95 protein-coding genes, 9 pseudogenes and 1 other annotated feature (2 of these 105 cut by a window edge) are annotated in these 114,331 nt (G+C 67.5%); of the genes and pseudogenes, 57 read left to right on the top strand and 47 right to left on the bottom strand.

Annotation, left to right across the window (positions count from 1 at the left end; translation table 11 throughout):
- From tssC to KS03_RS10465, 16 genes are all read left to right on the top strand, one after another.
- Positions 1-321, top strand: the 3' portion of a protein-coding gene (gene tssC, locus KS03_RS10390; protein WP_012733561.1) for a type VI secretion system contractile sheath large subunit. 1,860 nt of this gene lie to the left of the window's left edge; only the last 321 of its 2,181 coding nucleotides appear in the window; its start codon lies off the left edge, out of view; it ends in the stop codon at positions 319-321.
- 32 nt (positions 322-353) lie between these two features.
- Positions 354-911 carry an Hcp family type VI secretion system effector gene (locus tag KS03_RS10395; RefSeq protein ID WP_012733560.1) on the top strand — a complete coding sequence of 186 codons (558 nt, stop codon included), beginning with the start codon at positions 354-356 and terminating at the stop codon, positions 909-911.
- Positions 912-974: 63 nt separating this feature from the next.
- On the top strand, positions 975-1,352 hold the full coding sequence (gene tssE / locus KS03_RS10400) for a type VI secretion system baseplate subunit TssE (RefSeq protein ID WP_012733559.1): 378 nt from the start codon (positions 975-977) through the stop codon (positions 1,350-1,352).
- A gap of 7 nt (positions 1,353-1,359) precedes the next feature.
- Positions 1,360-3,210 (top strand): type VI secretion system baseplate subunit TssF, encoded by a 1,851-nt coding sequence (gene tssF / locus KS03_RS10405; protein ID WP_012733558.1) that lies wholly within the window; start codon positions 1,360-1,362, stop codon positions 3,208-3,210.
- Positions 3,211-3,218: 8 nt separating this feature from the next.
- Positions 3,219-4,370, top strand: a complete 1,152-nt coding sequence (gene tssG, locus KS03_RS10410; RefSeq protein WP_039201514.1) for a type VI secretion system baseplate subunit TssG — start codon at positions 3,219-3,221, stop codon at positions 4,368-4,370.
- The gene (locus KS03_RS10415; RefSeq protein ID WP_012733556.1) at positions 4,367-7,009 is read left to right on the top strand and encodes a contractile injection system protein, VgrG/Pvc8 family; all 2,643 of its coding nucleotides are present in this window, start codon (positions 4,367-4,369) and stop codon (positions 7,007-7,009) included. Before tssG ends, KS03_RS10415 begins: the two co-directional genes overlap by 4 nt.
- 6 nt (positions 7,010-7,015) lie before the next feature.
- A complete protein-coding gene (locus KS03_RS10420) occupies positions 7,016-9,652 on the top strand; it encodes a DUF2169 family type VI secretion system accessory protein (protein ID WP_012733555.1) in 2,637 nt (878 codons plus the stop codon).
- Positions 9,649-10,719 carry a pentapeptide repeat-containing protein gene (locus KS03_RS10425; RefSeq protein WP_012733554.1) on the top strand — a complete coding sequence of 357 codons (1,071 nt, stop codon included), beginning with the start codon at positions 9,649-9,651 and terminating at the stop codon, positions 10,717-10,719. Before KS03_RS10420 ends, KS03_RS10425 begins: the two co-directional genes overlap by 4 nt.
- Positions 10,716-11,273 carry a DUF3540 domain-containing protein gene (locus tag KS03_RS10430; protein ID WP_017432325.1) on the top strand — a complete coding sequence of 186 codons (558 nt, stop codon included), beginning with the start codon at positions 10,716-10,718 and terminating at the stop codon, positions 11,271-11,273. The genes KS03_RS10425 and KS03_RS10430 overlap by 4 nt, the downstream gene beginning before the upstream one ends.
- Before the next feature lie 38 nt (positions 11,274-11,311).
- Entirely contained in the window at positions 11,312-11,710 is a 399-nt protein-coding gene (locus KS03_RS10435; RefSeq protein WP_012733552.1) for a DUF4150 domain-containing protein, read from the top strand.
- Positions 11,711-11,713: 3 nt separating this feature from the next.
- A complete protein-coding gene (locus KS03_RS10440) occupies positions 11,714-12,184 on the top strand; it encodes a hypothetical protein (RefSeq protein ID WP_012733551.1) in 471 nt (156 codons plus the stop codon).
- A 40-nt stretch (positions 12,185-12,224) separates the two neighbouring features.
- On the top strand, positions 12,225-13,673 hold the full coding sequence (tssK, locus tag KS03_RS10445; RefSeq protein ID WP_012733550.1) for a type VI secretion system baseplate subunit TssK: 1,449 nt from the start codon (positions 12,225-12,227) through the stop codon (positions 13,671-13,673).
- Positions 13,666-14,445: a DotU family type IV/VI secretion system protein gene (locus KS03_RS10450; protein WP_012733549.1), complete on the top strand. Its 780-nt coding sequence runs from the start codon at positions 13,666-13,668 to the stop codon at positions 14,443-14,445. Before tssK ends, KS03_RS10450 begins: the two co-directional genes overlap by 8 nt.
- A 25-nt stretch (positions 14,446-14,470) precedes the next feature.
- A complete protein-coding gene (locus KS03_RS10455; protein ID WP_012733548.1) occupies positions 14,471-18,490 on the top strand; it encodes a type VI secretion system protein in 4,020 nt (1,339 codons plus the stop codon).
- Complete coding sequence (gene tssA, locus KS03_RS10460) at positions 18,487-19,632, top strand: type VI secretion system protein TssA (protein WP_012733547.1); 1,146 nt, start codon at positions 18,487-18,489, stop codon at positions 19,630-19,632. The genes KS03_RS10455 and tssA overlap by 4 nt, the downstream gene beginning before the upstream one ends.
- 30 nt (positions 19,633-19,662) lie before the next feature.
- Positions 19,663-20,781, top strand: coding sequence for a GNAT family N-acetyltransferase (locus tag KS03_RS10465; protein WP_017432327.1), 1,119 nt, complete (start codon positions 19,663-19,665; stop codon positions 20,779-20,781).
- Positions 20,782-20,821: 40 nt separating this feature from the next.
- Here KS03_RS10465 and KS03_RS32010 read toward each other — a convergent pair whose 3' ends face one another.
- Positions 20,822-21,142 (bottom strand): hypothetical protein, encoded by a 321-nt coding sequence (locus KS03_RS32010; RefSeq protein WP_153478680.1) that lies wholly within the window; start codon positions 21,140-21,142, stop codon positions 20,822-20,824.
- A gap of 310 nt (positions 21,143-21,452) precedes the next feature.
- On the opposite strand from KS03_RS32010, the gene KS03_RS10475 reads away from it, so the two are divergent.
- Positions 21,453-21,788: a hypothetical protein gene (locus KS03_RS10475; protein ID WP_017432330.1), complete on the top strand. Its 336-nt coding sequence runs from the start codon at positions 21,453-21,455 to the stop codon at positions 21,786-21,788.
- 229 nt (positions 21,789-22,017) lie between these two features.
- A complete protein-coding gene (locus KS03_RS10480; RefSeq protein WP_230674391.1) occupies positions 22,018-22,320 on the top strand; it encodes a hypothetical protein in 303 nt (100 codons plus the stop codon).
- A 58-nt stretch (positions 22,321-22,378) separates the two neighbouring features.
- Here the strand turns inward: KS03_RS10480 and KS03_RS10485 are convergent, their stop codons facing one another.
- Complete coding sequence (locus KS03_RS10485) at positions 22,379-22,753, bottom strand: hypothetical protein (RefSeq protein WP_127913860.1); 375 nt, start codon at positions 22,751-22,753, stop codon at positions 22,379-22,381.
- A 127-nt stretch (positions 22,754-22,880) separates the two neighbouring features.
- Between KS03_RS10485 and KS03_RS10490 the strand changes: the two genes are divergently transcribed.
- On the top strand, positions 22,881-23,159 hold the full coding sequence (locus KS03_RS10490) for a 7(1) septoil knot domain-containing protein (RefSeq protein WP_017432332.1): 279 nt from the start codon (positions 22,881-22,883) through the stop codon (positions 23,157-23,159).
- 28 nt (positions 23,160-23,187) lie between these two features.
- Here the strand turns inward: KS03_RS10490 and KS03_RS10495 are convergent, their stop codons facing one another.
- Together KS03_RS10495 and KS03_RS10500 are read right to left on the bottom strand one after the other, a co-directional pair.
- On the bottom strand, positions 23,188-23,424 hold the full coding sequence (locus KS03_RS10495; protein ID WP_017425208.1) for a hypothetical protein: 237 nt from the start codon (positions 23,422-23,424) through the stop codon (positions 23,188-23,190).
- Between the two features lie 63 nt (positions 23,425-23,487).
- Positions 23,488-24,459, bottom strand: coding sequence for a sigma 54-interacting transcriptional regulator (locus KS03_RS10500; RefSeq protein WP_012733546.1), 972 nt, complete (start codon positions 24,457-24,459; stop codon positions 23,488-23,490).
- A gap of 505 nt (positions 24,460-24,964) precedes the next feature.
- Between KS03_RS10500 and KS03_RS32015 the strand changes: the two genes are divergently transcribed.
- Positions 24,965-25,135: a hypothetical protein gene (locus KS03_RS32015; RefSeq protein ID WP_158335145.1), complete on the top strand. Its 171-nt coding sequence runs from the start codon at positions 24,965-24,967 to the stop codon at positions 25,133-25,135.
- Between the two features lie 255 nt (positions 25,136-25,390).
- Here KS03_RS32015 and KS03_RS10505 read toward each other — a convergent pair whose 3' ends face one another.
- The 5 genes from KS03_RS10505 to KS03_RS10525 all read right to left on the bottom strand — a co-directional run bounded on the left by KS03_RS10505 (position 25,391) and on the right by KS03_RS10525 (position 32,222).
- Positions 25,391-25,867 carry a hypothetical protein gene (locus tag KS03_RS10505; RefSeq protein WP_017432333.1) on the bottom strand — a complete coding sequence of 159 codons (477 nt, stop codon included), beginning with the start codon at positions 25,865-25,867 and terminating at the stop codon, positions 25,391-25,393.
- A gap of 185 nt (positions 25,868-26,052) precedes the next feature.
- The gene (gene pdeM / locus KS03_RS10510) at positions 26,053-26,721 is read right to left on the bottom strand and encodes a ligase-associated DNA damage response endonuclease PdeM (protein ID WP_039201545.1); all 669 of its coding nucleotides are present in this window, start codon (positions 26,719-26,721) and stop codon (positions 26,053-26,055) included.
- Positions 26,714-29,506, bottom strand: a complete 2,793-nt coding sequence (locus KS03_RS10515; RefSeq protein ID WP_039201548.1) for a ligase-associated DNA damage response DEXH box helicase — start codon at positions 29,504-29,506, stop codon at positions 26,714-26,716. Before KS03_RS10515 ends, pdeM begins: the two co-directional genes overlap by 8 nt.
- Positions 29,503-31,170, bottom strand: a complete 1,668-nt coding sequence (locus tag KS03_RS10520; protein WP_012733543.1) for an ATP-dependent DNA ligase — start codon at positions 31,168-31,170, stop codon at positions 29,503-29,505. The genes KS03_RS10515 and KS03_RS10520 overlap by 4 nt, the downstream gene beginning before the upstream one ends.
- Positions 31,167-32,222 (bottom strand): ligase-associated DNA damage response exonuclease, encoded by a 1,056-nt coding sequence (locus KS03_RS10525; RefSeq protein WP_012733542.1) that lies wholly within the window; start codon positions 32,220-32,222, stop codon positions 31,167-31,169. Before KS03_RS10525 ends, KS03_RS10520 begins: the two co-directional genes overlap by 4 nt.
- Before the next feature lie 324 nt (positions 32,223-32,546).
- Between KS03_RS10525 and KS03_RS10530 the strand changes: the two genes are divergently transcribed.
- The gene (locus KS03_RS10530) at positions 32,547-34,028 is read left to right on the top strand and encodes an aminotransferase class V-fold PLP-dependent enzyme (RefSeq protein WP_012733541.1); all 1,482 of its coding nucleotides are present in this window, start codon (positions 32,547-32,549) and stop codon (positions 34,026-34,028) included.
- Between the two features lie 357 nt (positions 34,029-34,385).
- Here KS03_RS10530 and uvrA read toward each other — a convergent pair whose 3' ends face one another.
- Together uvrA and KS03_RS10540 are read right to left on the bottom strand one after the other, a co-directional pair.
- Complete coding sequence (gene uvrA / locus KS03_RS10535) at positions 34,386-40,298, bottom strand: excinuclease ABC subunit UvrA (protein WP_012733540.1); 5,913 nt, start codon at positions 40,296-40,298, stop codon at positions 34,386-34,388.
- Between the two features lie 151 nt (positions 40,299-40,449).
- Positions 40,450-40,836, bottom strand: coding sequence for a MerR family transcriptional regulator (locus tag KS03_RS10540; RefSeq protein WP_012733539.1), 387 nt, complete (start codon positions 40,834-40,836; stop codon positions 40,450-40,452).
- An 86-nt stretch (positions 40,837-40,922) separates the two neighbouring features.
- Here KS03_RS10540 and KS03_RS10545 point away from each other — a divergent pair, with 86 nt between their 5' ends.
- The 5 genes from KS03_RS10545 to glgX all read left to right on the top strand — a co-directional run bounded on the left by KS03_RS10545 (position 40,923) and on the right by glgX (position 50,295).
- Positions 40,923-41,843, top strand: a complete 921-nt coding sequence (locus KS03_RS10545) for an alpha/beta fold hydrolase (RefSeq protein WP_012733538.1) — start codon at positions 40,923-40,925, stop codon at positions 41,841-41,843.
- Positions 41,844-42,335: 492 nt separating this feature from the next.
- Entirely contained in the window at positions 42,336-42,734 is a 399-nt protein-coding gene (locus KS03_RS10550; RefSeq protein ID WP_012733537.1) for an FKBP-type peptidyl-prolyl cis-trans isomerase, read from the top strand.
- Between the two features lie 487 nt (positions 42,735-43,221).
- Entirely contained in the window at positions 43,222-45,024 is a 1,803-nt protein-coding gene (locus tag KS03_RS10555; RefSeq protein ID WP_012733536.1) for a sensor domain-containing diguanylate cyclase, read from the top strand.
- A gap of 685 nt (positions 45,025-45,709) precedes the next feature.
- Complete coding sequence (locus tag KS03_RS10560) at positions 45,710-47,671, top strand: glycoside hydrolase family 28 protein (protein ID WP_045678824.1); 1,962 nt, start codon at positions 45,710-45,712, stop codon at positions 47,669-47,671.
- A 368-nt stretch (positions 47,672-48,039) separates the two neighbouring features.
- Entirely contained in the window at positions 48,040-50,295 is a 2,256-nt protein-coding gene (glgX, locus tag KS03_RS10565; protein WP_012733534.1) for a glycogen debranching protein GlgX, read from the top strand.
- Positions 50,296-50,311: 16 nt separating this feature from the next.
- Here glgX and KS03_RS32750 read toward each other — a convergent pair.
- The 6 genes and pseudogenes from KS03_RS32750 to KS03_RS10590 form a co-directional block, all read right to left on the bottom strand.
- Positions 50,312-50,887 (bottom strand): annotated as a pseudogene (locus KS03_RS32750) (ATP-binding protein); the annotation flags it as partial.
- 392 nt (positions 50,888-51,279) lie between these two features.
- Positions 51,280-52,941, bottom strand: a complete 1,662-nt coding sequence (locus tag KS03_RS10570; protein ID WP_012733533.1) for a GTPase — start codon at positions 52,939-52,941, stop codon at positions 51,280-51,282.
- Positions 52,938-54,071 (bottom strand): hypothetical protein, encoded by a 1,134-nt coding sequence (locus KS03_RS10575; protein WP_174484817.1) that lies wholly within the window; start codon positions 54,069-54,071, stop codon positions 52,938-52,940. The genes KS03_RS10570 and KS03_RS10575 overlap by 4 nt, the downstream gene beginning before the upstream one ends.
- 78 nt (positions 54,072-54,149) lie before the next feature.
- Positions 54,150-55,088 carry a catechol 1,2-dioxygenase gene (gene catA, locus KS03_RS10580; RefSeq protein WP_012733531.1) on the bottom strand — a complete coding sequence of 313 codons (939 nt, stop codon included), beginning with the start codon at positions 55,086-55,088 and terminating at the stop codon, positions 54,150-54,152.
- 44 nt (positions 55,089-55,132) lie between these two features.
- Positions 55,133-55,423 (bottom strand): muconolactone Delta-isomerase, encoded by a 291-nt coding sequence (gene catC, locus KS03_RS10585; RefSeq protein WP_012733530.1) that lies wholly within the window; start codon positions 55,421-55,423, stop codon positions 55,133-55,135.
- A gap of 27 nt (positions 55,424-55,450) precedes the next feature.
- Positions 55,451-56,614 (bottom strand): muconate/chloromuconate family cycloisomerase, encoded by a 1,164-nt coding sequence (locus tag KS03_RS10590; protein WP_012733529.1) that lies wholly within the window; start codon positions 56,612-56,614, stop codon positions 55,451-55,453.
- Positions 56,615-56,737: 123 nt separating this feature from the next.
- Here KS03_RS10590 and KS03_RS10595 point away from each other — a divergent pair, with 123 nt between their 5' ends.
- Positions 56,738-57,619: a LysR family transcriptional regulator gene (locus KS03_RS10595; protein ID WP_012733528.1), complete on the top strand. Its 882-nt coding sequence runs from the start codon at positions 56,738-56,740 to the stop codon at positions 57,617-57,619.
- A 15-nt stretch (positions 57,620-57,634) separates the two neighbouring features.
- On the opposite strand, the gene KS03_RS10600 is transcribed toward KS03_RS10595, so the two are convergent.
- From KS03_RS10600 to KS03_RS10615, 4 genes are all read right to left on the bottom strand, one after another.
- On the bottom strand, positions 57,635-57,880 hold the full coding sequence (locus KS03_RS10600; RefSeq protein ID WP_230674354.1) for a DUF2795 domain-containing protein: 246 nt from the start codon (positions 57,878-57,880) through the stop codon (positions 57,635-57,637).
- Between the two features lie 114 nt (positions 57,881-57,994).
- Positions 57,995-58,702 carry a succinate dehydrogenase/fumarate reductase iron-sulfur subunit gene (locus tag KS03_RS10605; protein ID WP_012733526.1) on the bottom strand — a complete coding sequence of 236 codons (708 nt, stop codon included), beginning with the start codon at positions 58,700-58,702 and terminating at the stop codon, positions 57,995-57,997.
- A gap of 49 nt (positions 58,703-58,751) precedes the next feature.
- On the bottom strand, positions 58,752-58,994 hold the full coding sequence (locus KS03_RS10610; RefSeq protein ID WP_017423701.1) for a DUF6566 family protein: 243 nt from the start codon (positions 58,992-58,994) through the stop codon (positions 58,752-58,754).
- A gap of 278 nt (positions 58,995-59,272) precedes the next feature.
- The gene (locus tag KS03_RS10615; RefSeq protein WP_012733524.1) at positions 59,273-59,770 is read right to left on the bottom strand and encodes a YciE/YciF ferroxidase family protein; all 498 of its coding nucleotides are present in this window, start codon (positions 59,768-59,770) and stop codon (positions 59,273-59,275) included.
- A gap of 293 nt (positions 59,771-60,063) precedes the next feature.
- On the opposite strand from KS03_RS10615, the pseudogene KS03_RS10620 reads away from it, so the two are divergent.
- Positions 60,064-61,229: pseudogene (locus KS03_RS10620) on the top strand (zinc-dependent alcohol dehydrogenase).
- Between the two features lie 42 nt (positions 61,230-61,271).
- Here KS03_RS10620 and KS03_RS10625 read toward each other — a convergent pair.
- On the bottom strand, positions 61,272-61,472 hold the full coding sequence (locus tag KS03_RS10625; protein ID WP_017423699.1) for a hypothetical protein: 201 nt from the start codon (positions 61,470-61,472) through the stop codon (positions 61,272-61,274).
- Positions 61,473-61,682: 210 nt separating this feature from the next.
- Between KS03_RS10625 and KS03_RS10630 the strand changes: the two genes are divergently transcribed.
- The 5 genes from KS03_RS10630 (at position 61,683) to lhpI (ending at position 68,234) form a co-directional block, all read left to right on the top strand.
- The gene (locus KS03_RS10630; RefSeq protein ID WP_012733523.1) at positions 61,683-62,885 is read left to right on the top strand and encodes a lytic transglycosylase domain-containing protein; all 1,203 of its coding nucleotides are present in this window, start codon (positions 61,683-61,685) and stop codon (positions 62,883-62,885) included.
- 572 nt (positions 62,886-63,457) lie between these two features.
- Positions 63,458-64,846, top strand: a complete 1,389-nt coding sequence (locus KS03_RS10635; protein ID WP_012733522.1) for a glycoside hydrolase family 28 protein — start codon at positions 63,458-63,460, stop codon at positions 64,844-64,846.
- 225 nt (positions 64,847-65,071) lie between these two features.
- The gene (gene mdh / locus KS03_RS10640; protein WP_012733521.1) at positions 65,072-66,244 is read left to right on the top strand and encodes an iron-dependent methanol dehydrogenase; all 1,173 of its coding nucleotides are present in this window, start codon (positions 65,072-65,074) and stop codon (positions 66,242-66,244) included.
- Between the two features lie 243 nt (positions 66,245-66,487).
- Entirely contained in the window at positions 66,488-67,105 is a 618-nt protein-coding gene (locus KS03_RS10645) for a methyltransferase family protein (RefSeq protein WP_232252176.1), read from the top strand.
- Positions 67,106-67,319: 214 nt separating this feature from the next.
- Positions 67,320-68,234: a bifunctional Delta(1)-pyrroline-2-carboxylate/Delta(1)-piperideine-2-carboxylate reductase gene (gene lhpI / locus KS03_RS10650; RefSeq protein ID WP_035980332.1), complete on the top strand. Its 915-nt coding sequence runs from the start codon at positions 67,320-67,322 to the stop codon at positions 68,232-68,234.
- A 197-nt stretch (positions 68,235-68,431) separates the two neighbouring features.
- Here lhpI and KS03_RS10655 read toward each other — a convergent pair whose 3' ends face one another.
- Positions 68,432-68,614 carry a CsbD family protein gene (locus tag KS03_RS10655; protein WP_012733518.1) on the bottom strand — a complete coding sequence of 61 codons (183 nt, stop codon included), beginning with the start codon at positions 68,612-68,614 and terminating at the stop codon, positions 68,432-68,434.
- Positions 68,615-68,773: 159 nt separating this feature from the next.
- On the bottom strand, positions 68,774-70,336 hold the full coding sequence (locus KS03_RS10660) for a helix-turn-helix transcriptional regulator (RefSeq protein WP_012733517.1): 1,563 nt from the start codon (positions 70,334-70,336) through the stop codon (positions 68,774-68,776).
- A gap of 394 nt (positions 70,337-70,730) precedes the next feature.
- Between KS03_RS10660 and KS03_RS10665 the strand changes: the two genes are divergently transcribed.
- A complete protein-coding gene (locus KS03_RS10665) occupies positions 70,731-71,669 on the top strand; it encodes a hypothetical protein (protein WP_232252177.1) in 939 nt (312 codons plus the stop codon).
- A 59-nt stretch (positions 71,670-71,728) separates the two neighbouring features.
- Entirely contained in the window at positions 71,729-71,977 is a 249-nt protein-coding gene (locus KS03_RS10670; RefSeq protein WP_012733515.1) for a hypothetical protein, read from the top strand.
- 770 nt (positions 71,978-72,747) lie between these two features.
- Here the strand turns inward: KS03_RS10670 and KS03_RS10675 are convergent.
- A complete protein-coding gene (locus KS03_RS10675; RefSeq protein ID WP_017432642.1) occupies positions 72,748-72,936 on the bottom strand; it encodes a hypothetical protein in 189 nt (62 codons plus the stop codon).
- A 413-nt stretch (positions 72,937-73,349) separates the two neighbouring features.
- Between KS03_RS10675 and KS03_RS10680 the strand changes: the two are divergent.
- Positions 73,350-73,733, top strand: a pseudogene (locus KS03_RS10680) (DUF2345 domain-containing protein); the annotation flags it as partial.
- Positions 73,734-73,785: 52 nt separating this feature from the next.
- Positions 73,786-75,093, top strand: a pseudogene (locus tag KS03_RS10685) (SH3 domain-containing protein); the annotation flags it as partial.
- Positions 75,094-75,098: 5 nt separating this feature from the next.
- Here the strand turns inward: KS03_RS10685 and KS03_RS29835 are convergent.
- A protein-coding gene (locus tag KS03_RS29835; RefSeq protein ID WP_088499487.1) for an IS5-like element ISBugl2 family transposase occupies positions 75,099-75,916 on the bottom strand; the annotation gives its coding sequence in 2 pieces (ribosomal slippage) (positions 75,099-75,568 and positions 75,568-75,916; 819 coding nt in all).
- Positions 75,917-76,059: 143 nt separating this feature from the next.
- Here KS03_RS29835 and KS03_RS29840 point away from each other — a divergent pair.
- Positions 76,060-76,865, top strand: a protein-coding gene (locus KS03_RS29840; protein WP_085962421.1) for an IS5 family transposase whose coding sequence is annotated in 2 segments (ribosomal slippage) — positions 76,060-76,390 and positions 76,390-76,865 — 807 coding nt in all. Because the reading frame shifts where the segments join, the coding sequence is not laid out codon by codon here.
- Between the two features lie 52 nt (positions 76,866-76,917).
- Here the strand turns inward: KS03_RS29840 and KS03_RS29845 are convergent.
- On the bottom strand, positions 76,918-77,457 hold the full coding sequence (locus KS03_RS29845; protein ID WP_167539774.1) for a GNAT family N-acetyltransferase: 540 nt from the start codon (positions 77,455-77,457) through the stop codon (positions 76,918-76,920).
- Positions 77,458-78,047: 590 nt separating this feature from the next.
- On the opposite strand from KS03_RS29845, the gene KS03_RS10690 reads away from it, so the two are divergent.
- Complete coding sequence (locus tag KS03_RS10690) at positions 78,048-78,272, top strand: DUF4260 family protein (RefSeq protein ID WP_012733511.1); 225 nt, start codon at positions 78,048-78,050, stop codon at positions 78,270-78,272.
- Between the two features lie 195 nt (positions 78,273-78,467).
- Entirely contained in the window at positions 78,468-79,490 is a 1,023-nt protein-coding gene (gene trpS, locus KS03_RS10695) for a tryptophan--tRNA ligase (protein ID WP_012733510.1), read from the top strand.
- Positions 79,491-79,601: 111 nt separating this feature from the next.
- Here trpS and KS03_RS31240 read toward each other — a convergent pair whose 3' ends face one another.
- Positions 79,602-79,988, bottom strand: coding sequence for a hypothetical protein (locus tag KS03_RS31240; RefSeq protein WP_144415945.1), 387 nt, complete (start codon positions 79,986-79,988; stop codon positions 79,602-79,604).
- 636 nt (positions 79,989-80,624) lie between these two features.
- Between KS03_RS31240 and speD the strand changes: the two genes are divergently transcribed.
- The 5 genes from speD to KS03_RS10720 are packed head-to-tail and all read left to right on the top strand — an operon-like array spanning position 80,625 to position 84,247.
- Complete coding sequence (speD, locus tag KS03_RS10700; RefSeq protein WP_012733509.1) at positions 80,625-81,017, top strand: adenosylmethionine decarboxylase; 393 nt, start codon at positions 80,625-80,627, stop codon at positions 81,015-81,017.
- A 36-nt stretch (positions 81,018-81,053) separates the two neighbouring features.
- Positions 81,054-81,704: a hypothetical protein gene (locus KS03_RS10705; RefSeq protein ID WP_232252179.1), complete on the top strand. Its 651-nt coding sequence runs from the start codon at positions 81,054-81,056 to the stop codon at positions 81,702-81,704.
- Between the two features lie 12 nt (positions 81,705-81,716).
- Positions 81,717-82,448, top strand: a complete 732-nt coding sequence (locus KS03_RS10710; RefSeq protein ID WP_012733507.1) for an iron-containing redox enzyme family protein — start codon at positions 81,717-81,719, stop codon at positions 82,446-82,448.
- Between the two features lie 8 nt (positions 82,449-82,456).
- On the top strand, positions 82,457-83,533 hold the full coding sequence (locus KS03_RS10715) for a DUF3419 family protein (RefSeq protein WP_012733506.1): 1,077 nt from the start codon (positions 82,457-82,459) through the stop codon (positions 83,531-83,533).
- Between the two features lie 18 nt (positions 83,534-83,551).
- A complete protein-coding gene (locus tag KS03_RS10720) occupies positions 83,552-84,247 on the top strand; it encodes a pyridoxamine 5'-phosphate oxidase family protein (protein WP_012733505.1) in 696 nt (231 codons plus the stop codon).
- Between the two features lie 51 nt (positions 84,248-84,298).
- On the opposite strand, the gene KS03_RS10725 is transcribed toward KS03_RS10720, so the two are convergent.
- The 3 genes and pseudogenes from KS03_RS10725 to KS03_RS29850 all read right to left on the bottom strand — a co-directional run bounded on the left by KS03_RS10725 (position 84,299) and on the right by KS03_RS29850 (position 86,639).
- On the bottom strand, positions 84,299-85,462 hold the full coding sequence (locus KS03_RS10725; protein WP_012733504.1) for a serine hydrolase domain-containing protein: 1,164 nt from the start codon (positions 85,460-85,462) through the stop codon (positions 84,299-84,301).
- Between the two features lie 116 nt (positions 85,463-85,578).
- Positions 85,579-85,797, bottom strand: a pseudogene (locus KS03_RS31245) (IS5/IS1182 family transposase); the annotation flags it as partial.
- A gap of 36 nt (positions 85,798-85,833) precedes the next feature.
- Positions 85,834-86,639 (bottom strand): IS5 family transposase gene (locus KS03_RS29850; protein WP_085962421.1). Its coding sequence is split into 2 segments (ribosomal slippage): positions 85,834-86,309 and positions 86,309-86,639, totalling 807 coding nucleotides; the frame shifts between segments, so codons are not numbered across the junction.
- Between the two features lie 19 nt (positions 86,640-86,658).
- On the opposite strand from KS03_RS29850, the gene KS03_RS31250 reads away from it, so the two are divergent.
- Positions 86,659-87,033: a hypothetical protein gene (locus KS03_RS31250; RefSeq protein WP_127913863.1), complete on the top strand. Its 375-nt coding sequence runs from the start codon at positions 86,659-86,661 to the stop codon at positions 87,031-87,033.
- Between the two features lie 80 nt (positions 87,034-87,113).
- Here the strand turns inward: KS03_RS31250 and KS03_RS10730 are convergent, their stop codons facing one another.
- Complete coding sequence (locus tag KS03_RS10730) at positions 87,114-87,572, bottom strand: MarR family winged helix-turn-helix transcriptional regulator (protein WP_012733503.1); 459 nt, start codon at positions 87,570-87,572, stop codon at positions 87,114-87,116.
- Between the two features lie 54 nt (positions 87,573-87,626).
- Positions 87,627-88,406 (bottom strand): SDR family NAD(P)-dependent oxidoreductase, encoded by a 780-nt coding sequence (locus KS03_RS10735; RefSeq protein WP_017923323.1) that lies wholly within the window; start codon positions 88,404-88,406, stop codon positions 87,627-87,629.
- Between the two features lie 700 nt (positions 88,407-89,106).
- Between KS03_RS10735 and KS03_RS10740 the strand changes: the two genes are divergently transcribed.
- Both KS03_RS10740 and KS03_RS10745 read left to right on the top strand, forming a co-directional pair.
- Positions 89,107-89,376, top strand: a complete 270-nt coding sequence (locus KS03_RS10740; RefSeq protein ID WP_050811443.1) for a heme-binding protein — start codon at positions 89,107-89,109, stop codon at positions 89,374-89,376.
- A 228-nt stretch (positions 89,377-89,604) separates the two neighbouring features.
- Positions 89,605-90,180 (top strand): polysaccharide deacetylase family protein, encoded by a 576-nt coding sequence (locus tag KS03_RS10745; protein WP_012733501.1) that lies wholly within the window; start codon positions 89,605-89,607, stop codon positions 90,178-90,180.
- Between the two features lie 15 nt (positions 90,181-90,195).
- Here KS03_RS10745 and KS03_RS10750 read toward each other — a convergent pair whose 3' ends face one another.
- On the bottom strand, positions 90,196-91,173 hold the full coding sequence (locus KS03_RS10750; RefSeq protein WP_012733500.1) for a phosphotransferase enzyme family protein: 978 nt from the start codon (positions 91,171-91,173) through the stop codon (positions 90,196-90,198).
- A 26-nt stretch (positions 91,174-91,199) separates the two neighbouring features.
- Here KS03_RS10750 and KS03_RS10755 point away from each other — a divergent pair, with 26 nt between their 5' ends.
- Positions 91,200-91,889, top strand: coding sequence for a cephalosporin hydroxylase family protein (locus KS03_RS10755; RefSeq protein ID WP_012733499.1), 690 nt, complete (start codon positions 91,200-91,202; stop codon positions 91,887-91,889).
- Here the strand turns inward: KS03_RS10755 and KS03_RS10760 are convergent.
- Genes KS03_RS10760 through KS03_RS10780 form a run of 5 tightly spaced genes read right to left on the bottom strand, consistent with a single transcriptional unit; the run spans position 91,846 to position 96,806 of the window.
- Positions 91,846-93,060: a glycosyltransferase gene (locus KS03_RS10760; protein ID WP_012733498.1), complete on the bottom strand. Its 1,215-nt coding sequence runs from the start codon at positions 93,058-93,060 to the stop codon at positions 91,846-91,848. The genes KS03_RS10755 and KS03_RS10760 overlap by 44 nt on opposite strands.
- 17 nt (positions 93,061-93,077) lie before the next feature.
- Positions 93,078-94,145, bottom strand: a complete 1,068-nt coding sequence (locus KS03_RS10765) for an asparagine synthase-related protein (RefSeq protein ID WP_012733497.1) — start codon at positions 94,143-94,145, stop codon at positions 93,078-93,080.
- A complete protein-coding gene (locus KS03_RS10770) occupies positions 94,142-95,011 on the bottom strand; it encodes a GTP 3',8-cyclase MoaA family protein (RefSeq protein ID WP_012733496.1) in 870 nt (289 codons plus the stop codon). The genes KS03_RS10765 and KS03_RS10770 overlap by 4 nt, the downstream gene beginning before the upstream one ends.
- A 1-nt stretch (position 95,012) precedes the next feature.
- Positions 95,013-96,056, bottom strand: a complete 1,044-nt coding sequence (locus KS03_RS10775) for a phosphotransferase enzyme family protein (RefSeq protein ID WP_012733495.1) — start codon at positions 96,054-96,056, stop codon at positions 95,013-95,015.
- Positions 96,057-96,806: an FkbM family methyltransferase gene (locus KS03_RS10780; RefSeq protein WP_012733494.1), complete on the bottom strand. Its 750-nt coding sequence runs from the start codon at positions 96,804-96,806 to the stop codon at positions 96,057-96,059.
- An 808-nt stretch (positions 96,807-97,614) separates the two neighbouring features.
- On the opposite strand from KS03_RS10780, the gene KS03_RS10785 reads away from it, so the two are divergent.
- Positions 97,615-98,070 carry an NUDIX hydrolase gene (locus tag KS03_RS10785; protein WP_012733493.1) on the top strand — a complete coding sequence of 152 codons (456 nt, stop codon included), beginning with the start codon at positions 97,615-97,617 and terminating at the stop codon, positions 98,068-98,070.
- Between the two features lie 405 nt (positions 98,071-98,475).
- On the opposite strand, the pseudogene KS03_RS10795 reads toward KS03_RS10785, so the two are convergent.
- The 5 genes and pseudogenes from KS03_RS10795 to KS03_RS10810 all read right to left on the bottom strand — a co-directional run.
- Positions 98,476-98,909, bottom strand: a pseudogene (locus KS03_RS10795) (transposase); the annotation flags it as partial.
- Between the two features lie 113 nt (positions 98,910-99,022).
- On the bottom strand, positions 99,023-99,892 hold the full coding sequence (locus KS03_RS31255) for a T6SS immunity protein Tli4 family protein (RefSeq protein ID WP_127913864.1): 870 nt from the start codon (positions 99,890-99,892) through the stop codon (positions 99,023-99,025).
- Positions 99,893-99,972: 80 nt separating this feature from the next.
- Complete coding sequence (locus KS03_RS29855; protein WP_080763640.1) at positions 99,973-101,703, bottom strand: esterase/lipase family protein; 1,731 nt, start codon at positions 101,701-101,703, stop codon at positions 99,973-99,975.
- Positions 101,700-104,378, bottom strand: coding sequence for a type VI secretion system Vgr family protein (locus KS03_RS10805; RefSeq protein ID WP_012733489.1), 2,679 nt, complete (start codon positions 104,376-104,378; stop codon positions 101,700-101,702). Before KS03_RS10805 ends, KS03_RS29855 begins: the two co-directional genes overlap by 4 nt.
- A gap of 300 nt (positions 104,379-104,678) precedes the next feature.
- A pseudogene (locus KS03_RS10810) lies at positions 104,679-104,942 on the bottom strand (DDE-type integrase/transposase/recombinase); the annotation flags it as partial.
- Between the two features lie 5 nt (positions 104,943-104,947).
- Here KS03_RS10810 and KS03_RS10815 point away from each other — a divergent pair.
- The gene (locus KS03_RS10815; RefSeq protein WP_017432562.1) at positions 104,948-105,298 is read left to right on the top strand and encodes a hypothetical protein; all 351 of its coding nucleotides are present in this window, start codon (positions 104,948-104,950) and stop codon (positions 105,296-105,298) included.
- Between the two features lie 68 nt (positions 105,299-105,366).
- Positions 105,367-105,692 (top strand): annotated as a pseudogene (locus tag KS03_RS29860) (transposase); the annotation flags it as partial.
- A 33-nt stretch (positions 105,693-105,725) separates the two neighbouring features.
- Here the strand turns inward: KS03_RS29860 and KS03_RS10820 are convergent.
- Positions 105,726-106,963 (bottom strand): IS3-like element IS1416 family transposase gene (locus KS03_RS10820; RefSeq protein WP_085962428.1). Its coding sequence is split into 2 segments (ribosomal slippage): positions 105,726-106,672 and positions 106,672-106,963, totalling 1,239 coding nucleotides; the frame shifts between segments, so codons are not numbered across the junction.
- Positions 106,566-106,682: a sequence feature (AL1L pseudoknot), on the bottom strand. Its footprint overlaps the gene before it by 117 nt.
- 48 nt (positions 106,964-107,011) lie before the next feature.
- Between KS03_RS10820 and KS03_RS10830 the strand changes: the two are divergent.
- Positions 107,012-107,782: pseudogene (locus tag KS03_RS10830) on the top strand (IS5 family transposase); the annotation flags it as partial.
- 1,118 nt (positions 107,783-108,900) lie between these two features.
- On the opposite strand, the gene KS03_RS29865 reads toward KS03_RS10830, so the two are convergent.
- On the bottom strand, positions 108,901-109,146 hold the full coding sequence (locus KS03_RS29865) for a putative hemolysin (RefSeq protein ID WP_035981535.1): 246 nt from the start codon (positions 109,144-109,146) through the stop codon (positions 108,901-108,903).
- An 81-nt stretch (positions 109,147-109,227) separates the two neighbouring features.
- Positions 109,228-109,638: a hypothetical protein gene (locus KS03_RS32755; RefSeq protein WP_230674525.1), complete on the bottom strand. Its 411-nt coding sequence runs from the start codon at positions 109,636-109,638 to the stop codon at positions 109,228-109,230.
- Between the two features lie 223 nt (positions 109,639-109,861).
- Here KS03_RS32755 and KS03_RS10845 point away from each other — a divergent pair, with 223 nt between their 5' ends.
- From KS03_RS10845 to KS03_RS10860, 4 genes are all read left to right on the top strand, one after another.
- Entirely contained in the window at positions 109,862-110,629 is a 768-nt protein-coding gene (locus tag KS03_RS10845; RefSeq protein ID WP_012733486.1) for a coniferyl-alcohol dehydrogenase, read from the top strand.
- 37 nt (positions 110,630-110,666) lie between these two features.
- The gene (locus tag KS03_RS10850) at positions 110,667-112,139 is read left to right on the top strand and encodes a benzaldehyde dehydrogenase (RefSeq protein ID WP_012733485.1); all 1,473 of its coding nucleotides are present in this window, start codon (positions 110,667-110,669) and stop codon (positions 112,137-112,139) included.
- A gap of 71 nt (positions 112,140-112,210) precedes the next feature.
- Positions 112,211-113,044: a p-hydroxycinnamoyl CoA hydratase/lyase gene (locus tag KS03_RS10855; RefSeq protein WP_012733484.1), complete on the top strand. Its 834-nt coding sequence runs from the start codon at positions 112,211-112,213 to the stop codon at positions 113,042-113,044.
- Between the two features lie 18 nt (positions 113,045-113,062).
- Positions 113,063-114,331, top strand: the 5' portion of a protein-coding gene (locus tag KS03_RS10860) for an acetate--CoA ligase family protein (protein ID WP_012733483.1). Its footprint extends 891 nt past the window's final position; the window shows 1,269 of its 2,160 coding nt (coding positions 1-1,269); its start codon is at positions 113,063-113,065; the stop codon falls past the right edge of the window.

Below are 114,331 nucleotides of genomic sequence, written 5' to 3' on the forward strand. Positions count from 1 at the left end.
TCCGCGCTGCTGCCGTACATGCTCGCCGCGTCGCGCTTCGCGCATTACATCAAGGTCATCATGCGTCAGAAGATCGGCTCGTTCCAGACCCGCGGCAACGTCGAGGACTACCTCAACTCGTGGATCTCGAACTACGTGCTGCTCGACGACAACGCCTCGCAGGACGCCAAGGCCGCCTACCCGCTGCGTGAAGCGAAGGTGCAGGTGAGCGAGGTGCCGGGCGAGCCGGGCTCGTACCGCGCCGTGGTGTTCCTCAAGCCGCACTTCCAGCTCGAGGAGCTGACGACTTCGATCCGGCTCGTGGCCAACCTGCCGAAATAACTTCCGTATCTTTCATTTTCCTAGGAGTGGTCATGGATCTGATTCTCTTCCAGCCGGGCGATCAAAGCATCATGAACAGCGACGGCAGCGAGATCGACAACTCGGGCTGGACGGCCGACGGCCCGTCGGGCCTGTGCATCGAAATCGTGTCGCTGCACCAGGGCATGAAGCAGCAGGTCACCACCGACGTCAGCAACAACGCGCGGACCTCGGGCCGGCCCATCATCACCGAGTTCACGCTGGTCAAGTACGTGGACCAGACCTCGGTGAAGCTCTACGAGTACTGCCTCGGCGCCAAGCTGCTGGGCAGCGGCGCGGGCGCGCCGAGCACCATCTACATCGCCCGCGAGTCGGGCGGCAAGACGATGAACATCATCAAGATCCAGCTGAAGGACGCCCTGATCAGCGAGATCCAGCTGCAGACGCACCCGAACGACATGCCCACCGAGCAGTTCAAGCTCAACTTCACCGAAGTCATCTGGACCTACACGCAGCAGCTCAACAACATGACTGCCAAGGGGGTCAAGACGGCCGGCTGGAGTCTCGCCAAGAACATGCCGATCGGCGGCAGCTTCTCGGGGCTCGTCTGACGCGCACGGCTCGTCTTCGTCGCGCACGCAAAATCGTGGTCGCATCACCGGCAAGGAGGTCACATGCAGTTCCTGTTTGAGCGCCTGGCGGAACCTCCCTCGTTCGACGGCACGCAGACGTTCGATCTGCGCGCCGCCGTCGCCGCGCAGATCCAGCGGCTGGTCAGCGCGCGCATCACGCGCTCGGGCGGCGAACGCGATCTGCTCGACTTCGGTTTGCCGAGCGTGGTGGAGTTCGAGCTGAACAGCAAGCCGCAGCTCGAGCTGTATGCGCAGCGGCTCGCCCGCCTCATCGCCCGCTACGAACCGCGCCTGAAGTCCGCCAAGGTGCGCATCGAGGCGCACGACGAGGCGCTTTGCCCGTATCGCATCGCGATCTACGGCACGCTCGACCCCAGCAACGGCGTGGACGTGTTCCACTTCGAGCTGCCTTCCCACTGAGGCCCGCATGCAAGCCGCCACCGTCACGCTCAGCGACTGCTTCCGCGAGGAACTCGCCTCGCTGCGCACCGAGTCGGTCCAGTTCAGCGAGAAGCATCGCGAGCTGGCCCGCACGCTCGGCCTCAACGCGCGCGAGGCGAGCGACCCGCAGGTCGAGCTGCTGCTGCAGTCGTTCGCCTTTCTCGCGGCACGCCTGCGGCACCAGGTGGAACTGGACAAGGCGCGCCTGCCCAATACCCTGCTGTCGTTCCTCTATCCGCACCTGGAGGCGCCGATCCCGTCGATGCTGATCGCGCGCATCGACGTGAAGCCCGACGGCACCGACTATGCCAAGGAACAACTGCTGCAGCGCGGCCGCACCGTGAATGCGCTGACCGCCAACCAGCTCGGCCAGAACGTCGAGTGCCGGTTCCAGACCTGCTACGACACCCCGCTGCTGCCGCTGCGCATCGACGCCGTGGTGCTCGAATCGGCGAGCGAATACGCGTTCGCGGGCGCCGGCTCGTCGTCGCGCTCGGTGCTGCGGGTCCGTCTCTCGGCGGCCGGCGTCGGCACCCTGCAGTCGAAGGGGCGCGGGCCGCGCCGGCTGCGCTTCTACATCGACGACGCGCAGCCCGACGCGGTGGCGCTCTACGAGATGATCGCGCTGCACCTGGAGAGCATCCACGTGCTGCCGGCCGCGCCGCTCACGCCCGGCGCGCAGCCCCTGCGGCAGCTGCCGGCCGAGGCGCTGCGCTGGCTCGGCATGGAACCCGACGAGGCGGTGCTCAGCGCCAACCCGCACACGCACCCCGGCTATCGCCTGCTGCAGGAGTATTTCGCGTTTCCGGAGAAGTTCGGCTTCTTCGAGATCGGCCGGCTCGACGAGCTCGACTTCAGCGGCGTGAGCGAGTATTTCGACCTGCTGCTGATGCTCGACATGCCGTTCGACCCCAAGCATCATTTCTCGGCCCACTCGCTGGTGCTGAACTGCGTGCCGCTCGTCAACCTCTTCACGCAGCGCATCGAGCCGATCGCGCTCGATCACAGCGAGTACGAATACCGCGTGACGGGCGACTTCACGAATCACCGCTACTGCGAGATCCATTCGATCCGCGAGCTCGAATCGATCTCGAGCGAGGGCAAGCCGCGTCCGATCGCGCCTTACTTCGCGATGGACAACTTCGCCAGCCTGGAAGGCCAGGACTATTTCTATCTGTGCCGGCGCCTGCCGGCCACCGCCGCCAACGTCGCGGGCAGCGAGATGTTCGTCTCGTTCCTCGACCAGCAGTTCAACCTCGGCCAGCTCACCGACGAGGTGGTGGGCGGCACCGCGCTCTGCACCAACCGGCGGCTGCCGGAGCGCCTGATGTCGGGCAGCGCGCTGCACCTGGAAGGCGGCGGCCCGGTGAACCGGATCGTCGCGATGACCAAGCCGACCCAGCACCACACGCCGCCGCAGATCGGCAGCCGCCCGTGGTCGCTGGTCTCGCAGCTCGCGCTCAACCACCTCTCGCTCGACGGCGGCGCGCTCGCGCTCGCCGCGCTGAAGGACATCCTGCGGCTGCACGTCGGCCCGCATCGCGAGAGCGGCTGGAAGCAGATCGACGCGATCACCGAGCTGCGCAGCCGCAGCATCATGCGCCACGTCGGGCGCGACGGCTGGCGCGGCTTCGTGCGCGGCTCGGAGCTGACGGTGGTGATGGAGCCGATCGACATCGGCGCGGGCAGCGTGGTGCGGTTCTGCTCGGTGCTGCGCGAATTCCTGCGCGGCTACGCGAGCGTCAATCATCTGGTCGAAGTCGCGCTCGAAACGCGTAACCTGAAGGGGAGCCCCAAGCAATGGCAAGCATCGGCCGGCACCGCTATCGCACTGTAAGGGAGTCCATGCTCAGGCAATACGAGGACTTCAACGTGTTCCAGTTGATGCGCCTCATGCTGTCCGATACCGACAAGCGCCTGCCGATCGGGCGGCGCCTGCGGTTTCGCGCCGACCTGTCGGCCGCGTTCCCCGCCAGCGAGTTCACGCGCGTGGCGGCGCCGCCGCCCGTGCCGTCCGTGCCGCCCCCGGCCTCCGGGGCGCACCTCGACCCGCCGCCCGGCACTGCCGCCGCGGGCGGCGCCCCCTTGCCCGCCGCCGAGGCCGTGCCCGCCGCGCCGCGCGCCTTCGAGATCACCACCGCGAACCTGTGCGTGGCCAGCGTGAGCGGGCCGATGCCCGAGCCGTTCACCGAGTGGGCGCGCGAACTCGCGGCGCTGCGCGCGACCGCGATGGCCGACTTCTTCGACATCTTCAACCAGCGCGCCAACGTGCTGCGCTACGAGCTGAAGCAGCGCCTCACGCCGGGCCTCGACGACACGCCGCCGGAGCGCACCGAGGCGGCCGGCTGCCTGGCGGCGCTGGTCGGCCTGGGCAGCCCGCAGCTGAGCAGCCGGGTGCCGCTGCCGCAGCGCGCCTGGCTCGGCATCGCGGGCCTGCTGGCGAACCGGCGCCGGCAGGGCGCGACGCTGGTGGAGGTGCTGCGCGTGGCGCTCGGCGCGCGCGTCGAGCTGACCGAGAACGTCGGCGCGTGGCACGACCTCGACGAGCGCGACCGCTGCGCGCTCGGCCGCCGCAATCACCGGCTCGGCCAGACCAGCGTGGTGGGGCGCCGCGTGTGGGACCAGCAGGCGCGCGTGCGCCTCGAGATCGGCGTGCTCGACTACGCGGCGCTGTGCCGCCTGCTGCCGCCCGCGCCGAACCCGGCGCCGGCCGCCGTGCCCGGCCTGGCCGCGCCGGCCGCGCCCGGTTACGCGATGCTCAGCGGCCTCGTGAAGCTGCTGGTCGATCGCCTCGCCGACGTCGAGATCGTGCTGCAGGTGGACGACGCGAGCATCCCCGACGCCGGCACGCCGCTGCCCCAGCCCGCGCGCGGCACCGACGGCAGCTCGATGCGGCTCGGCCAGAGCGCCTGGCTCGCCGGCGCGCCCGCGCATCGCCACGCCACGCGGCCGGTGCGCTTTCTCATCACCACCCGCGATTCCGGGAGCCTCGCATGAGCGACCTGGCGAGCGCCGACGCGCGCAGCTTCTCCGTCAACCGGCTCGCGCCGCCCGAGCCGGCCGTCTACCTGCACTGCGCGGTGTTCATCGACCGCCACACCGTGCTCGGCGCCGAGACCTTCCGCCTGCAGAGCTTCCAGGGGCAGGAGAGCGTGTCGGAGCCGTTCGAATACCAGCTGGAGCTGGTGGCCAACTCCGACGGCGAGCGCGCGCTGCCGGTGCGCTTCGACGAGCTGATCGGCCGCGCCATCACGGTCGGCATCGGCAAGCAGATCGATCCCGACTGGAGCACCAGCCTGTTCCGCGCCGCGCTCGAGGGCGGCGTCGCGCCGGACGACACGCGGCTGTCGCTGTTCAACGGCATCGTGACGAGCTTCGCGGTGAAGAACCGCGGCACCTACGCCATCACGATGAAGCCGGCGCTGCACCGGCTCGGCCTGACCAACAACTACCGCGTGTTCCATGGCCGCACCGTCTGGGAAATGATCGAGCTGCTGCTCGACGCGCACCACGTCGCCTACGCGCCGTTCCAGCACAGCCAGCGCAACCTCGCCGTGATCCGCCGCCAGGACTGGATGCAGGCCGGCGAGACCGACCTCGAATTCCTCAAGCGGCTGATGAGCAAGGCGCTGCTGCACTTCTACTTCGTGCATTCGGGCAACGGCCACGCGCTGGTGTTCTCCAACACCGCCCAGTATCCCGAGGCGGTGCCGGGCGGCCGGCCGCTGCGCTACACCTACAGCGACGCGCGGGCGCTCGGCATGGAGCAGGAGGACGTCGTCGGCGAATTCAGCATGAAGAAGTCGATGGGCAGCACCGGCGTGCACGGCGTGCTCACGCAGCAGGACGGCGCGTGGCTCGCCAACCCGGTGGTCGAGTTCAACTCGTTCTACGCCGACGACAACCAGGACGCCAACCCGCTGCCGTTCAACCTCTACAAGAGCTACCAGTACGGCGGCAGCAAGGAGGAGGCGCAGAGCCTGTCGAGCATCACCCGCAGCACGCTCGACGGCAGCCGCCACGAGCTGTCGGGCGCCAGCAACTGCGCGCGCTTGCGCGTCGGCCACCGCTTCAGGCTGACCAGCGGCGCGGGACCCACCAACCCGGTCGAGCCGTTCCTCGAGGACGGCGCGTTCGTGCTGACCGCGGTCCAGCACCAGGCCAGCGCCGACGGCAGCTATCGCAACCAGTTCCAGGCCGGCGACGCGGCCTACCTCATCACGCCCTACTCGATCCAGGCGACCCAGCAGGGCAGCGTGCTGGCCGAGGTGGTGCCGGACCCGGCCGCGCAGGCGCAGACCGCCATCGATTTCGGCGCGCGGCAATCGTTCAGCACCGGCGGCAGCAGCTTCAGCGACGCGCTGAACGACACCGCGTACCCGCAGACCGGCGTGTACGTGCGCTTCTCGACCGCCCCGCGCGACGCGGCCCCGGTGTGGGTCAAGCTCTCCGGCGCGATGCAGACGGCGCCCACGGTGGGCTCGATCGTCGTGGTGGGACGCGCCCAGGACGAATCGGAGCTGCCGGAGATCCAGAACATCATCCAGACCAACGGCAGCCAGCTGGTGGTGCCGGGCAGCTGGCTCTCCAGCACGCGCATCGGCAACAACTACTCGACCAGCTACGGCGACAATCAGAGCATCAGCTACGGCGCCCACTCGCCCGTCGATCTCAAGCAGGCGACGCGGATCGTCACCGACGCCTATCGGAGCGGCCGCTTCGACAACACCAGCTTCTCGGAGGGCGCCGGCTACAGCTTCAGCACCTCGAGCCAGCGCGCGCCGGCCGCGAGCGCCGACAGCGGCGAGCTGTACGGCGCCGACCCGGTGGCGCCCGACATCGTGAGCGCCTCGGAATCGTTCGGCTCGACCTACGGCCGCCAGATCGGCAGCGTCAGCTACAACCATTCGCACTTCGACAAGTCGATCAGCGACGCCTGGGTGCAGACCGAGCAATCGACGCGCTACACGGGCGACAGCACCAGCGTCAGCGTCGGCCTGAGCAGCACCTCGATGGCCTCGATGGGAACCGCGTCGTCGGTCTCGGTCACCGGCACCTCGATCAGCAGCAACCTGGTCGGCGCCTCGATCTCCGCCAACTTCACCGGCTCGTCGATCAGCACCAGCATGACCGGCAGCGTGATCGACAGCTCGATCGTCGGCGACACGGTTCGCAGCTCGGTCTCCGGCAACCTGATGGAAGACAGCGTGTCCGGCAACACGGTCCGCAACACCGTCTCCGGCAACCTGGTCGAAACCAGCGAGTCCGGCAACGTCACGCGCAACTCGCTGTCGGGCGACCTGATCGAGAACACCGAGTCCGGCGACATCACGCGCGACACCATCGCCGGCGTCGTGACGGAAAACGGCGTGGTGGTGTCGCGCAACGGCGTGAAGACCGAGGGCGCCGTCGAGGAAATGGACGTGAAGGGCTCGCACAACCTCTGCGTGACGGCGGGCAGCACCACCCGCGTCGAGACCTCCGGCGCGACCTCGCAGATCACCACCACCGCCGAGATCACGCTGGTGGAAACCGCCGGCCCCGGCGCGCGCGTGTCGAACAACGACGAAACCCCGCACATCGACAACATCGTCACGCGGATCTACATGATCGAAGCCATGATCATCTTCATGTGAGCCGCGATGAAAATCATCAAACCCCAATCGCTCGGCCTGCTGCAGAAGCCCTACACCCACCTCGGCCGGCATCGGCTGTCGGTGGCCGTGATCGGCTTCTTCCCGCTCGGCCGGACCAGCGAGCGCTTCCTCGCCGAGAACCAGCAATGGCCGCACGTGCTGGCGAGCCTGCCGGCCGGCCAGCCGCTCGACGAGGCGATGCCGCGCCAGGGCGCCGAGGTGCTGCTGCTCGGCTCGGCCTACGCGCCGCAGCGCAAGGCCGCCACCAGCGTGGACGTGCAGCTGCGGCTCGACGACCGCGCCGGCCAGCCGCTCGTCAGCAAGTGCCTGTGCGTGTGCGGCGAGCGCGAATGGCGCGCGCCGGCGCTGGGCGGGCGCCGCGTCGGCCAGCCCAAGCCGTTCCTCGCGATGCCGCTCAGCTATGCGCGCGCGTTCGGCGGCGCGCGCCACGCGGCCAACCCGGCCGGCTGCGGCAGCCGTGCGTCGTGGTTCGGCAAGGGCCGCGGCGCGATGCCGAACGTCGCCTACCCGCCCAACGCGGCGGATCCCGCCTGGCGCGCCAGCGTGCCGGCCGGCTTCGGGCCGATCCCGATCGGCAACCGCGCGCGGCTGCGCAAGTTCGGCAGCTACGGCAGCCAGTGGCTCAAGCACGACGCGCCCGGCTTCGCGCGCGACCTCGACTGGAGCGTGTTCAACATGGCGCCGCCCGACCAGTGGACGAAGGCGCCGTTCCAGGGCGGCGAGCGCTACACGCTGCGGCATCTGCATCCGCAGCACGCCGAGCTGTCCGGCACCCTGCCCGGGCTGGCCGCGCGCGGCTTCGTGCTGCGCGCCGGCGAGGCGCCCGAGCAGGCCCGCGAGGTGCCGCTCGCGATGGATGCCGTCTGGTTCGTGCCCGACTACGACCTCGGCGTCGCGGTCTATCACGGCACGCTCGAGATCGGCGACGGCGACGGGCTCGACGTCGACACGCTGATGGTCGGCTACGAACACCGCGACCGCCCGAAGCCCCTGGCGCACTACCACGACGTGCTGCGGCTGCGCCTCGACCCCGAGGCGGCCCGCCTGCACGCGTTCAACGACAGCCAGCTCGCGCCGCAGCGTTCCGAGGCCGAGCAGGCGCGCCGCGCCCGCGAGCAGCAAGCGGCCGAGCAGGCCGTGCTGGCGCGCGACCAGCGCCGCCTCGACCTGCTCGACCAGCAATACTGGGCGCGCCGCGGCAAGGCCCGGCCGGCCGGCCATCAGGTCGCGCAAGCCCGGCTGCCGGCGCTCGGCCTGATGACCTCGCAGACGGCGGCCGAGGGCGACTTCGATCTGTCGGAGATCGTGCTGAAGGCCAAGGCGCTGGCGGCCGACGCCGAGCAGCGCGGCCTGGCGGCGCTCGCCAAGCTGCCGGCCCGGCCGGCGGCGGCGGTGGACGCGGCCAAGCTGCTGGCCGACGCGCTCGAACGCGCGGCGCGGCCGGCCTACGACCTGCTCGCGCCGGAGCAGGCCGGGCGCGATCCGCAGGTCGCCAGCATGCTGGCCAAGCTCGCCGCGCCGGCCGCCGACGCCGGCCCGAAGCAGCACGAGCGCCACCAGCACGCGCGCGACGCGGTCCTGAAGATTCCGGCGCTGCGGCGCCAGGCGCGCCGCTCGGCGCCGAAGCCGACGCTCGCCGCGCTGCCCTATCCGGCCGACGTCGCGCGCCGCCTCGGCGAGCAGATCCGCCAATGGCACGCGGCGGGCGTGGTGCTGGCCGGGCGCGACCTGGCCGGCGCCGATCTGGCCGGCCTCGATTTCTCGGGCGCCGACCTGCGCGAGGCGATGCTCGACGGCGCCGACCTCAGCGGGGCGAAATTCGTCGGCGCCAAGCTGCAGGGCGCCGTGCTGGTGGGCGCGCGCCTGGACCACGCCGATTTTTCGGGCGCCGACCTCACGCGCGCCAACCTCTGCATGAGCAGCGGCCGCGCCATCTCGTTCGACGGCGCCGAGCTGGGCCACGCCCAGGCGATCGACGCGCAGTGGCCGCAGGCCAGCCTGCGCGGCGCCCGGCTGGGCCGCCTGCTCGGGCTGCGGCTCGCCTGCCCCGGCGCCGTGTTCGACGAGGCCGACGCGAGCAAGGCAACGCTGTTCGACCTCGCGGCCGAGGACAGCCGCTGGCATGCCGCGCGGCTCGAGAAGACGGTGTTCATGCGCGCGCGGCTGACGCGCGCCGGCTTCGCGGGCGCGCGGCTGACCAAGACCGTGTTCACCATGAGCGACCTGCAGGCGAGCCGCTGGGAAGGCGCGCGGCTCGACGGCGTGCAGGGCGGCACCCGGAGCATCTGGCGCGACGCCGTGATGAGCGGCGTGACGGCGCGCAACAGCGGCTTCGCCGGCGCCGACCTCTCGCACGCCGATCTGGAGGCGGCCAGCTTCCTGCGCTGCGACTTCGGCCAGGCCGAGCTGCGCGGCGCCCGGCTGGTGGCCGGCCTGTTCTCGCACTGCGGCTTCTATGCGAGCCGGCTGCGCATGGTCGAGGCAAGCGGCGCCGAGTTCTACCAATGCACCTGCCGCAAGACCGATTTCACCGGCGCGCGGCTGGTGGACGCCGTGTTCGCGCAGTGCGAGCAGACCGGCGCGATCCCGCCGCAAGGCGTCACCACCGGGAGCCCCGCATGAGCACGATCTGGGACGACATCGCGCTGGCGATCCAGCTCGACCAGCCGATCAGGCAGCGCGAGCTGGCCGGGCTCGACGCGCGCCGCCGCGAGCTGGGCGGCGCGGCGTTCAGCGAGGTGGACTTCTCGCACGCCTCGTTCGCCGACGCCTCGCTGGCGCGCGCGCGCTTCATCGAGTGCGACCTCAGCGACGCCGACTTCGGCAACGCCGATCTCGACCACGCGAGCTTCGTCAAGTGCAAGCTGCCGCGCGCGCGGCTCGCCGGCCGCAACATGAAGCACGCCTGCTGGGTGGATTGCGACCTCAGCGACAGCGACTGGAGCCACGTGCAGATGCAGACCAGCTCGATCGTCAACAGCGCGCTCGAGGGCGCGCGCTTCGCGGCCGGCACGCTCACGCGCTGCACGCTGATCCAGGACGGCTTCGAGGGCGCCAGCGTGGCCGGCGCGACGCTCGAGCGCTGCGTGGTGAGCCCGGCCGACTGGCGCGAGGTGGACCTGCGCGGGCTGAGCGCCACCGGGGTGGTGTTCTCGAAGGCGAACTTCAGCGGCCAGCTCATGAGCGGCCTGCGCCTGCGGCGCTGCTCGCTGCAGGCAGCGGAGCTCGCCCAGGTCGATCTGGCGGGCGCCGACCTGACCCAGTCGAACCTGTACCAGGCGCGCCTCACGCAGGCCAACCTCAGCAACGTCGAGGCCGGCCACGCGCTGTTCTATCAGGCGAGCCTCGACCACGTGAACCTGGCGGAGGCCAGGCTCGACGGCGCGATCTTCCAGCAGGCGAGCCTGGCCGACTGCCGGCTCGACGGCGCGCACCTGAAGGCCAGCATCTGGAACAAGAGCCACCACCAGCGCGTGTCGTTCCGCGGCGCCGAACTCGTCCACGCGCGCCTCGAACACGTCACGGGCGATCACGTCGACTTCGCCGACGCGACGCTCGATCACGCCCAAATGCATAACGCGACGCTGTGCGACGCGCGGTTTCGCGGAGCCAGCCTGCGCCAGGTCGGCCGGACCGATCCGGCGCGCCTCTCGGCCGAAGCCCGTACCCTTGCCCTGGAGAACGAATGATGGGTTCCACCCGGACCACCAGCAAACTTCCGCCCCAGCTACCGCTGCATCTGGTCGAGGCCAGGGTCATCGTGGCGCTGGAACAGCACGCCTATCTGCTCGACGACGGGCGCGTCGCCCATCAGGCGCTCAGCTGCCTGATCCGCCCCGAGGTGGGCGACCACGTGCTGGTCGCGACCTGCCGGAACGACGCGAGCTACATCCTGCACGTGCTGTACCGCGCCGAGACGCGCCAGGTGCAGCTGAGCGTGCCGGGCGCCGAGGAGCTGCGCGTCGAGCAGGCCCGCATCGGCCTGGTCGCGAACCAGACGATCGCGCTGCACGCGCTCGCCGACGTCGAGGTGACCGCCGCCACCGGCGTGCTGAGCCTTACCGCGCGCAACCTGTTCGCCACCGCGCAGGAAAGCCTGGTGCAGAACGTGGGCCAGTTCATCGGCCGCGCCGGCCACTACCTGCTGGAAGTGAGCCGGCTGCTGCGCCTGCACGGCCAGCAGGCGATCGTCACCGCCGAGCAGGACGTCAAGGTCGACGGCGAACGCATCAGCATGGGCTGAAGCCCGATCCCCCATCGCGATCCGTACCGGAGCCCACCATGTTCGCCACCAACAGCACCTCGTCGATGTCGATGATGACCATCCCGGACGTCTGCAAGACGCCCTTGCTCGTGCCGGTGCCGCTGCCCTATCCGAACATCACGATGTCGACCACCCACATCCCGTCGGTGTTCAACGTGACGATCTGCGACGGGCTCGCGGAGAACCTGCTGACCGAAGGCACCATCAGCATGGGCGACGAGCCCGGCGTGCTGGGCGGCATCGTCTCGAACATCTTCATGGGCCCGGACCGCTACCTGATGGGCAGCTTCAAGGTGATGTTCGGGGTGGCGTTCGCGGCCCGCCTGACCTCGCTGGTCGGCATGAACGGCATGCCGTTCAACACCGTCGGCATGGCGATGGTGCCGGCCCAATGCAGTGTCCTGATCCTTTCCTGAACCATGAGCCGCTCGCCCCTCTCGCTGCGCTCTCACGCGCGCCTCGTCGCGGCCGGCGCCTGCTGCCTGCTCGCCGCCTGCAGCTGGCTCGGCTTCTCGAAATCCGCCGCGGTCTCGCAGGTCAAGGTGGTGGCCGAGGTCGGCGCCAACCAGAACGCGGCGACCCAGCTCGACCTGGTGTTCGTCTACGACAGCAACGTCACGGCGCTGCTGCCCGCCACCGGCCCCGACTGGTTCCAGAAGAAGGGCGCGCTGATGGCCGGCCTCGCCACCGCGATCGACGTGGTGAGCCTGCAGGTGCCGCCCGCCACGCTGGCCACCGCCGCGCTGCCCAGGCGCCACGGCAAGGCGATCGGCGTGTACGCCTACGCCAACTACCTGAGCGCCGCCGGCCAGCCCAAGGGCAACCTCACTCCCTACCAGAACGTAACGATCTGGCTCACGCCGACGACGGTGCTGTACAAGTCGCAGTGACGCCGCCCGCACCCGACACGAGCCACGGAACCCACAGGCCATGACGCCCAACGCCCCCCTCCCCGACGCAGTGCAATGGTCGGAAGGCATGATGCTCTCGCCCCAGCATCTGCAACAGAACGACCGCTACTGGCACGCGCATCTGCGCCATCGCCTGCAGGCCGTGGCGCCGCACTACTGGGGCGTGCTGACGCTGCGCTTCGAGATCGTCAAGGAGATCCTCAGCATCGGCGAGCTCGAATGCATCCTGCCCGACGGGCTGCTGGTCGCGTTCCCCGGCGGCCTGCCGCGCAATCCGCCCGGCAACGTCGAGATCGACGTCGGCGCGGCCTGCCGCAGCGGCGAGGCGCCGGTCAAGGTGTGGTGCGTGGTCAACCCGCGCGGCTCGCATGCCGCCGTGCAGGACAGCCAGGAGCGCCGCTACAACTCGGTGCTCGACGAGCCCAGCGTGGACGAGAACACCGGCGACGGCGCGCTGTCGCTGCCGCGCCTGCAGGTGCGCTTCCAGCTCCACCTCGGCACGATCTCGCCGGCGCCGCAGAGCGCCGTGCCGCTGCTCGAGTTCGTGCGCGGCGACAACCAGCAGCTGCAGGTCACCGCCTACCACGCGCCGATGCTGCGCATCGAGGCGGCCGACTGCCTCGGCCAGACGAGCCTCTGGCGCCAGCTGCACGCGTTCCACGACCGCCTGTGGGACAAGCTCTCGCAGCTCGCCGAGCCGGGCAGGTCCGGCGACACCGAGGACACCGCCGGCAACGAGCGCCGCCAGCATCTGGCCGCCGCGCGCCAGATCGGCGCGTGCCTGCCGCCGCTCTCCACGCTGCTGCACGGGCGCACCCATCCCGAGGCGCTCTACCAGGCGCTCGCGCGGATCGTCGGCGCGGTGTCGGGCATCGGCCCCAACCCGCTGCCGCTGCTGATGAAGCCGTATCAGCACGACGACTGCCAGCCGCAGTTCCAGCAGGCCATGGCGTTCGTCGCCAACCGGCTGGACACGGTCGATACGCGCTACGAGACGCTCGCGTTCCTGCGCACCGACCAGCACGACGCCAGCCTGCCCGAGGCCTGCTTCGAGCGCCGCCTGCCGGCCGGCATGGGCGACGACCTGATCGTCGAGCTCGAGCCGCGCGAGGCGCAGACGCCCTCGCAACTGCAGGCGTGGCTCGACGAGGCGATGATCGCCGACGCCGCGCTGATGCCGCTGCTGCGCCGCGCGCGGGTGGCCGGCGCGACGGCGCGGCCGTTGCAGCCGCACGAGATCGAGCGCGAGAAGCTGCGCCCGCAGGCCTGCCTGTTCTGGGTGAGGAACCAGCCGCTCGCGCTCGACGACCAGGGCGCGCAGACCGCGTTCGGCGACAGCGCGATGCTGCAGATCGTCGGCCGCAAGAACGACGGCCTGCCGGCCGCGATCGTGCTGTATCGCCGCAAGCAGAAGAACGGCGCGAGCGCCGGCGCCGCGCCGGCGCCGTCCGGGGACCAGCATGCGTGACGCCCCGCACTGGCCGCAGCCGCATCCGGGCACGCCCGATCTGGTGGCGCGCTTCGCCGACTTCTACCAGGAGCTGGCCGCCATCAAGGCCGCCCAGACGGGCGGCTGGCTGGCCGTCTATCTGGCCGGCGACGGCGCGCCCCAGCCCGTCACCGGCAGCGAGTTCGCCAAGCGCGTGAGCGCGCGGCTGCTCGCCCTGCTGCAACGCCAGGAGCGCCGCCACGCCGACGAGGCCGACACCGCGGCCGGGCGCGCGGAGCGGCAGGCGCGCTACCTGATGGCGGCGCTCGCCGACGAGGTGCTGATCTTCGAGCTCGACTGGCCCGGGCGCGACGCCTGGCTGCCGGTGCTGCTGGAGCAGGCGATGTTCGGATCGAGCAACGCGGGCTCGCGGTTCTTCTCGATGGCCGAGCAGCTGATCCAGGACACCGCGCGCACCGCGCTGCAAGCCGAGCTCGCCTCGGTGTTCCTGCTCGCGATGGAGCTGGGCTTCAAGGGCCGCTACCGCGCGCGCCAGGCGCAGCCGCAGCTGGAACGGATCCGCGGCCAGCTCTACCAGGTCGTGTTCGCCGCCAGCGGCAAGCTCGACGACGAGCAGCCGGCATTCGCCGAGGCCTACGCGTATCCGCTCACGGGCCGCCGCGACGAGCGCCTCGCGCCGCTGTCGCCGTGGCGCAATCTCGGGCTCTACGGGTTGATCGGCTACCTCGTGCTGTCGGTGATCGCGTGGTTCGTGCTGATGCACCCGTTCGAACATTATCTGAATGGCTAGTCACGGCCTGAGCAGGAGCGCATTCGTGGACGCAATACTGAAATCGACCGCCTGGCTGAAGGCGCAGACCGGCTGGGCACCCGCTGCCGGCACGCTGAAGCTGGTGCTGGGCGTGCTGGCCGCCCTGCTCGCGCTGGCCGTGCTGGCGAAGCTGGCCGGCAAGCTGTGGGCCAGGCTCGGGCCGCTCCTGAAGGCGCCGGCCGTGCCGCCGCTGTGCGGCTGCGAGCCCGCCGCCGAGACCCGCGCGAAGGGCTGGATCGAACGCGCCTCGCTTGCCCTCGACTATTTGCGCACCGGGCGCGAGTGGCGCTACGCGACGCCCTGGCTGCTGGTGCTCGGCCAGGCCGGGGCCGGCAAGACCAGCCTGCTCGAATCGGTCGGCCCGCAGCACACGCAGCCGCTCGGCGAGCGGCAGCAGAGCCTCGCGCTGGAAGGCGCGAGCTGGCACGCGATCGACCAGAGCCTGGTGCTCGATCCGCTCGGCAAGTGGCCCGAGGCGGCCGCCAGCGCGATGCTCGACAGCGGCACGGCGGACGGCGCCGATGCGCGCCGCTGGCTGAAGTTCCTCGACCAGCTCGACGCGCTGCGCCCCGAGCGCGCGCTCGACGGCATCGTGCTGGTGGTGTGCGCCACCACCTTCCTGCAGCGCGACCCGGCCCGCCTGATGGCCGCCGCGCAGAACGCGCGCCAGCAGCTGCGCACCATCGAGGACCGGCTCGAATTCGCACTGCCCGTCTATGTCGTGGTCACCGCCTGCGATCACGTCGAGGGCTTCGGCGCGTTCTGGCGCTCGCAGGCGCCGCAGCGGCACACCGAGATGGTGGGCTGGTCGGCGCCGAGCCAGACCTTCGACACGCCGCCCACCCAGTGGGGCGCGCAGATCTTCGCGGCGATCGGCGCCCAGCTGCGCGCGCTGCAGGTGGAGACCGCCGCGCACTGCGAGCGGATCGCCGCCGACGACGCCGACCCGATGTTCCTCTACCCGCTGCGCTTCGCGCAGTTGCAGGGGCCGTTCGAGCAGTGGCTGTCGGTGGTGTTCCAGGTATCGGCCTGGGAGACCACCTTCTTCCTGCGCGGCGTCTATTTCACCGGCCTCGTCGCCGAGCCCGGCGAGCCGCTCGAAGCGCGCGACGGCCCGCGCCGCGACGTGGCGTTCGTGCGCGACCTGATGCTCGAGAAGGTGCTCGCGGAGAAGCATCTGGCGCGCCCGACGCGCGCCGGCGTGTGGTCGCGCAACCTGCTGATCCGCCGCGTGCAGTGGGCCTGCGTGATCGGCTTCTCGCTGCTGCTGCTGGCGTTCGCCGTGCGGGTGTGGATGATCGACGCGCAGATCGGCCGGGTGATCCAGGCGCTCGAGCGCATGCAGCAGCTGCAGGCACCCGCGCCCGGCGCCGGCTGCATCGCGCAGGCGCCCGTCTATCAGCTGATCGAGCAGGTCGCGCAGATCGACGCCGACGCCAGCAGCTGGCTGCTGCCGGCGTCGCTGTTCGATTCGCGGCTGAGCCACCAGAGCGCGCGGCGCGTGATCGACACCGCGTTGCGCAAGGTGATCCTGCCGGGGCTCGCGTGCCAGCTGTCGCAACGCGCCTACGCGCTCGGCAACGAGGCCAATCGCGGCATCTCCGCCGGGCTCGGCTACACCCAGGCGCTCGACCAGCTCCAAGGCTTCGTGCAGCAGGCCGACCAGTACGAGCGCAACGCGGCGCGCTTCCAGCGCCTGCTGGGCAAGACCCCCTACGCGCGCGAGCGCGTGCCGTTGCCCGGCTTCTTCGATCTGGTCGAATACGCCTACCGCACGCCGGTGCCGCCGTATCTGCGCGCGCATGCCGGCCTGCTGCCCGTCACCCTCGGCGATCTCACCGAGCGCGATTTCAGCGGCGAGATCGCCACCCCGCCGCAGCTCAGGCAGAGCGTCGGCAATCACATCGTCGCGCTGGCCGCGCAGGCGGGCAGCCTGCTGCAGGCCGAACTGCAATCGGGCCTGCCGCTGCTCGAACAGCTGCAGGCCAGGCAGCAGCCGATCCTCGCGCACGTCAGGCAGTTCACGCACTGGCTGAACTGGATCCGCACCGCGTGGCTCGGCTCCAGCGCCGCCGCCAACCCGATCCTGACGGTGCAGAACCAGCTGCTCGCGAGCCTGCAGCCGCTGGTCGCCGACTTCGGCTATCCGTCCTACATCCAGGCCCAGGTCAGCGCGCAATTCGACGCCGCGCATCAGTATCCGCTCGCGATGCAGACGCTGAACGCGCTGACGCTGCCCGGCTACGGCGCGCTGTTCGTCAACGTCAACGGCCAGATCACGCTGAACCCGGCGATGCAGGGCGAGCTGACCGGCCTCGACGCGCTCGGCAGCCTCGGCTACATGTCGATCGATCCGCTCGCCAGCTTCAGCTGCACGGGCAAGCTCGCCAACTGGAGCCAGGGCCTGCTCAAGGACGCCGCCCAGTACCCGGCCGACTACCGGAAGTTCCTGGCCCAGCCGATGCTCAAGGGCGGCCAGCCCGACGCGCTCTATCGCCAGCTCGCGCGCTACCAGCTCGAACTGGCGATGAACAACCAGCTCGCGCAGGCGCAGGCCGCGGCCGGCTACGCCGCGAGCGGCACCGACACCAGCACCGAGGCGCAGCAGAGCGCCGACAGCGGCAATTTCGCGGCCGTCGCGCCGCTGGTGCTGAACGTGGAGCAGCAGTTCCGCGCGCTGGGCATGGACGGCAGCGCCACGCAGCTCACGCAGTGCGCGCACCAGTACGCCAACAGCCAGCTCGGCCGCATCTCGCTGCTGGCCGACCAGAGCCAGCTGTATCAGCCGGCCTACCTGCCCGCCTCGCCGGCCCCGGACGCCTACTTCTTCGATCTCGGCAGCACGCCGGTGGTGACCGACATGCTGGCGCGCCAGGTCAGCCGCGTGCAGGTGCTGGTCGGCTACGCCCAGCCGTTCCTGACCTATCTCGGGCAGGCCGGGCCGTCGGCCTCGAACGCGAGCGCCAACACCGCCAACGCGGCCTACTGGAACAACACCGCCAGCGAACTCAGGCGCTACACGCAGGGCAAGGACCCGAACTCGCAGCCGGCCGTGCTCGACAACCTGTTCCTGAAGCTGCTGCCGGCGCTGCAGAACGACAACTGCGGCGAGCAGCTGGCCGCGTACTCGTCGCCCGCGCTCGGCAACGATCTGTTCTCGAACTACCGCGGCCAGCTCATGCAGGGCGTGCAGATGCACTGCAAGGGCGAGCGTTACGCGCAGGCGCAGAACGCGTTCCAGCCGGTGGCGAGCCGCTTCACGCGCGACCTGGCGGGCCGCTATCCGTTCGGCACGCTCGACGCCGACGACGCCAGCCTCGACGCCGTGAAGGGCTTCTTCACCGACTACGAGGGCCGGCGCGCCGCACTGCAGAAGCAGGTGGCGGGCATCAACGATCCGTACTGGAAGAGCGTGCGGCAGTTCCTCGCGCAGCTCGATCAGGTGGACGCGTTCCTGCAGGGCAACGTGGTGCCGGGCACGGCGCCGGGCGACCCCGCCGCCGATCCGCTGCTGAGCCTGAACGTCAACTTCCGCGCCCTCAAGCCCGGCGCGAACGGCAGCAACCAGATCATCGAGATGAACCTGGTGTCGGGCGCCAAGGGCGCCTCGTTCCCGAACGGCGGCAGCACCCTGGACTGGCAGTTCGGGCAGCCGCTGGTGCTCGACCTGTCGTGGGCCGGCCTCTCGCCGTGGCGGCCGTCGCTGGCCGTCGGCGCGCCCGATCTGCAGGTGGACGGCAACACCGCGTCGTTCGCGGCCGCCGGCAACTGGGCGCTGCTGCGTATGATGGAGCGCCATCGGCCCAGCGCGGATCCGGCCACCGATCCGCGCGACGCCACGCGCTCGCTGCTGCAGTTCGACGTGCCGGTGCTCGATTCGAGCCGCGCCGGCAGCCCGGCCACCGATACCGCACACGTATTCCTCGGTATCCGGCTGTCGAACGTCAACGCGAAAACCCCGACGCCGCTGAAATTGCCGGCGGTATTCCCGATCTCGGTTCCTCCCTTGACGCCACGACCATGAATCCATCGCTTCTTGCCGACGCCCGGCAGCATTTCGAACAGACCCTGCGGATTTCCTTCGACGCGCTGCTCGCGCCGGTCGAGATGTACCCGCCGTGCGGACGGCCGGCGCGCGAGTGCCGCAGCTACAGCCAGATCAACCAGGAGCGGCGCCATGACGACCCGAGCCTGCCGCTCGGGGCCTGGCAGCGCGACCTGAAGCGCACCGACTGGCTCAAGGTCAGCCATCTGGTCGCGGACATGCTGCTCCACGACAGCAAGGACATGCAGCTGCTGGCCTGGCTCTACGAGGCGCAGATCAAGCAATACGGCTTCGCCGGCATCGCGCCGACGCTGGTGCTGCTGCGCGAGATGGTCTCGCGCTACTGGAACGAGATCCACCCGTTCGGGAGCGAGGGCGATTTCGAGCATCGCGCCAACCTGATCCGCTCGATCTCCGACAAGCATCTCGCGGCGCTGCGGCTCACGCCGCTGCTGCGCCTGGAGGGCGGCAAGACCTATTGCTGGGCCGACTGGGAGCGCGCGCATCGCCATGAGCGCATGCGCGCCGGCGGCCATGCCGAGCTGCCCGCCGAGGGCGCCACGCTGGAGGAGCTGCAGGGGGCGCTGAACGCCACCGCGAGCGCCGATTTCCTGACGCTGCGCGCGCGGCTCTGCGACGCGCTGCAGGCGATCGCCGAGATGAGCGCGGCGCTCGATCCGCGCTTCGGCAACGAGGCGCCGAGCATGGGCAAGACCATCGAGCTGCTGGAGACGATCCGCTCGCTGGTCGACGGCGAACTGCACACGCGCGGCGTGCGCACCGAGCCTGAAGCGCCGCTGCAGGCCGATGCCACGGCCGATGACGCCGCGCCCGCTGCAACCGAGCCGCACGACACGCCGGGCGCGGCCGCCGCCGCGCCTGGGGGCGGCCCGATCGCGAGCCGCGCCGACGCCTACGCGCGCCTCGAGGAAATCGCCGAGTACCTGATGCGCCAGGAGCCGCACAGCCCGGTGCCGTACCTGGTGCGGCGCGCCACGCTGTGGGGCCGCATGAACACGGCCGAGCTGTATCAGGAGCTGTTCCTGAGGCTCGGCGGGCAGCTGAACATCTTCGAGATGGTGGGGATCGAGAATCCCGGCAGCCCCGAACGGCAGGCATAAGCGAAGCGGGCACGACGCGAGGGCACCGACATGCAGAACCCCATCCTGACCATCGACACCGGAGATTCGGCGCGAGGCCGCGAGCCGTCTGCCGGCGACGCGTCGCTGGATGCGCTGCTGAGTCTGCTGAGCGAACACGACTGGCAGGCCGCGGCCCTGGTGCGGCATCTGCCCGAGCTGCTGCGGCAGGCCCCGACGCTCGACGCGGCGCGGCGCCTGCCCTGGCTGATCGGCCTGCAACGCGGCTGGCAGCGCGACCGGGACGCGCTCGATCCGGACGCGCGGCGCGCGCTGCTCGAACTGGCCTGCCGCTGGGCCAACTGGCCGCTCGCGATCGCGGTGGGTGAATCGCTCGTGCCGGTGCACCGGCTCGACGAGTCGGCCAGCCGGTTCCTCCGCGACGCCTATCTCGCGATGGGTCACATCGAGGCGGCCATCGATCTGGCGGTGTCGATGCAGCTCGCCTATCCCGCGCGGCGCGAGCATGCCGAGGCTTATCGCCAGCTCGTCGCCTGGCGCGAGTGGCGGCATCGCAACACGCTGCCGGTGGGCGAGGTCGCGCACGAGGACGATCCGCTGCGTCTGGAGCCGCTGGGGCACCAGCACATCGACGATTTCGGTTGGCAGTACTACGATCCGGAAATCGCGAAGCGCTGCTGCCTGCCTCGCTTCGAACATGCCGGGGCATGGCACGACTGGCTCGACCAATCCTATGCGCACGGCGACCAGCAACTGTTCGCCGTCATGCATCGGCAGTGGGGCTGCATCGGCTGCGTCGGCCTGATCCAGCATCGCGACGTCGGCCTGTTCTACTACTGGATCGGACGCGACTTCCAGGGCTACGGGTTCGGCCCCGGAGCGGCCGCGCAGCTGCTGGCCGCCGCCCACCGCCATGCCGGCATGCGCTGTTGCTATGCCAAGGTCTACGACTACAACCAGCCGTCGCGTTCGGCGCTGCTGAAGATCGGCTTCGCCGATACCGGGCTGCGTGCCGCCGCGCCGCACGACGACCAATTGTTCTATCGGATCGGCGAGCCGGATTCGGATGCGCGCGTCGCGCTCGAGGTGCACACGCTGATGGCGCGACTCGACTCGGAGTTGCGGATCGCGATGCCGCTGACGAAACTCGGCGGGGCCATGCATGCCTGACGTGTCCGCCGCATCCGCGACACGCGTGCATACGCCATCGTCAGGGCAGACAAACCAATCGGGAGGCCGGATGAGCAGCAGCGACAAGCCCAGACCGACATCGGGGCACTGGATCGGCACGCAGCCGGCCCTGCCGGAAAACATTCCGACAACGCTGCCCCCCAAGCAGCAGCGAATCGTCCACGACTATCTGACGGGCACGAACATGAACCTGCAGCACGGCAGCATGGAAACGCTGGTGCAGCGCGCCGATGCGCATCATCGCTGGGCGAGCGTCGAGAACCGCATCCTGCACGATACCGACACGCAGTTGCGCAGCAGCCAATCCGAGCATTTCCGACTCAGCAGCCAGATGATCCACGACGAGCGGCGGGTGCTGGCGGAACGGGCCGACAGCATCCGCCGCTCGTCGGTCACGCCTGCGCCGTCAGTCGATCCGACCAAGCCCCAGCAGCAGGAATGGCATCCCCAACGGCTGGGGCAGGTGCGGCAAGTCACCGAGTTCACGCCGCAGAGCGAGGGCGACGGCTACCGGGAGCCCGCCGAAATGCTGATTCGCGGACAACGGGGACCGCTGACCGAGACACAGTCGCCCCAGCTTCAGCCCGCACGGCGTCGATCTCTCCCTGGATCCCGACTCGAGCTTGCGCGACCAGCAAGGCATCCCCGTCATGATGGGCACGTCGGGCACCGCCTCGGACGTGACGCGCTTCCATCGCTACGCCCTCGACCATCTGCCCTCCTCCTCGCAACAGCCGGCGACCCAATCGCACGGCGATCTTCGGCTGCTGGCCGATCTGAGCTTTCACTATCTGCGCACCGGCCCGGTGGTCGGCCAGGTCAACGCCAGCATCGCCGCGCACGAGCAGCGGCAGAACCTGCAGAAGATCGAGGACCGGACCGCGCCGCGCTCGCCGATGGCCACGCAGACCCACAGCTACATGGAGGTGCGCGACGGCGTCATGGCAACAGGCCGGACCGAGCCTCAACCGAAGTCGAAACTCTGACGGCGCGTCACCGGGCAGGCGCGTCGGCTTTCCCTTCCCTACCCGTCAACCACCAGGAGAACTCATGAGCACTATTTTTCGCAGGTCAGTCCAGGGCGCCGTAGGCGTCGCGGCGATGTCCCTGCCTTCGTTCGGCCATGCCGAAGCCGTGGGGCAGCGCAATCAATTCGCGCAGCGGATCGAGCATTTCGACAACCCTTACGCGCAAGGCGTCAGGCTCGCCAATTCCTTGCTCACCCGCGCCCAGGTACCGCTGGCGAACACCGCGGCCGATCACATGTTCGAGGCGATCCAGGCAGTCGAAGACCGAAGGATTTCCAGCACCACGGCTGCGACGTTCCATGAAACCGCGGGATTCGCGCGCAGCTTCGTCGAATCGGCTCGCCAGCGCAACATAAGCGGCATGTCGTCGTCGATGCTCGGTGTGATCGCCGCGCCGCTGCGTGGCATGGCGGTCAATCTCGCCGCCTCGCAAACTGCGGGCTCGCTCGAAAACGACGCACGGGAAAGGTTCGGATTCGACGGCTTCTGAGGCAAAGGCGGCGGCGGCACGCCTGCTGTCGTCGCCGGTCCGGCTCGGCCCCGCGTTCTCAGGCCTCGTCCGGCTCCGGCACGATCAGCGTCTGGCTGCCGGCGTCGCCGCTCTCCCCGCTGCGCGCCGACGCGTGGCGCCCCGCGCCGTCGCCGTCGAGCCGCTCGCGCACCTCGCGCGGCAGCCGGTGCGTGAGGATGGTCTGCGCGCGGCGCGGCAGTTCGAGTTCGATCGCGGCGAGCGGCTGCTGGCGCGGCGAGCGCCCGGCGCCGCCGGCATGCTCGATGGTGGCGGCGCGCCGGTCCTCGTCGCCGGGTGCGCGCGTGCCGAGCACGGGGCGCGTCGCGCCGTTCGGCACGATCAGCTCGACACGCTGCGCATCGCCGCGCAGGCGCAGCGTCACGGGGGAACAGGGCTGGTCTTTTCGCATCACGGGCTCACCGGGGATCGAACGCGCGGGCGAGCCCACGCAGCACAAGGAAACCGCGGCGTACCGCTCGCGCGGCACGCCGCCCACCATCCGTTCAAGCGGCCTCGGCCGATCCGGAGCGAACCGTCCGATGGCACGCATCTACCAGACCAACCACATGGGCGAGGCGCATTTTCGCGTCAACCTCTCCGACCGCGGCAGCGCCGACCTGCTGGTCCGTCGCGTGAGCAGCTGGGGGCTCGCGCACGGCGACGCGCACTGGTACATCACGCGCGACAAGCAGGATGCCGAGGTGTGGCTGTGCTTCACGAGCCTCGGCATGGCGCAGTTCAAGGTCTGCTTCGTCGACAGCTACGGCGAGGCGGGCTGGCAGCGGTCCCACCCGCTGCAGGGGCGCCTCGGGCGCTGAACCGCGCGGGCGCGCCGGCCCCGCCTCGTCACGCGCGTTCGCGCGGCGCGCGCCACAGCACGCGGTTGCCGATCGGCACGCGCGCCACCTCGCCGCGCGCGAGCAGCAAGTCGAGCGCCGCCTGCGTGATGTCGAGCGGCAGTTCCTCGCCTTGCGCGCCGACCCAGAAATAGTGAACGCCTTCGACCGTGTCGGCCGCGGCGGGACGCCTTTGCAGATACTGCGCGATTAGGGCGGCGACGTGCTGAACCAACGCGTCATTCATGAAGCGCACCTTGCCGTCAAGAATTCGTCAAGCCGAAAGCTTACCTCAACCGCCACGCCCGGCTCAGTTCGAGCGATCGCGCACCAGGCCGTGCTTGCGCACCAGCTTGCCGAACGCGCTGCGCTCCTCGCCCGCGAGCCGCGCGGCCTGCGAGAGATTGCCGTCCGCCTCGGCCAGCAGCCGCCGCAGGTAATCGATCTCGAAGCTGGCGATCGCCGCCGCGCGCCCGCTCTTCAACGGGCGCGCGGCAGCGTGCGCGATGCCCTCCGAGCCGGCCGCGCCAGCCGCGCCGCCGAGCCGCACGAAACCGTCCTCGCTGAGCAGCACGGCGCGATGCACGGCGTTCTCGAGCTCGCGCACGTTGCCCGGCCACGCGTGGCTGCGCAGATGCGGGTAGGAGTCCTCGTGAAGCCGCATCCCGGGCTTCGCGTAGCGCGTGCGCAGCCGGTCGAGAAACGCCTCGGCCAGTTCGACCACGTCGCCGCCGCGCTCGCGCACGGGCGGAATCCGCAGCATCACCACGTCGAGGCGGTACAGCAGGTCGCGCCGGAACTGCCGCGTCTCGGCCAGCGCGGCCAGATCGGCGTTGCTGGCCACCACCACGCGCACGTCCGCCTGGCGGATCCGCGTGCCGCCCACGCGCCGGTAGCTGCCGTCCTGCAGGAAGCGCAGCAGCGCGGCCTGCGCCTTCAGGCCGAGCGCGTCGATTTCGTCGAGGAACAGCGTGCCGCCCTCGGCCTCGCCGATCAGGCCGTCGCTGACGAGCTTGGCGTCGGTGAACGCGCCGCGTTCATGGCCGAACAGCTCGCTTTCGACCAGCGCCTCCGGCAGCGCGCCGCAATTGACGGGAACGAACGGCGCCTGGCGGCGCCCGCTCAGGTAATGGATGGCCCGCACCGCGAGCTCCTTGCCCGTGCCGGTCTCGCCGAGCACGGTTACCGGCACGTCGACGCCCGCGATCTTCTCGATCTGGCGCCTGACCGCCTCCATGATGTCGGACGAGCCGAGCATGTTGAGACGGGAACACTGGTTCATACGCACTCCGAAGCTGGTCGATTGCCCTGCGACGGCGGGCGCTGGAAGGACGCCGCGGCGGAGCGGTTTTATTGTCGGGCGGTAGGGCTGCACATGCCTGGTGACGGCCAGGTCGGACCCGAGCGGGCCTGCCTGCGCGCTGCGAATGCTCCCCGTTACCGCCGCCGTTCGCACGGCGCCGAGCATCCTGCGCGGCCATAATCGTAATTAGTATTGACCGGCGTGAAAAGAGATTTCTTGAAGCAATGGCTGGAAATAGGTAGGTAGATATGCAAATCAATCCGGGTGAATTGATCAATCCACCGATTCGACACCGCAGGTATACCCGCATTTAATACGGCATACCCTCCGGCATGCGATCGAAGCGATATTAACGGTCGCCGGCGCAACAACTTTAGGGTCGCGCCCGGCTTTTTCCGACACCGCGGAAAGCCTTGGCAGCGGCCCGGCAGGCGCCGCGCGGATTGATTTTCCCGCGCGGCACCGGTTTTCCGGACGCGCGCGAATGGATTCCATTCTGGACGCAAACGATTTACCGGCAATCCGGCAATCCGGCAATCCGGCAATCATTTCGCAATGCAATCCGGCCTCGTCAAGCCGGGGCGTGAATGCGCCGGCGGGCGCGGGCAACGAAATGCCCCATCAAACAAGTCAGCAATATGACGTAGGCAAATGATTTATGTTGGTTTAAGGACATCGGCCGGCACCGAAGCGGTAGCGCGAGCCCCGGGTGGCTGCGGTGAGGCACGCCGAACCGCGTGCAGGTGGAGGCGCTCGCGGTGCCGGTGCCGCAAGCGCATGCCGCCGGCCGGCGGCCAGACACGGGGGCGTGCATGCGGCCGCCCCTCGTCGCCCCTTGTCGCCCCATGTCGTCCCTCGTCGCTGCGCTTGCCGCGCCCGTGGCCGGCAGCTTCGGCGCCGGGCCGGCGGGTCAGTCCCGCCCGTCCTCGTGCGGACCGGTCTCGACGTCGTATTCGTCGTCGGGCGGCTCCTCGCCCTCGACGTCGGGGCTGAACGTCACGTCATTGGCGTCCCAGTCGACCTCCACGTCGTCGAGGAATGCCTCCGCGTCGCTGTCGTCGGTCACCTCGTCGGGCAGGTCCAGCGAAATGGTGGCCATCACGTCACCGTCGAGCGTGATCTCGTGTTCGCTGTTCTCGTCGTTCGAATCGATGTAGTAGACCGTGACGCTGGCGCGTCCGCTCACCTCGATGCCGCTGTCGGGCGCGTCGCCCGGCGTGAAGTCGAGTTCGATGACGGTCGCATCGGTGATGGTGGCGGGCGGATCCCAGTTCACGTCGCGATGGTCGAGATCGGTTTCCTGGCCGATCAGCCGATCGCGAATGCCGTCCTCGATCTGCGCCACGAAGCTCGGATCATCGAAAAGCCCTTTCAGGAACGCGCTCATGTTTCCCCTCGATGTTCGGCGGTTAGGTTCTCCCGCGAGGCAGCATACCATTGCGTCGCGGCGCGCGCCGGCCAATCCGAAGGCTCGAGGCTGATCGGCCGGGCCGGCTGGCTCCAGCCGGTTCGTGCCCGGATGCGCCATGCGCGAAGCCGGGGCGCGCTCCGGCTCGCCGCGCCGCCGCACGCTCAGCGCGGCACGGCCAGTACCCGGTCGCCGGCCACCACGTACACGGCCTCGCCGGCCGCCCGCGCCGCCGCTCCCACCTCGAAGCCGCCGGTGAATTCGCCGAAGGCCGGCAGCACGCCGGCCCGCGCGCCGAACCGGAAGCACGGCAGGCGCACGCGGTCGGCGCCCGCCGCGAGCCGCAGCACCGGATGCTCGTGGCCGGCCAGCGCATAGGCGCCGTCCACCAGGCACGGATGATGGCAGAGCGCCCACGGCCCGAGCCGATACGGCTCGCTCACGCGCTCGATGCCGAACCCGGCCGGCAGCGCGCCCGCATGCCGGTCGTGATTGCCCTCCACCAGCACGAGCTGCAGCGCCGCGTGCCGCGTGCGCCACGCGCGCAGCGCGCTCAGCAGTTCCTCGGCATGCGCCTCGCGCGCGTGCAGCAGATCGCCGAGGAACACGATCGAGGCCGGCCGATGCGCCGCGATCAGGCGCTCCAGCCGCGCCAGCGCCACGCCGGTGGCGCCGGCCGGCACCGGGATGCCGCGCGCGCGGAACACGGCGTCCTTGCCCAGATGCGCGTCCGCCACGAACAGGCTGCGCCGCGCCGGATCGAACGCCGCGCGCCCGGCCGACAGCTGCAGCGCATGCCCGGCCAGCTCGATCGTCAGGGTCTCCTCAGTCATGCGCCGCCTCGCGCCGCGCCGTATTCTCGAGCGCCGCCAGCATGCGCTCGACGCGATCGGCCAGTTGCTCGGTGCTGACCTTCTCGCGCAGGCGCGCGACGATCAGCGGAAACGCGAACGGCGTGGGCCGGGCCGGCTGCGTCAGCACCAGCCGGCTCTCGCGCATGCGCGAGAGCGCGTCCCGGATGCGCCGCGCCTCGAGCTCCTCCAGCATGACCTCGCGCTCGGCCTGCGCGAGCAGCAGGTTCTCGCGGTCGTGCTGGCGGAACACCTCGTAGAACAGGCTGCTCGACGCCTGCAGCTGGCGCGCGCTCTTCTGCTGCCCGGGATGGCCCTGGAACACCAGCCCCGAGACGCGCGCGATCTCCCGGAACCGGCGCGCGGCCAGCTCGGAGGCGTTGAGGCTCGCGAGCATGTCCTGCTCCAGCCGGTCCGGCGAAAACAGGCCGCCGTCGATCAGCGCCGGCCAGTCGAAAGGCTGCGCCGACAGCAGTTCGAAGCCGTAGTCGTTCACCGAGATCGAGAACGTGCTGGGCTGCTCGCGCGCGACGCGCCACGCGATCAGCGCGCCGAGCCCGACATGCGCCATGCGGCCGGCGAACGGATAGCAGAACAGGTGATGGCCCTCGCGCGTGCGCAGGCACTCGACCACCAGCACGCCGGGGCCCGGCAGCGCCGACCAGCGTGCCTGCAGCGCCAGCAGCGGCGCCACCGCGCGCAGCTCCGGTTCGCCGTCGGCCGCGCCGTCGCGCGCGCGCGCGAGCATCACCAGCACCGCGTCGGCCAGTTCCGACGACAGCGGCATCCGGCTGCCCGCCCATTGCGCGAGCGCGCCGCGCGAGCGGGCCGCGCGCCGCACGTAGGCCGTCATGTCGCGCACGCGCACGAGTTCGAGCGCGCGGCCGGCGAAGGTGAAGACGTCGCCGGGCTTCAGGCGCGAGACGAATGCCTCCTCGATCGTGCCGATGCGCCCGCCCGTCAGCCAGGCCACGTTGATGCTGGCATTGGCCACGATCGTGCCGACGTTGTTGCGATGCCGCCGCGCCAGGTCCTCGCGCGGCACGCGATAGACGCCGTCGGCATCGGCCGCCACGCGGTGATAGTCGGGATAGGCCGACAGCGAGGCGCCGCCGCGCTCGACGAAGGCCAGTGCCCAGTCGAACTCGGCCTGCGCGAGATCGCGATAGGCGTAGGCCGTGCGCACCTCGTCGTAGAGCGCGCGCGGCCTGAAGCCGCCGCCGATCGCCACCGTCACCAGATGCTGCACCAGCACGTCGAGCGGCTTGAGCGGCATCTCGCGCCCCTCGATGCGGCCCGCGCCGATGGCCCAGCGCGCGGCGGCGGCCTCCACCAGCTCCAGCGCATGGGTCGGCACGATGGTCACGCGCGAGGTGCGGCCGGGCGCGTGGCCCGAGCGGCCGGCGCGCTGCATCAGGCGCGCCACGCCCTTCGGCGAGCCGATCTGGAACACGCGCTCGACCGGCAGGAAATCGACCCCGAGGTCGAGGCTCGAGGTGCAGACCACGGCCTTGAGCTTGCCGTTCTTGAGGCCGAGTTCGACCCAGTCGCGCACCGACTGGTCGAGCGAGCCGTGATGCAGCGCGATCAGCCCGGCCCAGTCGGGCCGCCGTTCAAGCAGCGCCTGATACCAGCCTTCCGCCTGCGAGCGCGTGTTGGTGAACACCAGCGAGCTGCGCGCGGCGTCGATCTGGTCGGCCACGGCGCCCACCTGCCGCATGCCGAGATGGCCGGCCCACGGGAAGCGCTCGATGGTCTCGGGTATCAGCGTATCGACCACCAGCGGCTTCGGCTGCGCGCCGCGCACCATCACGCGCGGCGTGCGCACCGCGTGCAGCAGCGCGTCGTGCGCGAGCGCGAGATTGCCGAGCGTGGCCGACAGCCCCCATACCTGCAATGCCGGGCGCCAGCCGGCGAGCCGCGCGAGGGCGAGCTGGGTCTGGGTGCCGCGCTTGTTGCCGAGCAGTTCGTGCCACTCGTCCACCACCACCAGCCGCAGCCGCGCGAGCGTCTCGCGCGCGTCGGCGCGCGTGAGCAGCAGCGACAGGCTCTCGGGCGTGGTGACGAGCGCCGACGGCAGGCGGCGGTTCTGCCGGCTGCGCTCGGCCGATGGCGTGTCGCCGGTGCGCAGCCCCACCGTCCACGGCACGCCGAGGCCCGACACGGCCGCTTGCAGGGCACGCGCCGTGTCGGCCGCGAGCGCGCGCATCGGCGTGACCCAGAGCACGGTCAGCGGCGCCGGCAGGCGGCCCGCGCGCACGGCGGCCGGCGCGCCCGGCTCCGCAGGGGCCGCGCGCGCGCCGTCGAGATCCGCGCCGTCGAGATCCGCGCCGTCGGCAGCGGCGGCGCCGCCCCCCTCGTCGCCCGCATAGGCGGCCAGCGCGCCGAGCCAGACCGCCCAGGTCTTGCCGGCCCCCGTGGTGGCATGCAGCAGCCCGCTCGCGCCGCGTGCGATCTCGCGCCAGACCTCCTCCTGGAACGCGAACGGCTGCCGGTCCTGCGCCGCCAGCCACGCCGCGATGCGCGGCCCGATCGGCCGGCGCGCGGCGGCCGCGTCGAAGGCGAACGGCGCGGGCCGAAACGCCTGGGCGGCCGCATCGAGCTTGGCCTGCGCCGCGCGCGTGCGCGGCATGCGGCGCCCGCGCGGCCGGCGGCGCTGCGCATCCGCCGCATCCGCGGCGTCGCGCGACGCGGCGGGATCGCCGCCGGCAGCGGCGCCATCGTGTTCACGGCCGTGCCGCTCGCCGGTGCCGCGCGCCCCGCTCATGCCGGCGCTCCGTTCAGAAAGCCCTTGAGCATCTCCAGCGTGTCCGCCTCGTCGATCGACTTGTCGGTGCGCCAGCGCAGCATGCGCGGGAACCGCACGGCGATGCCCGACTTGTGGCGCGGGCTCGCCTGGATGCCTTCGAAGCCGATCTCGAACACCAGCGTGGGCGTGACGCTGCGCACCGGGCCGAACTTCTCGATGGTGGTCTTGCGCACCACCGCGTCCACCTGGCGCATCTCCTCGTCGGTCAGCCCGGAATAGGCCTTGGCGAACGGCACGAGGGTACGCACGCCGCCGGCCTCGTCCCACACCGCGAACGTGAAGTCGGTATAGAGGCTCGCGCGCCGGCCGTGGCCGCGCTGCGCGTAGAGCAGCACCGCGTCGATCGCATACGGCTCGATCTTCCACTTCCACCAGACCCCGGAGGCCTTGGTGCGGCCGACGCCGTACTCCGACGCCGCCGCCTTCAGCATCAGCCCTTCCACGCCGCGCGCGCGGCTCTCGGCGCGCCGCGCGGCGAGCGCCGGCCAGCCGTCCGCCGTCACGCGCGGCGAGACCCGCAGCAGATCGACGGCGAGCGTGCGCGAGAGCGCCGCGGCCAGCGCCTCGAGCCGCGTGCGCCGCGTCGCGAGCGGCACGGCGCGCAGGTCGCGGCCCTCGGCTTCGAGCAGGTCGTAGGCGAGCAGCGCCGCCGGGGAATCGGCCAGCACCTTCCTGGTCAGGGACTTGCGCGTGATGCGCGGCTGCAGGCGCGCGAACGGCAGCGGCGCAGCGGCGCCCGGCTCCCAGGCGAGAATCTCGCCGTCGATCACGGTGCCGTCGGGCAGTGCCTCGCCGAGCGCGGCCAGCTCCGGAAAACGCTCGGTCACGAGGTCCTCGCCGCGCGACCAGAGCCAGACGCGGCCCGCGCGCTTGACGAGCTGGGCGCGAATGCCGTCCCACTTCCATTCGACGATCCAGTCCTCGACCGGCCCGAGCGTGGCCGGATCGGCCTGCAGCGGGTGGGCGAGGAAGAACGGATACGGCAGGCCGAGGTCGCTTTCGTGCGGCCTCGCCGGATCGTCGCCGTCGCCGGCCGGCGCGATCAGCCGCAGATAACGCGCGGCGCTCGGCGTCTGGCGCGAATCGGTCCAGCCGACCATGCGCTGCGCGATGCGCTTGTGATCGACGCCCGCCACCTGCGCGAGCGCGCGCACCACCAGCTGGCGCGACACGCCCACCCGGAAGCCGCCGCCGATCAGCTTGGTGAGCAGGAAGCGCTCGCTCCAGTCGAGTTCGTCCCAGTAGCCGGCCAGGCGCTCGCGCAGCGCCGCGGCATCGAGGCCGCGCAGGCCCAGCACGCGCTGCTCGATCCACTGCGCGAGCCCCAGCGCCGATTCGCGCGCGGGCGGCGGCAGCACGTGGGCGATCGTCTCGGCCAGGTCGCCCACCGCCTGGTACGACTCCTCGAACAACCAGGCCGGCAGGCCGGCGCGCTCGCGCGCGGCCTCGGCCAGCACGCGCGTGGGCACGGTCTGGCGCGGCTTGCCGCCCGCGAGGAAATACGAGGCCCAGGCCGCATCCTCGGGCGCGGCGCTCGCGAAATAGGCGATCAGCGCCTCGAGCTTGACGTTGGTGGAGGTGGTCGCGTCGAGCGCGGCGTAGAGCGTCGCGAAGCGCTTCATCGCGGCCCGCCCGCGCTAGGCCCGGCCGCCTCGGCGGGGTCCCCCGCATCGAGCGCCTCGTCGCCGTATTCGGTGGCGAACGCGCCGGCGTCGAGCCCCTGCTCGGTGAGCCAGCGCACCATCGGCTCGATCTGGCCGTGCGTGACGATCACGCGCTCGGCGCCGCTCGCGCCGATCGCCTGCTGCAGGCCCGGCCAGTCGGCATGATCCGACAGCACGAAGCCGCGGTCCACGCCGCGCCGGCGCCGCGTGCCGCGCAGGCGCATCCAGCCCGACGCGAACGCGTCGCTGTAGTCGCCGAAGCGGCGCAGCCAGGCGCTGCCCTGCGCGGACGGCGGCGCGATGATCAGCGCGCCGCGAAACGCGGCCTTGTCGCGCGCCGCGATCTCGCTGACCAGGCGTGTGGCGGGCAGATCGACGCCGGCCTCGCGATAGGCGCGGTTCAGCGGCTCGACGGCACCGTGGCAGAAGATCGGGCCGATGCCGCGGTCGATCCCGGCCAGCACGCGCTGCGCCTTGCCGAACGCATAGCAGAACAGCACCGAGGCGCGCGCCTGCGCCGCGTTGTGCCGCCACCAGGCATCGATGCCGGCGAAGATGGCCGGCGCCGGCTCCCAGCGGTAGATCGGCAGGCCGAACGTCGATTCGGTGATGAAGGTGTCGCAGCGCACCGGCTCGAACGGCGCGCAGGTCGGATCGGGCTCGACCTTGTAGTCGCCGGAGGCCACCCAGACGCGCCCGCCGTGCTCGACGCGCACCTGCGCCGAGCCCAGCACGTGCCCGGCCGGATGCAGCGACACGCGCACGCCGCCGATCTCGATGCGCTCGCCGTAGGCCAGGCCCTGCACCTCGATGCCGGGCAGCCGCGAGCGCAGCACGCCGAGCCCCGGCTGCGCGGCCAGGTAGCGCGCATGCCCGGCGCGTGCGTGGTCGGCGTGCGCATGCGTGATCACGGCGCGCTCCACCGGGCGCCACGGATCGATGTGGAAGCCGCCCGCCGGGCAATAGAGCCCTTCGGGGCGAGCGACGATGAGGTCGGCGGCAGTGTCCAAGCGTGTCCGGTCTCCAGGGGTCGAGGCGGGCGAAACCCGGTGCCCCGAGTCTAGCCGATGGCCCGGCCAACGCGCCCGGCGCCCGGCGCGGGCTCAGGCGCCGGCCCCGGCCCTGGGCGGCCGGCTCGGCAAGGGCCTAGCGAAAATCGTTCCCGATCAGCCGGCCGCAGCGCGGGCGCGGGCGCGCCGCCGGGGCCGGCGGCGCAATCCGCATAGAAAATTCTTCTATGCTTTGCGTGAATTGATCGCAACTTTGGAGTTTTTTTCCCGGTCGGCGCTCGTATCATTTCGCATGCTTTAGACGAGTAATGGCACGCCACGGACATGACCGAGAACAATACACTGCACTACCTCGATTACGCTGCCACCACGCCGGTCGACCCGCGCGTGATCGAATCGATGGCGGCCTGCCTCGGCGCCGACGGCATCTTCGGCAACCCCGCCTCGAATTCGCATCGCGCCGGGCGGCTCGCGCGCGACAAGGTCGAGCACGCGCGTGCCCAGGTGGCCGCGTTGATCGGCGCCGACGCGGACGAGATCGTCTGGACCTCGGGGGCCACCGAATCGAACAACCTCGCGCTCAAGGGCTACGCGGACCAGGCCGCCGACCGGCGCCACCTGGTGACGAGCCGCATCGAGCACAAGGCCGTGCTCGACACGATGGAGAGCCTTGCCTCGCGCGGCATGCCGGTGGACTACGTCGCGCCGACGCGCGACGGCGAGATCCGCCCCGAGGACGTGGCCGCGGCGCTTCGCCCCGACACGGGGCTCGTCTCGCTGATGCTCGTGAACAACGAGATCGGCACGCTCACCGACGTCGGCGCGATCGCGCGCCTGGTCCACGACGCGGGCGCCCTGCTCCACGTGGACGCGGCGCAGGCGCTCGGCAAGACGCCGATCGACGTGCATGCGCTCGGCATCGACCTGCTGTCGATGTCGGCGCACAAGGTGTACGGGCCGAAGGGAATCGGCGCGCTGTACGTGCGGCGCGGCCTGGCCGGCCGGATCGCGCCGCAGATGCACGGCGGCGGCCATGAATCGGGGCTGCGCTCGGGCACGCTCGCCACCCACCAGATCGTCGGCATGGGCCACGCCTGCGAGCTGGCGGCCCGCGAACTCGAGAGCGACACGGCGCGGATCACCGCGCTCGCCACGCGCCTGCGCGACGCGGTGCTCGCGATCGGCGGCGTCGAGCAGAACGCGCGCGCCGCGCGCCGCATTCCGCATACGCTGAGCCTGACCGTGACCGCGCCCGGCTTCCACCCCTTCATGCTCGACGAGGGGCTCGCCGTGTCGTCGACCTCGGCCTGCAATTCGGCGGCCGGCAAGCCTTCGCACGTGCTGACCGCGCTCGGCCTCGACGCCGCCGCCGCCGGCCGCACGGTGCGCATCAGCGTGGGCCGCTTCACGGGCGAGGACGACATCACGTTCGCCATCGACAGCTTCCGGCGCGCCATCGAGCAATGCCGCGCCACGGCGCAAAGCGGCTTCGCCGCCTCGCACCAGATCCAGCCGGACGACCTGAAGGCGATCCGCGGCGCGGGCTTCCGTGCCGTGATCTGCAACCGTCCCGACGGCGAAAGCGCCGACCAGCCGGCCTTCGCGGAGATCGCTGCGGCCGCGCGCGAGCTGGGCCTCGACGCGCGCTATCTGCCGGTCGAGGCGGCCGACCGGATCGGCGAGGCGCAGGTGGACGCGTTCGGCGCCATGCTCGACGCGCTGCCGAAGCCGGTGCTGGCCTACTGCGGCAGCGGCCGCCGCGCGGGCCTGCTGTGGGAGCGGCTGGCGCTGCGGCGCACGGCCTGAGGGGCGCGCCGGACGCGCCGGATTCGCGCTGCATGCCGAGCGGCGCACGGCGGATTGTGACGGCGGGCAGCGCGGCGCCGCTGCAGCCGCCCGACGCATCGCCCCCTGTCATCTGCGGCAGCGCCGGCCCCAGCGGCCCGATCACGCGCAGCAGCGCAGCAGCACTCCCCTGCCGCTAGCCCCCGCTAGCCCCCTCGTTCCCAGCGGCCGGCACGGCCGCGCGCGGCCCGCCCCAGACCGGCAAGCGGTCCGCCGCCCACCAGCGCAGCCACCGCGCGCCGAGCGCGGCCCCGCGCCGTCGTGCAACGGCGGCTTCGGCGCGGGCGCCGCACCCGAACCACGGCCGCCCGCCCCGGCTCAGTCCGCCGCCTGCGCGCCGCCCGCGGCGCGCGCCAGCACCGGCGCGAGCGCCTGCCCGGTATGGCTCGCGCTCACGCGCGCGAGCGCCTCCGGCGGCGCGGCCGCGACGATCGTGCCGCCGCCCACGCCGCCTTCCGGACCCAGGTCGATGATCCAGTCGGCCTCGGCGATCACGTCCAGATCGTGCTCGATCACCACCACGCTGTGGCCGCCGTCCACCAGCCGGTGCAGCACGCGGATCAGCTTCGCGACGTCGGCCATGTGCAGGCCGACGGTCGGCTCGTCGAGCACGTAGAGCGTGTGCGGTGCCTTCTGGCCGCGCCGCGTGACGTCGTCTCGCACCTTGCTCAGCTCGGTCACGAGCTTGATGCGCTGCGCCTCGCCGCCCGACAGCGTCGGCGACGGCTGGCCGAGCGTCAGGTAGCCGAGCCCGACGTCCTGCATCAGCTGCAGCGGATGCGCGATGTTCGACAGCGCCGAGAAGAACGCCACGGCCTCGTCGATCTCCATGGTCAGCACCTCGCCGATGTTGCGGCCGCGCCAGGTCACGGCGAGCGTCTCGGGATTGAAGCGCTGGCCGTGGCAGACCTCGCACGGCACCTTCACGTCGGGCAGGAAGCTCATGCCGATGGTGCGCACGCCCTGCCCCTCGCAGGCCGGGCAGCGCCCGTTGCCGGTATTGAACGAGAAGCGCGAGGCGGTGTAGCCGCGCGCGCGCGCCTCCAGCGTGTCGGCGAACAGCTTGCGGATGGTGTCCCACACGCCGATGTAGGTGGCCGGGCACGAGCGCGGCGTCTTGCCGATCGGCGTCTGGTCCACCTCGAGCACACGGTCGATCGCCTGCCAGCCGCTGATCGACTCGCAGCCCTGCCACGCGTGCGTGACGTCGAGCGCCGGCCGCGGCGCGCTGCGCGCCAGCACGCTGGCGCGGCGGTTCGCGGCCGGCGCGTCCTGCTGCGCGGCCTTGCGCGCGCGGCGCGTGGCCGGCGACGACAGCACCGAGCGCCCCACCGCGTCGAGCAGGTTGGCCATCAGCACGTCGCGCGCGAGCGTCGACTTGCCCGAGCCGCTCACGCCCGTCACGGCCACCAGCCGCGCGAGCGGAATCCCGACCGTGACGTCGCGCAGGTTGTGCAGCCGGCCGCCGTGCACGGTCAGCCAGTGCGCCGGCGTGGCCTCGCCGCGCCGCGCGTCGGGCGGATTCACGGCACGGCGCGGCTGCAGCGGATGCACGATCGGCTGCGCCAGGAAGCGGCCGGTCAGCGACGCGGGCTGCGCGGCCAGCTCGGCCACGCCGCCCTGCGCCACCAGCGTGCCGCCGCGCTTGCCGGCGCCCGGCCCGATGTCGATCACGTGGTCGGCGCGGCGGATGGTGTCCTCGTCGTGCTCGACCACCACCAGCGTGTTGCCCTTGTCGCCGAGCTTGCGCAGCGCGTCGAGCAGGATCCGGTTGTCGCGCGGATGCAGGCCGATGGTGGGCTCGTCGAGCACGTAGCAGACGCCCTGCAGGTTGCTGCCGAGCTGCGCGGCCAGGCGGATGCGCTGCGCCTCGCCGCCCGACAGGCTCGGCGCCGCGCGGTCGAGGCTCAGGTAGCCGAGCCCGACCTCCTCGAGGAACGCGAGGCGGCTGCCGATCTCGCTGACGATGTCGCGCGCGATCTGCGCGTCGCGCCCGTCGAGCCGCAGGCCGTCGATCCAGCAGCGCGTGTCCGACACGGTCCATTGCGCGACCTCGACGATCGGATGGGCGTCGAACCTGACCGCGCGCGCCGTCGGGTTCAGGCGCGTGCCGTGGCAGTCCGGGCACGGCTCGCTGCCCACGCCCTCGGGCTCCTGCTCGTCGGACGGCAGCGTCTGCTCGCGGCCGCGATCGTCGCCGCCGAGCACCGTGTCGTCGTAGGCCGCGCGCTGCTCGCGCGTGAGCGCGAGGCCGGTGCCCACGCAGGTGGTGCACCAGCCGTGCTTGCTGTTGTACGAGAACATGCGCGGATCCAGCTCCGGATAGCTGGTGCCGCAGGCCGGGCAGGCGCGCTTGACCGACAGCACCTTGACCGCGCCGATCGCGGCGCTCGGCCGGCCCTCGGCGAGCGCGCGCTGCAGCCCGTCGAGCGGCGCGAGCAGGTGCATCACGCCCTTGCCGAGCTCGAGCGTCTCGTCCAGGCGCCGCCGCAGCTCGGCCTCGCTGTCGGGCGACACGACCAGGTCGGCCACCGGCAGCTCGATGGTGTGCTCGCGGAAGCGGTCGAGCTTCGGCCACGGCTCCACCGGCACGAACGCGCCGTCCACGCGCAGGTGCGTGCTGCCGCGCGCCTTGGCCCATTTCGCGAGATCGGTGTAGACGCCCTTGCGGTTGACCACGAGCGGCGCGAGCAGCCCGACATGCTGGCCGCGATGGTCGCGCAGCAATTGCGCGGCGATCGATTCGACCGACTGCGAGGTGACCGGCGTGCCGTCGTGGATGCAGTGCTGCAGGCCCAGCTTCACGTACAGGAGCCGCAGGAAATGCCAGACCTCGGAGGTGGTCGCCACCGTGCTCTTGCGCCCGCCGCGCGACAGGCGCTGCTCGATCGCCACCGTCGGCGGGATGCCGTACACGGCGTCCACCTCGGGGCGCCCGGCCGGCTGCACGATCGAGCGCGCGTAGGCATTGAGCGATTCCAGGTAGCGGCGCTGGCCCTCGTGGAACAGGATGTCGAACGCGAGCGTCGACTTGCCGGAGCCCGACACGCCGGTGATCACGTTGAAGCGGCCGTGCGGGATGTCCACGTCGAGCGCCTTCAGGTTGTGCTCGCGCGCGTTGACGATGCGCACCACGTCCTCGCCCTCCACCTCGCGCCGCGCGCGCATCGCGCTCAGCTTGGCCTGCAGCGGCACGCCGTAGCCGGCGTGCGCGCCGTCCTCGGCGGCCTGCAGGTCGATGGCGCGCTCGTACTGCAGCAGCGCCTCGCCGGTATGCGAGCCGGCGCAGCCCTTCACGTCCTCGGGCGTGCCGGCGCACAGCACCAGGCCGCCGCCGTCGCCGCCCTCGGGGCCGAGGTCGATCAGCCAGTCGGCGGCACGGATCACGTCGAGGTTGTGCTCGATCACGACGAGCGAATGGCCGCCCGCGAGCAGCTTGCCGAACGCCTGCATCAGCTTGGCGATGTCGTCGAAGTGCAGCCCGGTGGTGGGCTCGTCGAACATGAACAGGCGGGCGTGGCGGGCCGCCTTCGCGGCGCCGTGGCGCCCGCCGCTGCGCACCGCCGCCGCCGATTCGGCGAGGAAGCCCGCCAGCTTCAGGCGCTGCGCCTCGCCGCCCGACAGCGTCGGCACCGGCTGGCCCAGCTTCACGTATTCGAGCCCGACGTCGACGATCGGCTGCAGCACGCGCAGCACCTCCTCGTCGGCCGCGAAGCACGACACGGCCTCGCTGACGGTCAGCTCGAGCACGTCGGCCACGCTCAGCGCGCGGCCCGCGCGCTCGATGCGCACCTCCAGGATCTCGTCGCGATAGCGCCGGCCGTCGCAGTCCGGGCAGCGCAGGTAGACGTCGCTCAGGAACTGCATCTCGATGTGCTCGAAGCCGGAGCCGCCGCAGGTCGGGCAGCGGCCCTCGCCGGTGTTGAAGCTGAACATGCCGGCGCCGTAGCCGCGCTGCAGCGCGAGCGGCGCCTTCGCGAACAGCTTGCGGATCTCGTCGAACGCGCCCACGTAGCTGGCCGGGTTCGAGCGCGTGGTCTTGCCGATCGGCGATTGATCGACGAACACCACGTCGCTGACCTGCTCGGCCCCGCTCAGGCGCCGGAATGCGCCCGGCGACTCGGTGGCCTTGCCGAGCTGGCGCGCCATGGCCGGATACAGCACGTCCTGCAGCAGCGTCGATTTGCCGGAACCGGACACGCCGGTCAGGCACACCAGCCGCTGCAGCGGAATCTCCACCGTGACGTCGCGCAGGTTGTGCTCGCTGGCGCCTTCCAGCACGATGCGCGGCGTGGCCGCGTCCACCGGGCGGCGCTCCCAGCTCGATGCGTGCGCAACCTGCTTGCGGCCGCCCAGGTATTGGCCCGTCAGCGTATCGGCCAGGCGGATCTCGGCCGGCGTGCCGTCGTAGACGATCGCGCCGCCGCGCTCGCCCGGCCCCGGCCCCATGTCGATCAGCCGGTCGGCGGCGAGCATCACGGACGGATCGTGCTCGACCACCACCAGCGTGTTGCCGGCGTCGCGCAGGCGCTGCATCGCCTCGACGATCCGGTTCAGGTCGCGCGGATGCAGCCCGATGCTGGGCTCGTCGAGCACGAACAGGGTCTTGGTCAGCGAGGTGCCGAGCGCCGTGGTCAGGTTGATGCGCTGCACCTCGCCGCCCGACAGCGTGCGGCTCTGGCGGTCGAGCGTCAGATAGCCGAGGCCCACGTCGCACAGATACTTCAGGCGCGTGCGCACCTCGGCGAGCAGCAGCTTCAGCGCGTCGTCGAGCAGCGCGCTCGGCAGCGTGAGCTCGTCGAAGAAGCGGCGGATGCGCTCGATCGGCATCAGCATCAGGTCGTGGACGGTCAGGCCCGGCAGCGCCTCGAGCTGCGCGCGGCTCCAGTCGACGCCGCGCGGCAGGAAGCGCGCGGCCGGGTCGAGCACGGCGTCGGCGTTCGCCTTGCTGCCGAGCCGCCACAGCAGCGACTCGGTCTTCAGCCGCGCGCCGCCGCACACCTCGCAAGGCGTGTAGCTGCGGTACTTCGAGAGCAGCACGCGGATGTGCATCTTGTAGGCCTTCGATTCGAGGTAAGCGAAGAAGCGCTTCACGCCGTACCACTGGCGCTGCCACTCGCCGTCCCAGTCGGGCGAGCCGTTGATGACCCAGTCGCGCTCGGCCTCGGTCAGCTCGGACCACGGCGTGCCGCGCCGGATGCCGGCGCGCTCGGCGTAGCGCATCAGGTCGTCCTGGCATTCCTTCCACGCGGGCGTCTGCATCGGCTTGATCGCGCCGCCGCGCAGCGTCTTGCTCGCGTCGGGAATCACCAGGCCGAGATCGACGCCGATCACGCGGCCGAAGCCGCGGCAGGTATCGCAGGCGCCGTAGGCCGAATTGAACGAGAACAGCGCGGCCTGCGGCTCCGCATAGCGCAGGTCGCTGTCGGGGCAATGCAGGCCGGTGGAGAAGCGCCAGACCGCGGGCCCGGCGCCCGCCGCCGCCTCGCTTGCCGCAGCTGCGTCCGCCGGCTCGGCTGCCGCGGCCAGCACATAGACGTCCACGCGCCCGCCGCCGCGCTTGAGCGAGGCCTCGATCGCCTCGATCACGCGCGCCTTGTCGGTGCGGTGCAGGCGGAAGCGGTCGGCCACCACGTCTAGCACCTGGCGCGTGCCGTCGGCCGCCGCCACCTCGCGCTGCGCCTGCACGCGCGTGTAGCCGCTCGCCGACAGCCACTGCTCGACTTCCGCGGGCGTCACGCGCTCGGGCAGCTCGACCGGAAACGTCACCACCAGCCGCGGGTCGTCCGCGGCGGTGCGCGCGGCCAGCTCCGCGTAGATCGTCTCGGGCGTGTCGTGCCGCACCGGCTGCGCGGTCCGGCGGTCGAACAGCTCGGCCGCACGCGCGTACAGCAGCTTCAGGTGGTCGTTCAGCTCGGTCATGGTGCCGACCGTCGAACGCGAGCTGCGCACCGGATTGGTCTGGTCGATCGCGATCGCGGGCGGCACGCCGTCCACGCGGTCCACCTGCGGCCGGTCCATGCGGTCGAGGAACTGCCGCGCGTAGGCACTGAAGGTCTCGACATAGCGGCGCTGGCCCTCGGCATAGAGCGTGTCGAACACCAGGCTCGACTTGCCCGACCCGGACGGACCGGTCACGACGGTCATCTCGCCCGGGCGCAGGTCGAGATCGACGTTCTTGAGATTATGCTGGCGTGCTCCGCGAATGCGGATCAGATGGCTGGATGACAATTGGCCTGTCCGTAGGAATGGGTTGACCGGTGTTCACGAGGCCGCGCGGCTCGACGGGGCGGGAACGGCGCGAGATGCGACGGCTACTATACTGTATATTCATACAGCTTGCTGGCGGGGCTTCGCACCGGGGCGGCGGCCGCGGCGCGCCTCACTCGACGGGCGGCACCGCGCCTTCCGACAGGGTCCGGATCAGCCGCGCCCGGCGCCGTTCGAGATCGGCGATCTGGCGCTCGATGGCCGCGAGGCGGCGGCGCTGCGCCTCGCTGGTCTGCTCGCAGGAGCGTGCGCCCTCGAGCAGCAGCATGCAGTCCGGAAAGCCGCGAATGTCCTCGATGGTGAAGCCGGTGGCGATCATGCGCTGGATCTGCGCGACCTGCGTGACGGCCTGGGCGGGAAACATCCGATAGCCGTTGTCGGCGCGCACCGAGGCGAGCAGGCCGTGCCCGTCGTAGTGCCGGATCGAGCGCACGCTCGCGCCGGTGCGGCGCGCCAGTTCGCCGATCGTCAGCCGCTCGGGAGCAGGCATCGTGTTCATGCCGCGCAGGCTAGCACGATTCGCTTGACTCTGACATCGGTGTCAGGGTTCAGAGTGGCGGCTCCCCCGCTTTCCGAGGAACCGCCATGTGGTCCCGTCTGCTCTCCCGCCTGCTGCCCCATCTGTTGATTGCCGGCGCCTGCGCCGGCCCGCTCCATGCCGCGAGCGCCGCGCCCGTCTTCTACACCGTCGTCTCCGCCGACGGCGTGAAGCTCGCGGTGCAGGAAAGCGGCAACCCCGAGGGCGCGCCGGTGATTTTCATCCACGGCCTGCTCGGCAGCCGCCTGGACTGGGACGCGCAGCGGCAAAGCCCGGCGCTGCGCCCCTACCGGCTCATCACCTACGACCTGCGCGGCCACGGCCGGTCCGGCCGGCCGTCCGGCGCCGCGCCCTATCACGACGGGCACCGCTGGGGCGACGACCTGGCGGCCGTGATCGCCGCCTCGCACGCGCGCAAGCCGGTGGTGGTGGGCTGGTCGCTCGGCGGCGTGGTGATCTCGAACTACCTGGCCGCGCATGGCGACGCTGGGATCGCCGGCGCCGTCTACGTGGACGGCGTGGTAGAGCTGACGGCGCAGCAGCTGGTCGCGCATCCGGGCGTCTATCGCGACATGAACTCGCCGGACCTGAGAACGCATCTGGACGGCGAACGCGCGTTCCTCGGGCTGTGCTTCCACCATCGCCCCGCCGCCGACAGGTTCGAACGGCTGCTCGCCAACGCCGCGCTGGCCTCGTGGGACATGCAGCGCGAGATCCCCGCCATGACCGTGTTCGCGGCCGAGGGGCTCGGCCGGGCGCACGTGCCGCTGCTGTTTCTCGACGGCGGGCGCGACGCGCTGGTCGACGCGCCGGCCGCGCTGGCGCGCGCCCAAGCGCTGAATCCGCGCGTCGTCGCCAAGGTGTACGCCGATTCGGGCCATGCGCCGTTCATTGAGGAACCGGCACGCTTCAACCGCGAACTGGCCGCGTTCGTGAAGGCCGCGACCGCCGCGGCCGCGGGGCCATGACGCGCACGCGGACAACACCGTGTGCCCCGACCTCACGCCGCAGGCCGCGCCGGACGCGTTCCCGGGCTTCGCCGCGCTCGACGCCTACCGCCGGGCGTTCCGCGACCCGGCCGCGCGCCACGCGCTCTGCGAGGACTATCGCGCCGCCGCCGCGCAGGACCACGAGCACCAAGAGCACCACGCGCGCGACCGCGCGGCGGGCGCCGGCTGGCCTGCCCGCCGCTCGTGCTGTGGAGCGGGACCGGGCAAGGGGCGGCCGGGCCCGCGCCGCTCCAGGTCTGGTCGCGATGGGCGGCCCGCGCGGCGGGCGCCGGCCTGCCGGCCGGCCAGCTGCTGCCCGAGGACGCGCCGCATGCGGTACCGGCCGCGCTGCGCGCGTTCCTGCCCGGGCCGTCCCGAGCCGCGCGGCATCCCGCATCGCGCGCGGCGCGCCGGCACGAAGCCGGGCAACGCTGCGGCTATAATCGGTGCGCCATCCAACCAGGACCTCGCATGAAATCAGTGATCGCTTTGCTCGCCGCTGGCGCCTTCGCCTCCACCGCGTTCGCCGCCAACCCGGTCGAGAAGCTGCCCTCGGGCGTGATCGTCGAGCAGTTGAAGGCCGGCACCGGCCCGCAGCCGAGCGCGAACGACGTGGTGCGCGTGAACTATCGCGGCACGCTCGCCAACGGCACCGAATTCGACAGCTCGGCGCAGCACGGCGGCCCCGCCACGTTCCCGCTCAACCAGGTGATCCCGTGCTGGACGCAGGGCGTGCAGAAGATGAAGGTGGGCGGCAAGGCGAAGCTGACCTGCCCGGCCGCGACCGCCTACGGCAGCCGCGCCGTCGGCACGATCCCGCCGAACAGCGACCTGACCTTCGAGGTCGAACTGGTGGGCATCGGGCGGTAACGCCGCCAGCGGCGCGTGCCGGCCTGGCCGACCGCCGGGCCGGGCACGGTCGCGCGCGCGCCGGCACGTCCCCGTCAGCGGCCGGCGCCGGCACGGCAAGCACAACCGCTCGACCGCACGCTCGCGAGACAGCCCGGCCGCGCGCCCACCCGCGTGGCGCGCAGCGATTCCGGCCCGGGCATCCGTTCGAGTGTCCGCTCGGGTCTCCCCTCAGGCATCCGCTCCGTCCTCCGTCCTCCGTTACCCGGCTTCGCCGAACGGCGCGCCACGGCGCACGCCGTGCCGCGTTCCGCCGGCCGGCCGTGCGCGCAAACATGGCGCGGCCGCGCCGGCGGCCCGGCCCTCGCCGGCGGTCATGCCGCCGCCGGGCCATCCGGCCGCGGCGTTTCCAGATCGTCAACGATCCGATTTATCATGGCGCGTCCAAGCCGGCGCGCGAGCGGCCCTTGCCGCGCCCGCGCCGCGGTCGCTTCCCCTCTCCTTGCGTATGCTGACAACCGACACCGGCGGGACCCAGGTCGCGCCAGCCGGCGGCCCGCCGGTGGATGCCGAATGCACCGCGCTGCTGCATCTGGCGCGCGCGCATTTCGGCAGCGCCACGGCGCTGATTGTGGTGCCGGCCGCCGGAGCGATGCCTCCGCTCGCCCATGTCGGCGCCTGGCCGATGCCGCTGCCGGCCGATCCGTTCGCGGCCGATCCGTTCGCGGCCGACGCCGGCCGCGCGCCCGGCGGTCGGGCGCCGGCCGTGCTGCCTCGCGAGGGCCAGGCCTGGCTGCCGCTGCCCACCGCTGCCGCCGCGCCGGCCCAGGCTCCCGGCTGCTATGCCGCCTGCGCGCTGCGAGGCCGCCACGGCGGCCACCTCGGCACGCTGCTGCTGCTCGACGCGGCGCCGCGCACGCTCGACGCCGCCCAGCATGCGTTCCTCGCCCATCTGGCCAGCGCGGCCGGCCCGGCGCTGGAGCGGCTGCTGGCCAGCACCGCCGGCGTCGAGGCCGGCGCGCCGATCGCGCACGACCTGGTCGCGCTGGCGCTGAAAGGCAGCGGCACCGGCATCTGGGATCGCGACGTGGCCGCGGGCGAGATCCGTTACTCGGCGGAATGGAAGGCGATACTCGGCTACGAGCCGCACGAGCTGAGCCACCGCATCGAGGACGCGGTCGAGCGCGTGCATCCCGACGATCGCGCCTATGTGCAGGCCGAGATGCGCACGCACCTCGAGGGCGGCTCGGACCGCTACGAGGTGGAGCACCGGATTCGCTGCAAGGACGGCAGCTACAAGTGGATCTGCAGCCGCGGCAAGGTGGTGAGCCGCGATCTCGCGGGCCGCGCGCTGCGGATGGTCGGCGCCACCACCGACATCACCGCGCTGCGCGAGGCGGTCATGCGCCATCAGCAGACCATCGACCTGATCACGAACCTGACCGACGAGGTGGTCGGCCTGGTGTTCCAGTATCGCGAGACGGCGGACGGGCGGCGCTTCTTCAGCTACGCGAGCCGCGGCATCGAGCAGATCTACGAGCTCGACGCCAAGGACGTGGCGACCAGCGCGGAGGCGGTCGATGCGCGCATCGATGCGCGCGATCTGGCGGCCTACCGGCGCTCGCTGCGCGAGTCGGCCGCGAACCTCAGCCCGTGGCGCCTCGAGTACCGCGTCTGGCTGCCGCGCCAGGGGCTGCGCTGGCGGCAGGGCGAGGCGCGGCCGCAACGGCTGCCCGAGGGCGGCACGCTGTGGCACGGCTTCATCACCGACGTGACCGAGCGCAAGCGGATCGAGACCGAGCTGCACGAGCTCGCCACCACCGACCATCTGACCGAACTCTCGAACCGGCGCGACTTCCTGGCCCGCAGCGAAGCGGAACTCGCGAGGCTGCGGCACGCCGGCCGCGGCGCGACCGCCGTGCTGATGCTCGACCTCGATCACTTCAAGTCGCTCAACGACCGCTGGGGTCATGCGCTCGGCGATCGCGCGCTGCGCCACTTCGCGCAGCTGCTGCGACAGGAGGCGCGCGGCAACGACATCGTCGGGCGCATCGGCGGCGAGGAGTTCGCCGTGGTGCTGCCGGGCCTCGGCATCGACGCCGCGCTCGCCTTCGGGATGCGGCTGCAGCGGCGCATGAGCACCTCGCCGCTGGCCCTGGACGATCGGCTGGTGGTGCTGACGGTCAGCATCGGCGTCGATCGGATGATCCCGACCGATCCCGGCGTCGACCAGGTGCTCACGCGCTGCGACAAGGCGCTCTATCTGGCCAAGGCGCGCGGGCGCAACCGCGTCGAGCTGTACGGCGAGTGAGGCGCCCCCGCGCGTGCCGATCGCGCCGGTCTCGGCCCGGGCCGGCGCGCGCGGGGAGCCGCGGGCGCGCGCCGGCGCGTCATGTCCTGGCCGGCATCGCCGAGCGGTGCGCGGTCCGCCGCGCTGCGATTCCCATCGCAGCGCCTGACTCGATCGCCACGCCGCAGACCGTGAGCACGGCCGCCCGCGCCCTCGGTACGCGGCGATTCCTGCTGTCGTGATGTTCCGGCCCGCCGCCCCGGCTCTCGGTGCGCGGCGGGCCGGGGCTGTCGTCCGACCACTGCGCCCGGCCCTTGCCGGCAAGGGCGACATTCGCGGAAAGACGTGAATTCGATATCAGACATCGTATGTCTTTTCGGCCAATGACGCCGCCCTTCGCCATATGGCCGGCCACCCCGCCCCGGCGCACGCGGCCGCAACGGACACCCCAAGCACGGGCAATCACCGCCAATCTTCGCCAGTCGGATCGAGTTCGGCGGCACCGCGGACGCACCGCCCTAGGGAAGACACGGACGGGACACATCAGGCGCTGCCGGCGTATCATCATCATGTCATCGTATGACGTAAGACCGTTGCCCAGCCGCACATTTTTTATCGACAAGACCAAGACAGGACGGAGACCACAGTGAGCAAACGCGAACTCGAGACGAAAGCGAGCGACTCGGCGCAGCAGGAAACGCTTAGGATGACTCGGCGGCATTTCATCGGCTTCAGCGGCGCGCTGATGGGCAGCGCGCTGCTGGGCGGCTGCGGCGGCGGCGACGACGCGCCGGCCTCGACCACCGGCGCCGCCACGCCAAGCGCGCCGGCCACGCCGGCCGATCCGATCTGGGGGGCGAACGGCGCGGCCACCAACATCATCGCCTCGCTGAACGGCATCACGCAGTCGGCGTTTCGCGCCGTCGACTACCCGGTGGAAGCGTATGGCGCGCAGCCGTGCCCGGTGGTCGCGCAGACCAGCCCCTACACCGACCTCACCAAGTCGCCGGTGAGCCCGGGGGCGGGCGCCACGCCGGGCGCCGGCGCATTCGACTCGCGGCCGGCCTTCCTCGCCGCGATCGCCGCCTGCTCGGCGGCGGGCGGCGGGCGCGTGGTGGTGCCGGCGGGCAGCTGGTATTGCGCCGGGCCGATCGTGCTGCAAAGCAACGTCAACTTCCACCTGAGCGCCAACTGCACGATCTTCTTCAGCCCCAACCCGGCCGATTACGCCAAGGACGGCCCGGTCAACTGCGGCGCGAACGGCAACCTCTACTACAGCCGCTGGCAGGCCAACGACTGCCTGAACTTCGGCGCGCCCGTGTACGCGCGCAACGCCAACAACATCGCGCTGACCGGCGAAGGCCCGACCTCCACGCTCAACGGCCAGGCGATGACGCCGTTCGCCGGCTCGGGCAACACGGCCACCTGCTGGTGGACCTACAAGGGCAGCTCCGGCGCCTATGGCTGCGCCGGTTCGAGCACGCCCTCGCAGGCCTACACGAACCCGAACAACGTCGACCTGAAGACTGTCGCGCCCGGCATCTCCAGCGCGCTCTACACGCTGCTGACCAACCCCACCACGCCGTGGCAGCAGGACCAGAACTACCTGCCCGCGCTGTCGGAGGCGGGCGTGCCGGTGGCCCAGCGGATCTTCGGTCTCGGCCACTTCCTGCGGCCGTGCATGGTGGAGTTCATCGGCTGCACCAACGTGCTGATGGAGAACTACCACACCCAGAACACGCCGTTCTGGCAGCACCACCCCACCGACTGCACCAACGTCGTGATCCGCGGCGTGATGGCCGACAGCATCGGGCCGAACAACGACGGCTTCGATCCCGACGCCTGCAACAACGTGCTGTGCGACGGCATGGTGTTCAATACCGGCGACGACTGCATCGCCATCAAGTCGGGCAAGGATCTCGACACCGAATACGGCGCGGCGCAGAACCATGTCGTGCAGAACTGCACGATGAACAGCGGGCACGGCGGCATCACGCTGGGCAGCGAGATGGGCGGCGGCATCGAGAACGTCTACGCGCGCAACCTGACGATGCTGAACCAGTTCTGGGCCACCAACTCCCTGAACATCGCGATCCGCATCAAGACCAACATGAACCGCGGCGGCTTCGTGCGCAACTTCTACGTCAACGGCGTCACGCTGCCGAACGGCGTGAGCCTGACGGGAGGCGGCTACGGCAGCAAGCTGCTCACCGGCAGCCCGATCAACGCCACCGTGCCGCTCGGCGTGGCCAGCGCGACGGCCGGCAACCCGTCGGCCTCGCAGGGCGGCCTGATCACGTTCGACTGCGACTACCAGCCGGCCGGCGACGCGATCCGCACGCGGCCGGCGCTGGTGCAGAACGTCAACATCACCAACGTGACGGCCAGCAACGTCACGCTCGGCAGCGCGACCGGCTCGTGCTTCCAGGCGATCGTCGCGCAGGGCCCGGTGGCGTTCGACTACAACGGCGCGGCGCCGACGCCGGCGATTCCCGCCATCACGGGGGTGACGATCTCGAACTGCGATTTCGGCACGCCGGTCGCGGCCGGCCCGGCCAGCACCACCACGCCCGGACCGATCTACGCCTGGAACGTCAACGGCATCACGCTGCAGAACGTCAAGATCGCCGGGCAGCTCTACAACACCACGATCACCGACGCACGCTGACCAATCAGGCGCGAGCCGCCCGCGTCGACATTTCTCCGGCCCCCGCGCGGGGCCGCGCCGTTGCGGCGCCGGGCTGCTCGGCCGGGCAAGCCGGCTGCGGGCGGCCCGGCCGCTCTCCTCACGACGCAGCGCCGCGCCAGCCCGCGCGGTGCGCCCGACCTCGCCGGGCCGCCGCCCCCTGGCGCAGCCGCCACGGTTGGCGCGCCGCGTTGTAGGCAGGGAACACGATCGGCCGCGCATTCTTGTAGTTCCTACAAGGAAGACCGCCCGCCCATCGCGGCGGTGCGCCGTCTGGCGCGGCGATCGCGCCGATATGGCGCGTGGCCCGGATCTTGCTCTCATCCCCTGCTCCTTCCAGGAGCCTCGACATGTCCACCACGCCCTCCCTCCAGCAGCCCGGCCTGCGCGACGCCCTCGCCGCGCCCCCCGATTCCGCGGGCCGCTTCGGCCGCGCCATCCAGGAAGGGCTGCCGTTTCCGCTTGGCGCGACATGGAACGGACACGGCGTCAATTTCGCGCTGTTCTCCGCCCACGCCACCAAGGTCGAGCTCTGCCTGTTCGACGAAGACGGCAAGACCGAGCGGGAGCGCATCGCGCTGCCCGAATACACCGACGAGGTTTTCCATGTGTTCGTGCCGGGCCTGGAGCCGGGCGCCGTGTACGGCTACCGCGTGCACGGGCCCTACGAGCCCGAGCGCGGCCACCGCTTCAATCCCAACAAGCTGCTGCTCGACCCTTATGCAAAGGCCCATGTCGGCGAACTCGTCTGGGCGCCCGAAATCTTCGGCTACACGCTCGACTCGCCCGACGGCGACCTGTCGTTCGACGAGCGCGACAGCGCGCCGTTCGTGCCGAAATGCAAGGTGGTCGATTCGACGTTCTCCTGGACCCATCCGGACCGCCACGTCGTGGCGCCGGATCGCGTCATCGTCTACGAAGCGCATGTGCGCGGCTTCACGAAAATGCATCCGGACCTGCCCGAGCCGCTGCGCGGCACCTTCGCCGGCTTTGCCCACCCACGCGTGATCGATTACATCCGCGGGCTCGGCGTGACGACGGTCGAACTGCTGCCGGTGCATACCTTCGTCAACGACAGCTACCTGCTCGACAAGGGCCTGACGAACTACTGGGGCTACAACACGATCGGCTTCTTTGCCGCCGATCCGCGCTATTTCGCGGACAAGAAGGCGTCCTTGGGCGAATTCAAGGAGATGGTGGACCGCTACCACCAGGCCGGGCTCGAAGTGATCCTCGACGTCGTGTACAACCACACGGCCGAAGGCAACGAGCTCGGCCCCACGCTGTCGTTCAAGGGTATCGACAACGCCTCCTACTACCGGCTGATGCCCGACCAGCCTCGCTACTACATCAACGACACCGGCACCGGGAACACCTTCAACCTGTCGTGCCCGCGCGTGCTGCAGATGGTCACCGACAGCCTGCGCTACTGGGTGGCGGAGATGAAGGTGGACGGCTTCCGGTTCGACCTCGCCACCATCCTCGGCCGCGAGCCGCACGGCTTCGACGAGGGCGGCGGCTTCCTCGACGCGTGCCGCCAGGACCCCCTGCTGGCCAGCGTAAGGCTGATCGCCGAGCCCTGGGACTGCGGGCCGGGCGGCTATCAGGTCGGCGGATTCCCGCCGGGCTGGTCGGAGTGGAACGACACGTTCCGCGACACGGTGCGCGCGTACTGGAAGGGCGACGACGCCATGGCCGCCGAACTGGCCAAGCGGATCACCGCGTCGGGCGACAAATTCAACCGTCGCGGCCGGCGCCCGTGGGCCAGCGTCAATTTCATCACGGCACACGACGGCTTCACGCTGAACGACCTGGTGTCGTACAACGACAAGCACAACGAGGCGAACGGCGAGGACAACCGGGACGGCCACGCCGACAACCGCTCCTGGAACATGGGGGTCGAAGGCCCGACCGACGATCCGGCGATCCGCGAGCAGCGCGAACGCCAGAAGCGCAACCTGCTGGCGACGCTGCTGCTGTCGCAAGGCACGCCGATGATCCTCGGCGGCGACGAGTTCGGCCGCACCCAGCGCGGCAACAACAACGCCTATTGCCAGGACAACGAAATCAGCTGGGTCGACTGGAACGGCATCGACGCGGACGGCCAGGCGCTGGCCGAATTCGTGCGCAAGCTGACCACCCTGCGGCGGCGCCTGCCGGTGCTGCGGCGCGGGCGGTTCCTGACCGGCGAGCACAACGAGGCGCTCGGCGTGACGGACGCGCGCTGGATATCGGCGGCGGGCGACGACCTCACCCAGGCGCAATGGGACGACCCGTCGATGCGCTGCTTCGGGCTCGTGATCGACGGGCGCGCCCAGGCGAGCGGCATCGTCAAGGCGGCCTCGGACGCCACCTTGCTGCTCGTGTTCAACGCCCATTTCGACGTGGTGGACTTCACGCTGCCCGCGGTCCCGGACGGCGAGCACTGGACCTGCCTGCTCGACACCAACGTGCCGGTGCGCCAGGCGCTGCCCGAATTCCCGAGCGGCGCCGTGTACCAGGTGACGGGCCGCTCGCTGCTGCTGTTCGCGCTCGAGGCGCCGAGCGCCGCGACGCAGCGCGTGTTCGACCGTCTCGAGACGGTATTGGTCGACGGCGCCGACTGAGGGCGCCGGCGCGCGCCGGGCGCGGCTCGGCGAGCGCCCCGGTGGAGCGCGGCAGGTAGATCCTCACGGTGGTGCCGTGGCCCACCTCGCTATCGATGCGGATCTGGCCGCCGCTCTGCTTGCCGAAGCCGTAGGCCATGCTGAGACCGAGCCCGGTGCCCTGCCCTTCCGGCTTGGTCGTGAAGAACGGCTCGAACGCGCGATCGAGCACCTCGCGCCTCATGCCGGCGCCGGTGCCGGTCACGGCCAGCATCACGTACTGGCCGGCCGGCAGGTCGGGCACGCTCGCCACGTAGCCGTCGTCGAGCATCGCGTTGGCAAGCTCGAGCGTGAGCCTGCCGCCGTCGGGCATCGCGTCGCGCGCGTTGATGGCGAGGTTCAGCACCACTTTCTCGAGCTGATGCGGATCGACCTGCGTGTTCCAGAGGCCGCCCGCCACCACCGTCTCGATCTCGACCGATTCGCCGAGCGCCTGACGCAGCAGTTCGTCGATGTCGCGCAGCAGCCGCGCCGGGCTGATGACCGCCGGCTGCAGCGGCTGGCGGCGGCCGAACGCGAGCAGGTGGGATGCCAGCCGCGCGCCGCGATCGACCCGCCACCTCGCCGGGCTCGCGACCCCGCGGCGGCACGCCGGAGATTGCCCGCATTGTGTCATTTTTTCGACGCGGCGCCGGCACGCCGATGCGGGAACCAGGCGCCCCGGCGTTGCGGGCGGCGAGCGCGGCGCCGCGCGTTTCCGGCGAGGAGCGGCAGCCTCGCGGCGACGGGCACCCGGGACGGGACGAAACGGGACGAAACGGGACGAAACGGGACGAAACGGGACGGGACGACGAAGCGCCGGCCGCGTCCGAGCCGTGGGCATGCGGCAGGCCGGCGACACGGCCGGGCCGGTCGTATCGAGGCGCGTGCCCGAGGCCGGCAGCATGCCGAGCGCGCGCTTCGCGGCCGGGCCCGGCGCGCCGCCCGGCCCGCCCGGCGCCGCCGTTAGCGCCCGGCCACCGGCGTCGTCGGCGCCGGCGTCCCCGCAGCCTGCTGCGCCGGCGCCGCGCGCAACGCGCGCCCCAGCGCATCGAGCCGCCGCGCGCCCTGCTCGAGGGTCTGCTCCAATCGCAGCGCCCGTTCCTGCAGGCGCTCGATCGCGTCGCGCGCCTGCCCGGCCGCGCGGTCCGCCGCGAACGCGGCACGCTCGAGCACCGCCGCGCGCAGCGCCGCGTAGAGGCGCGGGACATCGGCCTCGCTCGGCGCCGCCGCGCCGCCTGCCACGCGTGGCGCCTCGCCGGCGCCGTCGTGCAGATCGATGCAAGCGCCGAACGCGTCCGACAGGCCGGGCACGATCAGGTAGTCGCGGAATTGCGCCGGGACTTCGTCGAGCAGCGCGGCGTCGATCGCGTGCGCCACCGTCCGGCACAGCGCCGGCAGGTCGGGCGCCGCGGCATGGGCGTCGAGCGCCCGCGGCAGCGCCGGCAGCACGCGCCGCGCGATCGCGCGGCGCAGTTGCGCCTGCTGCGCGTCGAGCTGCCCGGCCGCCTCGTGCGCGAGCGCGGCCAGCCGCGCCAGCATCGGCCGCAGCTCGGCGCGCAGCGCGCCCGACAGGTTCTCGTCCAGATGATGCAGCGCCACCTCGGCGCGCTTGCGGCGCTTGTAGGCCAGCGCCGGCCCGCTCAGCGCATGCAGCGCCGCGTAGAGCCGCTCGAATCCGGCCGCGGCCAGCGCCTGGCCGTCGGCCTCACTGCCGGCCTCGCCGTCCCGCTTGCCGCCAGCCGCCTCGGCCGGCTCGCGCGCCATGCGCACCGACACCGATACGGGCGCGGCCAGCCGCGCGGCGTCCACGCCCAGCGCGGCGAGCTTGTCGGCTGCGCGCGCCGCCACGTCGGCCTCCTGCAGCGCGCGCCGCGCCGCGCTCTTGTTGGCGAGGCGCCTGACGAGCCGGCCGTCCAGTTCGTCCTCCTCATATTCGTCGCTGCGCGTGAGCACCGGCAGCAGCGGCTTGCCGCGATGCAGCTCCAGGCCGAGATCGTCGAGTTCCTGCACCTGCCCGGGCGAGGCCGAGCTGGTCAGCCAGATCACGCCGTCCGCGCTCTCGATGAAGCGGCGCGTGAGCGCCGCGTTGTCGGGCGTCACGGAGTGCAGGCCGGGCGTGTCGAGCAGCACCAGCCGCGCGCCCAGATACACGCCCTGCAACTGCGCGGTGGTTTCGGTCTCGCCCTCGCGAAAGCGTCCGGCCGTCACGACCAGCCGGCCCGCCTCGACGCGGAAATACCGCACCGTCCTGCCGTGCGCGGCGAAGCGATCGGCGAGGAAATTGCAGAACGAACTCTTGCCGGCATTGAACTTGCCGAACACCAGCAGCATCGCGCGATCCTCGAATTGCCCGGCCAGCGAGGCGGCCGCCTCGATGCTCGCCCATGGCTGCGAGCAGGCCTGCCCGGCGGCCTGCAGCGCCGCGTCGATCGCCGCGCCCTGCATGGCGAGCGCGCTGCCCTCGCGCAGCCCCTCGCAGCCGAGCCGCGCCTCGCCCAGGCTCGCCTGCCGATCGATCAGCCAGGCCTCGAACGCGTCGAACAGGCCCGACAGATCGCGCGCGCCGAACGCCAGCCCGTCGGCCGCGTCGATGAAGCGCCGTTCCTCGCTCGCGAGCGCCGTCATGCGCCGGCCCGCCATGCGTCGATCGCGGCCGCCGCCCGCGCCGTGGCGGCAACGGCCTGCTCCTGCGCGGCCAGCTCGCTCGCGAGCGCCACGCGGTCCGCCGACAGTTCATAGTAGTGCGTGAAGTCGCGGCGCAGCCGGTCGCGGCCGGCCGCCTCGCCGAACATGCGGCGCAGATCGCGGCGGAACTTCACGGAAATGCCCATCACGGCGATCATCACGGAATGGAGGCTGCCCGCCGCCATCGCGCGCCCGGGCGGCAGCTCGGACACGCCGTGTCCGGCGAGGAAGCCGTCGATCTCGATGCAGGCGCGCGAATAGGCGATCTGGATCCGCGCGCGCTCGCGCTTGCCGGCGGTGCTCGCGTAGGGGTCGCGCGCCGTGTCGGGCACGCTCGCGTGATCGCTGCCGAGCGAATCGAGCAGCGCGCAGAGGTCCGCGCCGACCGTGTCGATCACGGCGCGCAGGCCGCGCTCGAAGCCGTCGCGCTGCTGCCGTTGCCGCTCGCGCAGCCGCGCCAGCGCCGCGTCCTGCTCGGCGCGCAGCGCGCCCAGCTGCGCGGCGATGTCCGTGCGCAGCCGCGCGGCCTCGCGGGCACGCGCGGCCGGCACCCGTTCGAGCGCGGCACCGAGCGCCGCCTGCAGCGCCGGAATCCCGCTGCGCTCGACCAGCAGGCACTTGCCGCCCTGCTGCCCGTTGCGATGCCGCACCGACGACACGCAGCACGGCTCGGCCGCGGGCACCTGCGCGACCAGCGCGGCCACCACCCGGGCGAGCGCGGCGGCGTCGGCCAGCTGATCGATCTGCGACAGCACCAGGAAGGTCCGGCGCGCGCTGCGCGCGTCGTCGTCGAGCAGGGCCACGAGCCATTGCCGCTCGCGCGCGTCGAGCTCGCCCTCCCCGGCCGCGTGGACGAACAGGCGGATGTCCGCCTCGAGCCGGACCGCGCGCAGCGCGTGGCGATCGTCGGCCCCGGCCACGTCGGCGTCGAGCCCCGGCGCGTCGAGCCAGCGCACGCCCGCGTGCCGCCCGTGCGCCAGCGCCACGGTCTCGCGCCGGTCGGAGACGGCGAACAGCGGCTTGCCGGCCAGCACGTCGCCAAGCGCGGCGTCATCGAGGTCAATGGACACGCAGCTTCCTCCCGGCGGGCAAGGATCGATCGGCGGGCCGCGGCAAGGCGCGCGGCCCGGCCGGGCGCGGCGCGGGACTCAGGCGGCGGCCGAGGCGCGCGGGCGCTGCACGATCTGGTTGTCGCGGCCGGCCACCCGCGCGGTCAGCACGATGTCGAATTCGATCGCCCGGTACGCGTCGGCCTTCAGGCCGAGCGCCGCGCCGCCCGTCTTTTCGACGACATGCGGAATCAGCGACTCGCGCGTGGCATAGGCGAAGTCGTCCCAGATCAGCGGATCGCCCTCGATGTTGAACTGCGTGGTCAGCTTGCGGTGCGCCTCGCTGGTCACGAAGAAATGCACGTGCGCGGGGCGGTTGCCGTGGCGCCCGAGCCCGTTCAGCAGCTGCTGGGTCGCGCCGTGCGGCGGGCAGCCGTAGCCGACCGGCATCAGCGTGCGAAACTCATAGCGGCCGTCCGCGCCGGTGCGCACGGCGCCGCGCAGGTTGAACGGGGTCTGCGCGCCGGTCGGATCGAAATGCGAATAGAAGCCCTTCGAGTTGGCGTGCCAGCACTCGATCACCGCGCCCGCCACCGGCTTGCCGTCCGGCCCCTTGATGGTGCCGTGGATCACGAGCGGGCCGGCGTCCTCGTCGGCGTCGAGATCGATCTTCGCCACGCCGTCCTGCACCGGCGCGCCGGCCACGTAGAGCGGCCCCTCGATGGTGCGCGGCGTGCCGCCCGTGATGCCGGCCTCGCGGTCCTCGGCGTCCATGCGGATGTCCAGGTACTTCTCGAGGCCGAGGCCCGCGGCGAGCAGCGCCGCCTCGCCGTCCTGGCCGAGCTTGTTGAGGTAGTGGATGCCGGCCCAGACCTCGTCGGGCGTGATGTCGAGCTCGTCGATGGCGCGGAACAGGTCGCCGAGCAGCCGGTGGACGATGCGCTTGAGGCGCGCGTCGCCGCCGCCGTCGTCCTCGAGGTTCGCCGCGGCTCTGAGCAGGTCCTGCACTTCCTGGGTCTGAAACACCTGAACGTTCATGGGGATTGTCTCCTTGTTGATAGGGGCGAGGCGCGCCGGCGTCCTCAGGCGTCGCCGTCGCGCACCGACGACGGGTGCCGGCACAGCGGCATGACCGAGATCGTCATGTAAGGGAACAGCGGCAGCGCGGTGAGCAGTTCGTGCAGCTCGGCATTGCTCTCGACGTCGAACACGCTGACGTTCGCGTATTCGCCGACGATACGCCAGATGTGGCGCCACTTGCCGCTGCGCTGCAGCTCCTGGGAATAGGCCTTCTCGCGCAGCTTGATCGCGTCGGCGACGTCGGCGGGCAGGTCGGCCGGCAGATTGACGTCCATGCGCACGTGGAAAAGCATCTCGGGGTTCCTTTCGATCGATGGGAATCAACGGGTCACGCGGATCAGCCCGTCGCGCGTGAAGCGGCGCAGCTTGGCCTCGTCGAGCTCGATGCCGAGGCCGGGGCCGGCGGGCACGGTCAGCTCGAAATCGCGATAGTCGAGCGGCGTGGTGAGGATTTCCTCGGTGATGAGCAGCGGCCCGAACAGCTCGGTGCCCCACTGCAGATTCGCGAAGCTCGCGAACAGCTGCGCCGAGGCGATCGTGCTGACGGCGCCCTCCAGCATGGTGCCGCCGTAGAGTTCGATGCCGGCCGCGTCGGCCACCGCCGCCACGCGCTGCGCCGCGAACAGGCCGCCGCTCTGCTCGATCTTAATCGCGAACACGTCGGCGCCGCCCTGCCGGGCGATCTCGAACGCGCTCTCGGGGCCTTGCAGGATCTCGTCGGCCATCAAGGCCACCGGGTAGCGGCGCGTCAGGCGCGCCAGCGCGGCGGGCGAGGCCACCGGCTGCTCGACCAGCTCGCAGCCCGCCTCGGCCAGTGCCGGGATCGCGCGGGCCGCCTGCGTCTCGCTCCAGGCCATGTTGACGTCCACCCGCACCGTGCCGCGCCCGTCCAGCGCCCGGCAGATCTCGGCCACGTGGCGCACGTCGGCCTCCACCGGCCTCGCGCCGATCTTCAGCTTGAAGACGCGATGGCGGCGAGCCTCGATCATCCGCTCGGCCTCCTCGATGTCGCGCGCGGTGTCGCCCGAGGCGAGCGTCCACGCCACCGGCAGCCGCTCGCGGCGGCGCCCGCCGAGCAGTTCGCTCAGGGGCACGCCCAGCCGCTTGCCTTGCGCGTCGAGCAGCGCCGTCTCCAGCGCGCTCTTGGCGAAGTGATTGACGCGCACCAGCTTGCCGAGGTGCGCCATCAGCGCCTGCACCTGCGTGGCGTCGCGGCCGATCATGGCCGGCGCGAAATAGGCGTCGATCGCCAGCTTCATCGCCTCCGGGCTCTCCGGCCCGTAGGCCATGCCGGCGATGGTGGTGCCCTCGCCGATGCCGACCACGCCGTCGCTGCAGAACAGCTTCACCAGCATCAGGGTTTGCCCGTGCATGGTGGCCACCGACAGCCGGTGCGGGCGGATCGTGGGCAGATCGACGAGGCAGGTTTCGACGCGCTCGACGGTGGCGCGGGACGGGGCGGAGGCGGCGGTGGCGGAGTTCATGGCATCGATTTATACGGGGCGCGGGCGCGGCGCGTCCAACACCTTTTTTATCCGGCACGATACCTTTAAGATATCGTCCGTCACATCCCCTCAACGCTCCGCCCCGCCCGCCGCCCGGCCGCCATGGATCTTCGCCAGCTCCGCTATTTCGTCGCCGTCGCGCGCGAACGCAACTTCACGCGCGCCGCAGCGCAGCTGCACATCGCGCAACCGCCGCTGAGCCGCCAGATCCAGCTGCTCGAGGAGGAGCTCGGCGTACAACTGGTGATCCGCGACAGCCGTCCGGTGCAGCTGACCGACGCGGGCCGGCTGCTGCACGAGCAGGCGATCCAGATCCTCGGACGCGTCGAGCAGACGCGCGAAGCCACGCGCCGCGTGGGCCTGCACCAGCGCGCCGTGCTGTCGATCGGCTTCGTCGCCTCGACGCTCTACGGCCACCTGCCGGCGCTGCTGAAGATGCTGCGCACGCGCGCGCCGGAACTCGAGATCCGGATGGTGGAGCTGATGTCGGTCGAGCAGCTCGACGCGCTGAAGGCGGGCCGCATCGATCTCGGCTTCGGGCGCGTGCGCCACAGCGATCCGGGCGTGGCCGGCATCGTGATCCAGGAGGAGCGGCTTGCGGTGGCGGTGCCGAAATCCTCGCCGCTGGCCGGCAGCGCGGCGCCGCTGCCGATCGGTCTGCTGGCCGGGCAGCGGCTGATCGTCTATCCGAAGGAGCCGCGCCCCGGCTTCGCCGACCAGGTGCTCGACGCGCTGCACGGCCACGACGTGGCGCTCGACGAGGTGCTCGAAGTACGCGAGATCCAGACCGCACTCGGGCTGGTGGCCGCCGAATTCGGCGTCTGCCTGATCCCCGCCTCGGCGTGCCAGATGCGCCACGATCTCGACTACCGGCTGATCGACAGCGAGCGCGTGACCTCGCCGGTGATCCTCAATTACCGGCTCAACGACCGCTCGCCCTACATCGCGCTGGTCGAGGCGCTGATCGAGGAAGTCTATCGGTAGCGCGGGGCGGCGCGGCTAATGCAGCTTGCCGACCGCCTTCGACACCGCCGCCGGGGTCTCGTACTCGCCATCGGGAAGCTTCAGCAGCAGGTCGAGCACCGCATCGTCGGCGCTGCCGTCGCGCGCATGCTTGACCAGGTCGGCCTTGACGGCCGGATAAGCGACGCCCTTGAGGGCCTTCTGGAGGTCGATCGGGCTCGCGTGGCCGTCGTTCGACTCGCCGTGGCCCGCCTGACGCGGTTGGGAAGGTGAGGATGTCATGATGCGCTCTCCTGCGTAGATGGGGTGGGCCGGCCGCGGCGCGGACGCCACCGGGGCTGCGAGGTCGCGCGCGAGGCGGCGCGGCATCGCCACAACGGATGCATCGCTCGCGCCTCAGACCGTGCGGCGCGTCAGCATGGAACGAATGTTTCCGATCGCCTGCGCCGGGTTCAGGCCCTTCGGGCACACGCTCGCGCAGTTCATGATGGTGCGGCAGCGAAACAGCCGGTAGGGGTCCTCGAGATCGTCGAGCCGCGAGGCGGTGGCCTGGTCGCGCGAGTCGGCGATGAAGCGGTAGGCCTGCAGCAACCCGGCCGGCCCGACGAACTTGTCGGGATTCCACCAGTACGATGGGCATTGCGTCGAGCAGCAGGCGCAGAGAATGCATTCGTAGAGCCCGTCGAGCTGCTCGCGCTCCTCGGGCGACTGCGGCCGCTCCCGCTCGGGCGGCGGCGTGTCGTTGATGAGGTACGGGCGGATCGAGTGGTACTGGTTGAAAAAATCGGTCATGTCGACGATCAGGTCACGCACCACCGGCAGCCCCGGCAGCGGCCGCAGCGTGATCTCGGCCGGCAACTCGCGCAGGTTGGTCAGGCACGCGAGGCCGTTGCGGCCGTTGATGTTCATCGCATCGGACCCGCAGATGCCCTCGCGGCACGAACGCCGATACGCCAGCGTCTCGTCGAGCGCCTTCAGCCTGCCGAGCACGTCGAGCAGCATGCGCTCGCCCGCGGCCAGTTCGATCTCGTAGGTCTGCAGCCTCGGCCGCGCGTCGCGGTCGGGATCATAGCGGTACACATGCAGCACGCGGTGGTCGCTCATAGTCGTGTCTCCGGTTCGCGGCGCCCGTGCGGGCTCGGGCATGACCGGCTCATTCGAAGGCCTCGCCGTGGTCGATGACATAGCGCCCGCGCTCGAGGCCGTCGCGCACCGCCTCGGCCGCCGTCTGCCATTGCGGGCCGCCCGGCTCCGGCATCGGGCAATCGACGGGGCGGCCGTCGCGATACATCGCGATCTCGGGCAGCCAGCCGCCGCGCGCGTTGCGCCGCGCGCCGACCTGGATTTCATGGCCACGATAGAGCTCGGTGGTCGGGGGATGGGTCGCTTCCTGCACGTTGCCTCCTGATGGTCGGAAATACGCGCCGCGCGCAAGCGCCGGCAGCCGCCAACTCGGTGATGCATCGCCCATGCCCGGCGGTGCGCCCCGCGTGGCCGCGCGCACTGCGTCGCGCTGCATGCCCGCGCTGCAAGGATTGAAAATCGGCACCGGTACGCCTACGCGGACGAACGGCCGCGGCCGTGGACATGACGGCCGCCACCGGCGCCGAAGCCGCGCGCAGCCGGCCGCGCGCGACGGCGCGACCAACCGGTTCAGCGCGGCGGCGCCGCGCTTCATCGGCCGGCCGCCTTCGCGTTGCCGGCCTGCTCGGCAAACTCCGTGAGCTTCAGATCGGTGGCCTTTTCCTCTTCGAGCGTTTGCGCCAGCAGCTTGACGGCCGGCTCCAGGCCCAGTTGCTTGCCGATCGCGCAGAGGCTGCCGTATGCGGCGATCTCGTAGTGCTCGACCTTCTGCGCCGCCGCCACCAGGCCGGCATCGAGCACCGGCCCCTTCTCGATCTCGTCGATCAGTTCCTCGCCTTCCTCGATCAGCCCCTCCATGGCCACGCATTTGATGCGCTTGAGCCGCAGCCCGCAGGTCTCCACCACCTGGTCGATGCGCTCGACCTGGCCGCGCGTCTCCTCGAGATGGGCGTTGAATGCCTCGCCGAGCTTCGGATCGGAAGCGGAGCGGGCCAGCTTGCCGAGCGCGCGCGTCAGCTGTTTCTCCGCGCTGTAGATATCGGACAGCATGTGGACGAACAAATCGTCGACGGTTTTTCGTTGTGCCATGACTGACTCCTGTTTCGGGTGGGTGGAGTCTCCCATGCTGCAACGGCCGTACCCGAGCCGCGCCCCGTGCGCCGCACGGCATGCCGCGGCAAGGACCGGCCGCGCCGGCCGCCCGACGGGCGCTTTTTTCGCGCCTGGAAATTTTGCATCGCTTAACGATCGGCATCGCGCGGCTCGTGCAGCGGCTGACAGCTGCGCCGCCAGCGAAAGGCGGCCGCGGGCGGAACGCCGCTTGCGCAACCGCACGGCGGACGGCGACCGCCGCTCTGCCCGCCCCTTCCGGAGAAACGACGATGAGAGCACTACGATGGCATGGCAAGCACGACATTCGTTGCGATACGGTACCGGACCCGGTCATCGAGGACGGACGGGACGCGATCGTGCGCGTCTCCACCTGCGCGATCTGCGGCTCGGATCTGCACCTGTTCGACGGCCTGATGCCGGGCATGAAGCATGGCGACATCATGGGCCATGAATTCATGGGCGAAGTGGTCGAGCTCGGCAAGGAAAACCGGACCCTGCGGCTCGGCCAGCGCGTGGTCGTGCCGTTTACGATCTTCTGCGGCGAATGCGACCAGTGCCGGCGCGGCAATTTCTCGGTCTGCGAGCGCAGCAACCGCAATCGCGACCAGGCGAGCAAGCTGTTCGGGCACACCACGGCCGGCCTGTTCGGCTATTCGCACCTCACGGGCGGCTATCCCGGCGGGCAGGCCGAATATGTGCGCGTGCCGTTGGCCGACACCACCCACATTCCGGTGCCCGACGGCCTCGCCGACGAACAGGCCCTGTTCCTCGGCGACATCCTGCCGACCGGCTGGCAGGCCGCCGTCAATTGCGATATCGAGCCCACCGATACGGTGGCGATATGGGGCGCCGGGCCGGTCGGGCAGATGGCGATTCGCAGCGCCGTGTTGCTCGGGGCGCAGCAGGTGATCGCGATCGACCGCGTGCCGGAGCGGCTCGAGATGGCGCGCCAGGGCGGCGCGGTCACGATCGATTTCGATCACGACAGCGTGTTGGAGCGCCTGAACGAGCTGACGGCCGGCCGGGGTCCGGAAAAATGCATCGATGCGGTCGGCATGGAATCGCATGCGACCCGCTCGCTGGACGCGATGTACGACCGCGTCAAGCAGGCCGTGATGCTCGAAACCGATCGCCCGCACGTGCTGCGCGAGATGATCTACGTCTGCCGGCCGGCATCCTCTCGATACCGGGCGTCTATGGCGGCGTGCTCGACAAGATCCCGTTCGGCGCCGCGATGAACAAGGGGCTGACGTGGCGCATGGGGCAGACGCACGTGAAACGCTGGAGCGGCGACCTGCTGGCGCGCATCGAGCGCGGCCAGATCGATCCGTCGTTCGTGATCACGCATTCGGTCTCGCTCGAGGCCGGCCCGGGCATGTACGAGACGTTCCGCGACAAGCGCGACGGCTGCGTCAAGGTGGTGATGAAGCCCTGAAGCCGGCCCGGGCGGCGCGCGCGGCCACCGCGCGCCGGCGATCTATTCGTCGGGTTCGAAACTGATCAGGTGATCGCTGCGGGCGATGCGCCCGCCTTCCACCCTCACCGTGCCGGCATAGCGCACCCGCAGCCCGGCCGGGGCGCCGGGGGCCGAGCGCGCGCCGCCGGCCTGCTGCGGCGGCTCCGCCGCGCCGGTTTCCGGGCAATCCGCCTGGCATGATGTCGGTTCGATGAACGGCATGGGCTCCTCCGGATGAGCGCGACCTGGCGCGCGGGCAGCCTGTCCCGTCGCAATTTCCGGGCCCGGCCGCCCAAGGCGTCGCGCGCGGCCGCCGCGCCGATCGGCCCGGCCGGACACGCCATCCCGGGCTTGGGATTTTTTCCAAGCCGGGTAAAATGCCGCTGTTTTCTTGCTGCCTCCCCCAAAGCCGTCGTCTCAACCAGAAAAACCATGGCCATGCGATACCGGAAAATTGCGCTCCGCGGAGTCGCGCCGCTTTGTCTCGGCGCGCTGGTCGCGATCGTACTGGGCCGTCCGGGCATCGCGCGGGCCGACTGCATCGACGAGGCCGCCGCGTTCCAGCACGTGAACGTGGGCCTGATGCGTGCGATCGCGCAGGTCGAATCGGGCACCCGCACCAACGTGATCAACCCGAACAGCAACGGCACGTTCGACATCGGCCTGATGCAGATAAACAGTTCGTGGCTGCCGCGCCTCGCGCGCGAGGGCATCACCGAGCAGAGCCTGTTCGATCCCTGCACCAACGCCTATGTCGGCGCCTGGATCCTCTCCGAAAACATTCGCCAATTCGGACCGACCTGGAACGCGATCGGCGCGTACAACGCGAGCGCGCCCGACAAGCGGCTCGCCTACGCACGCAAGGTCTACGACGCGGCCCAGTCGATCATCAGCACAGCGGACTCCCCGATGCCCATTCTCCCGCCCTCCTTCATACCGCCGCAGACCTACAACCCGTTCGCGAGCCTCGAGGTCAACCAGGTCAGGCTGGCGGCGCCGCGGGCCGCGAACGCACCGGCGGCGGCTCCCGCCGGCGCGCCGCCGTCCCCGGCGATTTCAGCGGCGGCGCCCGGCCAGTACAACTTCGGCTGGGACATCAGCGGCGCGCCCGAGGTCAAACCGGTGCAGGTGTTCGACGATGGCAAGCGGATCTACGCGCAGTTCAGCGACATGAAGCGGGTGCCGGCGATCTTCGCCGACACGCCGCACGGCCGCGCGGTGCTGCGCTGGGAATCGCAGCCGCCCTATGCGGTGATCTCGTCGCTCGAGCCTTCGCTGATCTTCCAGCTCGGCGGCGCCGAGGCCAAGGCCCAGCGCCGGCCGAACAACGCGCCGCTGCCGCCGGGCATGCAGGCGGCGGCCTCCGCCGCGGCCGCGGCCGGCGCCGCGGCGTCGAAGTCGCGCGGCGCCGGGGCGGTGGGCACCGATGCGCTCTGGTACGTGTCGACCCCGACGACGGTGCCGGGGCCGACGAAGCTGCCCAACGTCGAGTCACCGGCCAATTCAGCCGCCACGTTCGCCACGGCGCAGACCGGGCCGGCGCCGGCAGCCGCGCCCGCCGCCCCGGCGCCCGCCAGGAAGTCGGCCGCCGATGCGCGCAACAGCACCAGCGCGCTCTGGTACCTGACGAAATAGCATTTCCCCCGCCCCTCCCCCGCCACACCCACCACCCCACCCCCACCCCACACGCGCCGCCACGCGCGGCGCCGCGGCGGCGGCGCCGTGCCGATGCCCGCTGCCGCGCGGTCGACAACGGCCGTCGTTTTCTTTGCCGCGCGATGTCTTTTATTTATGTGACATCGTATGACCAAATCGCTATGATCAAAATCATCCGGAGCAGGCGTGGTTTCCGCGCTTCGCGCCAAAAGCGCTGCACAACCATTCAAGAATCGCGAATAGCACCTGAAATTATTCGTTCATTGGAGAGACACGGAAATCCGGTAGCTTGTCGTTCGACTACCGGGAACCTCAGGTCGTAACGACGTCCTATGACAAGAATCGATGCGCCGCCCGAATGACGCCAACGGCGAGGAGACCGCCGTGAGCGCGGCCCATTCGACGCAGGAACGCTTGGTGGCGGCAGCCTGACGATCAGGATCACTGATCAAGCACCGGGCACGCGCCGCCCGGCTGCCGCGCCTCGCGCGACGGCCGGCGGCGGGAGCCGAATCCGCTTTCCCCTTCCCCACTCGACAGCAAGGAACGACATGACTCCGAGAAACCGCGTCCGCACCAGCGTCACGGCCACCTTTGGCGCGCTCGCCAGCCTGATCGCGTTCGCCGCGCCGCCGGCCGCCCATGCAGCGAGCTGCGCGACGCCGCAATGGAGCAGTTCGCCGGCCGCCAACACGAGCGCCCTGCAAAGCGCGATCAACCGGTGCTCGGGCGCCGCCGGCAACCCGGGCCTGATCGACCTGCGCGCCAACAACGGCGTGTCCACGGCCGTCATCACGAGCGTCAAGCTCGCCAGCAACATCGTGCTGAAGCTGGAAAAGGGCTTCACGCTGAAGGGCTCGCCGGGCCAGCCCTCGGACGGCGCGATGCTGACCGGCAGCGGTCTGAGCAACGTGACCCTCACCGGCACCGGCGCGATCGACGGCGACGGACAGAGCTACTGGGCGAGCGCGGTGGGCAAGAACAACACGGCACGGCCGCGGCTGATCAAGCTGACGGGCTCGAACCTGCAGATCGGCTCGAATTTCACCGACGCGGGCAAGCCGCAATCGATCGTGGCCTTTCCGAGCGCGTCGAACGATCCCGGCAACGCGCTCATCATCCGCAATTCGCCGAAAGAGCAGCTCGTGATCGAGTCGGGCTCGAAGAACGTGACGATCGACGGCGTCTGGATCTACGCGAACCCGAAGCGCAACGCGAACGGCAACGATCTCGCGCCGAACACCGATGCGATCGACATCATCGGCACCCAGACCGCCCATGTTCGCAATTGCCTGCTCGACACCGGCGACGACGACATCGCCATCAAGTCCAACGCCGGCAGCGCGGCCACCAGCGATGTCGACATCAGCCACTGCGTGGTGGGCGGCGGCCACGGCATCTCGATCGGCGGCCAGGAGGCGGCGGGCCACACGCTCGCGAAACCCGGCGTCTCGCACGTGACGGTCGACACGGTGCAGTTCAGCGGCACCGACTTCGGCTACCGGATCAAGACCGACCAGACCGCCAAGGACAGCGGCGCGACCACCGGCGTGACCTACCGCAACACCTGCATGCGCAACGTCCAGCAGCCGTTCCTGTTCACCTACACCTATGCCTCGGGCACGGGCGGCGACCTGCCGGTCATCGCGAACGTCAGCATCGACAACGTGATCGCCACCGCCACCAAGGCACAGGGCGCCATCATCGGCCTGCCGAACAGCCTGATCGGGGTGCCGAAATCGGGCGACACGGGCATCCGCATCACCAACAGCCGGATCACCGGCGGCAAGCCGTTCGCGGTCAGCAACGGTGAACTGCAGGTGGGCAGCCACAGCATCGTGACCACCTCCAGCGGCACCAACGGCCAGGTGGTGCCGATCGCCGACACCGGCGCGACGCTCGCCTGCCCCGCCTCCATCACCATTCCGGCGCAACGCTGAGCGGCGCCGCGCCCGCTCGCCGCGCGCGCGGCGTCCCGCCGTGACGCCGCGCGCCGCTGCGCCCGATCTGCTCAAAAACGGCACAGATGCGCTGATCGGGAGCACCGGCGAGCGGCACGGCATCGCGGCGGGCCTTGGCGCAACGTGCGCTCCGGCGATGGTACGGTTCCTGCAAAGGACCGATGTGGCAGCAACGACACCCCCACATCATCATCCGGAGCAAACATGAGCTACCTGAGCATCGCCGACCGCACCGACAGCTTCTTCATTCCCTGCGTCACGCTGATCGGCGCCGGCTGCGCGCGCGAGACGGGCACGCGGGCGAAGTCGCTGGGCGCGAAAAAGGCGCTGATCGTCACCGACGCGGGACTGCACAAGATGGGCCTGTCCGCGACGATCGCCGGCTATCTGCGCGAGGCCGGCGTCGACGCCGTGATCTTCCCCGGCGCCGAGCCGAACCCGACCGACGTCAACGTGCACGACGGCGTGAAGCTCTATCAGCAAAACGGCTGTGATTTCATCGTGTCGCTGGGCGGCGGCTCCTCGCACGACTGCGCGAAGGGCATCGGGCTCGTCACGGCGGGCGGCGGCCACATCAGCCACTACGAGGGCGTGGACAAATCGAGCGTGCCGATGACGCCGCTCATCTCGATCAACACCACGGCCGGCACGGCCGCCGAGATGACGCGCTTTTGCATCATCACCAACTCGAGCAACCACGTGAAGATGGCGATCGTCGACTGGCGCTGCACGCCGCTCATCGCGATCGACGACCCGCGCCTGATGGTGGCCATGCCGCCCGCGCTGACGGCCGCCACCGGCATGGACGCGCTCACGCACGCGGTGGAAGCCTACGTCTCCACCGCCGCCACGCCGATCACCGACGCCTGCGCGGAAAAGGCGATCGCGCTGATCGGCGAGTGGCTGCCGAAGGCGGTGGCCAACGGCGAATCGATGGAGGCGCGCGCGGCCATGTGCTACGCGCAGTATCTGGCCGGCATGGCCTTCAACAACGCCTCGCTCGGCTACGTCCATGCCATGGCGCACCAGCTCGGCGGCTTCTACAACCTGCCGCACGGCGTCTGCAACGCGATCCTGCTGCCGCACGTCTGCGAGTTCAACCTGATCGCGGCGCCGGAGCGCTTCGCGCGCATCGCCGCGCTGCTCGGCGCGAACACCGCGGGGCTGTCGGTGACCGACGCGGGCGCCGCGGCGATCGCCGCGATCCGCGCGCTATCGGCCTCGATCGACATTCCCGCTGGCCTCGCCGGCCTGGGCGTGAAGGCCGACGACCACGAGGTGATGGCGCGCAACGCGCAGAAGGATGCCTGCATGCTGACCAACCCGCGCACGGCCACGCTGAAGCAGGTGATCGGCATCTTCGAAGCCGCGATGTAGGCGCCGCCGGCATGCCGCGGCCGGCACCAGCGGGCCGCCGCGCGCACCGTGGCCGGAAACGCGACGGCCCTGGGACGTTGCGGGACGGCGCGATATCCTGCATGCTGTTCGCAAGCGTCGGCTCGGGCCGTGCTCCGCCGCGTACCCGTTTCGACGCGAACCCCCGCAGCCGCACGGGCAGCGGCTGGCGGGGCCGGGCCATTCCCTACAAAAACATCAACGCTCATGACGAACGTTCGCGATGTGTCAACCACCCGCCTGCTCGACCTCGTTTTCAAGCTCGGCGCGGTGGCGACGCTCGGCTACTTCGCCTACGGCGCGCTCGGCGAGTGGCAAAGGAATCCGTCGCGCATCACGTTGCTGCTCGCGGTGATCAGCGCCTGCGTCAGCGTGACGGTGTCGCTTGCATCGCGCACGCCCACCACGCGCAACATGAGGCCGCTCGCCGTGTTCCTGACGCTCGGCGCCACCTACTACTACCCGGCGCTGGTGCTCACGCCGGGCACGCACCTGATACCGGAGCTCGCGGGCGCGGCGATCCAGGCCGTCGGCATCTGCTGGGAAATCTATTCGAAGCTGTCGCTGGGGCGCTCGTTCGGCCTGCTGCCCGCGCATCGCGCGGTCGTGGTGCGCGGCGCCTACCGCCACGTGCGCCACCCGATCTACCTCGGCTACTTCATGCACTATCTCGGCTTCCTGCTCACCAACTTCGGATGGCAGAACGGCCTCATCTACGCCGGGCTGTTCGCGATACTGATCCTGAGAATTTTCCTCGAGGAGGACGTGCTGAAGCGGGAAGACCCGGCGTACCTGAACTACTGCCGCCGGGTACGCTTCCGGCTCGTGCCGTTCGTCTTCTGACCGCAGCCGCGAAACACGATCGCGGCGCGAACGGCCGGAGCACGATGCGCGGCGGATGGTGTGCTCGATCGCGGGCGCTTTCTGCACCGGCTCGCCGGCCTTGCGGATGAGGGCGAAGATGCCGGCTGGATGCATGGTGACTGCCAAAAACCGCACGGCGTGCTTGTTGAAATCCTAGGGACCCAGGGTGGTGCCGCAAATTCGGACCTCGTTCATGAAGCCTGCCGAGCCGGCAATTTTCGACGCGCAATCGACCGCGAGGCTGCTCGACTACCGCGTGCTGATCGAGGTGCTGCGCGAGACCGTCGTCGAATACGGCGCTGGCGGGATCGTCAGCCCGGAGCGGCTGGTCGTCCCGCTGCAGGCGGGCGGCCTGATGCTGTCGATGCCGTCGAGCGCCGCGGACCTCGCCATCCACAAGCTCGTCAACGTCTGCCCCGCCAACGCGCAGCGCCGGCTTCCGACCATCCATGGCCAGGTGATCGCCTGCGATGCGCATACCGGACAGACGCTGTTCGTCCTCGACGGCCCGACCCTCACCGGGCGCCGCACGGCGGCCGTGACGGCGCTCGGCATCATGACGCTGCACGGCAAGCCGCCGGCCGAATGCCTCCTGATCGGCACCGGCAAGCAGGCCGCCAACCACGTCGAGGCGCTCGCCGCCTTGTTCCCGCAGGCACGCATCCTGTGCCGGGGCCGCTGCCGCGCGAGCACCGAGCGCTTCGTGGCGCAGCAGCGCGGCGTGGCGCCGAACCTCGTTGCGCTAGACGGCGAAGTGCCGGCTCACACCGACGTCGTCATCGCGGCGACCACCAGCAAGACGCCGGTGTACGACGCGCCCGCCCGCGAGGGACGCCTGGTCGTCGGAGTCGGCGCCTTCACGCCCGACGCGGCCGAGATCGGCAAGGCGACGGTGGACGGCAGCTACCTCGTGGTGGACGATCCGCTCGGCGCGACACACGAGGCCGGCGACCTCATCCAGGCCCGCGTCGATTGGCACGAGGTCCACTCCCTCGCGGAGGCGCTCGAAGGCAAGCTCGATCCGCGCGCGCCGGTGTTCTTCAAGAGCGTCGGCTGTGCCGCCTGGGACCTGGCGGCCTGCCGGGTGGCGCGACGGGCGATCGGCTAGCCGGGGGCTGAAGGTCACGCCCATTGCGCATCGGAACCGCGCTTGCCGCGCCGTCGTCAGGCGGCATACGCGCTCATGCCGCTGCCCGCCGCGGCACGAGCTCGGGCTGGGGGCGCTCCGCCGGCAAGCAGCCTGACCACCAAACGCAAAACGCCTCGCCGGAATCGACCCGGCGAGGCGTTCTGGGCTTTCACGCGTTACTTCTTAAACTGCTCCTTGACGGAGTCGCTCGCCTTGCCGACGTTCGACTGGACCTTGCCGGCCGTCTTCTCGGCAATCCCTTCGGCCTGGGTCGCGCGGTCGCCGGTGACCTTACCGATCGCTTCCTTGATCGACCCCTTCACCTGCTTGACGGCGCCTTCAATGCGGTTCTTGTCCATGATGGTTTCCCTCCAGGTTGACGATAGAGATGGGACAACGTCTTCCGTCGCAACCGCTGGCTTGCATACGGAATGGAATCAGTATCGTCAGGTCCGGCATGGCGAACCAGAAGCGAATGCATTACCCGACCCAGTGCATTTGCCGCAGCTTCTGCCGGGTCACTTCTCCTTCGTCTTCCTCGATGAACTCCGCGTTTGACGCGCCGCGATGGCCTTGCCGAAATGCCCGCGCGTCTGCGCCCATACGATCGCTTCGGCACGGCTGTGGACGTCGAGCTTCGCATAGATGGTCGCGACATGATTGCGTACGGTAGCGGGCGAGAGCTCCAGCGCCTTCGCGATGTCCTTGTCCGACAGCCCCTTGCACAGCTGCTCGAAGACGTCGCATTCACGGGCGGTCAGATCCGAGAGATGCGCGCCCGCATCCGGCGCGTTAGCGCGGCGCACGTTGGCCAGTTTCTCGATGAGCGTCCGGCTGAACCACGAGGCATCCTGCATGACCGTCTCGATCGCCGACACCAGCTCCATTTCGGAACGCTTGCGGTCGGTGATGTCCAGTATCGCCATCAGCACGCATTCCGTGCCATGTATGGTCACCGGCTCCGCCGACACCAGGCAGTCGAGCACGCTGCCGTCCTCGGTACGCAGGCGGAATTCGACGCTGCGGACGCTGCCGGACTGTTGCAGCCGTTCGGCGATCTTCTGCGCGGCGTCATCGGCCCATAAGCCCACTTCATCGATGCGCTTTCCGACGATCTGCTCGGTGCCGAAGCCCGTCGTGGCCGTGAATGCATCGTTGACATCCAGCGTCATGCAGCCGTCGGCCGCGTAGAGCACCGTGGGGATCGGGTTCATCCGGAACGAGCGCTCGAACCGCTCCTCGCTCTGCTTGAGCGCGGTTTCCGCGCGTTTGCGCGGCTCCAGGTCCATGAAGGTGAAAAGCATGCAGGCTTCGTCGCCGATCTCGATCGGCTGGCCGGCCACGACCACGAACTTCGTGATGCCTTCCGGCAGCTTCAGCACGGCCTCCATCTGAGGAATGGTCGCGCCTTCCCTCAGACGCTCGATGGCAAGCTCACGCCGCTCCGCCGCCTCGAACACGTCGAGCTCGAACACCGATCGCCCGATCACGTCTTCACGCACATAGCCGGTCATTTCCAGGAAGCCCTGATTGACCTTGATATAGCGTTGATCCTGCAGCCGGCAGATGAGCGCCGGCGCCGGGTTCGCGTTGAAGGTCCTCTCGAAGCGCTGCTCGGCACTCGCCCAGTCGCTCGCGTCGTGCAGGATCAGCGCCAGACAATCGGGCTCGTCGTTCGCGTTGGTCAGCACCAGGCTGCGAATCCGGTGCACCCAACGCGCGTCTTCGTCGTCGGCCCGGCTGACTTCGACGACGACGTCGCTGAAGCTTTCCCCCGCGATGACCCGGTCGATCGGATAGCTGCCCGGCTGCACCGCGTGGTTGTTCCGGTAGCGCAGCCGGAAGCGTTCGCGGTACTCGTCCACATTCGCGCCCAGGTCGGCGAGCGTCTCGGCGCCATGCATTTCGAGCGCGGCCTGATTCGCCCACACGATCGTCTGGTCCGGCTCCACCAGGATGACGCCTTCGGTCAGGCCGCTCATGATCTGATGCAATTGCTTGCGGTCGGTCTGCTTGCGCAACACCTTGTCGTCGATTCGTGCCTGCTCGGCGGCCTCACGATCCTCAGCGGAATCGCCCATCGTCCTTTCTCCCATGTCATCCAGGCGGGCGCCGCATCGCGATGGCGGCGGCCCGCTGAAGTTTGACACCAGCCGCGCCGGACCGCAAAGCTTTGCGCCACCGTGGCATACGCACCACGCCAGACAGTGCGAATGCACCATTCGCCCGTGCCTCCTAGTCCCTACACTGCTCTCAGTGTCCGCTGTTGCCGGCCGAGGTCCTGTTCCGACCCACGCCGGATCGACGACCGGCATCTCGCGCGAAGGCGCGCAGCCCAGGTGCCTTGAAGCACCGGCGAGCCGAGCCTGTCGTCGCACCAAGCCCACCCGACTAACAAGGAGAGTGTTGATGAACCCGTCTGATTCGATCCGCCAACCCGTCCGCCTGATCCCGACGCGCCCATCGTGGGGCGCGGTGTTCGTCGGCTTCGTGGTGGCGATGTCCACTTACCTGTTTCTCGCCGTCCTCGGCACCGCGATCGGCGCCAGTGCCTTCGACCCGCTCGGCAACCGCAATCCCTTCAGCGGATTCGGCACGGCCGCGAGCATCTGGGTCGCCTTATCGACGCTGCTGGCGCTGGCGGCGGGCGGCTTCTTCGCCGGCCGTTCGGCGCCCGGCAAAGGCGCGCTGCACGGCTTCCTGAGCTGGTCCTTGACGACGCTGGCGACCGTCTATCTGGTGTCGAGCGTGGCGGGCGGCGCGATCGGCGCGGTATCGGGCGTCGCGGGCCAGGGGCTGTCGCTGGCGGGCCAGGGCATCGCCGCCGTGGCGCCGACGCTGGCATCCGGCGCGAAGGCCGCCCTGCGCAGGAATGGCGTGTCGCCGAACCTCGACGATATCGAGGCGAACCTCGAGACCCTGCTGAAGCAGTCGGGCAAATCGGCACTCGCACCGTCGCAACTGGCTTCGGCCGCGAGCGCCGCTGCGGCGGATGCCGGCTCGACGGCCAGCCAGGCAGCCGTCAACCCGCAGTCGTCGGGCGCCGATCTGAAGGATTTCTTCGCACGTCTGAAAGCAAAGGCCCAACCTGCGATGGATGCGGCTGACCGCGATGCGCTCGTCAACATCATCGTCGCGCGCACCGGCAAGTCCCGGCAGGAGGCCGAACAGATCGCCGACCACTACGAGCAGACCTACAACCAGGCGCAGCAGCAGCTTCAGCAACTGAAGCAGGCGGGCGAACAGAAGGTCCGTGAGGCTGGCGACGCGGCATCGGCCGGCGTGAGCCGGGTGGCATGGATGGCCGTCATCGTTCTGCTGCTCGGGGCGATTGTCTCGGCCCTGGCAGGACTGATCGGTCATCGCACGAACCGCGCGATCGCGGCGCCCGCCGCCCCGGAAAGCGTGCACTGACGGGCGGCAAACCCGCAACCACGACAAGTCCGATGTTCAAGTTATCGAGGAGGATTCCCATGAAGCCACGTATTGCACTGTTCGCTCTGCTCGCCGCCCTGCCCGCGCTGGTCTTGACACCGCAGGCGTCTGCCAAGGGCTGTCTGAAAGGTGCCGCGGTAGGCGGCGTGGCGGGCCACGTCGCCGGCCATCATGCGGTCGCCGGGGCCGTGCTCGGCTGTGCGGTCGGCCATCATCAGGCGGCCAAGAAGGAAAAGCAACAGGCCGCCGCCGCACAGCAGGCGTCGGGCGCCTCGAAGCCGCAGTAAGCGAGGCTCGCTACACGTCGCTGCGACAACCGTTGCGTTGCGCGGCGACGGTGGCGAGCATCGGGCCGCACCGCCAAGGCCAATGCGCCGCCGGCCGGGGTTTTCATCCCCGGCGATTGATCTGCTCGTCGTGGGTTGTGGCGCCGAGTCAGGCGGCAATGGCGCCGCTCACATGCTGCCGCGACACGCAGCGTGGGCGGTACACGCGTTCGCGCCGGGTGGTGCGGCGGAAGTGTCGGTGGGGTTTTGACAACCGACTGGAACAGGGATCAACGGCCGCCGGAACGACATCGGGATGAACCGCCTCGAAGCGGCCATCTCGTCCCCGACTCCCACCCGACGGGAAGGCGCCGGCTTCGGCATGCGCCGCCAAGCGTAAGCTGCCCGCGGAACACGGCACAAGCTGTGCGCGGGCAATCGTTCCAACGTACCTCTGCCTCTCTGCAGCGAATCATCAGCCGGCCATCGGCAGGAAATAAAGCATCAATCATCCACCAAAATCATCGAAGCTTTATTTCCTGGAATGGAAAATCCAAATTCCTTGAAACAGGGCATGCTTCACAAAAAATCGCCAGCCTGCCGACCGGCATCAAGTCACGCGCAATCCATGAAAACAGCACGTGCGACAGGCAATTCTCGTTTCGGCAGCTAAAAATAAAAACCAATTGCAATTAAAAATTCCGCTCGATTACCCCCTGCACCTCCTCAAGCCACCCTCTCGGAAAATGAATCCGACTCTGCCGCAACACGATGCCTTAAAAAGGCCCGCTTTATTTGTAAATAAATTCAAATAATGCAGCAACGCCCATCATGACAAACCTCAAAACCATACAGAGAGCCGCAGGTATTGCCAGCACCAGCAACGAGGCAGCTATCACCTTCAATATGACGAGCACGGTCACGGATTCCTCCAAAACACACCCTATCGGCAGATTACTTGAAAACTTGATGGTTGCCATCCGGCTTCGATTAGACGAATGCGAGAGGAAGGCAACCGATGACGCCTCCGCGCCGTCCCGGCGCTTCGCTTGGCCCCGGGCCGCGGGCCGCGCACCGGCCGACGGCCGAAGACGTCTGCTTCCTCGGCGCCACGATGATTTGATAACATACTTCGCTGATCGGACCGCCTGAATTTTGCTTTGAGAGGAGCGCCGGTGAGCCGATTCGAGGCCTTGGCCGCCGTCACGGCGGCTAGCGCCCACTGCAAATAACATCCGGGCCGGCTTGCTGCGGGGCGACCTGTTGCCGGTCCGAACAAGATGCGGAGTTCCCTCGTGGCCAGTCAGGCTTTAGAACAATTGCTGGGCGCCCGGCATACCCAATATCAGCGGCTCGTCAAACTGGATACCCCGATCGGGCAAGACGCCCTCGCGCGGGCAAGTCCTTGCTCGCCAGCGTGCTCGATAAGGTCAGCGTGTTCGCGCAGAATCTCGGCATCAAGATTTTCGCGGCGAAGGGGCCGGTGGACATCCAGGCGCAGGGTGGCCCGCTTTCGGTGGTGGGCCTGGAGGACGTGAAGATCGAGAGCGCAAACGGCCGCTTGGTGCTGACCGCGGCGAACGAAGTCTGGATCGGCGCCGGCGGCTCGTATATCAGCATCAAGGGCGGCGTCATCGAGAACGTGACGACCGGCCAGATCCTGGAAAAATGCGCCACCTGGGACAAGCCGGGCAGCGCGAGCGGGACGATCCGCGACAAGCTGCAGGCCACGCCGATCGCCGGCGACGGTGGGCGCGGCACGCCGTTCTCGGGCTGAACGTACCGCGCCGCCCCTCACGATAAGAAATGACCGAGAGATTCCGAGCACCATGAGCCAGCACCCTTCATCCGGGACCCATACGCCGCCCGCCAAACCGGCGACATCGCCCGCCACATCGAGCGCTGCGGCGCCTCAACCGTACAAGCCGCTCGCCTGGGCATTTCCTTTCACTCCCGCCGACAAGAGCGACGGGAGCGACCCGATGACTTACATGAAGGCGTTGGCCGCGGCGGAGGACGGCTTCTATCCGCTGGGCGCGAACGGCATGTGGCACGGCGGCATCCATTTCGACCAGAGCACCGCTACACGCCTCAAACAAGGCGAGGGAGTCCGCGCGATCGCCGACGGCGAGGTGGTCGCGTACCGGTTGGACAGCAAATATCCGGAGCAGGACTACCAGGATGGCCGCCATGCCCTGTACTCCACGAGCTTCGTGCTGGTTCGGCATCGGCTGCAACTGCCGCCGCCCCCGCCGAAGCCCGATGCCAACAATCAGAAAGCTGGCCAGCCGGCTGCGCCGTCCGCCTCCGCCGCGCCAGCGACCGCCAGTACCGCTTCTGCAGCCTCGGCTCCCGCTGCTGCGCCGGCATCGAGTCAGCCGCGACCGGGCGAGACGCTGACCTTCTTCAGCCTCTACATGCATCTGATGGACTGGAACAGCTACCAGTCCGCAGCCGCAGCGGCCAAAGCTGCACCGACCGACGCCGCCAGGGTGAACATGGCGCCCATGCCGTATTGGGAGGGGGAGCGGTTCTACCGGGTCGGCGACAAGGCGAACGACTCGCAAGACGTTCCCAAGCCGAAAGCGCCGGCGTCACCGCCGCGCGACCTGCTTGGCGAATTTATCCAAAGCGATTTCAAGGTCATCCCGAAGCCTGATGACCCCGTTGACGATACGGCGCATTTGCCGCTCCCGATCAAAGGTATCCGAATTCGCGAGACGCCAAACGGCAAGATCATTGGAATCCTGCCGAAAGGATCCGAACTGACGGTGTCGGACACCGACGAGGCCGCCAAGGCGAAGCCGGGGTGGGCCAAGATCAAGACCATCAAGTCGGGGACGCCGGCGGCTGCGGTGGTGGGCGGCACCCCTTCGCCGCACGCGCCTTACGGGTACGTCTATGCCAAGGAGTTGGACGCGGTCGTGAACCCGCAGCCCCTGGATACGGTCGTCGTGCTGAAGCGGCCTTATCCCGTCAAGGCGGGCGATGTGGTCGGCCAGTTGGGCCATTACCTGCGCTATACCGAAGCTAAGCTGCTGCCGGCCAAGCCAACCCGGCCGTTGCTGCACCTGGAGGTGTTCGCCGGCCCCGACCTCGAGGCATTCATTCAGAAAAGTCGAGCGCGTGCTAAGAGGCCAGTTCAAAAACCCTGCTCAGCTCGTCTGAAGATGTTCCAACAGATGATCGAGCAGCCAAGTTTGAGGAATGCTTCGTGAATGTAGGCACTTCGCTCGAAGCGAGTGCGTAGGCGCCGGAAATTGTGGAGCCAGGAATGCGTACGTTCGACTACCCAACGATACTTGCCCAGACCACGGCCATGCTCGGTCCGGCGCTTGGCGATCACGGGCTTGATACCGCGTTCGCGCAACGCGCGACGATGTCGGGTGGAATCGTAGCCGCGATCGGCGTAGACGACGCCGGGCTTCTGAAGCGGTCGGCCACGAACGCCGCGAATGGGTGGAATCGCATCAACGAGCGGCAGCAACTGCGTGACGTCGTTGGTGTTCGCGCCAGTCAGGATCGCAACGAGAGGAACGCCGTTGGCGTCTACGAGGACGTGGTGCTTGGAACCGGGTCGCGCGCGATCGGTGGGGTTCGGGCCAGTTTTTCGCCCGCCCCAACGGCGCGCACGGACGACGAATCGACCGCAGCGTATGACAGATCGATTTGGCCGGCCGCACGCAACTTGTCGAGTAGCAACTCGTGCAGTTGGTCCCATACACCAGCCTTTTGCCAGTCGCTCAATCGCCGCCAGCATGTGGCGCCCGAGCCAAAGCCCAGACGAGTCGGCAAGTGGTTCCAACGAATTCCCGTTTTGAACACGAACAGGATGCCGTTGAGAGCCGCACGGTCGGACACGCGCGGGCGACCAGGATCGCTCTTCGCTCGAAGCTTCGCAGGTGGCAGCAATGGTTCGATCAGTATCCACAGTTCGTCGTCAATGATTGGCGCTTCCATCCTTGGACTTCCGTTGTTCTGATGCCCAAGGTTAACAGCTTGCCGAGGAAGTAAACAGCCCCTCTCGGGAGTTTTTGAACTGGCCTCTAAGAGCCGCTAACACAACCTGGACATGATGCAGCATACGTCGTATCGTCCGCTGCATGGCAAGACGCAAAATCAGCAACGAGTTGTGGGTGGCGCTGGAACCTCTGATTCCGGAGTTCTCGCCATCACCCAAAGGCGGACGCCGGCGCACGGTCGATGATCGAGCTGCGCTCAACGGCATCCTGTATGTGCTGCAAACCGGTATCCCGTGGGAGGACCTCCCACAAGAGCTGGGCTTCGGCAGCGGCATGACGTGCTGGCGACGTCTACGAGATTGGCAAGCAGCCGGCGTATGGCAGCGACTGCATCTGGCGATGCTGCGTCGGTTGCGTGAACACGACCAGATCGATTGGGAGCGCGCGAGCCTCGATGGAGCCAGCGTCTCCAGCCCCCGGGGGGGCAGGAAACCGGCCCCAACCCGACGGACCGAGGCAAGCTCGGATCGAAACGACACATCGTCGTAGATGCACGCGGCATCCCGCTGGCTATCACGATTACGGGAGCCAACCGGCACGATTCGATGGCATTCGAACCCACGCTTGATGCCATTCCTGCGGTACCGGGCCTGAACGGCCAGCCGCGCAAGCGTCCGAGCAAACTGCACGCTGACAAAGGGTATGACTTCGCGCGTTGCCGGCGTTATCTGAGACAGCGCGGCATCAAGACCCGTATCGCCCGCCGCGGTATCGAAAGCAGCGAACGGCTGGGGCGACATCGTTGGGTCGTCGAGCGCACGCACGCTTGGTTCGCCGGATTTGGAAAGCTCCGGATTCGCTTCGAGCGCCGTCTCGATATTCATGCTGCTTTGCTCTTCCTGGCTGCCGCCGTTATCTGCTCGAGATTCGTGGATGACTTGTGTTAGCGACTCTAACTGCAACGGCCATACGAAACATCTCATTGAGCCAATCCCACTGTCAGCCCACGAAATGGGGGGGCTTACGATTTGTCATCAGCATATATCCGTTACTGTCCTCCTTCCAATTGGTTGCATCATTTGCATTCAGGACCATAGGTTCGCACGTGATATCTGAGTCTGAATCTGAATCTGAGGCTTGACTCATCACGAACCCCATCTTTTGGTAGGCTGCTGCTGCTGCGTCCATCACTTCCAGATGTAATTCCGCTTTGCCCGTCAGATTCTTCGCTAGATTCACGGCTTGTTCCATCAGCGCTGATCCAACGCCTTTCGAATTCGGGTGGGTCACCATTGCCAGGACCTTGGCCGGTTCACCCTTTTCTAACACCAAAACGCCTGATGATCGTCCACGCAGACGATGGGCGATCACGTCGTACTTGTCTTTTGAGAAGCCCACATTCAAGGAGTCGAGCATCTCCATGGTGCTGGCGACGCGGTCCTCGTCAGTAGACCCGCAGTGCTCAACATCATGTTTGAGGCTGGCCGTGAACTGCGGAAGCTGGTTCTCTGTAAGGACAACTATTTCGTCCTGGTGCAACCCTGCATTGCTCTGTTCCGCAAACGGCGGTATGTCGACCGTTGGCGACCTGGACGGGCCATCACTGCCCTGTCTGGAAATCTTCGCCGGCCGACCCTGCTCGTTCGATGACGGACCGGTGCGCTTGGCGCGTCTGGGCGGAAGACCGGCAAATTGCTCGGTAGGGCTAGCCGTGGAAGCAGATGCCACAGTACGGCGCGAAACGGGACCGTCATCAGCACTAGGCTGTAGGCTTGGATTGACTGAATTTATTTTCATCTTGCCAGGTTAAGCGCTTTTTTGGTGATGGCCACGGTGAAAGGCGAAAAGGTATCCACGTATACGAAATCACCTCTGGACGCATCAGTCGCACCAACCTTGACACTGAGCGTAGCCCTTCGGTTTGCCCTGGCGACCTACCTTCACAGCCAAATAGCAACGCCGGAACTGCACGAGCAAGAAATCCGAAGACAAGAGCGGTCGCGCGTCACTACAAAACTGCCATTGCGACTCGGTAACTGACCGTGACGGGTCGGCAACCGCCGAACGTGGCGGGCGGCAGCCGGCCAGAAACAGTCACTCGACGTCACCGGCTGAATCGATGACAATCGATGCAAGACGGCGTAGGAATCGTTTTGCACGCTACGCTCTCTATTTGGCGCCCGGGGGTCGGCGCGTTCTGCTACAACGCGCTGCACATTTACGGCTTCGGTGCGGTCGTGCTCGTGGTGGGCCCGTTCCTGCCGGTGCCGCTGCTCGCGCACTGTAGTGGGTTGTGGCTCGCACACGCGGGTTACATCGCGCGCCCCGATATCGGCTTAAGACTGTGCGGCTGACATAATCATCCGAAGGTCAGCCGTAGCGGGTAACGTTCACGAAGACCGTACAGCGGCTGAAATGCAGTGCCGGAACTGGCCTATTGCCGGGTTTTGAATTTTGGGCGATGCACGCAGCCAGCTTTTGAAGCTGTAGGATGAGAGGTCAGCCGACAGGCTGTAGTGGTTCACGATCACGCAAGGGCTACTCGCAACATGAAGGGAACACACGAAGGGAAGGTCATTCTTACGGGCGATCGGACTACTGGGCCGCTGCATCTAGGTCACTATGTTGGCTCGCTCAAAACGCGAATTGCACTACAGGAATCGAACACTCAGTTTATTCTGCTGGCCGATCTGCAAGCGCTAACCGACAACGCGGAGCGCTATAAACGCGTGACGGATAACGTCATTGAGGTTGCGCTTGATTATCTGGCCGTGGGAATTGATCCGGAAAAAAGCACGATTTTTGTCCAATCGCAAGTTCCGGAATTGACCGAAATCGCCAACCTGTTTCTCAATTTCGTGACGGTTTCACGGCTGGAACGCAATCCGACGATCAAGGAAGAAATCCGCCTGCGTGGGTTCGAACGTGATATTCCCGCGGGCTTCCTGACATACCCGGTCAGTCAGGCTGCTGACATCACGGCGTTCAAAGCGACGCTCGTACCTGTTGGTGACGACCAACTGCCGATGATCGAGCAAACGAACGAACTGGTTCGACGTATCAACGGACTGCTGGGGCCATTGGATCGACCGGTGCTGACGGAGTGTGAAGCACTTATACCGAAAACTGGCAGACTCCCGGGCATCGACGGAAAAGCCAAAATGAGTAAGTCGCTAAACAATGCGCTCAACCTCGGCGCGTCGGCTGCAGACATCAAAACGGCCGTGAAGAAAATGTACACCGACCCGAACCATTTGAAAGTGAGCGACCCCGGAACGGTTGAGGGCAACGTCGTATTTGCTTATCTCGATGCCTTCGACCCGGATACGCAGGCGGTCGAAGAATTGAAGGCTGCGTATCGCCGGGGCGGTTTGGGCGATGGCATCGTCAAAGAAAGGCTCGAAAACATTCTGCACGAACTGCTGGCGCCTATTCGTGAGCGTCGCGAACACTATTCAAAAGACAAGGGCGAAGTACTTCGTACCCTGAAAGCCGGAACGGAAAAGGCGCGGACTGTTGCGGGGGCAACGGTCGCAGAGTTGAAACGCGCCCTTGGGTTGGTCTATTTTTGATGCGTTGACGGCATGCGCTGTCGTTCTGCGCACCCCATGCCCGCCAGCAATGATGCTCTCGGGCAAGCCGTCTGGACTTATCGATTTCTGGTTGTCCAGTCTCTTCGTCGATTATCCTATTGCTTCAATCGGAAAGGCAATCGTACTTCCGGCGCCCGCGTTGGGAAATTTTAATGCCGCTCGCATTTCTACGACGTTGCGCTGTCTGACCGCAACGCTTCCAAGCTTCGATTCTGAGGTGCGCGACAGAACCAGCGTGTCACTCAGGCACGTGACTGATGACGGAATCCCCGGTGATTGGATTGTGATTTGATAAGTCACGATATCTTTCCCGCTCACATTTTCGAAATGGGCCGCAAGATCGGACGCGCAAAAATCGTCCATGACTGGCTTTACTTCGGAAAGGGAAAGTGCGCCATCCGACCGTAACGACGGCCTGTCAAACCAGCCGCACATGACTATCCTGGCCTCTAGCGGGTCATTTGCTCCTTCAACCATCTGAACAGCATGCGGAATACGTCCGTCAAATATAACCATCTGATTGAAGTGTGGCGGAACCTTGGTATAGATTCCGCCCGTTGTTATGCCTAGGTTGCGTTAGCGACTTTTAGCACATCAAAATCGCGAGCAGCCATAAATAAATGAAATTTATTGTTATTTTGATATCCGCTCGAACACGATAATCGCTTGTCAAACATAAAAGGTCGTGATAGATTTCCGCCCGCAAGAAATATTAAAAATTCCGAGGTGAGAGATGTCACGCGATCACGCGTCCTTTAAATCGTTCGCAGCACGACGGACGATGCCATTTATCGAGCATCCGCGGCACGATCTTCGCAACCAGGCGAATCGTTCGCCGCTCGCGTAGGCTCGCCCACCACGCGCCACGACGGCGCGCCCCCCGGCAGGGAAAAATCGGATCTGCCCGGCAGAATCACCGGCCACGAGTTTCACGTTCATTTTCCGTCACGTTCAATCAGCCACTCCAGGGAGTAATCCGAGGCACGCGAAAAAACAAATCGACAGCAATTCGCAATCCCCCAAAAGCCATCCGCATCTTTCGCTTCCTGTCTCTCGTGACGGGATGGCGGCGCTCACCCCTGATCTGCACTCACAACTTCCCTGCGATTCGTCATGGACGACACCGGCTACCACTATCTGATCGACGCACACGTCAAGCAACCGAATCTTCTGCGCGACGCCTCGCGGCTCAAGCACATCTTTTCGAACGCACTCGATGGCTTCAGCGTGCTCAATTTCGTCGACCACAAGTTCGGCGAGGGCGGCGGCGTGACCGGCCTGTTCCTGCTCGCCGAATCGCACTGCTCGTATCACACCTACCCGGAATCGGCGTACATCGCGATCGACGTGTTCACCTGCGGACGCGAGCCCTCCGAGATCGTGCCCCGGCTGATCGACGCACTGGATTGCGAACATCACGTGATTCGCTATCAACGCCGCGGCACCTGCACCATTCCCTCGGCGCACTCCGCCATGCCGCAACCAGCGCAGTATGTGGAGGCCTGAGCCATGCATGCCGTCAGTCACGATCAGGAGCGCGACATGTGGCAGGTGGAGGCGATTGCCGATTTTCTGGACACGGTCGCGCGCAACATGGCGCTGCAGGCGGCGGTGCTCGAGCCGGGTGACGAGCGGATCGCGGGCATCAACGATCATCTCGTGGGTTTTTACGCCGATAGCGGCCGAGGCTACCTGAACTCGGACGAGCATCGCGAGCTCGACGTGCAGCTTGGCCTGAGTCAGCGCAGCGGGATCGTGGTGGTTCAGGACCGCAATGGTCGACTCTTGTCCACCGTGCGCATCACCTCCCATCCATTCGAGGGCGGTAGCCTGGTGCCTGCGCATGCGAATGCGCGCGCCTGCACTCGACACTTCGAACTGAGCCGGCTCGTGTCGTGGCACGGGGAAGAATTCCGCACGCTGTCCACGGCGCTCGCACTCGGCACGGCGCTGCTCTACGCGCGCAATCGCGGCGCACTCGGGCTGGTCGCGCTTGCGCGCACGCCGCAACGCCGGGTGTTCGCGAAGTTCGGGCTGAAGCCCACGCACGTCTCGCCGGTCACGGTCGAAATGCGCGAGAACGGCGACTACTGGTTCCTCGAAGCGCCGATCCTGTCCGTCGTGGAAGCCGCCTTTTCCTACACCGTGCAACTGCAGAACACTATTCCTTCGCTTGCTTCCTCCATCATCTAAGGATCGACCATCATGAACGACATCAACACCCAATTCGCGGCACTCGAGCAACGCATCAGCACGACCTGGGCCGAGATTCTCCAGAACTCCCAGCTGGCCCGCTCCATTCAGGCCGGCGAGTTCTCGAAAGAGCTGTACATGATCTACATGCTCGAAACCTATCACTACACCTCGCACAACGCCCGAAACCAGGCCGTGGCCGGCGTCGCGCATCCGGAAAACCCGGTCTACATGAAGTTCTGCTTCGATCACGCGGCGGACGAGGCCGGCCACGAGATGATGGCCTTGCACGATCTGCGCTCGCTGGGTCAGGCCGAGGGCGAACTCGTACTGCCCGCGCCGCTCCCCGCCACCGAAACGCTGATCGGCTATCTCTACTGGGCATCGGAACACGGCAACCCGTACCGCCGGCTCGGCTACAGCTTCTGGGCCGAAAGCTCGTATCAGTACATCAATCCGCTCGTCGGCAAGGTCAGGCAGCAACTCGGTCTCAAGGATAGCCAACTGACCTTCTTCGTGGCGCACTCGTCGATCGACGAGGAGCACGCTCGCGAAGTGCGCTCGGTAATCGAGCGAGTCGCGAAATCCCAGGAAGACTGGGACGCCATCGGCGAAACGGCCGAAGTCAGCCTGCGCCTGACCGGCCAGATGCTGGACGAGGTCCATCGCGAATACATGAAGCTCGTGAGCGGCCAGCCGAGCCGTTACCGTGCCGTGTGTGACGCGCTGTTTCCGAACCGGTGAGCGCGGCTGTGGCGACCTACTTCAAGCACCTCAATTACACGCTCGGTGACGAGGATGCGGAAACGGAGATGAACATGCTGGCCGAAGGGGCCGAGCATGTTTTCGCGATCGCCGATTGCGGCAGCCGCATCGTTCCGCTTCTGGCCCGCGCGCCCCGGAAATTGACCTGCGTCGACATCAGCCCGGCACAGCTGGCCGTCACGCGCCTGCGCATTGCCTTGCTGCGCCAGGTGGAGCGGGACGAATACTGCCGCTTCCTGGGCTACCTCGACGGCATGTCGCCCGAGACACGCCGGGCGCTGTTCGCCGGCCTGGAGCTGGAAGCGCGCCACCGCACCGTGCTGGAGGCGATGTTCGATCGCATCGCCTGGGGGCCCCTCGTGTACGAGGGGAAGTTCGAGCGGATGCTGATCACGCTGTCGAAAGTCACGCGCGCCGTACTCGGTCGAGCCTGCGATCGGCTGTTCGAACAGACTGACGTGAAAGCTCAGGCCGACTACTTCCGGAACGGCTTCCCGCGCTTCCGGTGGCGATGCGTACTGGCACTGCTCGGCAATTCCACCGCGCTGAACTCGTTGCTGTACAAGGGCGAATTTCCGGAGAAGAACCTGCCGGAAAGCTATCTGCGCATCTACACCGGCATCTTCGAGCGCCTTCTCACCCAGTTCCCGGCGCGATCGAGCTTCTTTCTTCAGCTGATCTTCCTCGGGCGCATACGCTTCGCGGAAGGGCTGCCGGTGGAATGCCGTCCCGACATCTATGCCAGCGCTCAGGCCAACTTGCGAGCGTGCGACGTGCAGTTCATCGAGGGTGACGTGTTGCAGGCCTTCGGCGCGACGGGGGGAGGAATCGACTATCTTTCGTTGTCCGATGTTCCCTCGTTTCTGGAAGACGATGCGGCACGGCGCTGCCTGCAGATCGCGCGGCCTCACATGCGCGCGGGCGGACTGGCCGTGATTCGAGGCCATGTGCGGATCATACGGCCCACGCTGGAAGGCTTCCGTGACGAGTCGCAGCGTTTTACCGAAGCCGTGTCGCGTGAATCGACCGGTCTATGGCAAATTCATGCCTTCAAGGCTGTCTAACCACATCAGGAAATCAGCATGACCCATGATCGCCAAGCCGCGTATCCGACCGAGGAGCCGCATCGGGTGAAACGCATTGCCTATCGCGCTTCGTATGCCCCTGAGGTGGTGCATGCGATCCTCGACGCCGGCTACGTCTGTCATATTTCGTTCGTCGAGGCGGGGCTGCCGCAGATCATCCCGATGACCTACTGGCGCGACGCCGAGCACGTGTACTTCCACTCCGCCGCGCACGGACGATTTGCCGAGGCCTGCAAGTCCGGCCCGATCGCGCTGTCGGTCACGTTGATGGACGCGCTCGTGCTCGGCCACAGCGCGATCAACCACTCGGTCAACTTCCGGTCGGTCGTCGTGCATGGCAGGCCGGAGGTGATTCTCGATCGCGAGCAGAAGCGCGCTGCGATGAGGGAGTTTTTCCGTCGGACCTTGCCGGGACGTTGGGAGACGCTGCGCACGGTGCGCGACGACGAACTCGATGCGATGTCGGTGTTCAGGCTGACGCTCGACCAGGTGGCGGCCAAGATCCGCAACGAGTTTCCGGATCAGGAGGACCACATGCCGGAAACACCGGTCTGGACGGGTATTCTTCCGTGCTCGACGGTGTTCCGGCCCGCGGTGCCCGACGGCAGATTTCCGCCCGTGGCGCTGCCGGACCATCTGAAGGCATTCGCCGGCAAGCCTGAATTTTCGGATCGCATCGACGGGACTCGCTGATGCACGTCGACCGCGCGGCGCAGCGGGCCGCGCGGTCGACTCACCGGCATTTCATTGCGCGGCGGTGATCGAGTGCGCGATCTGGCGCATCGCCAGCAAGGTGTCGAGTTCGTCCTGCTCCGCACCGTACTCGCTGAGCTTCACGATCGTCGTGTGCGTGGACGGATTGACGTAGACGAACTGCCCGTAGATGCCGATTGCGGCAAAATCCCGGTCGCGCCCGTGGTTCGGCGGAATCCACCAGCCATCGAAGTAGGCAAGGGCATCGGTCGGGTTCGGAGACTTGCCGGGCGCGAGCGCCCAGTCACGACTCACGATACGGTGGCCCGCCAGATCGCCTTCCGCCAGATACAGCAAACCGAGCTTCGCGAAATCGCGCGCGGTGGCATTGAGGCAGCAGAAGGATTTCTCCACGCCGTGTGTCGCGCTGTCCAGACTCCAGCTCGCGTCGGAAGATGCGCCCAACGGAGTCCACAGCTTCTGCTGCGCGTAGGCCGACAGCGGTACGCCCGTGGCGCGCGTCAAGACCTTCGACAGCACCAGCGTGTCCACGCTCCGGTACTCGAATTCCTGTCCCGGCGGATGACGAAACCCCGATACACGTGACAGAAAGCGGTTCAGATCGGTGGTCAGGTACATCTGCACGACCGGCGCGAAGGCGGAATCGTAGCTCTCGGCCGCGTCGATGCCGGATCGCATGGAAAGCAGCTGTTCGATGGTCACGCGACGATACTGCTCGCGCACGTCGCCGGGTTCGAGATAGTTGCCGATCGGATCTTGCAGCGAGTGAATCCGTCCATCGAACAAGGCAGCCCCCACCATCGTGGCGACAAAGGACTTCGCTACCGAGTAAGACGCAAATTTCGAGGCGGCGCTGTAGCCGTTCGCGTATCTCTCATACGCGATCTTTCCGTCCTGAATCACCAGGAATGCGCGAGTCTGCGTGTTCTTCAGGAAATCGTCGACGTTCGAATCGGCACCTTTCCAGGTCACGGCGTGATTGAACCGAGGCTCGGCGGTGTTCAGCACAAGGGGCTGGGCGGATTTTTCGAGCAGTCGATTCTGAAAGAGCCGAAATGTCTGGCTGGTCGGGGTCCAGCCGAACTCGAGATCGAGGAGCACGATCGGGCTCGGCAGACGCAACAGGTTCCACGAAACGATCAGCAGGCACAGCGACGCAATTGCCGCGATTGAAACTGATTTTTTAATTCTCATTATTTTTGAGGTTTTTTATTTGTATAGCCAAGGGCTTTTTGGTGCTGGCAGGATAGCGAATTATACATTGATGGCGTGTTGGAACTGGCAACTGCCGCATCGTTGCGGATGCTTTACAACATCTGGAGCAGCATGGTGCGCATCCGTTTCTGCAGCGCGATGGTCGGCCGCCCTTGACGTCTGCGTCGTACATTGCCGAAAATTTGGCATACATCTTGGAAAATGCTTCGTTAAGCCATGTCCGGATTGGCCGCAACGGGGGGAGTTTGCGGAACGAATTCCTCCAGCCTGATCGTGCTGAACAGCGATTCGTTATAGCCGTCGGCGTATCGAATCGCTCTTTATTGAATTCAGGAGCCTGCTTAGAGTCGCTAACACAAATCATCCACGAATCTCGAGCAGATAACGGCGGCAGCCAGGAAGAGCAAAGCAGCATGAATATCGAGACGGCGCTCGAAGCGAATCCGGAGCTTTCCAAATCCGGCGAACCAAGCGTGCGTGCGCTCGACGACCCAACGATGTCGCCCCAGCCGTTCGCTGCTTTCGATACCGCGGCGGGCGATACGGGTCTTGATGCCGCGCTGTCTCAGATAACGCCGGCAACGCGCGAAGTCATACCCTTTGTCAGCGTGCAGTTTGCTCGGACGCTTGCGCGGCTGGCCGTTCAGGCCCGGTACCGCAGGAATGGCATCAAGCGTGGGTTCGAATGCCATCGAATCGTGCCGGTTGGCTCCCGTAATCGTGATAGCCAGCGGGATGCCGCGTGCATCTACGACGATGTGTCGTTTCGATCCGAGCTTGCCTCGGTCCGTCGGGTTGGGGCCGGTTTCCTGCCCCCCCGGGGGCTGGAGACGCTGGCTCCATCGAGGCTCGCGCGCTCCCAATCGATCTGGTCGTGTTCACGCAACCGACGCAGCATCGCCAGATGCAGTCGCTGCCATACGCCGGCTGCTTGCCAATCTCGTAGACGTCGCCAGCACGTCATGCCGCTGCCGAAGCCCAGCTCTTGTGGGAGGTCCTCCCACGGGATACCGGTTTGCAGCACATACAGGATGCCGTTGAGCGCAGCTCGATCATCGACCGTGCGCCGGCGTCCGCCTTTGGGTGATGGCGAGAACTCCGGAATCAGAGGTTCCAGCGCCACCCACAACTCGTTGCTGATTTTGCGTCTTGCCATGCAGCGGACGATACGACGTATGCTGCATCATGTCCAGGTTGTGTTAGCGGCCCTTAACTGCCTGACCTTCTCGATGCTTACTGGTGATATTGAAGCGCTGGCAGTCAGGTTATCGGCAAAAAAAGATGTGTTTTACGAAGAAACTGTTCAAGCAACCTATCAGAAAGGATGCAGTAATGCGGTCGAATGGCTTGACTCGTTCGTTGGCGGCAACGTGACGGTTTGCTTGACCTCTCCACTATTTCCACAGTACGGCGGGCCGATCAGCAGATTGTCCATTGTGCATTCGCTGCGCGGCCCGCTCGGCATACGTGTTCTGACGGTTCATGCGGTCGATTCCGAGCCGGGCCGTATCGATATTTCTCAAATGCAGACAAATCCGGCCACGCACTGAACCGGCTCGATTGCCGACCGCCTGCTTTCAGGGTTAAAACTACCGTAGCACGAGACGCCTGTCGACCACATGCAGCCGTTTCAGACAGGCCGGCGAGCACTCCCCCGCCCTTCCAAACGCTCCATAAGCGCAATCAGGCGATGACCGTCTTCCTCATCGATTTGCCGAAGGACGGCACGCACGGCTTTCGCGTGTGCGGGTCGCGCGGCGGCAATCGCGTCAGCACCCGCAGGGAGCAACGCGATGTTGATCGCGCGTGCGGTATCTTGAGACACGCGAGCCACCAAACCACGCGCCTCCATTCGCGTGAGTTGGTGCGATAGACGGCTCTTTTCCCAATCGAGCGATTGCAGCAGCGCCTGTTGACTGAGTGTCCCCCCCCCGAGGTCTTCTAGGCGAGAAAGGATCGCGAAGTCCGAGCCGGAAATGCCCGTCGCAGTCTCAATCTCGGAACCCACGCGGGCCAGGACCGTTTCGCCCAGCCGCTTCAGTGCATGCCATAGCGCTTGCTCCCTAGCCGAAAGCCGATTCTTGTTCATAGTGAGGCGTCGCTCCTTTGCTTCGACGCGTCAACTATGATCGAATTCGACGCGTCAGTCACCGTAGAGCTTAACCGGCGTGCGGGTCTGGAACTCCTGGAACATTTCGCGATACGGCGCCGCCGCCTGCTCGAAGCGAGGACTCGCGGTGGGGCCAAAGCCGATCTCGTCGCGCTCGCCGACGCTCAGCTGCTTGAACACCGAGTCGGCAAATTCGTCGAGCGGAGCCCCATGACCAGCATCAGTACCGCCGAGGCCTGTCTGCACCGCAGGCGGAATCAGTTCGACGACGCGATAGGCCGTTTTCGACATCGCGAATCGCAAATTGACCGTGAAGCTGTGCAGCGCCGCCTTGCAGGCGCTGTAGACCGGAGCGAAGGGTTGAGGAAAGTACGCACCACCTGATGTGACGTTGACGATCATGCCGGCGCCGCCGTGCGCGAGCAGCAGCGGAACCAGCAACCGAGTGAGGTGGATAGGCCCGGAGAGCAGCGTATCGATCTCGGCTTGCGAGTCACTCCACGGAGCGTCGTCGGCAGCTAGCGAGACCCTTCGCTGGTAGCCCGCGTTGTTGATAAGCACGTTGAGCCCCGGCATCGCCTCGGCCACATGCGTCGCCAACTCGATGCGCCCAGCAGCACTGCTGATGTTGTTGACGAAGATCTCCAGGCCACGATGAGCCCGTCTTGCCTGCTCAAGCTTCGACTCGTGACGGCCGGTGACGAGCACGCGGCTGCCTACCGCAAGGAAGCGCTTCGCAAGCGCCAGGCCGATGCCCTGGCCGCCGCCAGTTATCAGTACCTGCGCACGCGTGAAATCGATCGGGGTGGCCATGCCATGCTCCATCGGTTGATATATCAACTACTCTACTCTCTTGAAGTTGATTCATCAACCAAAAGGGGCGTTGTTCGAACGTGCGAAGCTACGGATGAGCCGTCATCCCAGCGCTACGCAAAGGTGGCGGGGCGAATCCAAGTCTCCCACGCCCAGACGATCAAGGCTCAGCTCGAAGCGTTCATCGACCGATGTGGTGGCGAGAGCTGGCCAGAGCTAGTGCGCAGAATTCAGAGATCGGCATGTGGGAGTTCGAGGGATGCAAATCGTAGGTCTGTATCGGTTCGTTCGAATGGCGGCTTTGCGGAGGTGAGATCGGCGGTGCGTATGTCTCTTATGAGCCGGCAAGGAGCCCATCGGCCGGCGCCACACCGGTCATTGGTGTCGCGCGCGCGGTATGCGAGAACCTTGCCGAAAGGAACTGTCAGCCGGATAACCTTTTACCGCTACGATATGGCGCCGTGAACAGCAGGCCCGCGCGGTTCACGGCCCATCGGCCGCGCGAGCGAGGCATCGTCCACCGAGCGCTCGCCACTCACGCGCACCCGCCTCGCCTGCCCGTCCCGCAGGAAGCGCCACGCGCGAGGCTCGCGGCCACCGTGACCAAACGCGAGGCAATCGTGTCGCGCCAGCGCCTGCGGCGTGTCCGGCACGCCCCGCCGCCATCACGCGAAGCCGCATTCGTCATGATCGAAGCCGCGTGCTCCCGAGCGCCGGCGTCGCCTTCGGGGTGGCCTGGACGGCCGCCTCGCACGGCCTGTCGACGCCCACCTGGAACGCCGCGCTCGAGAATCCGCAGGTTGCGCCGCTCGCCTGCCGGCCGCGCATGGCGGCGGTGGCCGGCGGCTGTCCGATCCTCGTCGACGGACGGGTGGTGTGGGCGGCATCGGCATTTCGGGCGGCAATGCGCAGCCGGGATCGCGAGCTGGGCGAGCTGGCGTTGAAGCAGCGCCGGTTCGGGCTGCGTTGAAACGGATTCGCCATCCGTGCAAAATGGCCTGCCCGAGCGCAGGCCATGTTTTGTAGTCTTCGGATCGCGATGAAACCCGACGCATTCGAGGACTACGCCAGAAGAATCGGCGCAATGGGAATTGACGAAGTCGGAACTCGGCTGGGGCATCCGCCTGGCAGGGCCACGGCCACCCCGACGAATGGCCGATTGATTTCATGGTTTTGGGACCAGGCACGCCGCCGCGCAATGTCATTCCACCTCAGTTTCGACGACGGCCCCGGCCCGTCCACGCCCCACCTGCTCGACGTGCTGCGCGAGGCGTCGTGCGCGGCGACCTTCTTCGTGCTGGGCTGCCACCTGGAGCAGGCGCCCGAGATGGCGGCCCGCATCGTGCGCGAAGGCCATCGGCTCGGCAATCACACCTGGACGCATGCCCGGCCCGGCGCGCTGACCGACGCGGCGCTGATCGACGAGATCGCGGCCACCGACGCGCTGATCCGCGCGGCCCATCGGCTGGCCGAGCTGCCGCCACCCGATGCCATTGCGCTGCGCCTGCCCTACGGCCTGCAGCCCGACGACCCGCGCGCCGCCGTGCTGGCACGGTTGTCACGCGAGCACACCGGCTGGAGCGCGATCCTCGATGACTGGCAACACCCGCCGCCGGCCCCGCAGGTGCTGTGCGCCGCGATGCGCGAGCACCTGGCCGAGCAGCACGCGATGCAACGCGACGTGCTGTTCTGCCTGCACGACGGCTCGCGCCACGGCGAGGCGCGGCCGGCCACGGTCGAGGCGGTGCGGCTGTTCCTGCAGACGGCGCGCTGAACCGAAGGCCGTCGCTCAGCCGATCGGCATCGCGCCATCGAGCAGTTGCCGCCAGCCGCCAAGAAAACCGATCCCCGGGCCGGGCGTCCACAGCCCACGCTGCGCGGCTTCGAGGTGGATCAGCGTCTGCTCGGCGCAGAACAGCATCATCACCGCCTCGCGACGCGTGCCGAGCCAGCCGGGCGCGGCATAGCACCGACCTGCCGCATAGGCCGCCAACCCGGCATCCCGGAGATCGGTATCGAACACGAAATGCGTTTCCACGCTCGCGTCGCGCGACAGCGCGAACGCCGCGAACGCGGCCTCGAGCCACGGCGCGCCCTGCCCCATGTCGTCGAAATCGAGCACGCCGCGCAGCACACCATCGGCAAACAGCAGATTGCCCGCGTGATAGTCGCCATGCAGCCATTGGGTCGGGCCATCGAGCCAGCGGGCCGCGGCCGCGAGATGCGCGCCGATCCGGTCGATCACCGCCGCGTATTGCGCGCGTTGCTCGGCGGCAAGGCACGCCGGAGCGGGCCGTGCCGCCACGCGGGCGAATCGTGCATCGAGCCAGGCAGCCGGCGCGGCGGCCCCGGACGGCAGCGTGTTCAGCGCCGCATGCAGCGGCGCGAGCGCGCGCATCGCCGCGATCGTGCCGGCACGCGCGTCGTCGGGCAGGCCGGGTTCACCGTCGATCGCCTCGAACAGATGCAGCCAGCGCCCGTCGTCGAGCCGCACGCCGGGCCGCGCATCGACGGTCTCCCTCAAGCGCGGCACGGCCGGCAGGCCACGCCACGCATCCGAGGCATCGAGCCCGGCCAGCGCCACCAGTGCCGCCACCTCGCGCCGCACCTGCGCGGCGGCCTTGCCGGCCCACGACACGCGCAGCACCGCAGCACCATTCGCAGCGTCGACGCGAAAGCTTTTGTTAGTATGGCCGGACGACAGCGCCCGCACGTGCGCCGGCCACAAGCCCCAGTGCCGGTGAAGCCAGAATTCGGGCGTTTCCACGTCACTCTCCATCATTTGCAAGAATCATGTCCGAGCGCAGTTCAGCCCGCATGCGGGACATCAGCATCGAGTGGCTCGCGCGCGCGGCCGAGTTCGACCATCTGTTCCAGACGCGCTGGCTCGGCGAGCGCTTCTTCCACCTGCCCGGCGACATGCTCGCGATCCAGGAGCTGGTGTGGCGCGAGCGCCCCGACTGCATCGTGCAGACGGGCGTGGCGGCCGGCGGCGGCGTGGTGTTCTCGGCCTCGATGCTGGCGCTGACCGGCGACCACGGCCGCGTGATCGCGGTGGAGCCGCGCCTGCGCGACGAGGTGAAGACGCGCCTGCGCGAACACCGCCTGGGAGGCCGCATCACGCTGATCGAGGGCGACTCGTGCGCCGACGCCACGCTCGCCGCCGTGCGCGAGCAGATTCCCGACGGCGCGCGCGTGATGTCGATCCTCGACCTCACGCACACCCACGCGCACGTGCTGCGCGAGCTCGAATGCTACGCGCCGCTGGTTTCGCCGGGCAGCTACGCGATCGTGATGGACACGATCATGGAATACCTGCCCGCCGCTACCTTCGAGGGCAAGCCCTACGGCCGCGGCAACAACCCGGCCACGGCCGTGCGCGCCTTCCTCGCCGCCGACCACCGTTTCGAGGCCGACCTCGACATCGAAGACCGCGTGCTCATGACGCTGTCGCCCGGCGGCTTCCTGCGGCGAGTGCGCTGATCCGCTGCGCCGCCTCGGCCGAGCCGTCGCGCGCATAGCTCTCGCGGATCCGCGCGGCGCCCTCGCGCAACGGGCCAGGCCGCAACAACCGGGCGATCGCGTCGCCGAGCTGCGCCACATCGGCCGCCTCCAGATCGAGCTGCAGCCCCGCGCCGGCCCGCACCACGAAGTGCGCGGAATGGAACTGGTCGTTGCAGAACGGCGACAGCAGCATCGGCACGCCGCTCGCCAGCGCCTCCATCACCGAATTCGCGCCGCCGTGGCTGATGAAGGCCTGCGTGCGTTCCAGCAAGGCCAGTTGCGGGGCGTAGCGCACGATCACCACGCGCGGGTCGTCGGTCGGCAGCAGCCCGGCATCGACGAGCTCGCCCACCGACAGCACCAGTTGCGCACCGCTCTCGCGCGTCGCCTCGATCACCTTCAGGAACAGCTCGGGGTGGTAGTACAGCTGGCTACCGAGCGACATGTAGACGAGCGGCCGCCCGGCATCGAGCCGCTCCCACGGAAATTGGGCCTCGTCGCCGCGTGCGCCGGCGGGCATGGCCGGCCCGACCAGCTCGACACCGGGCGGCGGAGCGCCCACCAGCGCCTCGGTCGTGAAGGCCAGCGTCAGATGCGGCGAGAGCACGTCGCAGCCGCGAAAGCGCGCCGTCAGCCCGTAGCGCGCGAACAGCGCCTCGCGCTCGGGCGCGAGCCAGCGCACGGTCCGCAGCAGCGCCGAATCGAGCACCTCGAGCGCCTCGGGCAGCACCGGGTTCAGCGAGTTCGACATCGACACCCACGGCAGCCCTTCGAGCTCGGCCGCGATCGCGGCCGCGTACAGCAGCGGGTCGATCACCACCACGTCGGGACGCCAGTCGCGCAGCACCGGCCGGATCGCATCGACCAGTGCGGGCGCGTGGTCGATCAACAGCGTGCGGATCCAGTTGCGCAGCCAGTCGGCGTCGCGAATGCTCGCGGCGAAGCTCGCGCCGCGCGACAGGTCGTGTCGCTCGGGCGTCTCGCGCGGGCCGAGAAAGGCGAAGCCGCCGGCCGCGTCGAGCTGCGCGCCGATGTCGGCCGGCGCGTAGAACGCCACCTCGTGGCCGGCGCGGCGCAGATGCTGTGCGGGGCCGATGCAGGGGTTGAGATGGCCCTTCTCGGGCACCACGCAGAACAGGATCCGTTTCATTGGGAAAGACTCGTGGGTCAGGAGCGATGCGCGAGGTCGGGCGCGGCATCGAAGTGATCGAGAATCAGGCCGAGCGTGGCCCACAGCACGCGCTCGGCATCGGTTTCGAGCCCGGGCGCGGGCAGGCCGAGCGCGGCGGCCAGCCTTGGCAGCCGCGCGCGATCGAGCCACGCGGCGAGATCCATCGCCGGCGCGAGCCGGCCGCGCTTCGGGCCGCGCACGAGCCGCTCGGGCAGGCTCAGGCGCGCGCCGAGCTCGCGCAGGCAGTGCTTGTCGGGATCGGCATCGAAGCTGGTCAGGTGCGCTACCACGTCGGCATCGACGAAGGGCGGATGCAGTTGCACCGCGGCGGCGTCGAACAGCGCGTGGCACAGCGGCAGATAGTTGGCCGAACGATCGCGGCGCAACACCTGATCGGCACCGTCGCCGGTGATCGCGAGCTCGACGCCGTCGGCGGCCATCGCCTCGGCCAGCAGACACTTGGCCACCGGATGCAGGTTGAACATCGGCTCTTCCACCGCGTGGGTGGTACGCGGCAGCGCGGCCACGAAATCGGCCTCGCTCGCGCGCACGATCCGCACGCTCGCCTGCATTTGCCCGGCCAGCTCGAGCGCGGCGTCGAGCTCGCAGTAGTCGGGCATGTCGGTCGCGAGGATGTAGGCGGTCACGGCGCGGTGTGCGCCGAGCTCGCGCAGCAGCGCCAGCAGCAGCGCCGAATCGAGCCCGCCGCTCAGCGCCAGCGCCGCGCGCTTGCCGCTGTCGAGCGCGCGCCGCAGCGAGGCCAGCAGCACGGCGTCGAGCTCGGCGCGGCGCGGCGCGTCCGGCGCGGGCCGCAGGTCGAACCCCTGCGGCGTGCGCAGCAGTGCGTGGCCGGGCGGTACCGCGCGCACGTCGCGCAGCACGGTGCGGCCGCTCAGCCTCTCGCCGTTCAGGTAGCCGGCGATCGCGGCCGCGTCGGGCAGCGCCGGCTCGCCGGTCGATCCGGCCGCCCGCAGCGTTTGCGCGATGCTGGCCGCGAACGCGCCGCTCGGCGGGTGATAGTGCAGCCGCTCGAAGCCGAACGGATCGCGCCTGCCGATGCTCATCGATACCTCGCCTTGAGGGTGTCCACCTCGATGCGTCTGAGGATGCGATGCGGCGCCACCGGCGCGCTGCCGCCGCGGCACTCGAGGCAGGCCTCGAGCGGCGCGTCGCGATGCAGGTAGGCGAGCATCGCGTCGAGCGCTTGCGGGCCCTCGCGCAAAGGCAAGCCGTCGCCGTGAAAATCGCGCGCGCCGCCATACAGCGTGTGGAAATGCGCGGGGCGCGTGCAGGTATAGAACATGCCGTCGCGAATCATGTGGCAGCGCTCGCGAATCCAGCAGTCGTGATAGATACGCCGCGCCTCGTCGCGATCGGACGGCTGCGCACGGTTCATGGTGGTGAACACGTCCTGCACCTTCCAGTTGAGCCGCACGTCGAAGCGCGCCGCCTGCTGCTCGATATGGGCGATCAGGTCGGCAGACAGCCCCGGCTTCGGATAGCGCGAGATGGTCAGCGCATCCACGGCCTGCCAGAACGCGTCGGACATCTCGCCGAGCTTCAGGCCGTTGGTGGTGACCGAGATGGTCGGCGCGATGCCGGTGTCGCGCACGCGGCCGATCAGTTCCACCAGCTCCGGGTGCAGCAGCGGCTCGCCGCCCACCAGCTTGAACACGCGCGGGCGCAACACCGTGGCCGCCACGCGCAGGTCGCGCTCGACCGATGCGGGGCTCGCGTACCACTCGGGCAGCAGCGGCGACAGCGAGCAGCATTCGGCGCAGGTCAGGTTGCAGTGATCGACGACATGCGCCTCCAGCGAGCGCGTCAGCACGCGCCCGGCCTCGACGCGGTATTCGCGTTCCATCGGCGGCGGAAACACATGCTGGCGCTCGCCGGACGGCGCGCCACTCGGAGTCGGGCTTGGATTCACGTCAGCATTCCGGTTGTTCGGCACAGCGAAAAAGAAAGTCGATGAGGCTGCCGCGCGCGCCGAGCATCATCGTCGACATCGTCACGGCGCCGTCGAGATGCGCGTCGAAGCGCGCCGGATCGGCGAGCCAGCCGCGCACCACCCACCGCTTCAGCGCGTGCTGCAGGCAGGCCGCGTCGACGGCCCAGTGCAGATGCGCCGCATTCACCGGTCGCACGCGCAGGTAGCTGCGCACGAAGGCCTGCGCGTGCGACGGCGCTTCCAGCGGCAGATGGTTCAGGCAGCGCACGAGTTCGTATTCGCGCGGCGCGCCGATCGAGGCTTCCCAGTCGAGGATCACCGGCGGCAGCGAATCGCCGAACAGGTAGTTGAACTGGTTGTAATCGTTGTGGATCGGGTGCTGCGGGTCGCTCTCGGGCAAGCCCTCGATGCTGCCCGGATAGTGCAGGTCGATCAGGCGCAGCGCGAGATCCACGTAGGTGCGCAGCTTCGTGACGTCGGGGCCGCCGTCCGCCGCGGCGCGCTCGCCCGCGCGCAGCGCGTCGAGCAGGTCGCGGCGCACCGAATCCGCGTCGATCGCGCACAGCCGCGCGCGGATCGTGTCGAACGGCGAACCCGGGGACATCCGCAGCCGCTCCAGGCTCAGGTGCAGCGCGCCCAGGCTCGCGCCGAGCGCCTCCCATTCGAGCGGCGCGAAGCTATCGTAGGTGCGCAGGCGCCCCGCCTCCCAGCGGGTGACCATTGCGTGCAGGATGCCGCCGTCGGCACCGTCACCGTGCCAGAGTGGCTGGCCGCCGCGCGTGCGCAGCAGCGCCTGCACCCGAAAGCGCGGGTCGCCGTGGCATTCGAAATGCGCGAGAATCGACGCCTCCTTGGCGGCGCGCGCGCCGTGCTCATCGGCGTAGAGCTTCACGGCCACGCCGCCGTCGGACGCCCCCGCGCCGGGCAGGCGCCAGACGCGCTCGCTGATCCGGCGCGGCTCGCCGCCCGGCGCGAGCCCATAGGCCGCGCGGATCGTGTCGAAGATGGCGGCGCCCGGTTGCATTCAGATCGCCTCGGCAGGCCCGTAGCGATACGGATGACCGCTCAGGAACGTGTTGTGGCCCACGTAGCGCAGCTTGTACATGGCCGGGCGGAACAGCGCCGAGGGCGCGTTGCCGGCGATGCCGAGCCGCGGATACAGATCCTCGCGCACGAAGAATGCGTTGTTGCCCATGTCGTCGCAGCAGACGAGTTCGTAGCCCTTGTCCTTGCCGAGCCGCGCAAGCGATTCGAGGCTCGCGCCGTAATAGGTGGAGCCGTCCCATTCGTGGTCGGGATTGAAGCACATTACCCAGCGTTCGGGCGGCGCGTAGTACGGGTTGTATTCGATGGCCACGATACGCGGACGAAACGTGCGCAGGCCGCGCCACACCCAGTAGTCGTTGCCGTCGATGTCGATCGACAGCAGGTCGAAATCGGCCGGCGCACCGGCCTCGGCGATCAGGTCGTCCACCGTGTCGGGCCGGACCCGGTCGTGCACCAGGCGCACCTGCCGCGCACCGGCGTAGTTGGCAACGAGCTTGTCGAAGCGGTAGCGGCTGCCTTCCACCAGCAGCCCGCTCCAGCCCTGCTCGCGCAGCAGCAGCGCGGTATTGCTGTTGCGCAGGCCGTCGCTCGCGCCGATATCCACGCAGAAGCGGTTCTCCGGCGCGATGCAGGCCATCAGCCGGGCCAGCACGGCTTCTTCCGTGCCCTGCGCATACACGCTCGCGGCCAGACAGGACAGGTCGAGGGCGGCGGGGGAATCCTGCATCGGGACGGCGGCTCCGGGTGGTCGGGAAGTGGAATGCGGCACGCGATGCCGGGCATGGCGCAAAGCGGGACGGATTGCCCGGTAATTTACCCGAACTTCCGATGGCATGACCACGCTTCAATAAACACCGTGGCGTGCAGCGCCACGCCGCGCCATCGCTCTACGCACGGGTGTCACGCTCATGACGCTGCTGGAACGACGGATTTCCCGCACCTTGCTACCAGGCAAGACGATACCAGCCAGTGCCAGGCGCCCGCCTGGCTGAAATCTGCTGGGACGAAGAAGGCCCACGAGCCGCCGAATCGCGACCCGGAAGCGGGCTTCGTGGCGGCGCCGGAGCTCGCGTAGCGGGCATCGCGGATCACCCGTTCGGAGTTGCCGTGCCGGCCACCGGACGCGAGATCGTGGCGCACCCCGACGACATGAACAAGGCGGATTCGCCGGATCCGTTCAACCGCTGGGTGGCGACGCTCGCCGCGTGAGACGGACGCCGCGGCCGCCGCGCCGGAAAAAGCCGGATGCCGACAGAGAATAGAAACGGGCGCCGGCGCGGCGGCACCGATTGCCTTGGGCCGTCGCTGCTAGCGGCGGGGCAGCCAAGGGCGGCGATGGTGGGCAGCGCCGCGCGCGGCGCCGATTGTTCGCTTGGACAGTTGCCGGCCGGCCATGGCTTGCGCCGCGAGATCGAATGGCCGCGTTAGCGCACTGCGGAGGATTCGATCCGGCCAGCAACGGCGAGTCGACACGGCGGTCTGATTTGCCGACAATAAACCACTCTTTCCCCTTAACGCCCCGCAAGCGCAAACTCATGCGTGAACGTCCTGCCGCTAGGCTGCTCATCTTCACGCCGGAGCAGCGAATACTGCTGTTTCGCTTCATTCACAAGACTGGCGCACTAGCAGGGAGGGACTACTGGGCGACGCCGGGCGGCGGTGTCGAGCAAGGCGAGTCGTTTGCGGATGCCGCGAAGCGAGAGCTTCATGAGGAAACGAGCATTCTTGAGACGCACCTATCTGCGCCAATCCGCGAGAGCAAGTTTCCCCTACAACTCGCAAATGGCGAGCACGTGCTTGCTATCGAGCAATATTTCGTCGTTCACGTCGAGACGGAATCCATTTCGCGCGAAGGCTGGACCGCCGACGAGGTTGAGGTGATGGCAACTCATCGGTGGTGGAGCCGGGAGGAACTGGCCACCACCGCCGAAACCATCTATCCAGACGGGCTAGTCGAGATGTTGGACGACGCGGGAGTTTTCAGCGCTTGAGCGGCTGCTCCGAGTTGGCCCAAAGATAGCCTCGAGTCGGCACCGCCGGTAGAGCCCAGGCACGGCTACGCGGAGCCGTGGGGCGGCTTTCGGCCAGCTGCGGTCGCTGGCCTATCCTGCAAACCGGCCATTGAAAGGGCCGGTTCGATCTGAAACCTGCCGCACGAACTCAACGTTCCGAATCAATATTAAACCAAGGCCTCAAATAGCCAACAAGCCGGTCCTCGGCGAAAAAACGCTCAGCGACCGCGTTCTCCGGGAACGTGTCGCACCAAGAATAGCCCACGGCCTCATTGATGAGGGACAGCGGATCATCTTCCCTCGGGAAAATGTGCTCGATACCGAACCGCAACTGGCATGCCGTAGTCTTTGCTTTCCCTTTTTCGTTGTCCGTTGCAGCGTGATGCGCGCGGCCGGGCGTACGGCATCAACACGTCGGGCTCGCTCTCGGTGGGCATACAGGCAGGACCGCGACACGTCGAATACCGCACAGATCAGCTCGACCGATTCGCTTACGCCAATCTGATCGATGACTTCGTACGTTCGATGCCTTCCGACATCAAGAGCGCGGTAGCCTTCTTTAAAATGGCCTTCTCACGCTCGAGGCGTTCGATACGCGCCTCGAGTTCCTGAATACGCTGTTGATCCGGCGTGATTGCCTTGCCCTGCGGCGTGACGCCCTGGCGTTCCATCTGAAGTTGCTGCACCCAGCGGCGCAGCACCGTCTCGCCGACGCCGACCGAACGGCTCGCCTCTGAAAAGCTATAGCCCTGGTCAAGCACCAGGCTGGCTGCTTGCTGTTTGAACTCGGGGGAAAACGAGCGACCTTGCTTCGGCATCAGACACCTCTCCATGGCGAGCATTCTCGCCTAAATCAGTGTCCGGGTTCATTAGGCCACTACATCGAACCCCTTGAGCCCGCGGCCTTGTCCGAAAACCAAGCCGATAAAATTCAACGACGCTTGAGCGAATTCAACATGACATCCCACGCTGCAAGGAGTGAGCCGAGTTCTTCATCTTTAACCGCCTCGTCAGAATCAAGCGTTACATCAATTCCGGGCTCACGCACACCATCGTCACCAGGCAATGCGGACCATTCGAACGAAGCAGTTTTGGCTGATTTGTCGATGAGATCGTATTCGTCACCTTTCCGACCGTCAATTTTTCTCTCTTCGCGACGAACAATCGTTGACGATTGGGACACAAAATTTGCTAACGGCAGAGGTAGATTTGACATGCGAGAGATAATATTTTCTTTGGTCCCCTGGCCGCCAGAATCAAAGTCAACTCCAAATCTACTTTTGATTTCCGGCAAATTCACCACCATAGTCACAGATTCCATTTGCTCACGATCGCCAGGAATAAACCCGCGATCGATACAAATTCCAGCTTCCTTCGGGACATCTAGATTTTCTCGGGGACGAATTAATTGCATCAATCTTGATATAGCGACCTTTGCCCCGACAACCGAGTCGGACAACACCTGAACGGTGAATGAATACAACACATCGCTCTTTGTCATATAGCCATGTATCGTATGCAAGCCTTGACCATCTTCCGATATCTGGAAGATCGAAGAGTCGGGAGAGTTATTAGGCGATCCGGTCAATGTAGACGCGGATTTTCCGGCGCCAGGCTTCGCGTCCTCCGCAACTTTGCGCTTCAGCAACTCTGTATTGGCCGGATACTGCGCTTCAATTCGGATACCATTAATTTTCTGCCCAATTTTGAGGCCGGCTGCAGATCTCGGAAGATCGATTGTGTACCGACCGACGCAAACAGTACGCATTGATTCTGTCATTGATTGGGATAGGTTACTCATGCTCGAATCCTGATGGCGATTGCAGGCTGCGAGTTGAACAAGAGCGATTGTAAAAATGATCTTGATGTATGCGTTAGCTCTCAAACGTCACCCCAGTCTGCCCTTTTGGCGATCTTCGCAACCGCATATTTTGTGACAGCCATCACGTTAGCCATCTCCGGAAGGTATGCACTTTGATGATCGAACCCATCAAACGCGAATTGTTCGATTGCGCCACCACGTTTCCCCGGCGCTCGGCCCGATTCGTGCGGCACGGTGCCATCACCGGGCGATTCTGGATCGCGGATAGAAAAACGGTCCCGTAGATCACCCATCCACGACGAGTCCACCGCCCTCGCTTCCATTGTCCCGCTACCATTGTCGCTCGTCGGCAATCCGTCCATCGCAAGTTTCTTCAGCTCCGCGTTACTATCGAAGACAGACATGGGCCCTCGCATCGCGAAACGTAATGTCCCAATGTCCCACTGGATCTTACCCCATGCCTTGTGCTCGGTGTCGGAGCCAAAGAACGCGTAGGTCACAGGGTGGTAGTAGTCACCTAGTGACGCATGAAACTGCTCTGCGCTAGACAAACAGACCATATATTTTGCCCATGCAGGATCAGTTTTGGTAACCACCGCCCCGGATTCGTCATATCGCACGCCAGAGTCGCCGCCCGGATCTAGCCAATCTGGATTTACGAGCCGCCACCACCGACTACGTTCACTATAGATCGTTTTGTAGGGATTGCCCTCGATCGGATAGCTGACGCCGCCCGCTCTAACAGTGAGCCATCCAGTCGGATAATTTTGGTTCGGGAGTAACTGCAACCCTCCAGGAGACTGGCCTAGAACGGGCGCCACATCTGGGCCATATGCACCAAGGAACATCCATGTTGCTATCGACTTCAAAACCGTGATCGGGTTGATAGAAAATCCGCCCGCCTCATTGCCAGCCCGCATGCGCTTGTAGGCCGCCGGCGCTCCGCGAGCAGGCATGGCTCCATGGAGAATGCCCAGCACCTTGTCTGAAGCGTTACCCATCTTCGGATGAACCGCTGCCCGCGCTACCAAGCCTCCCATCGAGTGGGTTACTAAAATCACCTTTTGAACTGCTTTACTGCCCCACTTGTCCCGATAATGATTGAGAATAACGTCAATTTCCCGCGCCAGGTCTTTTCCAGATTGCTCATTTGATTGAAGCCAGTTGTACCCTGCTGCATGCACGGGATACCAGTACTTTGCAACCTGCTCCAACTCACCCTTCGTCAACCGAAGAATATGCTCCTTGCCATCCGATTTGACGGCAACGCCATGTGATATGTAGGGCGTCCACGACTCACCAACGATGGTCTCATTCTTGGCCGAATCCCATCGCAAGACATCGTTCAAATTCGATTCAAGATACTCGAGTAGAGGGCCATAGCTTCCCCAGAAAATAGTTCCCCAACCACGGGCCTGAATAAGCTTAGCTGGAAAACCATTAGTTGCATTTGCCAAGCGTTGGCCGTTAACATCGATGTCGCGATCCACCTGCACGTTTTCAGGATTAAAGACCGTTTTTCTTCCGGCAGGGCTCAGTCCAATAATCTTTGTCACTGCTCCCGTGAGATCCGGCCGCCAGATATTGACGATCTTTTTCGATCGCGTGACGTCTTTCGACTTCAGATTCGAACCCATGATGCCGGGGACAAAGATCACCGGAATGATCCGATCTGGATGCATCAGACATTCCGCACGAGTTGTCATACTCGTTGGCGATGTCTGCGAATGCCAGACCGGTAGTCCGTCTTCGTCGTAGCTGCGCGCTACGGTCCGCGTCTTGTCGTTCATCCCTTACCCTCGGGCAAAAATTTGAGGCGCATCCTCTCGATCATTGAACTCTTCTGTATGCCAGTTCCACCGTTTGCGTTGGTCCGGCCGGTGATCACGGAACCATCTGCTCGGGTTAATTCAAAGCGCCGGTTCGCCATCGGTTGCCCGGTCGCGTGATGACGAAGTATGAACTCTTCGTCGTGCGGCATGTTGGGCCATTCGTTCATTGATTTCGACAAGGAAGTCGGCCCAGAGAAATTATGTGTGGCACCCTTGATATCGATCTTGCCGGGGGCATGGATCTCGATGTTGCCGCCCGAAAGGCGAATGTACGCACCGCCGGACGTTAACAGGATTTCCTGTTTTGCAATGGCCTCGACGCTCTCTGTTGCCGCCAGCACCTTCACGGATTTCTGCGCGGCGACTTCGACATTGTCTGCATGCGCCTGGATCTCAACCTTTCCTTTCGCGGCAAACAGCTTCATCCCGGCGTTCTGCACGAATAGGCTGATCTTCTCCGCGACACTTGCGACCAGCGACTTGCCACTCGTGATGAACGTGCTCTGGCCACCGACGATGTTCGTTTGATGCTCGCTCGACACATGCACGGAATCCTGCGTCGACAAGGCGATACCGGCAGGGGCCGCAATCAACATGACCGGCGATTTGAAAACATTCGCGCTGCCCGTACCGCCCCCCGCGGTTGTGCCGCCCGACGATGTTCCCTGCACACTATTCTGGGTCGCATCGGTAAAGGTTTTGAGCGCCTTGTGGCCTTCATCCAGGCTTTCCGCCTGATGCGTTTGGCTCGCCTGCGACATCGCCTCGATCACGCTTTCGGCATTGATGAGTTGTTCCTGGGCCTCGCGTACATCCAGGGGTTGGCTGCTCGCCGACTTGGAATGGGTAGTCAGATATAGACCTTGGGACGCGCGAACCGCACCGTAGGCATCCGACCGCAAATCGAAGCCTGATCCAAGATACGAACCTCGTGTGTTGCCGCTCTGGTCGATCAGATAACCCAAATGCAGCATGCTGTTCGCGCTGCTGCTCATCAGTTGGACCCGGTTCTGCCCGGTCGCGTCGTCCATCACCATCTGGTTGTAGCCGCTGCCGCCGTATTCCTTGGAGCGGTTCCCGGACAGAATGCCGTTGCTGTGCCACTGCGGCCTAACTTTTCCGTTGTAGACGCGATGCAGGACGATCGGTCTATCGCAATCACCACCTAGATAACCGACCAGTACCTCTTCCCCGACGCGGGGCATATGGACACCGCCGTAACCGCCGCCCGTATCCAACTGCGCCACTCGAACCCAGCACGAAGCACCCGCGTCACCCTGATTCTGTCGGTCCCAGATGAACATCACCTTCACGCGGTTCAGTTCGTCCGTGTATACCTCTTCGCCTTGCGGGCCGACGACGATTGCCGTCTCGAGGTGCATCTCCGGCTTCTTGTGTTCGAACGGACAACGATACGGGACCGTGGTACGTTGCGCCTCGACTTCGACCAAATAGAAGCCCGCCGAACCATCGTCGTGTTTGACGTCGACGCCTGAGAATTTCGATTTTGACCGGGCCAACTCTTCCCGCAAGCTGTGCGGGAAACTGGCTTCCTGATCCGACAGTGGAAGATTGTTTTCGATGTAGCGCCATACCTTGAGCGCAGCAAACTCTCGCTGGCCGGCAGGATCGCGGTCATGCTCCGGGTGGCCGCTCAGTTCGAACCGCAAACCCGCATCGATGCCACGCACGCCACCCGCTCCGGTGAAACGTTTGGCGCGTGATTCCCACTCCTCCAGATGGACTTTGGAAAGATGCTCGCCTCGGTCCTGTCGATCGTAGGTGTAGGCCCCCGTGTACTCGTAGACCTCAGTCTGTTCGGGCAGATTTCCCTGGCCAACCATGGTCGGCAGTGTCGTGCCCTTGGAATTGGCACCCAGTGATGGCGCCTTGTAGTCAAATGTGCGGGTTGTATGTACCGAACTCTGCAATGTCCGAGAACCCGCCCACTGCGTGAACGCATCCACTTCGCTGCCAGCGTCGGCTCTGTAAAACTCGACAGGATTGCTTTGTATCTGATCGAGCGAGTGAACGTCGTCGGTCACTACCAACGTATGCGATTTACCATCCTTGTTCTGCCGCCAGAAACCGAACAGACCTTCCTCTTCCATCAACCGATGGACAAAGTTCCAGTCGGATTCGCTTTGACGACAATAGGACCGCGATGGCAGCGGCTTCGACAGTGCAAACTGGAACTGCCCTCTCGCCTGCGGATGAGCGTTGAACACATCGGCGATGATCGCGTCGACGCTTCGATCTTGCCAATACCGCATGTCGCGACGATATTTGAGGAAGTGCATCCAGGAAGCGAACGTCAGCTGATAGCTTGCCTGGCTGCCTTCCGCGCCGAGTCGGCGAGCCGTGTGGATGTAGCCGTTGATCGGCAAATAGGACTTGTCGGCCTGCAATATCCAAAGCGTCATCGACTGCGCAATCAGCGTTTTCAACTCGATATCACTGGCCGTCGACACCATATCGAGAGTAACGCTGAAGTCGCGACCCAACTCAGAGTAACTTACCGCGCGACGCGGCAGCAGCGCGTTTTCCGGCAACGCTGGAATGTCAGCTTTCAATAGCCTGTCTTGCTGGATCAGCCCGCCGCGAAGCGCCTGAATCAATTCAGTCAAGTTCATGTGCTGCCTTTGGTCGTGTTCATAGTAGATCGTGTGGACCTACTCTCTCGCAGGGACGGCCGTCCCTTATTAATCTAGGGGAGGACAGCCACTAGGACCATGATGGCTATCCTCTGGGCATTGGTGACTTTGTGGTTCACCGCCAGCCATTGAAGCGGCGCACCTGCCAGCAATACTTCCCGTCATCATATTTCAGCTCAGACGGCTTGACATTACGAGTAACTTCCAAAACCAATTTTACTTGACACCTTGACGAAACATGACATTCCGAAACACGCCACGCGAGCAGGTGGATCTGTCGTGGTGCCGGTGCTTGACGCGCAGATGCGAGGCGATGTTCGCCGCCGCGTAGCTGCGAAGCTTGTCGGTCACCTTCACGCGCGGGCGGCCGTGGCGCTTGAGCAGCCTGCGCATTAGACGCCTGGCCGCGGCAGCGTTGCGCTGGCGCTGCACCAGGACGTCGATCACCGCGCCGTGTTGATTCACGGCACGCCAGAGCGAGTGCTTCACGCGGCGGATCACGACCTCCATCTCGTCGAGGTGCCATTTGTCGCCGCGGGCCGGTGCCGTTGAGCGCCATCGAAAAGGTGCGCAACTATCGAGTTCCAAGCGTTGAGGAAGCGGCCGCCGCGAAGACCGCCGGCAAGCTCCCGCCGTTGTGCAACTATGCCGGCCCCGACTTCCATCACATGACGCAGGCTCAATGGAAGCAAATACATCGCGACTACAAGGGAGCGCGCGAACTCGGGGTGGGCGTGAACCGGCTGGCACACTTTCGGCCCGACGCCACGCTACCGGCCGGGGCCGAGCAGACGAGCCGCCACCGGGTTCGGACGATGATTCGTCATGGCGCGCTGGTGGCGGTCTATCTAACCGACGCCAAGCGCACCGAGCCGCCCGCGAAGCCGGCGGCGGAATAACAGGCCGTTGAAATACCTCCGCCTATCCTGCACGATGCAGGCTCCCGAGATCAAGGAAGAAAGAGCAGATGCGAGGCGCCGACGGCTACAACGAATCGCTGTTCAGCACGGTCAGGCTGGAGGAATTTGTTCCGCAGACACATCCGTTGCGGACGATCCGGACATGGCTGAACGAAGCGCTTTCGAAGATGGATGCCAAGTTTCTGCAATGTAAGACGCAAACGTCAAGGGCGGCCGCCCGAGCATCGCGCCGGAGAAGTTGATGCGCGCCATGCTGCTCCAGGTGTTGTAGAGCATCCGCAGCGAGCGGCAGTTGGTCGAGCAGATCTCGTACAACCTGCTGTTCCGTTGGTTCGTTGGTCTTTCGATTGAAGATGTTGTCTGGAATCACTCTGAACCGCACCGGGAATCGTGGAGGCCGGTTGGTTTAAGTTAATGCAGGCACTTCAGCAGCATTTCTGAGTTGCCTGTAGTAGTTTGCCTCAGCTTCGGCAGGCGGGATATAGCCGAGCGGTTCCATCAGCCGATGATGGTTGTACCAGGCGACCCATTCCAGCGTTGCCAGTTCGACGGATTCCCTCGTTTTCCAAGGGGCGCGCCGATGAATCAGTTCAGTCTTGTAGAGACCGTTGATCGTTTCAGCCAGCGCGTTATCGTAGCTGTCGCCACGGCTGCCGACGGACGGCTCGATACCCGCCTCGGCCAAACGTTCGCTGTACCGAATGCTGACGTATTGAGCCCCCCTATCGGAGTGGTGTATCAAGGTCCCATCGTCGCCCGGTTGGCGCGCGTACAGCGCCTGTTCGAGCGCATCCAGAACGAAGTCCGTGCTCATCGACGAACTGACGCGCCAACCGACGATGCGACGGGCAAACACGTCGATCACGAACGCCACGTACAGCCAACCCTGCCATGTCGAGACATAGGTGAAGTCAGACACCCAAAGCTGATTTGGGCGCTCAGCCTTGAACTGCCGGTTGACCCGGTCCAGCGGGCGCGCAGCGCTCGTATCGGGATTCGTCGTGCGAACCCGCTTGCCGCGAACTGCGCCACGCAAGCCCTGCAGCTTCATCAGCCGCCCGACCGTGCAGCGTGCGACCACAATGCCCTCCCGGTTCATCTGCTTCCAGACCTTCGGCACACCGTAGACCTGCATGTTGGCCTGCCAGACACGCTTGATCTCGGGTTGCAGGACCTCATCGCGTTTGGCACGAGCGCAGCGTTTGGACGGATCACGAAGCCGCGCAGCATGGCGTCGGTAGCCCGACGGGGCAATCCGCAAGACCTTGCAGATCGGCTCGACCCCGAAGGTGTCGCGATGCTGATCAACGAAGGCTTTCAGGACTTGAATCGGCGGTCGAGCTCCGCCTGGGCGAAAAACGCGCTCGCCAGCTTGAGAATCTCGTTGGTACGGCGCAGTTCCTTGACCTCACGCTCCAGGGCCTTGATGCGTTCACGCTCGGCCGTGCTCACGCCATCACGTTCCCCACGATCGATCTCCTCGCGCTTGACCCAATCCAGCAGCGTCTGCGGCGTACAGCCGATCATCGGCGCAATCGATTCGACCGCCGCCCACATCGACGGATGTTCGCTACGCTGCTCACGTACCAGACGCACTGCGCGCCCCCGGACTTCCGGGGAAAACTTGGTTGCCTTCTTGTTCATGGCTCCATTCTCTCAAGAATCCGAGCCTCCACAAAATTCGGTGCGGTTCACTCGGTATTCAGCAAGAACCGGGATCGGCTGATCGAGTTCGATGCGGCCACGGACCTGTTGAAGGCGACGGTGGAAACGGCACACAAGCGCGGGTTGTTGTCGGGCGAGCACTTCAGCGTAGACGGCATGCTGATACAAGCGTGGGCCAGTCACAAAAGCCTGCGTCGAAAAGACGGTAGCGACGACGATCGGCCGCCGGAGAACTGGCATGGCGAAACCCGCAGCAACGCAACACACGAATCAAGTAGCGATGGCGACAGCCGACTGTATCGCAAGAGCAACGCGGCCCCGGCCCTGCCGAGCTATCTTGGGCATTTGCTGACCGATAAGCGGCGTGGCTTGGTGGTGAATGTTCAGGCAAGCCAGGCCAATGGTCGAGCCGAACGCGAAGTGGCGGTCCAGATGTTGCGTGGCGTCGCGCGGCTGGACCGGCCCATCACGGTAGGCGCGGACAAGGGTTATAACGCGCGGGGGTTCGTCCAAGCCTGCCGAGACGTCAACGTCACGCCCCATCTTGACCGGAATACGAAACGCACGGGTGGTAGCGCCATCGACAAACGCACGACTCGGCATCTGGGTTATGCGGTGAGCCAGCGCAAACGGAAATGCATCGAGCAGTACTTTGGCTGCGGCAAGTCGATTGGCCTCCTTCGACAGGTGATGGTGCAGGGCTTGGAGAAAGTTGATCAGTTACTGCCGCTGACCATGGCTGCCTACAACCTGACACGCTTGAGAACGCTGGCGGCGTTGCGCCCGCAGGCCGCCTGATGGGGCGAGGTACCGCCGTAAAAGTGATCTGAAGGGCGGAAAATCGGCTGCCATATCGGAATCGAGCGCGACGCGAACGCTTTTCTGAATCGTGGCGGAGATAAATGCGTCAGGCCGTTCGGTATTTCAACGGCCTGTTAGAAGCGAACTTGTCCTTGAGTTCGGCGACCATCTTGCCTGAATTCGCCGAGCACCTGAATCGTCGTCCCTGATCACGGCGTAGCACAATGCGTGGGTTGCGCGACGATCGACCTGCACACATACTTAATCCTGCATACATACCAAACAATGAATTGAAATGTATTTCATCCAACTCCTTATTGTCAGTTGTTTAGGCTTTCTCATCTCAACATCGAGCACCGGAGAGACAAAAGCGCTCAATGATTTAGATATTAGGTTAAATCCAGCACCGCATATTCCCTCATGCTCTGGACCATACACATATCCGAGAAGGGCCTTCCCCATTACGTTCACTTGTCCAAATTACGGTCTCCGGACCATATGGGGTTTACTGTCGAGCGACGACGTTCGAAAACCCATCTTTGATGACGCGTTCGATCCACGCTACAAATCGTTGGCACTAACGTCGCTAGACGATCGAGCCGAACGGGAGTATGCCTCACGCAAATGGGCGCAGTATTTTCGAAGGGATCTTTCGAATCTTTATTATGACGTTCCGTCAGTACAACTGCCGCCAATACCAAATAATCCTCTTCAATGAGGTGCCACTCCCCATCGCAGGAAACTAGTCGGGCGGCGAACTTCACGCTGGCACGCCAGGGGCGCTGGCAAACTCGTGTAGCCAAAGCAACTTCTCCTAGCCGTAAGGGCGCGTACCCGCTTTTCGAGTGCCGCCCTACCCTTCCCGAAGTGCCGCGAGGCCGATACAGGGCATTCTGGCGGGCCGCCTTTTCCATTGGCCAACCCCGGCACACGTTTTCACACAGCCTCGGTCGGAAACAGCCAACGGCCGCGAGCCTGCTGCTCGTCGGGATCACACGACGACGGCCGGGCTCTCCGTGAGTAGATGACCGCCGGCAGCCTAGCCAGCAAAACAACGAGCGCTCGTTCGTCAGCCGGTATTCGCTAAATACGTCCCAGCGTGAAACCAGGATCGATCACTTACTCGATTGCGGATGGTCACGACGATACAACGCCCATTCCTCAATTTGCGTGCCATCCGGCAGATGGCAGATCGCGTACGCCGCGCCGTCCTTGTCTTTAACGCTCACGCTCCGGCCTCCCAGGCTCTCGCAGTAGACCGACGCGGGATTCGCCATCTCCACGATTGGGGCTTCGGACGGCGGGTCGTTACCCGTGCTGCAACCGGACACTAGAGCACCTGAAAAAACGAGTGTGGACATGATCGCTCTGGACATAGGCATGGGGGCAAACCGGGTTGAATAGCAGTGATGCTGCGAGTTCACCGCATTACGACTCGTCAGTCAAGCTGGGCTGTACAGGACGCCAGTAAAAGTTCGCTTACCGGGGAACTGCTCCAGGTACTCGGCGAGACCGAGCGTGTCGAACGACGAGCGCGGCCTGCCCTTGGCCACGATCGCCCACCGCATCAGTTGCTCGGCTTCGCGGCGGTGCCCGCGCGGCGTATCGCGATCCAGGCATTGACCGCCGGCCAATCGGTGTTCATCTCGGCCCCGGTGCGCCGGCACGGTGCTCGGCGTCGGTGCAGTGCGCGCGGCCATCGCCAGGCGCCCGCGCCGGTTCGCGATGCGCCGGCGTGTGACGCACGCATCGGCGCCGGCCGTACCGTGGGTCGCGTGCAGGACCGTCTCGTCCAAACCTTCCAGACAGGCACGGCACAAGGCAACGTGGCTCGGCGCGAGACGCAGCAGCACCGGCGCTGCCGAGCCCGCGCATGGCGCGCCGCGGGTGCCGGCCAGCCGAGCATCACGAATGCCTCCGGCCCGCCGCGCGTGGCTCGCCGACGGCCCCCCGCCCGCCGGTGCGCACGGTCCCGGGCGCGGCCAGGCGAGACACCGTACAAATAGTTATTGAAAAAAATTGTTATGTTGAATAACAATGTGGTGGAGTCGCACCATAACAGAGGAGACAACTGCAATGAACCTGTACGGTAAAACCCTGATCGTTACCGGCGTGGCATCCGGCATCGGTGCCGAGACGGCCCGACTCGCACGATTTCATGGCGCACGCGTGATCGGCGTCGACCGACAGTTGGTCAACATGACGCTTGATGGCTTCTGCCAGGCCGACCTGGGCGACCCGGCTGCCATCGATGCGCTGGTCGCCCAGCTTCCCGAGCGTATCGATGCACTGGCCAATATTGCTGGCGTTCCGGGTACTGCACCGGTGGACGCTGTCGCACGCGTCAACTATCTGGGCCTGCGCCACCTCAGCGAAGCCCTGCTCCCGCGCATCGCGGCTGGCGGCAGCGTAATCAACGTTGCATCGATCCTCGGCGCGGAGTGGCCGCAGCGGCTCGATCTGCACCGGGAACTGGCCGAGACGGCTGGTTTCGACGGCGGCGCGCAGTGGCTCGCCGCGCACCCGGTGCCCCAGGCCACCTGCTACCAGTATTTCAAGGAGGCGCTGATCGTCTGGAGCGCGCGTCGTTCACAGGACTGGTTCGCGCAGCATTCGGTGCGCGTGAACAGCGTCGCGCCGGGCCCGGTCTTCACGCCGATCCTGGGCGATTTCGTCACGATGCTCGGGCCGGAACGTGTCGAGGCCGACGCCGCGAAGATGAAGCGCCCCGCGTATGCCGACGAGGTGGCCGAGGCGATCGTGTTCCTCGCCTCCGATGCGGCGCGCTGGATCAACGGCGTCAACCTCCCCGTCGACGGCGGGTTGGCCGCTACCGCGATTTGAACAGGCTTTCACTCAATCACTATCGGAGACATTCGTCATGAGCAATCCGTCAGGGCATTCGCTGGCCAACGCCGCTGCGTGGCGTGGCGCGATTTTCAACGGGGACTGGGCCCAGGTGCCCGGCAAGCTGGACGTCATCGAGCCAGCTTCGGGAAAGCCGCTGCATCAGGTCGGCAAGGCTGTGCCCGAAGACGTGACCGCTGCCGTGAAATCGGCACGCGAAGCCCAGCGAGCCTGGGCGGCAACGCCGCCGCGTGAGCGGGCAGCGGTGTTCCACCGCGCCGCTGCACTGCTCCAGGAACAGGCCTCGGAGGCTGCCGCCCTGATCGCGCGGGAGACAGGTGGCATCCTGGCCAAGGGCGAGCTCGAGGTGCGTGAAGCCATCGTACTGCTGCAGCGCGCTGCGGCGATGCCGCTGGAAGCCAATGGCCGGGTCCTGCCGAGCGTGCCGGGGCGGCTCAGCATCGCTCGTCAGCTGCCGCTGGGCGTGATTGGCGTGATCTCGCCGTTCAATTTCCCGCTGGTGCTGTCGTTGCGCTCGGTCGCACCTGCCCTCGCCGTCGGCAACGCCGTCATCATCAAGCCGGATCCGCGCACGCCGTACGCGGGAGGCTTTGTGATCGCCGAGGTGCTGTCGGCTGCCGGCCTGCCCAGAGGGCTGCTGCATGTCCTGCCAGGTGGTGCGGATGTCGGGCAGACGCTGGTCGAGGCACCTGGCGTGCCGATGCTCGCGTTTACCGGCTCGACGGCTGCCGGCCGCAAGATAGGCGAGCTGGCCGGCCGGCACCTGAAGAAGGTGTCGCTCGAACTGGGCGGCAAGAATTCCTTGATCGTGCTCGATGACGCCGATCTGGACAAGGCGGCTTCCGCGATCGCCTTTGGCGCCTGGTTTCACCAGGGGCAAATCTGCATGGCGACAGGGCGCGTGCTGGTGCATCGCAGCATCGCGAGCGAACTGACGCGGCGCCTGGCCGACAAGGCACGCCATCTGCCGATCGGCGACCCCGCCGTCGCCCAGGTGGCACTCGGGCCGATCATCGATCAGCGCCAGTTGCAGAACATCGTCGATATCGTCGGCGCGTCGGTGGCGGCCGGTGCGGTGGTCGAGGCCGGCGGCACGCACGAAGGTCTTTTCTACGCGCCGACGGTGCTGTCCAACGTCAGGCCCGGTATGCGCGCGTTCGACGAAGAGATTTTCGGCCCGGTTGCCAGTGTGATTCCGTTCGACACCGACGAAGAGGCGGTCGAGCTCGCCAACCGCACCGAATACGGCTTGTCGGCAGGCGTGATCTCCGCCTCAGTCGGACGCGCCATGGCGCTCGGCGAGCGGCTGCACACCGGACTGCTGCATATCAACGACCAGACCGTTGCCGACGAGGTGATCAACCCGTTCGGCGGAACCGGCGCCTCGGGCAACGGTACCAGCGTGGGCGGCCCCGCGGACTGGGAACAGTACACGCACTGGCAATGGGTGACGGTCAAGGATGCCGTCCCGCAGTATCCGTTCTAGGCGGCAACTAGGCGCCCGCGCTGATATGGGAGCCCGAAAAAACTTTTTCACTTTCGATCAAGGTGCAGGTAATGAGCAGTCAGGCAGAGGAACAAACGGTTGTTTTCAGCATCGAGGACGGCGTGGCATGGGTGAAGTTCAACCGGCCCGAAAAGCGTAACGCAATGAGCCCGGCGCTGAACCGGCGCATGATGCAGGTGCTCGACGAACTGGAATTCCATCCGGACGTGGGCGTGCTCGTGCTGACCGGCGAAGGCACCGCGTGGACGGCCGGTATGGATCTCCAGGAATACTTCCGCGACACGGAAGCCCATGGTCTGGCCGGGACGCGCAAGGCACAGCGCGAGAGCTACGGCTGGTGGCGACGCCTGCGCTGGTACCAGAAGCCCACCATCGCCATGATCAACGGCTGGTGCTTCGGTGGCGGCTACGGTCCGCTGTTCGCGTGCGATCTCGCGTTCTGCGCCGAGGAAGCCCGCTTTGGCCTTTCGGAGATCAACTGGGGCATCCTGCCAGGAGGCGGCGCATCGAAGGTCGCGACCGAGCTGCTTTCGTTCCGACGCGCGATGTATCACGCGATGCTGGGCGAGAACATCGACGGCCGCAAGGCCGAAGAATGGGGCCTGGTGAACGAGGCGGTGCCCGCCGCGCAACTGCGCACGCGGGTGGTGGAAGTCGCGCAGGCGCTGCTGAAGAAGAATCCGGTCGCCCTGAAGGCAACCAAGGATGCCATCCGCCGTGTCCGCGAAATGACTTATGAGAACGCCGAAGACTTCCTCGTGCGAGCTCAGGAGGCCGCCAACAGCTACGACGACGGGCGCAAGGAGGGGCTCAAACAGTTCCTTGACGACAAGACCTACAAGCCGGGCCTTGGCACTTACGACCTCAAGCGACAGCGTACCTGAGCACGGGAGCCCGTTGACATGAACCTGATCCAGTCTGGAACCTGGCCTGCGGCGACAGGCCAGGCCGTGGCGCGCCTGCTGCGACCGTCATCGATTGCCATCGTCGGCGCCTCGCCGACGCCGGGTGCGCTCGGGGCATCGGTGCTGGCCAATCTCGAGCGCAACGACTATCGAGGCCAGATCTATCTGGTCAATCCGAAGCGCGACGAGATCAACGGCCGGCCATGCGTGAATTCGATCGCACAGTTGCCGGACGGCGTCGATGTTGCCGTGCTGGCGATTCCGCAGGCCGCGGTGCTGGACGCCGTACGTCAGCTCGCCGCGCGCAAGGTCGGTGCGGTGGTTATCTTTTCGGCGGGCTTCGCCGAGGCGGGTGCCGAGGGAATCGCCCAGCAGCAGGAGATCGCGAGGATTGCCGCAGAAACGGGCATGCTCGTCGAAGGGCCGAACTGCCTTGGTTGCATCAACTATCTCGAGCGCGTGCCGCTGACGTTTATCGAAACGGCCGTGAGTGCGGAGCAAGCGAGCCGCAATCGCAGCCAGCCCGCGATCGGGATTCTCTCCCAGAGCGGCGCCATGATGGCGGTGCTCAATACGACGCTCGCGAGCCGCGGGCTGCCGTTGTCGTATGCGGTTTCGACCGGGAACGAGGCGGCGAGCCATCTCGAAGACTACCTGCAGTTCCTGCTGGACGATGCCGGCACCCGCGTCATCGCGATGATCGCGGAGCAATTCCGGCAGCCGGCCCGGCTGCTGGAGATCGCACGCCATGCCCGCCGGGCTGGCAAGCTGCTGGTGCTGCTGCATCCCGGCAGGAGCGCCGCGGCGCGCGCGTCGGCGGCCACGCATACCGGTGCGATGGCTGGCGACCACTCGCTGATGCGCACCAAGGTCGAACGCGCGGGCGTCGTGATCGCACCGACCCTGGAGGAACTCGGCGATATCGCGGAAATCGGCCTGCGCTGCGCGCACCTGCCGTCACGCGGCACGGCGATTGTCGGCGAATCGGGGGCATTCAAGGCTCTGTGCCTGGACATCTGCGAAGGGCTCGGCCTCGAACTGCCGGCCCTGAGCGACGACGATGCGCCCGCGTTGCGCGCCGCGATGCCGGCGTTCGTCGCGGTCAGTAATCCGCTCGATCTGACCGCGCAGGGGCTGGTGGACCCCGAGCTTTACTACCGCACGCTCTCGGCGCTGTTCGACGACGATCGCTTTTCTGCGATCGTCGTCGGCCTGATCCAGACCGATCCGGTCACTTGCGCGATCAAGATGCCCCCCGTGTTGCGC

Origin of the sequence: Burkholderia glumae LMG 2196 = ATCC 33617, assembly GCF_000960995.1 — a bacterium.
GTDB classification, from domain to species: Bacteria; Pseudomonadota; Gammaproteobacteria; order Burkholderiales; family Burkholderiaceae; genus Burkholderia; species Burkholderia glumae.

What these genes read in the sequence shown, in the direction of transcription:
- KS03_RS10395 (WP_012733560.1), top strand. Translation starts at nt 354, where the DNA reads ATGGATCTGATTCTCTTCCAGCCGGGCGATCAAAGCATCATGAACAGC.
- tssE (WP_012733559.1), top strand. Translation starts at nt 975, where the DNA reads ATGCAGTTCCTGTTTGAGCGCCTGGCGGAACCTCCCTCGTTCGACGGC.
- tssF (WP_012733558.1), top strand. Translation starts at nt 1,360, where the DNA reads ATGCAAGCCGCCACCGTCACGCTCAGCGACTGCTTCCGCGAGGAACTC.
- tssG (WP_039201514.1), top strand. Translation starts at nt 3,219, where the DNA reads ATGCTCAGGCAATACGAGGACTTCAACGTGTTCCAGTTGATGCGCCTC.
- KS03_RS10415 (WP_012733556.1), top strand. Translation starts at nt 4,367, where the DNA reads ATGAGCGACCTGGCGAGCGCCGACGCGCGCAGCTTCTCCGTCAACCGG.
- KS03_RS10420 (WP_012733555.1), top strand. Translation starts at nt 7,016, where the DNA reads ATGAAAATCATCAAACCCCAATCGCTCGGCCTGCTGCAGAAGCCCTAC.
- KS03_RS10425 (WP_012733554.1), top strand. Translation starts at nt 9,649, where the DNA reads ATGAGCACGATCTGGGACGACATCGCGCTGGCGATCCAGCTCGACCAG.
- KS03_RS10430 (WP_017432325.1), top strand. Translation starts at nt 10,716, where the DNA reads ATGATGGGTTCCACCCGGACCACCAGCAAACTTCCGCCCCAGCTACCG.
- KS03_RS10435 (WP_012733552.1), top strand. Translation starts at nt 11,312, where the DNA reads ATGTTCGCCACCAACAGCACCTCGTCGATGTCGATGATGACCATCCCG.
- KS03_RS10440 (WP_012733551.1), top strand. Translation starts at nt 11,714, where the DNA reads ATGAGCCGCTCGCCCCTCTCGCTGCGCTCTCACGCGCGCCTCGTCGCG.
- tssK (WP_012733550.1), top strand. Translation starts at nt 12,225, where the DNA reads ATGACGCCCAACGCCCCCCTCCCCGACGCAGTGCAATGGTCGGAAGGC.
- KS03_RS10450 (WP_012733549.1), top strand. Translation starts at nt 13,666, where the DNA reads ATGCGTGACGCCCCGCACTGGCCGCAGCCGCATCCGGGCACGCCCGAT.
- tssA (WP_012733547.1), top strand. Translation starts at nt 18,487, where the DNA reads ATGAATCCATCGCTTCTTGCCGACGCCCGGCAGCATTTCGAACAGACC.
- KS03_RS10465 (WP_017432327.1), top strand. Translation starts at nt 19,663, where the DNA reads ATGCAGAACCCCATCCTGACCATCGACACCGGAGATTCGGCGCGAGGC.
- KS03_RS10475 (WP_017432330.1), top strand. Translation starts at nt 21,453, where the DNA reads ATGATGGGCACGTCGGGCACCGCCTCGGACGTGACGCGCTTCCATCGC.
- KS03_RS10490 (WP_017432332.1), top strand. Translation starts at nt 22,881, where the DNA reads ATGGCACGCATCTACCAGACCAACCACATGGGCGAGGCGCATTTTCGC.
- KS03_RS10495 (WP_017425208.1), bottom strand. Translation starts at nt 23,424, where the DNA reads ATGAATGACGCGTTGGTTCAGCACGTCGCCGCCCTAATCGCGCAGTAT.
- KS03_RS10500 (WP_012733546.1), bottom strand. Translation starts at nt 24,459, where the DNA reads ATGAACCAGTGTTCCCGTCTCAACATGCTCGGCTCGTCCGACATCATG.
- KS03_RS32015 (WP_158335145.1), top strand. Translation starts at nt 24,965, where the DNA reads ATGGATTCCATTCTGGACGCAAACGATTTACCGGCAATCCGGCAATCC.
- KS03_RS10505 (WP_017432333.1), bottom strand. Translation starts at nt 25,867, where the DNA reads ATGAGCGCGTTCCTGAAAGGGCTTTTCGATGATCCGAGCTTCGTGGCG.
- pdeM (WP_039201545.1), bottom strand. Translation starts at nt 26,721, where the DNA reads ATGACTGAGGAGACCCTGACGATCGAGCTGGCCGGGCATGCGCTGCAG.
- KS03_RS10515 (WP_039201548.1), bottom strand. Translation starts at nt 29,506, where the DNA reads ATGAGCGGGGCGCGCGGCACCGGCGAGCGGCACGGCCGTGAACACGAT.
- KS03_RS10520 (WP_012733543.1), bottom strand. Translation starts at nt 31,170, where the DNA reads ATGAAGCGCTTCGCGACGCTCTACGCCGCGCTCGACGCGACCACCTCC.
- KS03_RS10530 (WP_012733541.1), top strand. Translation starts at nt 32,547, where the DNA reads ATGACCGAGAACAATACACTGCACTACCTCGATTACGCTGCCACCACG.
- KS03_RS10540 (WP_012733539.1), bottom strand. Translation starts at nt 40,836, where the DNA reads ATGAACACGATGCCTGCTCCCGAGCGGCTGACGATCGGCGAACTGGCG.
- KS03_RS10545 (WP_012733538.1), top strand. Translation starts at nt 40,923, where the DNA reads ATGTGGTCCCGTCTGCTCTCCCGCCTGCTGCCCCATCTGTTGATTGCC.
- KS03_RS10550 (WP_012733537.1), top strand. Translation starts at nt 42,336, where the DNA reads ATGAAATCAGTGATCGCTTTGCTCGCCGCTGGCGCCTTCGCCTCCACC.
- KS03_RS10555 (WP_012733536.1), top strand. Translation starts at nt 43,222, where the DNA reads ATGCTGACAACCGACACCGGCGGGACCCAGGTCGCGCCAGCCGGCGGC.
- KS03_RS10560 (WP_045678824.1), top strand. Translation starts at nt 45,710, where the DNA reads ATGACTCGGCGGCATTTCATCGGCTTCAGCGGCGCGCTGATGGGCAGC.
- glgX (WP_012733534.1), top strand. Translation starts at nt 48,040, where the DNA reads ATGTCCACCACGCCCTCCCTCCAGCAGCCCGGCCTGCGCGACGCCCTC.
- KS03_RS10570 (WP_012733533.1), bottom strand. Translation starts at nt 52,941, where the DNA reads ATGACGGCGCTCGCGAGCGAGGAACGGCGCTTCATCGACGCGGCCGAC.
- catA (WP_012733531.1), bottom strand. Translation starts at nt 55,088, where the DNA reads ATGAACGTTCAGGTGTTTCAGACCCAGGAAGTGCAGGACCTGCTCAGA.
- catC (WP_012733530.1), bottom strand. Translation starts at nt 55,423, where the DNA reads ATGCTTTTCCACGTGCGCATGGACGTCAATCTGCCGGCCGACCTGCCC.
- KS03_RS10590 (WP_012733529.1), bottom strand. Translation starts at nt 56,614, where the DNA reads ATGAACTCCGCCACCGCCGCCTCCGCCCCGTCCCGCGCCACCGTCGAG.
- KS03_RS10595 (WP_012733528.1), top strand. Translation starts at nt 56,738, where the DNA reads ATGGATCTTCGCCAGCTCCGCTATTTCGTCGCCGTCGCGCGCGAACGC.
- KS03_RS10600 (WP_230674354.1), bottom strand. Translation starts at nt 57,880, where the DNA reads ATGACATCCTCACCTTCCCAACCGCGTCAGGCGGGCCACGGCGAGTCG.
- KS03_RS10605 (WP_012733526.1), bottom strand. Translation starts at nt 58,702, where the DNA reads ATGAGCGACCACCGCGTGCTGCATGTGTACCGCTATGATCCCGACCGC.
- KS03_RS10615 (WP_012733524.1), bottom strand. Translation starts at nt 59,770, where the DNA reads ATGGCACAACGAAAAACCGTCGACGATTTGTTCGTCCACATGCTGTCC.
- KS03_RS10625 (WP_017423699.1), bottom strand. Translation starts at nt 61,472, where the DNA reads ATGCCGTTCATCGAACCGACATCATGCCAGGCGGATTGCCCGGAAACC.
- KS03_RS10630 (WP_012733523.1), top strand. Translation starts at nt 61,683, where the DNA reads ATGGCCATGCGATACCGGAAAATTGCGCTCCGCGGAGTCGCGCCGCTT.
- KS03_RS10635 (WP_012733522.1), top strand. Translation starts at nt 63,458, where the DNA reads ATGACTCCGAGAAACCGCGTCCGCACCAGCGTCACGGCCACCTTTGGC.
- mdh (WP_012733521.1), top strand. Translation starts at nt 65,072, where the DNA reads ATGAGCTACCTGAGCATCGCCGACCGCACCGACAGCTTCTTCATTCCC.
- lhpI (WP_035980332.1), top strand. Translation starts at nt 67,320, where the DNA reads ATGAAGCCTGCCGAGCCGGCAATTTTCGACGCGCAATCGACCGCGAGG.
- KS03_RS10655 (WP_012733518.1), bottom strand. Translation starts at nt 68,614, where the DNA reads ATGGACAAGAACCGCATTGAAGGCGCCGTCAAGCAGGTGAAGGGGTCG.
- KS03_RS10660 (WP_012733517.1), bottom strand. Translation starts at nt 70,336, where the DNA reads ATGGGCGATTCCGCTGAGGATCGTGAGGCCGCCGAGCAGGCACGAATC.
- KS03_RS10670 (WP_012733515.1), top strand. Translation starts at nt 71,729, where the DNA reads ATGAAGCCACGTATTGCACTGTTCGCTCTGCTCGCCGCCCTGCCCGCG.
- KS03_RS10675 (WP_017432642.1), bottom strand. Translation starts at nt 72,936, where the DNA reads ATGGCAACCATCAAGTTTTCAAGTAATCTGCCGATAGGGTGTGTTTTG.
- KS03_RS10690 (WP_012733511.1), top strand. Translation starts at nt 78,048, where the DNA reads ATGCAAGACGGCGTAGGAATCGTTTTGCACGCTACGCTCTCTATTTGG.
- trpS (WP_012733510.1), top strand. Translation starts at nt 78,468, where the DNA reads ATGAAGGGAACACACGAAGGGAAGGTCATTCTTACGGGCGATCGGACT.
- KS03_RS31240 (WP_144415945.1), bottom strand. Translation starts at nt 79,988, where the DNA reads ATGGTTGAAGGAGCAAATGACCCGCTAGAGGCCAGGATAGTCATGTGC.
- speD (WP_012733509.1), top strand. Translation starts at nt 80,625, where the DNA reads ATGGACGACACCGGCTACCACTATCTGATCGACGCACACGTCAAGCAA.
- KS03_RS10705 (WP_232252179.1), top strand. Translation starts at nt 81,054, where the DNA reads ATGTGGCAGGTGGAGGCGATTGCCGATTTTCTGGACACGGTCGCGCGC.
- KS03_RS10710 (WP_012733507.1), top strand. Translation starts at nt 81,717, where the DNA reads ATGAACGACATCAACACCCAATTCGCGGCACTCGAGCAACGCATCAGC.
- KS03_RS10720 (WP_012733505.1), top strand. Translation starts at nt 83,552, where the DNA reads ATGACCCATGATCGCCAAGCCGCGTATCCGACCGAGGAGCCGCATCGG.
- KS03_RS10725 (WP_012733504.1), bottom strand. Translation starts at nt 85,462, where the DNA reads ATGAGAATTAAAAAATCAGTTTCAATCGCGGCAATTGCGTCGCTGTGC.
- KS03_RS31250 (WP_127913863.1), top strand. Translation starts at nt 86,659, where the DNA reads ATGCTGCATCATGTCCAGGTTGTGTTAGCGGCCCTTAACTGCCTGACC.
- KS03_RS10730 (WP_012733503.1), bottom strand. Translation starts at nt 87,572, where the DNA reads ATGAACAAGAATCGGCTTTCGGCTAGGGAGCAAGCGCTATGGCATGCA.
- KS03_RS10735 (WP_017923323.1), bottom strand. Translation starts at nt 88,406, where the DNA reads ATGGCCACCCCGATCGATTTCACGCGTGCGCAGGTACTGATAACTGGC.
- KS03_RS10745 (WP_012733501.1), top strand. Translation starts at nt 89,605, where the DNA reads ATGTCATTCCACCTCAGTTTCGACGACGGCCCCGGCCCGTCCACGCCC.
- KS03_RS10755 (WP_012733499.1), top strand. Translation starts at nt 91,200, where the DNA reads ATGTCCGAGCGCAGTTCAGCCCGCATGCGGGACATCAGCATCGAGTGG.
- KS03_RS10760 (WP_012733498.1), bottom strand. Translation starts at nt 93,060, where the DNA reads ATGAAACGGATCCTGTTCTGCGTGGTGCCCGAGAAGGGCCATCTCAAC.
- KS03_RS10765 (WP_012733497.1), bottom strand. Translation starts at nt 94,145, where the DNA reads ATGAGCATCGGCAGGCGCGATCCGTTCGGCTTCGAGCGGCTGCACTAT.
- KS03_RS10775 (WP_012733495.1), bottom strand. Translation starts at nt 96,056, where the DNA reads ATGCAACCGGGCGCCGCCATCTTCGACACGATCCGCGCGGCCTATGGG.
- KS03_RS10780 (WP_012733494.1), bottom strand. Translation starts at nt 96,806, where the DNA reads ATGCAGGATTCCCCCGCCGCCCTCGACCTGTCCTGTCTGGCCGCGAGC.
- KS03_RS10785 (WP_012733493.1), top strand. Translation starts at nt 97,615, where the DNA reads ATGCGTGAACGTCCTGCCGCTAGGCTGCTCATCTTCACGCCGGAGCAG.
- KS03_RS31255 (WP_127913864.1), bottom strand. Translation starts at nt 99,892, where the DNA reads ATGAGTAACCTATCCCAATCAATGACAGAATCAATGCGTACTGTTTGC.
- KS03_RS29855 (WP_080763640.1), bottom strand. Translation starts at nt 101,703, where the DNA reads ATGAACGACAAGACGCGGACCGTAGCGCGCAGCTACGACGAAGACGGA.
- KS03_RS10805 (WP_012733489.1), bottom strand. Translation starts at nt 104,378, where the DNA reads ATGAACTTGACTGAATTGATTCAGGCGCTTCGCGGCGGGCTGATCCAG.
- KS03_RS29865 (WP_035981535.1), bottom strand. Translation starts at nt 109,146, where the DNA reads ATGTCCACACTCGTTTTTTCAGGTGCTCTAGTGTCCGGTTGCAGCACG.
- KS03_RS10845 (WP_012733486.1), top strand. Translation starts at nt 109,862, where the DNA reads ATGAACCTGTACGGTAAAACCCTGATCGTTACCGGCGTGGCATCCGGC.
- KS03_RS10850 (WP_012733485.1), top strand. Translation starts at nt 110,667, where the DNA reads ATGAGCAATCCGTCAGGGCATTCGCTGGCCAACGCCGCTGCGTGGCGT.
- KS03_RS10855 (WP_012733484.1), top strand. Translation starts at nt 112,211, where the DNA reads ATGAGCAGTCAGGCAGAGGAACAAACGGTTGTTTTCAGCATCGAGGAC.